At 35.1% G+C, this 115,343-nt stretch carries 106 protein-coding genes and 3 pseudogenes (2 of these 109 running past the window's edge); 81 read left to right on the forward strand and 28 right to left on the reverse strand.

Translation table 11 applies throughout. The features are described 5' to 3' along the window. The 10 genes from ACK3CR_RS01180 to ACK3CR_RS01225 form a co-directional block, all read left to right on the forward strand. Positions 1 to 234: the 3' portion of a D-2-hydroxyacid dehydrogenase gene (locus tag ACK3CR_RS01180; protein ID WP_243509727.1), read on the forward strand. The gene continues 726 nt to the left of window position 1, outside the view; only the last 234 of its 960 coding nucleotides appear in the window; its start codon lies beyond the left edge, outside the window; its stop codon occupies positions 232 to 234. An 800-nt stretch (positions 235 to 1,034) separates the two neighbouring features. After that, positions 1,035 to 1,691 carry a GntR family transcriptional regulator gene (locus ACK3CR_RS01185; protein WP_488974592.1) on the forward strand — a complete coding sequence of 219 codons (657 nt, stop codon included), beginning with the start codon at positions 1,035 to 1,037 and terminating at the stop codon, positions 1,689 to 1,691. Positions 1,692 to 2,268: 577 nt separating this feature from the next. After that, complete coding sequence (locus ACK3CR_RS01190; protein ID WP_488974593.1) at positions 2,269 to 3,567, forward strand: CitMHS family transporter; 1,299 nt, start codon at positions 2,269 to 2,271, stop codon at positions 3,565 to 3,567. Positions 3,568 to 3,916: 349 nt separating this feature from the next. Beyond that, positions 3,917 to 4,810: a hydroxymethylglutaryl-CoA lyase gene (locus ACK3CR_RS01195; RefSeq protein WP_243509723.1), complete on the forward strand. Its 894-nt coding sequence runs from the start codon at positions 3,917 to 3,919 to the stop codon at positions 4,808 to 4,810. Between the two features lie 29 nt (positions 4,811 to 4,839). Beyond that, a complete protein-coding gene (locus ACK3CR_RS01200; protein ID WP_243509721.1) occupies positions 4,840 to 6,054 on the forward strand; it encodes a CaiB/BaiF CoA transferase family protein in 1,215 nt (404 codons plus the stop codon). Between the two features lie 83 nt (positions 6,055 to 6,137). Then, positions 6,138 to 7,202, forward strand: a complete 1,065-nt coding sequence (gene pdhA / locus ACK3CR_RS01205) for a pyruvate dehydrogenase (acetyl-transferring) E1 component subunit alpha (RefSeq protein ID WP_480380671.1) — start codon at positions 6,138 to 6,140, stop codon at positions 7,200 to 7,202. A gap of 1 nt (position 7,203) precedes the next feature. After that, positions 7,204 to 8,199, forward strand: coding sequence for an alpha-ketoacid dehydrogenase subunit beta (locus ACK3CR_RS01210; protein WP_488974594.1), 996 nt, complete (start codon positions 7,204 to 7,206; stop codon positions 8,197 to 8,199). 13 nt (positions 8,200 to 8,212) lie between these two features. Beyond that, positions 8,213 to 9,463 carry a dihydrolipoamide acetyltransferase family protein gene (locus ACK3CR_RS01215; protein WP_480380669.1) on the forward strand — a complete coding sequence of 417 codons (1,251 nt, stop codon included), beginning with the start codon at positions 8,213 to 8,215 and terminating at the stop codon, positions 9,461 to 9,463. A gap of 66 nt (positions 9,464 to 9,529) precedes the next feature. Further along, entirely contained in the window at positions 9,530 to 10,054 is a 525-nt protein-coding gene (locus ACK3CR_RS01220) for a gamma carbonic anhydrase family protein (RefSeq protein ID WP_488974595.1), read from the forward strand. 111 nt (positions 10,055 to 10,165) lie between these two features. Continuing rightward, the gene (locus ACK3CR_RS01225) at positions 10,166 to 10,591 is read left to right on the forward strand and encodes a PaaI family thioesterase (protein ID WP_480380668.1); all 426 of its coding nucleotides are present in this window, start codon (positions 10,166 to 10,168) and stop codon (positions 10,589 to 10,591) included. 73 nt (positions 10,592 to 10,664) lie between these two features. Here the strand turns inward: ACK3CR_RS01225 and ACK3CR_RS01230 are convergent. Next, a pseudogene (locus ACK3CR_RS01230) lies at positions 10,665 to 10,906 on the reverse strand (IS6 family transposase); the annotation flags it as partial. A 225-nt stretch (positions 10,907 to 11,131) separates the two neighbouring features. Here ACK3CR_RS01230 and ACK3CR_RS01235 point away from each other — a divergent pair. Continuing rightward, a complete protein-coding gene (locus tag ACK3CR_RS01235) occupies positions 11,132 to 12,052 on the forward strand; it encodes a bifunctional helix-turn-helix transcriptional regulator/GNAT family N-acetyltransferase (protein ID WP_488974596.1) in 921 nt (306 codons plus the stop codon). Between the two features lie 173 nt (positions 12,053 to 12,225). On the opposite strand, the gene ACK3CR_RS01240 is transcribed toward ACK3CR_RS01235, so the two are convergent. Next, positions 12,226 to 12,771: a TetR/AcrR family transcriptional regulator gene (locus ACK3CR_RS01240; RefSeq protein ID WP_243509712.1), complete on the reverse strand. Its 546-nt coding sequence runs from the start codon at positions 12,769 to 12,771 to the stop codon at positions 12,226 to 12,228. A 173-nt stretch (positions 12,772 to 12,944) separates the two neighbouring features. Between ACK3CR_RS01240 and ACK3CR_RS01245 the strand changes: the two genes are divergently transcribed. Beyond that, complete coding sequence (locus ACK3CR_RS01245; RefSeq protein WP_488974597.1) at positions 12,945 to 14,387, forward strand: DHA2 family efflux MFS transporter permease subunit; 1,443 nt, start codon at positions 12,945 to 12,947, stop codon at positions 14,385 to 14,387. A gap of 200 nt (positions 14,388 to 14,587) precedes the next feature. Here the strand turns inward: ACK3CR_RS01245 and pdxR (ACK3CR_RS01250) are convergent, their stop codons facing one another. Beyond that, positions 14,588 to 16,009 (reverse strand): MocR-like pyridoxine biosynthesis transcription factor PdxR, encoded by a 1,422-nt coding sequence (gene pdxR / locus ACK3CR_RS01250; protein ID WP_328124514.1) that lies wholly within the window; start codon positions 16,007 to 16,009, stop codon positions 14,588 to 14,590. Positions 16,010 to 16,131: 122 nt separating this feature from the next. Between pdxR (ACK3CR_RS01250) and ACK3CR_RS01255 the strand changes: the two genes are divergently transcribed. After that, entirely contained in the window at positions 16,132 to 16,734 is a 603-nt protein-coding gene (locus ACK3CR_RS01255) for an FMN-binding negative transcriptional regulator (RefSeq protein WP_488974598.1), read from the forward strand. 179 nt (positions 16,735 to 16,913) lie between these two features. Beyond that, a complete protein-coding gene (locus ACK3CR_RS01260) occupies positions 16,914 to 17,795 on the forward strand; it encodes a dihydrodipicolinate synthase family protein (RefSeq protein WP_488974599.1) in 882 nt (293 codons plus the stop codon). Positions 17,796 to 17,862: 67 nt separating this feature from the next. Here the strand turns inward: ACK3CR_RS01260 and ACK3CR_RS01265 are convergent, their stop codons facing one another. Continuing rightward, entirely contained in the window at positions 17,863 to 18,759 is an 897-nt protein-coding gene (locus tag ACK3CR_RS01265) for a LysR family transcriptional regulator (protein ID WP_488974600.1), read from the reverse strand. A 127-nt stretch (positions 18,760 to 18,886) separates the two neighbouring features. Here ACK3CR_RS01265 and ACK3CR_RS01270 point away from each other — a divergent pair, with 127 nt between their 5' ends. The 6 genes and pseudogenes from ACK3CR_RS01270 (at position 18,887) to ACK3CR_RS01295 (ending at position 25,384) form a co-directional block, all read left to right on the forward strand. After that, entirely contained in the window at positions 18,887 to 20,089 is a 1,203-nt protein-coding gene (locus ACK3CR_RS01270; RefSeq protein ID WP_488974601.1) for a YbfB/YjiJ family MFS transporter, read from the forward strand. Between the two features lie 41 nt (positions 20,090 to 20,130). Beyond that, entirely contained in the window at positions 20,131 to 21,216 is a 1,086-nt protein-coding gene (locus ACK3CR_RS01275; protein WP_488974602.1) for an NAD(P)H-dependent flavin oxidoreductase, read from the forward strand. 404 nt (positions 21,217 to 21,620) lie between these two features. Then, a complete protein-coding gene (locus ACK3CR_RS01280) occupies positions 21,621 to 22,439 on the forward strand; it encodes a mechanosensitive ion channel family protein (RefSeq protein ID WP_480380662.1) in 819 nt (272 codons plus the stop codon). 464 nt (positions 22,440 to 22,903) lie between these two features. Then, positions 22,904 to 24,028 (forward strand): annotated as a pseudogene (locus ACK3CR_RS01285) (FAD-dependent oxidoreductase). 310 nt (positions 24,029 to 24,338) lie between these two features. Next, the gene (locus ACK3CR_RS01290) at positions 24,339 to 24,596 is read left to right on the forward strand and encodes an HPr family phosphocarrier protein (RefSeq protein ID WP_243509703.1); all 258 of its coding nucleotides are present in this window, start codon (positions 24,339 to 24,341) and stop codon (positions 24,594 to 24,596) included. Between the two features lie 287 nt (positions 24,597 to 24,883). Next, positions 24,884 to 25,384: a hypothetical protein gene (locus ACK3CR_RS01295; protein ID WP_243509702.1), complete on the forward strand. Its 501-nt coding sequence runs from the start codon at positions 24,884 to 24,886 to the stop codon at positions 25,382 to 25,384. A 260-nt stretch (positions 25,385 to 25,644) separates the two neighbouring features. Here the strand turns inward: ACK3CR_RS01295 and ACK3CR_RS01300 are convergent, their stop codons facing one another. The 3 genes from ACK3CR_RS01300 to ACK3CR_RS01310 all read right to left on the reverse strand — a co-directional run bounded on the left by ACK3CR_RS01300 (position 25,645) and on the right by ACK3CR_RS01310 (position 28,340). Beyond that, positions 25,645 to 26,352 (reverse strand): SDR family oxidoreductase, encoded by a 708-nt coding sequence (locus tag ACK3CR_RS01300; protein WP_243509701.1) that lies wholly within the window; start codon positions 26,350 to 26,352, stop codon positions 25,645 to 25,647. Between the two features lie 147 nt (positions 26,353 to 26,499). Beyond that, positions 26,500 to 27,669 carry an MFS transporter gene (locus ACK3CR_RS01305; RefSeq protein ID WP_488974603.1) on the reverse strand — a complete coding sequence of 390 codons (1,170 nt, stop codon included), beginning with the start codon at positions 27,667 to 27,669 and terminating at the stop codon, positions 26,500 to 26,502. A gap of 263 nt (positions 27,670 to 27,932) precedes the next feature. Then, on the reverse strand, positions 27,933 to 28,340 hold the full coding sequence (locus ACK3CR_RS01310; RefSeq protein ID WP_243520854.1) for a MerR family transcriptional regulator: 408 nt from the start codon (positions 28,338 to 28,340) through the stop codon (positions 27,933 to 27,935). A 332-nt stretch (positions 28,341 to 28,672) separates the two neighbouring features. Here ACK3CR_RS01310 and ACK3CR_RS01315 point away from each other — a divergent pair, with 332 nt between their 5' ends. Next, positions 28,673 to 29,617: an alpha/beta hydrolase gene (locus ACK3CR_RS01315; RefSeq protein WP_488974604.1), complete on the forward strand. Its 945-nt coding sequence runs from the start codon at positions 28,673 to 28,675 to the stop codon at positions 29,615 to 29,617. Positions 29,618 to 30,158: 541 nt separating this feature from the next. Here ACK3CR_RS01315 and ACK3CR_RS01320 read toward each other — a convergent pair. Continuing rightward, on the reverse strand, positions 30,159 to 30,395 hold the full coding sequence (locus ACK3CR_RS01320; protein WP_243509698.1) for a YczF family membrane protein: 237 nt from the start codon (positions 30,393 to 30,395) through the stop codon (positions 30,159 to 30,161). Between the two features lie 130 nt (positions 30,396 to 30,525). Here ACK3CR_RS01320 and ACK3CR_RS01325 point away from each other — a divergent pair, with 130 nt between their 5' ends. The 8 genes from ACK3CR_RS01325 to ACK3CR_RS01360 all read left to right on the forward strand — a co-directional run bounded on the left by ACK3CR_RS01325 (position 30,526) and on the right by ACK3CR_RS01360 (position 41,364). Further along, on the forward strand, positions 30,526 to 32,148 hold the full coding sequence (locus ACK3CR_RS01325; RefSeq protein WP_243509697.1) for a spore germination protein: 1,623 nt from the start codon (positions 30,526 to 30,528) through the stop codon (positions 32,146 to 32,148). Continuing rightward, a complete protein-coding gene (locus ACK3CR_RS01330) occupies positions 32,138 to 33,367 on the forward strand; it encodes a Ger(x)C family spore germination protein (protein WP_328124526.1) in 1,230 nt (409 codons plus the stop codon). The genes ACK3CR_RS01325 and ACK3CR_RS01330 overlap by 11 nt, the downstream gene beginning before the upstream one ends. A 325-nt stretch (positions 33,368 to 33,692) precedes the next feature. Next, positions 33,693 to 34,793 (forward strand): GerAB/ArcD/ProY family transporter, encoded by a 1,101-nt coding sequence (locus tag ACK3CR_RS01335; RefSeq protein WP_243509693.1) that lies wholly within the window; start codon positions 33,693 to 33,695, stop codon positions 34,791 to 34,793. Positions 34,794 to 35,858: 1,065 nt separating this feature from the next. Beyond that, a complete protein-coding gene (locus tag ACK3CR_RS01340; RefSeq protein WP_328124527.1) occupies positions 35,859 to 36,863 on the forward strand; it encodes a LacI family DNA-binding transcriptional regulator in 1,005 nt (334 codons plus the stop codon). 197 nt (positions 36,864 to 37,060) lie between these two features. Next, on the forward strand, positions 37,061 to 38,347 hold the full coding sequence (hisD, locus tag ACK3CR_RS01345; protein ID WP_243509689.1) for a histidinol dehydrogenase: 1,287 nt from the start codon (positions 37,061 to 37,063) through the stop codon (positions 38,345 to 38,347). A 368-nt stretch (positions 38,348 to 38,715) separates the two neighbouring features. Beyond that, the gene (locus tag ACK3CR_RS01350; protein ID WP_243509687.1) at positions 38,716 to 39,477 is read left to right on the forward strand and encodes an SDR family NAD(P)-dependent oxidoreductase; all 762 of its coding nucleotides are present in this window, start codon (positions 38,716 to 38,718) and stop codon (positions 39,475 to 39,477) included. Then, on the forward strand, positions 39,474 to 40,451 hold the full coding sequence (locus tag ACK3CR_RS01355) for a 3-hydroxyacyl-CoA dehydrogenase family protein (RefSeq protein ID WP_328124532.1): 978 nt from the start codon (positions 39,474 to 39,476) through the stop codon (positions 40,449 to 40,451). The genes ACK3CR_RS01350 and ACK3CR_RS01355 overlap by 4 nt, the downstream gene beginning before the upstream one ends. 535 nt (positions 40,452 to 40,986) lie before the next feature. Further along, a complete protein-coding gene (locus ACK3CR_RS01360) occupies positions 40,987 to 41,364 on the forward strand; it encodes an iron chaperone (RefSeq protein ID WP_243509683.1) in 378 nt (125 codons plus the stop codon). Between the two features lie 402 nt (positions 41,365 to 41,766). Here ACK3CR_RS01360 and ACK3CR_RS01365 read toward each other — a convergent pair whose 3' ends face one another. Beyond that, positions 41,767 to 42,465, reverse strand: a complete 699-nt coding sequence (locus ACK3CR_RS01365; protein ID WP_243509680.1) for a copper homeostasis protein CutC — start codon at positions 42,463 to 42,465, stop codon at positions 41,767 to 41,769. 328 nt (positions 42,466 to 42,793) lie between these two features. On the opposite strand from ACK3CR_RS01365, the gene ACK3CR_RS01370 reads away from it, so the two are divergent. From ACK3CR_RS01370 to ACK3CR_RS01380, 3 genes are read left to right on the forward strand one after another with little or no spacing between them, the layout of a single operon-like run. Further along, positions 42,794 to 43,246 (forward strand): MarR family winged helix-turn-helix transcriptional regulator, encoded by a 453-nt coding sequence (locus tag ACK3CR_RS01370; protein ID WP_328124537.1) that lies wholly within the window; start codon positions 42,794 to 42,796, stop codon positions 43,244 to 43,246. Positions 43,247 to 43,271: 25 nt separating this feature from the next. Further along, the gene (gene paiA / locus ACK3CR_RS01375) at positions 43,272 to 43,790 is read left to right on the forward strand and encodes a spermidine/spermine N(1)-acetyltransferase (protein WP_328124539.1); all 519 of its coding nucleotides are present in this window, start codon (positions 43,272 to 43,274) and stop codon (positions 43,788 to 43,790) included. A 29-nt stretch (positions 43,791 to 43,819) separates the two neighbouring features. Beyond that, positions 43,820 to 44,443, forward strand: coding sequence for an FMN-binding negative transcriptional regulator (locus tag ACK3CR_RS01380; protein WP_328124540.1), 624 nt, complete (start codon positions 43,820 to 43,822; stop codon positions 44,441 to 44,443). Positions 44,444 to 44,681: 238 nt separating this feature from the next. Here the strand turns inward: ACK3CR_RS01380 and ACK3CR_RS01385 are convergent, their stop codons facing one another. After that, positions 44,682 to 45,395: a DUF554 domain-containing protein gene (locus ACK3CR_RS01385; RefSeq protein WP_243509672.1), complete on the reverse strand. Its 714-nt coding sequence runs from the start codon at positions 45,393 to 45,395 to the stop codon at positions 44,682 to 44,684. 125 nt (positions 45,396 to 45,520) lie between these two features. On the opposite strand from ACK3CR_RS01385, the gene ACK3CR_RS01390 reads away from it, so the two are divergent. From ACK3CR_RS01390 to ACK3CR_RS01400, 3 genes are all read left to right on the forward strand, one after another. Beyond that, a complete protein-coding gene (locus ACK3CR_RS01390) occupies positions 45,521 to 46,393 on the forward strand; it encodes a LysR family transcriptional regulator (protein ID WP_328124543.1) in 873 nt (290 codons plus the stop codon). Between the two features lie 321 nt (positions 46,394 to 46,714). After that, positions 46,715 to 47,161, forward strand: coding sequence for a hypothetical protein (locus tag ACK3CR_RS01395; RefSeq protein ID WP_243509667.1), 447 nt, complete (start codon positions 46,715 to 46,717; stop codon positions 47,159 to 47,161). Further along, positions 47,149 to 47,436 (forward strand): YxcD family protein, encoded by a 288-nt coding sequence (locus ACK3CR_RS01400; protein ID WP_243509665.1) that lies wholly within the window; start codon positions 47,149 to 47,151, stop codon positions 47,434 to 47,436. The genes ACK3CR_RS01395 and ACK3CR_RS01400 overlap by 13 nt, the downstream gene beginning before the upstream one ends. Positions 47,437 to 47,655: 219 nt before the next feature. On the opposite strand, the gene ACK3CR_RS01405 is transcribed toward ACK3CR_RS01400, so the two are convergent. Genes ACK3CR_RS01405 through nikA form a run of 5 tightly spaced genes read right to left on the reverse strand, consistent with a single transcriptional unit; the run spans position 47,656 to position 52,513 of the window. Further along, complete coding sequence (locus ACK3CR_RS01405) at positions 47,656 to 48,417, reverse strand: ABC transporter ATP-binding protein (RefSeq protein WP_430238639.1); 762 nt, start codon at positions 48,415 to 48,417, stop codon at positions 47,656 to 47,658. Continuing rightward, complete coding sequence (locus tag ACK3CR_RS01410) at positions 48,414 to 49,214, reverse strand: ATP-binding cassette domain-containing protein (protein WP_243509661.1); 801 nt, start codon at positions 49,212 to 49,214, stop codon at positions 48,414 to 48,416. The genes ACK3CR_RS01405 and ACK3CR_RS01410 overlap by 4 nt, the downstream gene beginning before the upstream one ends. Beyond that, positions 49,211 to 50,059 (reverse strand): nickel transporter permease, encoded by an 849-nt coding sequence (nikC, locus tag ACK3CR_RS01415; protein WP_430238637.1) that lies wholly within the window; start codon positions 50,057 to 50,059, stop codon positions 49,211 to 49,213. Before nikC ends, ACK3CR_RS01410 begins: the two co-directional genes overlap by 4 nt. Next, positions 50,056 to 51,003, reverse strand: a complete 948-nt coding sequence (gene nikB, locus ACK3CR_RS01420; RefSeq protein WP_328124552.1) for a nickel ABC transporter permease — start codon at positions 51,001 to 51,003, stop codon at positions 50,056 to 50,058. The genes nikC and nikB overlap by 4 nt, the downstream gene beginning before the upstream one ends. 4 nt (positions 51,004 to 51,007) lie before the next feature. Next, positions 51,008 to 52,513, reverse strand: coding sequence for a nickel ABC transporter substrate-binding protein (gene nikA / locus ACK3CR_RS01425; RefSeq protein WP_480380783.1), 1,506 nt, complete (start codon positions 52,511 to 52,513; stop codon positions 51,008 to 51,010). A 369-nt stretch (positions 52,514 to 52,882) separates the two neighbouring features. Between nikA and ACK3CR_RS01430 the strand changes: the two genes are divergently transcribed. The 17 genes and pseudogenes from ACK3CR_RS01430 (at position 52,883) to ureC (ending at position 68,459) form a co-directional block, all read left to right on the forward strand. Further along, the gene (locus tag ACK3CR_RS01430; protein ID WP_480380782.1) at positions 52,883 to 53,161 is read left to right on the forward strand and encodes a transcriptional repressor; all 279 of its coding nucleotides are present in this window, start codon (positions 52,883 to 52,885) and stop codon (positions 53,159 to 53,161) included. A 180-nt stretch (positions 53,162 to 53,341) separates the two neighbouring features. After that, complete coding sequence (locus ACK3CR_RS01435) at positions 53,342 to 54,175, forward strand: histidine racemase CntK family protein (protein ID WP_488974605.1); 834 nt, start codon at positions 53,342 to 53,344, stop codon at positions 54,173 to 54,175. 28 nt (positions 54,176 to 54,203) lie between these two features. Further along, a complete protein-coding gene (locus tag ACK3CR_RS01440; protein WP_243509650.1) occupies positions 54,204 to 55,019 on the forward strand; it encodes a methyltransferase domain-containing protein in 816 nt (271 codons plus the stop codon). Between the two features lie 15 nt (positions 55,020 to 55,034). Next, positions 55,035 to 56,345 carry an opine metallophore biosynthesis dehydrogenase gene (locus ACK3CR_RS01445; protein ID WP_488974606.1) on the forward strand — a complete coding sequence of 437 codons (1,311 nt, stop codon included), beginning with the start codon at positions 55,035 to 55,037 and terminating at the stop codon, positions 56,343 to 56,345. A 137-nt stretch (positions 56,346 to 56,482) separates the two neighbouring features. After that, positions 56,483 to 58,111, forward strand: a complete 1,629-nt coding sequence (gene cntA / locus ACK3CR_RS01450; protein ID WP_488974607.1) for a staphylopine-dependent metal ABC transporter substrate-binding lipoprotein — start codon at positions 56,483 to 56,485, stop codon at positions 58,109 to 58,111. 104 nt (positions 58,112 to 58,215) lie between these two features. Then, positions 58,216 to 59,148: a nickel/cobalt ABC transporter permease gene (gene opp1B / locus ACK3CR_RS01455; protein WP_243509646.1), complete on the forward strand. Its 933-nt coding sequence runs from the start codon at positions 58,216 to 58,218 to the stop codon at positions 59,146 to 59,148. Then, positions 59,149 to 60,045 (forward strand): staphylopine uptake ABC transporter permease subunit CntC, encoded by an 897-nt coding sequence (gene cntC, locus ACK3CR_RS01460; RefSeq protein ID WP_480380652.1) that lies wholly within the window; start codon positions 59,149 to 59,151, stop codon positions 60,043 to 60,045. Positions 60,046 to 60,049: 4 nt separating this feature from the next. Continuing rightward, on the forward strand, positions 60,050 to 60,865 hold the full coding sequence (gene cntD, locus ACK3CR_RS01465; protein ID WP_488974608.1) for a staphylopine uptake ABC transporter ATP-binding protein CntD: 816 nt from the start codon (positions 60,050 to 60,052) through the stop codon (positions 60,863 to 60,865). Beyond that, positions 60,859 to 61,605: an ABC transporter ATP-binding protein gene (locus ACK3CR_RS01470; RefSeq protein WP_488974609.1), complete on the forward strand. Its 747-nt coding sequence runs from the start codon at positions 60,859 to 60,861 to the stop codon at positions 61,603 to 61,605. Before cntD ends, ACK3CR_RS01470 begins: the two co-directional genes overlap by 7 nt. A gap of 81 nt (positions 61,606 to 61,686) precedes the next feature. Next, positions 61,687 to 62,874 carry a staphylopine family metallophore export MFS transporter CntE gene (cntE, locus tag ACK3CR_RS01475; protein WP_488974610.1) on the forward strand — a complete coding sequence of 396 codons (1,188 nt, stop codon included), beginning with the start codon at positions 61,687 to 61,689 and terminating at the stop codon, positions 62,872 to 62,874. Between the two features lie 234 nt (positions 62,875 to 63,108). Further along, a pseudogene (locus ACK3CR_RS01480) lies at positions 63,109 to 63,246 on the forward strand (dCTP deaminase domain-containing protein); the annotation flags it as partial. Positions 63,247 to 63,320: 74 nt separating this feature from the next. After that, on the forward strand, positions 63,321 to 64,139 hold the full coding sequence (locus tag ACK3CR_RS01485; RefSeq protein ID WP_243509635.1) for a MerR family transcriptional regulator: 819 nt from the start codon (positions 63,321 to 63,323) through the stop codon (positions 64,137 to 64,139). A gap of 107 nt (positions 64,140 to 64,246) precedes the next feature. After that, a complete protein-coding gene (locus ACK3CR_RS01490) occupies positions 64,247 to 64,930 on the forward strand; it encodes a DUF554 domain-containing protein (RefSeq protein ID WP_243509633.1) in 684 nt (227 codons plus the stop codon). A gap of 373 nt (positions 64,931 to 65,303) precedes the next feature. Beyond that, positions 65,304 to 65,756: a ferritin-like domain-containing protein gene (locus ACK3CR_RS01495; RefSeq protein WP_488974611.1), complete on the forward strand. Its 453-nt coding sequence runs from the start codon at positions 65,304 to 65,306 to the stop codon at positions 65,754 to 65,756. Positions 65,757 to 66,061: 305 nt separating this feature from the next. Further along, entirely contained in the window at positions 66,062 to 66,379 is a 318-nt protein-coding gene (gene ureA, locus ACK3CR_RS01500) for an urease subunit gamma (protein WP_488974612.1), read from the forward strand. Then, positions 66,376 to 66,753, forward strand: a complete 378-nt coding sequence (gene ureB / locus ACK3CR_RS01505; protein WP_488974613.1) for an urease subunit beta — start codon at positions 66,376 to 66,378, stop codon at positions 66,751 to 66,753. The genes ureA and ureB overlap by 4 nt, the downstream gene beginning before the upstream one ends. Further along, the gene (ureC, locus tag ACK3CR_RS01510; protein ID WP_488974614.1) at positions 66,750 to 68,459 is read left to right on the forward strand and encodes an urease subunit alpha; all 1,710 of its coding nucleotides are present in this window, start codon (positions 66,750 to 66,752) and stop codon (positions 68,457 to 68,459) included. The genes ureB and ureC overlap by 4 nt, the downstream gene beginning before the upstream one ends. A 230-nt stretch (positions 68,460 to 68,689) precedes the next feature. Here ureC and gucD read toward each other — a convergent pair whose 3' ends face one another. The 3 genes from gucD to ACK3CR_RS01525 all read right to left on the reverse strand — a co-directional run bounded on the left by gucD (position 68,690) and on the right by ACK3CR_RS01525 (position 72,040). Beyond that, the gene (gene gucD / locus ACK3CR_RS01515) at positions 68,690 to 70,156 is read right to left on the reverse strand and encodes an alpha-ketoglutaric semialdehyde dehydrogenase GucD (protein ID WP_488974615.1); all 1,467 of its coding nucleotides are present in this window, start codon (positions 70,154 to 70,156) and stop codon (positions 68,690 to 68,692) included. A gap of 149 nt (positions 70,157 to 70,305) precedes the next feature. After that, positions 70,306 to 71,199 (reverse strand): fumarylacetoacetate hydrolase family protein, encoded by an 894-nt coding sequence (locus tag ACK3CR_RS01520; RefSeq protein ID WP_488974616.1) that lies wholly within the window; start codon positions 71,197 to 71,199, stop codon positions 70,306 to 70,308. A gap of 73 nt (positions 71,200 to 71,272) precedes the next feature. Beyond that, positions 71,273 to 72,040, reverse strand: a complete 768-nt coding sequence (locus tag ACK3CR_RS01525) for an IclR family transcriptional regulator (RefSeq protein ID WP_488974617.1) — start codon at positions 72,038 to 72,040, stop codon at positions 71,273 to 71,275. 657 nt (positions 72,041 to 72,697) lie between these two features. On the opposite strand from ACK3CR_RS01525, the gene ACK3CR_RS01530 reads away from it, so the two are divergent. The 4 genes from ACK3CR_RS01530 to ACK3CR_RS01545 all read left to right on the forward strand — a co-directional run bounded on the left by ACK3CR_RS01530 (position 72,698) and on the right by ACK3CR_RS01545 (position 78,579). After that, positions 72,698 to 74,686 carry a YjhG/YagF family D-xylonate dehydratase gene (locus ACK3CR_RS01530; RefSeq protein WP_488974618.1) on the forward strand — a complete coding sequence of 663 codons (1,989 nt, stop codon included), beginning with the start codon at positions 72,698 to 72,700 and terminating at the stop codon, positions 74,684 to 74,686. Positions 74,687 to 74,975: 289 nt separating this feature from the next. Further along, positions 74,976 to 76,418, forward strand: a complete 1,443-nt coding sequence (locus ACK3CR_RS01535; protein ID WP_328124575.1) for a GntP family permease — start codon at positions 74,976 to 74,978, stop codon at positions 76,416 to 76,418. A gap of 863 nt (positions 76,419 to 77,281) precedes the next feature. Beyond that, positions 77,282 to 77,896, forward strand: a complete 615-nt coding sequence (locus ACK3CR_RS01540; protein WP_328124576.1) for a class I SAM-dependent methyltransferase — start codon at positions 77,282 to 77,284, stop codon at positions 77,894 to 77,896. Positions 77,897 to 77,931: 35 nt separating this feature from the next. Further along, positions 77,932 to 78,579, forward strand: a complete 648-nt coding sequence (locus ACK3CR_RS01545) for a class I SAM-dependent methyltransferase (protein ID WP_488974619.1) — start codon at positions 77,932 to 77,934, stop codon at positions 78,577 to 78,579. 380 nt (positions 78,580 to 78,959) lie between these two features. On the opposite strand, the gene tatC is transcribed toward ACK3CR_RS01545, so the two are convergent. Both tatC and tatA read right to left on the reverse strand, forming a co-directional pair. Beyond that, positions 78,960 to 79,682 carry a twin-arginine translocase subunit TatC gene (tatC, locus tag ACK3CR_RS01550; RefSeq protein WP_243509607.1) on the reverse strand — a complete coding sequence of 241 codons (723 nt, stop codon included), beginning with the start codon at positions 79,680 to 79,682 and terminating at the stop codon, positions 78,960 to 78,962. An 88-nt stretch (positions 79,683 to 79,770) separates the two neighbouring features. Next, positions 79,771 to 79,995, reverse strand: coding sequence for a twin-arginine translocase TatA/TatE family subunit (gene tatA, locus ACK3CR_RS01555; RefSeq protein WP_019394379.1), 225 nt, complete (start codon positions 79,993 to 79,995; stop codon positions 79,771 to 79,773). A gap of 346 nt (positions 79,996 to 80,341) precedes the next feature. Between tatA and ACK3CR_RS01560 the strand changes: the two genes are divergently transcribed. From ACK3CR_RS01560 to ACK3CR_RS01575, 4 genes are all read left to right on the forward strand, one after another. Then, positions 80,342 to 80,662 carry a hypothetical protein gene (locus ACK3CR_RS01560; protein ID WP_243509605.1) on the forward strand — a complete coding sequence of 107 codons (321 nt, stop codon included), beginning with the start codon at positions 80,342 to 80,344 and terminating at the stop codon, positions 80,660 to 80,662. A 311-nt stretch (positions 80,663 to 80,973) separates the two neighbouring features. Next, complete coding sequence (locus ACK3CR_RS01565) at positions 80,974 to 81,708, forward strand: gluconate 2-dehydrogenase subunit 3 family protein (RefSeq protein WP_243509603.1); 735 nt, start codon at positions 80,974 to 80,976, stop codon at positions 81,706 to 81,708. Between the two features lie 12 nt (positions 81,709 to 81,720). Further along, a complete protein-coding gene (locus ACK3CR_RS01570; RefSeq protein ID WP_480380646.1) occupies positions 81,721 to 83,457 on the forward strand; it encodes a GMC family oxidoreductase in 1,737 nt (578 codons plus the stop codon). Positions 83,458 to 83,688: 231 nt separating this feature from the next. Then, positions 83,689 to 84,030: a c-type cytochrome gene (locus ACK3CR_RS01575; RefSeq protein ID WP_243509599.1), complete on the forward strand. Its 342-nt coding sequence runs from the start codon at positions 83,689 to 83,691 to the stop codon at positions 84,028 to 84,030. Positions 84,031 to 84,149: 119 nt separating this feature from the next. Here the strand turns inward: ACK3CR_RS01575 and ACK3CR_RS01580 are convergent, their stop codons facing one another. Beyond that, entirely contained in the window at positions 84,150 to 84,410 is a 261-nt protein-coding gene (locus ACK3CR_RS01580) for a hypothetical protein (RefSeq protein WP_061804384.1), read from the reverse strand. 1,106 nt (positions 84,411 to 85,516) lie between these two features. Here ACK3CR_RS01580 and ACK3CR_RS01585 point away from each other — a divergent pair. The 8 genes from ACK3CR_RS01585 to ACK3CR_RS01620 all read left to right on the forward strand — a co-directional run bounded on the left by ACK3CR_RS01585 (position 85,517) and on the right by ACK3CR_RS01620 (position 95,607). Beyond that, on the forward strand, positions 85,517 to 87,004 hold the full coding sequence (locus ACK3CR_RS01585; protein ID WP_488974799.1) for an aldehyde dehydrogenase family protein: 1,488 nt from the start codon (positions 85,517 to 85,519) through the stop codon (positions 87,002 to 87,004). 159 nt (positions 87,005 to 87,163) lie between these two features. Then, positions 87,164 to 88,066, forward strand: a complete 903-nt coding sequence (gene dapA / locus ACK3CR_RS01590) for a 4-hydroxy-tetrahydrodipicolinate synthase (protein WP_488974620.1) — start codon at positions 87,164 to 87,166, stop codon at positions 88,064 to 88,066. Between the two features lie 81 nt (positions 88,067 to 88,147). Continuing rightward, positions 88,148 to 89,539, forward strand: coding sequence for a protoporphyrinogen/coproporphyrinogen oxidase (locus ACK3CR_RS01595; protein WP_488974621.1), 1,392 nt, complete (start codon positions 88,148 to 88,150; stop codon positions 89,537 to 89,539). 611 nt (positions 89,540 to 90,150) lie between these two features. Further along, positions 90,151 to 91,536: an MFS transporter gene (locus ACK3CR_RS01600; protein WP_328125207.1), complete on the forward strand. Its 1,386-nt coding sequence runs from the start codon at positions 90,151 to 90,153 to the stop codon at positions 91,534 to 91,536. A 492-nt stretch (positions 91,537 to 92,028) separates the two neighbouring features. Further along, complete coding sequence (locus tag ACK3CR_RS01605) at positions 92,029 to 92,976, forward strand: DMT family transporter (protein ID WP_488974622.1); 948 nt, start codon at positions 92,029 to 92,031, stop codon at positions 92,974 to 92,976. 287 nt (positions 92,977 to 93,263) lie between these two features. Then, a complete protein-coding gene (locus ACK3CR_RS01610; RefSeq protein WP_488974623.1) occupies positions 93,264 to 93,362 on the forward strand; it encodes a hypothetical protein in 99 nt (32 codons plus the stop codon). A 155-nt stretch (positions 93,363 to 93,517) separates the two neighbouring features. Beyond that, positions 93,518 to 94,438: a DMT family transporter gene (locus ACK3CR_RS01615; protein ID WP_328123627.1), complete on the forward strand. Its 921-nt coding sequence runs from the start codon at positions 93,518 to 93,520 to the stop codon at positions 94,436 to 94,438. Positions 94,439 to 94,737: 299 nt separating this feature from the next. Then, a complete protein-coding gene (locus ACK3CR_RS01620; RefSeq protein ID WP_328123628.1) occupies positions 94,738 to 95,607 on the forward strand; it encodes a MurR/RpiR family transcriptional regulator in 870 nt (289 codons plus the stop codon). A gap of 425 nt (positions 95,608 to 96,032) precedes the next feature. On the opposite strand, the gene ACK3CR_RS01625 is transcribed toward ACK3CR_RS01620, so the two are convergent. After that, positions 96,033 to 96,281 (reverse strand): GNAT family N-acetyltransferase, encoded by a 249-nt coding sequence (locus tag ACK3CR_RS01625; RefSeq protein WP_488974800.1) that lies wholly within the window; start codon positions 96,279 to 96,281, stop codon positions 96,033 to 96,035. A 203-nt stretch (positions 96,282 to 96,484) separates the two neighbouring features. Between ACK3CR_RS01625 and ACK3CR_RS01630 the strand changes: the two genes are divergently transcribed. The 5 genes from ACK3CR_RS01630 (at position 96,485) to ACK3CR_RS01650 (ending at position 104,480) form a co-directional block, all read left to right on the forward strand. Beyond that, entirely contained in the window at positions 96,485 to 98,146 is a 1,662-nt protein-coding gene (locus ACK3CR_RS01630; protein ID WP_328123629.1) for an aryl-sulfate sulfotransferase, read from the forward strand. Positions 98,147 to 98,548: 402 nt separating this feature from the next. After that, complete coding sequence (locus ACK3CR_RS01635) at positions 98,549 to 99,745, forward strand: L-lactate MFS transporter (protein ID WP_488974801.1); 1,197 nt, start codon at positions 98,549 to 98,551, stop codon at positions 99,743 to 99,745. A gap of 445 nt (positions 99,746 to 100,190) precedes the next feature. Then, complete coding sequence (locus ACK3CR_RS01640) at positions 100,191 to 100,664, forward strand: MarR family winged helix-turn-helix transcriptional regulator (protein ID WP_243509596.1); 474 nt, start codon at positions 100,191 to 100,193, stop codon at positions 100,662 to 100,664. Further along, positions 100,648 to 103,308: an MMPL family transporter gene (locus ACK3CR_RS01645; RefSeq protein WP_488974624.1), complete on the forward strand. Its 2,661-nt coding sequence runs from the start codon at positions 100,648 to 100,650 to the stop codon at positions 103,306 to 103,308. Before ACK3CR_RS01640 ends, ACK3CR_RS01645 begins: the two co-directional genes overlap by 17 nt. Before the next feature lie 689 nt (positions 103,309 to 103,997). Beyond that, on the forward strand, positions 103,998 to 104,480 hold the full coding sequence (locus ACK3CR_RS01650; RefSeq protein ID WP_243509590.1) for a hypothetical protein: 483 nt from the start codon (positions 103,998 to 104,000) through the stop codon (positions 104,478 to 104,480). A 107-nt stretch (positions 104,481 to 104,587) separates the two neighbouring features. Here the strand turns inward: ACK3CR_RS01650 and ACK3CR_RS01655 are convergent, their stop codons facing one another. Next, entirely contained in the window at positions 104,588 to 105,430 is an 843-nt protein-coding gene (locus ACK3CR_RS01655; protein WP_328123631.1) for a manganese catalase, read from the reverse strand. Positions 105,431 to 105,631: 201 nt separating this feature from the next. Between ACK3CR_RS01655 and ACK3CR_RS01660 the strand changes: the two genes are divergently transcribed. Next, positions 105,632 to 105,829, forward strand: coding sequence for a ChaB family protein (locus ACK3CR_RS01660; protein ID WP_243509584.1), 198 nt, complete (start codon positions 105,632 to 105,634; stop codon positions 105,827 to 105,829). Between the two features lie 340 nt (positions 105,830 to 106,169). Here the strand turns inward: ACK3CR_RS01660 and ACK3CR_RS01665 are convergent, their stop codons facing one another. The 3 genes from ACK3CR_RS01665 to pdxR (ACK3CR_RS01675) all read right to left on the reverse strand — a co-directional run bounded on the left by ACK3CR_RS01665 (position 106,170) and on the right by pdxR (ACK3CR_RS01675) (position 108,379). Further along, entirely contained in the window at positions 106,170 to 106,343 is a 174-nt protein-coding gene (locus ACK3CR_RS01665) for a hypothetical protein (protein ID WP_328123632.1), read from the reverse strand. Between the two features lie 145 nt (positions 106,344 to 106,488). Beyond that, positions 106,489 to 106,686 carry a hypothetical protein gene (locus tag ACK3CR_RS01670; protein ID WP_488974625.1) on the reverse strand — a complete coding sequence of 66 codons (198 nt, stop codon included), beginning with the start codon at positions 106,684 to 106,686 and terminating at the stop codon, positions 106,489 to 106,491. Positions 106,687 to 106,945: 259 nt separating this feature from the next. Beyond that, the gene (gene pdxR, locus ACK3CR_RS01675) at positions 106,946 to 108,379 is read right to left on the reverse strand and encodes a MocR-like pyridoxine biosynthesis transcription factor PdxR (protein ID WP_328123634.1); all 1,434 of its coding nucleotides are present in this window, start codon (positions 108,377 to 108,379) and stop codon (positions 106,946 to 106,948) included. A gap of 127 nt (positions 108,380 to 108,506) precedes the next feature. Here pdxR (ACK3CR_RS01675) and ACK3CR_RS01680 point away from each other — a divergent pair, with 127 nt between their 5' ends. Further along, complete coding sequence (locus ACK3CR_RS01680) at positions 108,507 to 109,469, forward strand: carbon-nitrogen hydrolase family protein (RefSeq protein WP_328123635.1); 963 nt, start codon at positions 108,507 to 108,509, stop codon at positions 109,467 to 109,469. A 38-nt stretch (positions 109,470 to 109,507) separates the two neighbouring features. On the opposite strand, the gene ACK3CR_RS01685 is transcribed toward ACK3CR_RS01680, so the two are convergent. Continuing rightward, complete coding sequence (locus tag ACK3CR_RS01685; protein ID WP_410914727.1) at positions 109,508 to 110,890, reverse strand: YheC/YheD family protein; 1,383 nt, start codon at positions 110,888 to 110,890, stop codon at positions 109,508 to 109,510. A gap of 279 nt (positions 110,891 to 111,169) precedes the next feature. Here ACK3CR_RS01685 and ACK3CR_RS01690 point away from each other — a divergent pair, with 279 nt between their 5' ends. Beyond that, positions 111,170 to 111,685, forward strand: coding sequence for a DUF177 domain-containing protein (locus tag ACK3CR_RS01690; protein WP_243509571.1), 516 nt, complete (start codon positions 111,170 to 111,172; stop codon positions 111,683 to 111,685). A gap of 56 nt (positions 111,686 to 111,741) precedes the next feature. On the opposite strand, the gene ACK3CR_RS01695 is transcribed toward ACK3CR_RS01690, so the two are convergent. Further along, a complete protein-coding gene (locus ACK3CR_RS01695; RefSeq protein ID WP_243509568.1) occupies positions 111,742 to 112,587 on the reverse strand; it encodes a hypothetical protein in 846 nt (281 codons plus the stop codon). A gap of 296 nt (positions 112,588 to 112,883) precedes the next feature. On the opposite strand from ACK3CR_RS01695, the gene ACK3CR_RS01700 reads away from it, so the two are divergent. The 5 genes in view from ACK3CR_RS01700 to ACK3CR_RS01720 are tightly spaced (at most 35 nt apart) and all read left to right on the forward strand, a layout consistent with a single transcriptional unit that may run on beyond the window. Beyond that, positions 112,884 to 113,330 carry a hypothetical protein gene (locus ACK3CR_RS01700; RefSeq protein ID WP_243509565.1) on the forward strand — a complete coding sequence of 149 codons (447 nt, stop codon included), beginning with the start codon at positions 112,884 to 112,886 and terminating at the stop codon, positions 113,328 to 113,330. Positions 113,331 to 113,350: 20 nt separating this feature from the next. After that, positions 113,351 to 113,815: a hypothetical protein gene (locus tag ACK3CR_RS01705; protein WP_488974626.1), complete on the forward strand. Its 465-nt coding sequence runs from the start codon at positions 113,351 to 113,353 to the stop codon at positions 113,813 to 113,815. A gap of 26 nt (positions 113,816 to 113,841) precedes the next feature. Continuing rightward, positions 113,842 to 114,627 carry a hypothetical protein gene (locus ACK3CR_RS01710; RefSeq protein WP_488974627.1) on the forward strand — a complete coding sequence of 262 codons (786 nt, stop codon included), beginning with the start codon at positions 113,842 to 113,844 and terminating at the stop codon, positions 114,625 to 114,627. 21 nt (positions 114,628 to 114,648) lie between these two features. Next, positions 114,649 to 115,119: a hypothetical protein gene (locus ACK3CR_RS01715; protein ID WP_488974628.1), complete on the forward strand. Its 471-nt coding sequence runs from the start codon at positions 114,649 to 114,651 to the stop codon at positions 115,117 to 115,119. Positions 115,120 to 115,154: 35 nt separating this feature from the next. Beyond that, a protein-coding gene (locus tag ACK3CR_RS01720; RefSeq protein ID WP_243509558.1) for a hypothetical protein crosses the window boundary here: on the forward strand, positions 115,155 to 115,343 show its 5' portion. Its footprint extends 159 nt past the window's final position; only the first 189 of its 348 coding nucleotides appear in the window; it begins with the start codon at positions 115,155 to 115,157; its stop codon lies off the right edge, out of view.

Below are 115,343 nucleotides of genomic sequence, written 5' to 3' on the forward strand. Positions count from 1 at the left end.
TTAATATCTGTCTTACAATCCGGACATCTCCAGGCAGCTGTTTTGGATGTATTTGAGGTAGAACCGTTACCAAAAAATCATGAATTCTGGTCTATGCCTAATGTGTATATCACTTCACATTTATCGGGACCAAGTACTGTACAGGATGTAAGTAACTTTTTTTTGAAGAATATTAAACGGTATATAAATGGACAACCTTTGGACGGATTCGTTGATAGAAAGCGTGGTTACTAGAATAGGAAAAGACAAGGGTAATAATCAGTATAAACGTGATGTAACTGTATCGTACTATTGATTAAGAGGGGCATACGGGTAATTTTTATTTAAGTAAACATTGATTTAATCTTATATATTTTATCTAATCATTTACTTTCACCAATGTTCCTGCTTTTAGTACGCTTAAGAATTTTGAGAACTTATATTTTTAGTTAACATAACACAGATTATCTTTACAAACAAAAAAGATATCCCCATGATATTATCCCCTAGAGTTTAGGGGGATAATATCACTCATAAGAGGAGTCATCATATAGTTTGGTTCAATCATTTTCTCTGTCAATTCCTCGTCATTCCATAATAATTCATTGATGGGTACCCTAAAGAGATTACTTATTTGAATAATAATTTTGATACCAGGATAACTCTGTATATATTCCTATTTGGAAATAGATTGTCGACTTACAAAGAGTTTTTCGGCTAATTTTTCTTGAGACTACTCTTTATTTATTCTCTCTTTTTTGACCTCTGACCAAAATCATCTTAAATAATCACCTTTCCGTAAGATATAATCCATTATTGTTAATCCTCATGTTAAAAGTGAAGATAATGGTAGTTGACATCCCTTGCAATCCCTGATTGCCATCTGTAAATTTCAATTTTCTAACTATTGTATAAATGAAATTTGTTAGTCCTCTTAAATATCTATTTCCCTATACAATTTGGTTTCGTAACATCATTTCCTATAAATCTTAGTAGTGTGAATATGCTATAATCCAACATATAGAATTTAATAAAATATAGTAGGTGTGATATCGATGAATCATAATGAGTTTCAATCAGATTCCCTTCAGGCAACAGCATATGAATATTTATATAATAAAATTGTAAACGGTGTTATTCCTCCTGGAGAAAGGGTCGTGGAACAGAAAATTGTAGAAGAAACGGGGATAAGTAGAAGTCCAATTCGAGAAGCGATTCGGCAACTTGCTAGTGAGGGTTTATTAACAGTCCTTCCTCGTGGTGGGGTAAGGGTATATCGTGCAACTAGTGCAGATTTTAAATCCTTATTTGAATGTCGGTTGAGTTTAGAGCCAACAGCAGCTTATTATGCTGCACTCAGAATAACTGATTTGCAAATGTTTCAATTTGAACAATTAATGAATGAAATGAAACAAGTTGTAGAAAAGAAAGATATAGATCAATTAAAAATTTTGAGTGAAAGATTCCACAACATGATTATAGAATCCAGTGACAATCCATTTTTAGCTAAAATAATGAGACAATTATTTACTTTAATAACGTTTTACCGAAATGCAATCGTTAATATACCACAGCGAGTTGAAAGGGGATTGGAAGAACACGAGGAAATTTGGAATGCAATTAAAAATAGGGATGCAAAAGCCGCTGAAAAATTAATGAGAGATCACCTTACCTTAGATTATGAGTTTTATATTTCTCAAGATCACCAGTAGTTTGTAAATGACTAGTCAAGAGGCTAATGAAATTAAAAACTTTAAATAGTTATGATGGGAATAAAGGTTTGATTTATATTTATAATATAACTAAATACTTTAGATGTACAAAAAGTAGGTTAGCATTAATACTTTACCTACTTTTTGTACCTAAAAGATTTATAAATAAAGATACCAAAAAACCTTTTGTGATTTTCAGATAATTTTAAGTTTTATAAAGGAATTTCGTTGACAAGAACTGGATTAGGAGATAGAATATGCCCATACTGTATACAATGTATACAGTGTGGGCTTTATTTTAAAGAAAGGAGATTGCTCATGCCAAACTAATATTCAAAGAAGTAGATTTATCAGAAGTATACGGATTTACTAGATTTCAAGGAAATGAATATTATCTAAAAACGTTTGATCCTTTAGATGTTATGAACGCCAGTCTCAATGCCTTATAATGTAAGCGCTTTAAAAAAGTTGGTATTTGTGCCTAAGAAAATTTTATGGTCAAACAAATTGGAAGAAGGTATTAGAAATAAAAAATGCTAAAATACCAACAAAATATAATCTGAAAGGGGTATTTTCTATGTTGAGTATTCTTGGTTTTGTAATGGTACTAACATTCCTTTATTTGATCTTAACAAAGCGTGTTTCACCTTTTATTGGCTTAATAATAATACCACTTATATTTGGGATAATTGGTGGGTTCAGTTCACAATTAGGTACCTTAATTATGGAAGGAATTACAAACACAGCTCCAACAGCCCTTCTAATTCTATTTGCTATTTTATATTTTGCAATTATGATAGATACGGGCTTGTTTGATCCACTTAAATCAGGGATTGTAAAATTGGCTAAGGGAGACCCTTTAAAAGTAATTGTAGGGTCTGCAATATTAGCAGGAATCGTTGGTTTTGATGGAGATGGATCATCTACGATTATGATTTGCCTGAGTGCATTTCTTCCAATTTATTTGAAATTAGGGATTAATCCGCTGATTTTAGCAGCTATAACTGCTATGCAAATTGGTATTACAACATTGGTTCCTTGGGGAGGGCCTGTTGGTAGGGTTGCAAGTGTGTTAAATATAGATCCCACCGCCTTGTTTATTTCTGTGTTACCAGGAATGCTAGTTGGGGGAATTTATGTGATTTTTGTAGCCTATATTATCGGCAAAAGAGAACGTGCAAGACTAGGAATACAAGATATCAATATAGATAAGGAAGTTCAAGCAGAGTTAAGTGCTTCAGTGGAGGGGATAAATTTAAAACGTCCAAAATTAATTTGGGCAAATTTGATTTTATCAATCATTATTATGATTGCATTAATTTTAGGATGGTTACCTCCAGTGGTTTTATTTATAGTGGGTACTGCCATTGCATTATTAATGAACTACCCTTTATTACAGGTTCAGGCAAAATGTATATCCTCTCATGCCCCCAATGCTTTAAATGTTACGAGTATTATCCTAGCTGCAGGGGTCTTTGCGGGAATATTAAAAGGTACAGGGATGTCTGAAGCAATGGCTCAAAGTTTAATTTCCATAATCCCTTCTGCATTTGGACCGGTCTTAGGACTAATAGTGGCTATGTTCGGTCCTGCAGTTATTTTTCTAATCGGACCTGATGCTTACTACTTTGGAATTATTCCTATTATAGCTGAAACAGCTGCATCTTATGGAATTAGTTCAATGGAGATTGCAATCGCTTCATTGTATGGATCTCCTTTTGGATTTATTGGACCACTTGTTGGAGCTATGTATTTATTGACTGAAACCGCACATGTAAACATAGTTAAAGTGCAAAAATATAGTGCTAAGTGGTTATTAGGGGTTTTGGCTATTTTTATTGTTGTGGGTATAATCTTAGGACATATTTCTATTTAGTAATCCATAATGAGAAGAACCCTGTTACTAATTTCTTGTTGAGTAAGGATATAATCTATTAGTACCCCTCTAAATTCGGCAAGAAACTTTCCTCTCAAAAATTATAAAATATGTGGAGACAATTAGTATTGACGATTTAGAATTAAAAGTTTAGAATATTCTTAACATTATTTTTGTATACACTGTATACAATGTATACAAAATGTGTGTAACGAGAACTATTTCTAACAATATGTAAGAATTTTAAAAGCGATTACAATGTGATCGTTGTAAATAACTGAATTTTTTAAAATTTTAGAAATCAGTTAATGTTCATTCTAGATACCAACTTATTAAAGGAGGATGAAAGATGAAAATTAATATTAATGAAGTTGTAACAAGAGATGGATTCCAAATGGAAAGTAAAATACCGTCAATTCCTTATAAATTAAAATTAATTAATCAGTTGATGGACGCAGGAATCAAGCATTTTGAACTAACGTCGTTTGTGCATCCAAAATATGTTCCACAAATGGCAGATGCCGATCAGCTGTTTGCTCAAATTGATCGAAGGAGTGATGTTACGTTTAGTGCCCTCGTTTTAAATCAAAGAGGGGTTGAACGTGCACTAGATGCACGAGCAGATGAATTGAATGTAGTTTTTTCATTGAGCGAAACACATAATCTTAAAAATGCAAAAGCGACAGTATCAGAAAGCATGGACTTTGTAAAAAGGGTCATTCAGTTGGCTCCTATTCCAGTTAATGTTTGTATAAGTACTGCATTTGGATGCCCTTATGAAGGAATATATGAAAAAGAACGTCTAATGGATGTATACGAGTCACTAGTCGAATACAACCCGTCTTCCATTTCATTAGGAGATACAACTGGGATGGCAAACCCTAGACAAGTAGAGGAAACATGTTCTGCAATAAAATCTAGGTGGCCAAATCTTAATGTTGGACTACATTTACACAATACGAGAGGAATGGGTCTTGCTAATGTATTAGCAGGTATTAGAGGAGGAATTACTAATTTTGATTCTGCATTAGGTGGAATTGGAGGATGTCCATTCGCAAAAGGTGCGACTGGGAATATTTGTACAGAAGATGTTGTGCATATGTTAGAACAAATGGGTTATGAAACAGGAATTAAAGTTGATAATTTAATTCAAATTTCAAAAGGGTTAGAACAGGAATTAGAAAAATCATTACCTGGTCAAATTATGAAAGCTGGCCAAAGTACATTCACGTATACTGCTTAAATGTTGTAGATAACAAGGGGGTAGAGAACATGGGAAATATTCATTCAGGAGAAGCGTTAAAAGGAATAAGAGTTGTTGAGTTTGGTAATTTTATTGCAGGGCCATATCTTACAAGGTTTTTAGGTGATTTTGGTGCTGAGGTGATAAAAATAGAAGTTCCAGGACAAGGTGATCCTATTCGTAAGTGGGGAAGCAAACAAGAGGGTGATAAGTCAGTTTGGTGGGCAACACAATCTAGAAATAAAAAATGTATCACATTAAATTTAAAAACAAAAGAAGGACAAGAGCTTGCTAGGAAATTATGTAGTTCAGCTGATATTGTTGTTGAAAATCTTCGACCAGGTTCTCTAGAGAAAATGAATTTAGGCTATGAGTCTTTAAAAAAGTTAAATAAAAAGTTAATCATGGTTAGAATTTCTGGTTTCGGACAAACAGGTCCTTATAAAGATCGAGCAGGATTTGGAAGTGTTGGAGAAGCAATGGGAGGATTACGTTATGTTACAGGTTTCCCTGGAAAAGTACCTCCAAGAATTGGAGTAAGTATTGGTGATACATTAACTGCTCTTTTTGGTGCATTAGGAGCAATTATGGCATTATTCAATCAAGTAAAAAATAATGACAGTGAAGGACAAGAAATTGATGTTGCTCTTTACGAATCAGTTTTTGCTGTCATGGAAAATGGAATTGGAGAGTATTACAAATATGGAATTATAAAAGAGCGTACCGGCTCTAATCTTCCTGGAGTCGCACCATCCAATTTATATGAAACTAGTGATGGAAAATGGGTAATTGTTGCTGCAAATTCAGACCATTTATTTAAGCGACTAGCTGTTGCAATTGAAAAGGAAGAATGGCTAGAAGATCCTAGGTTTAACACTCATGAATCAAGAGGACAAAATCAAAATGAAATAGAAAGTTTAGTGGGTGAGTGGGTAAAAATAAATCCTTCAGAAAAGGTGTTGGCATTAATGAATGAATATGGAATACCAGCAGGGCCTGTTTATAATATGGAGGATATTTCTAATGATGAACATTTCCATGAAAGAAATATGATTCAGGAAATTGAAGATAAAGACATGGGACCAGTTCATATGCCTGGGATCGTTCCTAAGATGAGTAAAACACCAGGCAATATAAAATGGAGTGGCCCTTCTTTAGGAGAAAACAATCAAGAAGTCTATCAAAATATTCTTGGATTGTCTATTGAAGATTATGAGGATTTGCAGTCAAAAGGGGTAATTTAAAAACGATTAACAATTCTGTTCTTTACTAAGGAAGTTATAAAGATGAACAGTAAAATGAGTAGATTAAGAGGGTGAAAAAGTTGATGGATATACAAGAGTTTTCAATTAAGCAAATCATTAAGAGTGATGGGCATTTAATAGACCAATCTTATCAAAATGTGGTTACAAAAGAATTAGTAGAAACTTTCTATCAACATTTGATAAAGATGAGAACATTTGACCGGAAGGCAAAAAACCTTCAGCGACAGGGCCGGTTAGGGACCTATCCACCGTTTGAAGGGCAGGAAGCCGCACAGGTTGGCAGTGCACTTGCACTTGATGAAGATGATTGGATGTTTCCAACCTATCGTGATCATGCGGCAAGTATCACATTTGGAAAATCCTATTCGATTTTATCTTCGTGGAACGGAAGAGTTGAAGGAAATGTTCCATCAGCAGGAAAAAATATATTACCTCCATCCGTTCCGATTGCGACACAACTTCCACTTGCTACTGGGGTAGCGATGGCAGAAAAGTATAAAGGCTCAAAACAAGTTGCGATCGCTTACTTTGGGGATGGTGCAACATCAGAAGGCGACTTTCATGAAGGGTTAAATTTTGCAAGTGTGTATAACGCACCCGTTGTTTTTTTCAATCAGAATAATCAATACGCCATTTCATTACCGATTTGGAAGCAAATGAATTCAAAAACGATTGCCCAAAAATCAATTGCCTATGATATTCCAGGTATCCGAATCGATGGAAATGATATTTTCGCTGTTTACTTTGAAACAAAAAAAGCGATAGAACGCGCTCGTAATGGTGAAGGGCCAACCTTAATTGAGGCTGTTACATGGCGCTATGGGGCACATACAACGGCTGATGATCCTAGTAAATATCGTAATCAGGAGGAAAGTGAAAAAAGAAGAGAATCAGATCCAATCACACGTCTTGAAGCTTTTATGAAGCTTTATGAATATTGGGACGAAGCATGGGCTGAACAAGTACAGATCGATGCGACAACTGAAATTGATGGAGCAGTAAAGGAATTAGAGTCTATGCCACCGGCAAAGGTTGAAGATATTTATGATTATATGTTTGAAACGCCAACTTGGACCATCTTGGAACAAAAGGAGCAATATCTAAAATTCTTAAGAGGTGATCAATAAAATGAAGACGATGATAAAGTCAAAAAATATAACGCTCATTCAAGCCATCACCGATGGCATGCGAACGATGTTAAAAGAACGAGATGATGTCATCGTCTTAGGTGAAGATGTTGGTAAGAACGGTGGCGTATTTCGTGCGACAGACGGACTTCAAGAGGAATTTGGCGAAAGGCGTGTATTTGATACTCCATTGAGTGAAGCTGGAATCATAGGTACATCAATTGGAATGGCAATGAATGGATTAAAACCAATTGCAGAAATACAATTCCTAGGGTTTATTTATCCTGCTTATGAACAAATTATGACCCATGCCACTCGAATGCGTTACCGTTCATTGGGGAGATTTACCGTTCCAATGGTCATCCGTGCCCCATACGGAGCTGGTGTGCGTGCTCCAGAAATTCATTCTGATAGTGTGGAAGCTTTATTTACTCACATGCCTGGCATTAAGGTGGTTTGCCCTTCAACACCTTATGATGCAAAAGGATTATTAATATCAAGCATTGAAGACCCAGATCCAGTATTATTCCTAGAATCACTAAGATCTTATCGCTCTGTTCGTGGAGAGGTTCCTGATGGAAAGTATACGATTGAAATCGGAAAAGGAAAATTAGTGAGAGAAGGGGAGGACGTCACAGTTATTGCCTGGGGGGCAATGATGTCAGTCGCAATAAAGGCAGCAGAAGAAGCAAGTAAAGATGAGATTAGTTGTGATGTTATTGATTTACGAACCTTGTATCCAATCGATAAAGAGATCATTGCTAAATCTGTCCAAAAAACGGGTCGCTGTGTGATTATTCATGAAGCTCATGCGACGGGTGGTCTAGGGAATGATATTGTATCCATCATCAACGATACATCGTTCCTATATATGAAGTCTCCAATTGAGCGCGTGACAGGGGCAGATGTTCATGTACCATTTTGGGCTTTAGAGGAGCATTATGTACCAACTCCGGCGCGTGTACAAGAAGCCATTCACCGCGTCATTAATTTCTAGGAGGTTGTAGGCTATGGTAGAAGTGAAATTACATGATATTGGTGAAGGTATGACGGAAGGGGATATTCTTACCTATTTTGTGAAAGAAGGTGACTATGTTAAGGAAGATCAACCTTTAGTAGAAGTACAAACAGAAAAAATGGTGGCCGAATTAACTTCCCCTGTTAAAGGAAAGGTTAAAAGGATTTTAATTGAACCTGAAAAAACAATATCAGTTGGAACAACTGTAATTACAATTGAGGAAGAGGGCGCAGCTGTATCAAGAGAATCAAAGCAGAGTGTTACGCAGCAGGAAGTCGCGCAAACTCAGTATGCATTGAAAACAGATGAAGCTCCTATTTCTGTTGCAACATCTTATGCCAAAGCAGCACCTTATACTAGAAAAATAGCTAGAGAGCACAATGTGAATTTAGAGTCCGTTCAAGGTTCAGGGCGAAGGGGAAGAATTACAGTTGAGGATGTTTATCGCTATATTGAAAATGAAAAAGGACTAGAATCTAAACTATCTCAACATCAATTATCACAGCCAACAGAACCAGTTATTGAGAAAAAAGAACCTCTTGAACCTGATGACTTTGAGGTTATTCCCTTCAAAGGACGACGGAAACAAATTGCGAAGAAAATGACCACGTCCCTTTATACCATTCCACATGTAGCCCATTTTGAAGAAGTAGATATGACAAATCTTTTAAACTATCGAAAGGAATTAAAGGAGCTGGATGTCTCAATTTCTGTCGCAGCATTTTTCATAAAGGCACTCTCCATTTCTTTGAAAAAATACCGAGTTTTTAATGCTAAGCTTGACGAAGACAAGGGTATTATTAAGCTTGAACAGGCAATACACATGGGATTGGCAACAGATACCGAAGAAGGTTTGATTGTTCCCGTACTAAGGAATGTTGAGAAAAAGTCACTACGTCACATTCATGATGAGATGAAACAATTGACGAAAAAAGCACAAGAAAATAAATTAGCATTACATGAAATGACAGGCAGTACGTTTACCATTAGTAACGTTGGTCCATTGGGTAGTATTGGTGCCACACCAATCATCAATTATCCAGAAACAGGGTTAATGGCTTTTCATAAAACTAAGAAAATGCCTGTTGTAAATGAACAAGATGAAATAGTAATTCGTTCAATGATGAATATTACTATGACATTTGATCACCGTGTAGCCGATGGTGGAACAGTTGTTGCATTTACAAATCATTTTAAGGCATTAATAGAAAATCCAAAACTACTTACACTAGAGTTAGTTTAGAAATTGTATGATTAAGTTGGGTAGTATCTTCTCATTTATTATTATGAATAAAGGGACGGATTGATCATGTTATATAAATTTAAAGATTATTATCCAAAAGTACATGCAAGCACATACCTAGCTCCAGGATCACAATTAATAGGAAATATTGAACTCATGGAAGACACTTCTATATGGTTTAATTCAGTTTTAAGAGGAGACAATGAAAAAATAATGATTGGTAAAGGATCAAATATTCAGGATGGGGCAATTGTGCACGTTGATCAAGGCTATCCTGTATATGTTGGTGAATATGTGACGGTTGGGCACAATGTGACATTACACGGATGTACCGTGAAAGATGGTGCGCTAATTGGCATGGATGCCACTATTTTAAATGGAGCAGTCATTGGAGAAGGAGCTTTAATTGCGGCTGGAGCGTTGGTACCAGACGGAAAAGAGATTGAACCAGGTATGTTAGTTGCAGGTGTACCGGCTAAGGAAATCCGGAAGCTATCACCTAAAGATATTCAACGTGCAATAGAAGGATCTTTACATTATGTAAAGAATGCAAATTTATTTAAAGAGAATAAATTATTAAAGAACAATTGATTAAGGAAAAATAAGGTTAAAAAAGGACTAATCATACTTGGTACAAGATTGAAATTGACTCCAAACATTTTTCGATTGAACTATAAATAATAGGTGAAACAGGAGACCGTGATGACTAAAATATACAATAAAACTGATCTTCTTGATGTAGTAAACGAAGACAAAGTTCCTCCGAATTGTGATTTAACACTACAGATTAAAGTAACGTTTGCTAAGGACGGAGTATCAAAAGGGGTTTGGACGGTTGATGAAAAATTTCTCAATGGGAATGGGGTAGCGATGGGAGGATTTATCGCTTCAGCAGCCGATATTATGATGGCGTACGCGATTACATCAAAGCTTAAAGATAATCAAACGTTTGCGTCGATTGATTTACATACCTCATACCACCGACCAGTATCCGTAGGAACAGTAGAGGTTGAAGCTAAAGTAGGAAGACTAGGAAAGAAAGTCGCCTATCTTGTAGCAGAGTTATTTCAAAATGAAAAAAAAGTGAGTGATGTTGTTTCTTCTGTAATGATTCTGGAAGAGAGATAGGGTCTAGAACGGTTCTAATGTAAAAATTAAGTCTACTTGAAAGATATATATAGATTCCTAGTAGAATTTGTTCTTATACAGCCATTCCACATAGTTGGTGAATAAACTTTACTTATTTTTGGACAGAATTGTCCTTTTTTAATAAAATACATTGCTTCTATTCCCAGTAGAATCGATTTGGCTGTATGAAAAGATTTCACCCCTGCCATCGAACTCTTTTTAATAAAACGATGATTCTCTTTCACAATGTTATTTAGATATTTTTCCTTATTTTTGGATGCCTATGGGCATCTTTTTCTCTTTCTTCAACCCTTCTTTCACTGTAGTAATATAGGAAAAGGGCTTCACTATTTATTTACAGATAGTCTCCTTTGGCTTAAGTACATTCGTTTATTTTTTACAGAAATGCTGGTTAACATAATGTTCATTATAGGTAATCATTTATCAAAAAAATAATATAGTTGACTTTATCAACTATTAACATTTACACTTTAAATATAGTTGCTAAAGTCAATTATATTTAAAGGAGGTTATTTTAATATGATAGAATCGAATTGTGAAAATGTATCTGGGTTTAGACAATTTAATCGTTTTTATACCAAAGTTCTTGGTTTGCTCAATCAAGAGATATATGATAGTCCTTTTTCATTAACAGAAACACGAATTTTATTTGAGATTAACAGTAAAAACAATTGTACGGCTAAATTGTTGCAAGAAGAATTAGCTTTAGATCGTGGTTATGTGAGTAGAATTTTAAAACGTTTTGACGAACAAAACATGATTTATAAAGAAAAATCGGAAGAAGATGGTCGTACTTATTTTATCCATCTAACTGAAAAGGCAAAAAATATTTACTATGATTTAGAAGATAAAGCTAATGAGCAGGTTAGATTCTTCCTGGAAAATTTAGATAGTAATAAACAGCAAACTCTGATTAAATCAATGCATACCATTGAAGAAATATTGTCACAACAAATTAACCAAAAAGAATGCGATGTTTACATAAAAGGAGATTATAACCCTGAAGATAAAAAAGAGCTTATTATTGAAAAACAAAGAGCTTTCTATACAGATAACTATGGATTTGATGAGACATTTCTAGACTATCTCCATGAAACTTTTGATACAGAAATAGAAAAAGTCTGGATTGCAGAAAATCATAGAGAATTTGCAGGCTCCATAGGATTAGTAAAGGAAAATGAAAAGACGGCTATGTTAAGGTGGTTTATCGTTGAAGACTATACACGCGGAAAAGGAGTAGGCACACAATTAATTCAGTCCCTACTTAATTATTGTAAAGAGCAACAATATGAACGTGTCATTTTATGGACGATAAGTAGTTTACCGATAGCAAGACGATTATATAAAAAATTCGGGTTTGAAATTGCTGAAATGAAAGAAGAACAATTATTGTGGGGACAAAAACTTATTGAAGAACGATGGGATTTAGAATTAAGATAATCAAATTTCCTTTAAAAAGAAATAAAGCAGCCTAGACATTACTAGGCTGCTTTATTATTAATTATTTATCTATCTGAGTAAAACGTTAGATACGTTCCACAATCATCCTAGTTTTCTCTATAAACGAGCTAACATTCTAATTTTAAATAAGAGCATATTTCCCTATCTAATGTTTATGATTTATACATTAAATAAATTTGTTTGGTAATATAATTTGAACTAAAATGAAGGCCGTTTTTTATCCACCACATAATGATACCTACCAGAGAGGCTGTTTTAATATCAACTGCAACATAATCATCAGGTAGATTCTCCTCCGTATTTTTTCTTCTGGTTTCTATTAATTGTTTTAACAGTAAAAATAACTGTTCCTCAAATTGATCTATTTTAAATAGAGTAAGCAAATAAGTTCGATGGATATATAAATAATCAAGCAATTGGGTTAGCTTTTGCTTTTCAGACAAATCTTTTGCATGGATTAAATCACAGGTTTTATCAGAAAGCTCATGGAGAATTTCATCTGTAATTTGTGTCAATAAATCTTGAATATCTTGATAGTGTAAATAAAACGTTGTTCGATTTAACCCTGCTTCAGATGCAACTTTTCTAACGGTTAAGTTTGAGAGAATTGGATCTTTACCTAGGAGAGAAAAGACGGCGCTTTTAAACATTTCTCTCGTACGAGTAGTACGAGGATCTTCTTTTTTAGAGATAGACATTTTTAAACCCCTTTGTAGATTTTACCGAGACTTTATCGACATAACTTATTTTCTGCGTCGAGTAGTGAACACTTTCAGATAAACTGTTCATGGTCAAGGAATAGATATTTTGTTACTATGAATTTTATCGACACAGTGTTGATAATTCAAGTGAAAAATGAAGGAGCTTATATATGCAGGAGGAGATAACGGAAAGAAATAAGAAAATCTTATTAATTGTCCTAATTGCCGGCTGTTTCTTATCGACATTAAATCAGACGCTCTTAAACGTGGCTTTAAGTAGTTTCATGGATATATTTAATGTTACAGCTGCAACTGTACAATGGATATCCACAGGCTTTATGCTTGTAAATGGTGTTTTAGTACCGATTACAGCATTTTTAATGAAACGTTTTACAACAAGGCAGCTATTTATTAGCTCGATGTTCTTCTTGTTCATTGGATCTGTACTATGTGCTTGTGCTATGAATTTTGGGGTTCTGTTGACAGGAAGAATGATTCAAGCGATTGGAGCAGGCATCATTACACCACTAATGATGACCGTAATTTTATATTTATATCCTAGTGAAAAGCGCGGAAGTATTATGGGGACCATTGGCTTTGCAATAATCTTTGCACCAGCTATCGCTCCTACTTTATCGGGCTTTGTTGTTGAGTATGTTTCCTGGAGATGGCTATTTATTGGATTAGTTCCCTTTGTATTAATCGTTATTGTTCTAGCATTTAAATATTTAATGAACGTTTCCGAAACGGCAAAAGCAAAATTAGATGTTGTGAGTGTTTTGTTATCTACAATTGGTTTTGGCTGTATTTTATTCGGGTTTAGTAGTGCTGGAAGTAAAGGATGGGATCATCCTGTAGTTATCACGACCATTGTTGTTGGTGTAATTGTTACTATTCTTTTCTGTTTACGACAAATCAAATCTAATGATCCATTATTGAATTTATCTGTATTTAAGTATAAAGTATTTACCCTTACATCCATCCTTAACATACTTATTACAATGATTATGTATGCGGATCTTATTCTTTTACCTATTTACTTACAAGATGGAAGAGGTTTTACCGCATTTGAAGCTGGATTACTATTATTACCTGGAGCTGTTATTAATGCCTTTTTATCGCCAGTCACAGGAAAAATGTATGATAAATACGGGCCAAGACCCACTTTTATTACGGGGTTAATATTTATTATGATTTCCATGTGGGGGGTAATTGATTTAACTGAATCCACAACTTATATATACTTAATGGTCCGTACCATTATTTTACGAATTGGACTAAGCTTTATCTCCATGCCTTTAAATACAGCAGGATTAAATGCTTTACCAAGAGAGTTAGGTTCGCATGGTTCAGCAGTCAATAATACCGTCCGACAATTAGCAGGAGCTATTGGAACGGCAGTAGTTGTTACAGTGTATACAATTCAAGCCACATCACGCGCTACGGAGTTATCTACTGAGAATGCGAATATGGCAGCTATGCAACTTGCTAAGTTATCTTCTATTTATGGTTCAAGTGATGCCTACATGTTTATGTTAGTGTTATCTTTTGTTGCCTTAATTCTTGCTACTCTAATGCCTAAAAAAAGTAGCTGTCCAAAAAGAGAAAAGTAAATCTCTCAACTAAGATAGACACTATTTTTATCTATGTGTATATGAAACAAAAGCCTATTTGAGATTTCTCAGGTAGGCTTCTGTTTTTGTAAGGAGGTTTTATGTTATTAATGTCTAAATAGGCTTCATTTCCTTTAGATATATTTCTACGGACAGTTTTGCATCCTTTTATAATTCAGATTTGCAAGTAGGGGAAAAAGTCAGAACCAAGCTTTAGAAAGTAACTGCACTCCTTCATTAATCCCATTCTCATCTAAACCAGCAAACCCAAGGAGGATTTGAGGGTACTCTTGATGAGATCGCTGATCATAAAATGTAGATACAGGATACACTAAAACTCCCTGTTCTCTAGCCTTATCAATAAGTTCTCTCTCTGTCATATTATTTTTAGGTTCTAAAAGCACATGTAATCCAGCTCCCGAACCCATTACTTTTACTTTACCATCCATATGAGCTCTGATAGCAGTAAGCAAAGCATTGTGCTTTTTCTTATAAATATTTCTTACTTTGTTCAGATGTCTGGACCATTGACCAGTTTCTATAAAGAGCTTTAGCGTATGTTGATGTAATCTGGAAACGGTTTGCGCATAACCAATAAAGTGTTTGTTATATTCAATCAATAACTTACTAGGAAGTACCATATAGCTCAAGCGTAGTGATGGAATGAGAGACTTCGCAAAAGTTCCCATATAGATTACTTTTCCATTTGAATCAAGACTTTGGAGAGAGGGAATAGGCTTTCCTTCATATCGAAATTCACTATCATAATCGTCTTCAATAATATATCCTCCTGTTTCCTTTGCCCATTCTATTAACTCTAGGCGTCGAGATATGGGCATTACCATCCCTAACGGGAATTGATGAGAAGGGGTCACATAAACGACTTTCACTTTACTATCTTTTAAGTGAGTAACATTTATTCCATTTTGATCAAGAGGGATAGGCTTGACTACTTGTCCATACTCCTTAAATATAAATCTTACGCGATTATAACCTGGCTCTTCTATACCATAAACTAATTCTCTACCTACTATTTTACACAGCATGCTTAATAGATATTGTGTACCGGCCCCAATAATAATTTGGTTTTCCGAACATTCAACTCCTCTAGATTGATATAGATATCTAGCAATATATTTACGAAGTTCTAACTCCCCCTGTGGATGTCCGTATAACAATAAATGATCTTGTTCATGTGCAAGACTCTTCAAAGTTAACTGACGCCATAATTTAAATGGAAAATGAGTTAAATCTATATCTCCATATTTGAAATCATATTTCATCTTTATTGATTTACCTTCATAAGCATTCAACTCGTTGTTTGTAGTTTCTCTGATACCAGGACTATAAGGTTCCGTTAACAACATTTCATTTTTGATCTCTTCAACAAATAATCCTTTTCTTTCCTCATTTCTAACATATCCTTCCGTAACAAGCTGTTGGTACGCAGTATTAATCGTATTACGACTTAAGCTTAGATGGTTTGCCAAATTTCTTTGAGAAGGCAACTTACTATGAGGGGGAATATTTCCTTTTTGTATTTCCTTTCTCAGATACTCATAAAGTTGAAGATATAAGGGCTCTTTTTTAGTGCTATTTAAATTTGGCATTATCTCTAACATTATTGATCTCCTTACCAGACTGGCACCTAAAAATTCTTATAATCTGGTTCTTTTGATAGGTCCAGTTTCTTTATTATAATGAGTTTATATTCTAGCCATTACAAAGTCAAAGGAGTGTCTCTATGTATATCCCATCATATTTTAAAATTGAAAACGATGAATTGATTTATGACATCATTCAAGATTATGGATTTGCTACTGTTTTCTCACACCATAAGAGAGAGCCTTTTGCTACTCATATTCCCCTGATGATGGATCAAAACAGGGAATATCTATATGGGCATTTTGCACGTCCAAATCCTCAATGGAAAGATATTCATGATCAAAGTGTTCTGGCTATCTTTCACGGGCCTCATTGTTATATTTCATCTTCTTGGTATGAATCAAATCGATCTGTACCAACTTGGAACTACTTAGCGGTTCATGTATATGGGAATTTTGAATTTATAGAGAACGAGGAACTAAAGAAATCTTTAAATGATTTAGTGGAAAAATATGAAGTACCTAACAGTACTTATCAGTTAGATGAGGTTGATGAAATGTTTTTAGAAGGTATGACAAAAGGGATCGTAGGTTTTAAAATTAAGATTGAAAAAATTGAAGGAAAAGCAAAATTGAGTCAAAATCATTCATTGGAACGGAAGAAGTTAGTTATTCAAGAACTAGAAAAGTTCAAAAGGGAGGATGAACAAAAGATAGCGTCTTATATGAAAGATTATTTGTAAAAGGATTTACTTCTAAGGAAGTGAATTTTTCGGTTCAACATGTGAGATATCTATCATGCCAATGAAGAACAGTAAAAGATCATAAGGTAATCCTAAGTTATTTGTAGATGAATCCTAAGAACATTTAGAAGTATACACTTCTTTTGAGTATATGGTAGAAGCAGAAAATTGAGATAGTGATGTTAAAAGATAAAAGGAAAGAGGATGTCGTTATGTTACAAGAAACATTTCATGTTGCTGTACCAACAGGGTTCTTTAAAGATGAATCCCTAAATATTAAAGGAACAATAGAACATATCAGATATTTGTATAATCAAGGAGTAAAATCTGTTTTGGTCTGTGGTACCACTGGAGAGCAACATAGTTTAACACTTAAAGAGAAGATTGAGATACTAAATCATTTAGTAGGGGAAGAAGAACTTATTAATCATATGGAGATTATATTTGGTGTATCATCCATTAGACAGTTAGAAGCAGAAGAATTAGCAAAGAAGATTTGTAATACAAAAGTAGCAGGCATTCTGCTTGGATATCCACCTTATATTTCACCTACACAAGAAGAAGCGATCGTTTATACAAAGAGAATTATCAATCTTAGCCACAAGCCTACTATTTTATATAATAATCCTAAACGAACTGGATTTGACTTATCATTAGAAAGTATTGTCCAGTTAAGTAAGACAAATTATGTGGTAGGAATAAAAGAAGCTGGAAATAAAGAAAGAGTTGCGTCCTTAAAAAAACATATTAAAAGAAATGATTTTTATTTTTATGCTGGTGGAGAATTAGAATTAAAAGAAAAAGTATTAGAAGGGTTTAATCGACTTTCTTCCATTGCAGGGAACATCTTTCCTATAGAATGCAAGGAATGGTTTAGTAAAATACTTACTAATCAAGAGATAACCGAGCAAGAGCAAAAGAAGGTAAACACTATTATTGAACAAGTATATCAAGGAAGTCCTTTAGTACATGTAAAAGAAATGATAAATCAAAAGGGGATTTTATTAGGGATTTGTAGAAGTCCACTTGGAAATGTGGAATTAAAGAAGCCTACTTCATAGAACAGTAGGCTTCTATTCTACTGTTGTTCGGTTTTTAGTTAACATAACACACATTCCAGCTATTTTTTTAATTTCTCTTTTCTTCACAAGTTATAGATGACTTCTCTTCTTGGAATAGCTCTATGAATTTAAGAAGAGGGGTGGAGAAGGTATTATCAGCACGATGAATAAAAAATGTATCAACTAAAGTGAATTCTTCAGGGAGAGAATAATGGGTAATCTCTTCTAGATGACTATATTTTTGGATAATAGATAGAGGAAGTAAACTAACCCCTAGACCAGCTGCTACGCAACCCATAAGTGCATCTAAGGAGCCGAACTCCATAACTTTGGAGGGTCTAATTCCTTCTTTGTGTAACCAACTCTCAAGTTTTTGGCGGTAAGAGCAACCTTTATGTAACACTAACAATGTTAAGTTACCAATGTTCTCTAACTTTAAAGGATAAGAAGGTAACAAACTGCTAACTAATACTAATTCTTCTCTGAAAATTTTTTTGGCAACGAGATCAGGATGCTGTACAGGGCCGGAAACGAATGCACCATCTAATTTATAATTTAGTACTCCTTCAATATGCTGAGCAGTAGGCCCAGTCTTTAAAGTTAGATCAACTTTTGGGTAGGTAGAATGATATCTTAAGATAAACATAGGCAAATGAACAGCAGCTGTTGTTTCCATTGACCCAATATATAACGGACCTTGAGGCTCTTCTTCATCCCGCATGACTTGTCTAGTTTCTTCGAAAAGACGAAAAATTTTATCAGTGTAGGTTAATAACAAGTCTCCCTTTGTTGTTAATGTAATTCCCTTATTATGTCGATAAAACAAGACTGTCTGTAGGCTACTTTCTAATTGCTGCATTCGAGTTGTTATATTGGACTGTGCATAGTTTAACTCTTTTGCAGCCTTCGTTATACTTCCATGCTCAGCAACCACCTTAAAAATACGCAATGATTGAATATCCATGCTTCTTAACACCTGACTTCCGCTTGCCATCTGTTTGAGCGATGGCAAATATCTTTTTTTTGAATTATACCATATGGATAAAATTATATATGATAAATATGTAGCATCTTTTGTAAGGAGTGAAGAAATGGATAAAAAACAGCTCTCCTTTTTGACAGGGGGTTTACTTGCAATGGCGATAGCATTAGGCATCGGAAGATTTTCTTATACGCCTATTTTGCCCCTTATGCAGCAGAAATTTGAGTTTTCCGAAACAATTGCTGGTTATCTAGCTTCAGCTAATTATACAGGTTATCTAATTGGAGCAATTTTAACAGGACTATTTTCCATGAGAGCAAGAACGGTTCCTATTTTAAGACTAAGCCTAATTATTGGGGTAGTGACAACACTCCTTATGAGTTTGACTACCTCTTATATAGGTTGGGCAATACTTAGGTTTCTATCTGGCATATGTAGTGCCATTGTTTTTGTCTTAGCTTCAAGCATGGTTTTAGAGAAACTGAGAGGGATAGATAAGACGAATTGGTCTGGTTTTTTTTATATGGGACCTGGGTCTGGAATTTTCCTAACCGGTATTTCTATTCCACTGTTCTATAATAGTTGGGGCTGGAAAGGAGCTTGGATTGGTTTATCTGGATTAAGTTTATTTTTATTACTTGTTGTCTTTCTAACCTTTAAAGAAACTCCTGGTTTCTTACATACCAAAAAAGGCAAGGCATTTCAAAAAAGCTTAGTGCCACCAAGAAAATGGCTACCTTTCTTGATATTGGCTAATGGTTGTGAAGGCCTAGGGTATATTGTAACGGGTACATTTATTGTCTCAATTGCTCAGAATACATCCTCTTTCCATTTTGACTCTTCTATAATTTGGACGGTTGTTGGTGTAACGGCTATTCCATCTTGCCTAATATGGTCATCACTTGCTAAAAGATGGGGATTTATAAAATTATTAGTTCTAGCTATGTTATTACAAGCAGTAGGAGTTAGTATTCCTGTGTTTTTTTCCTCGTCGTTTAGTTTGTTTACAAGTGCAGCGATCTTTGGAGCCACTTTTATGGGGATTACGTCTCTTGGAGCTACATTGCTAGGAAAAATGGTACCAACAAATAATAGCCGAATAATGGGGGTGTTTACAGCTGCTTATGCAATTGGACAAATGATTGGTCCAACTCTTGCAGGAGCTCTTTCAGAAGCTACAAGTAATTATCATGCTTCCTTATTGGGAGCAGCAGGGATTATCCTTATAGGGGCGATCTCACTTATTTCAGGATTAAAATATGAAAGGAAAAAAGAATCAAAAAGCAAGTCACATCATTTATTTAAATCTTAATACAAACGTTGTAACTTACTTCATAATCTGGAGGAGAAAAGATGAATTTATATAATCGTGTTTGTGAAGTTTTAAATATTGAAGTACCAATCATACAAGCTGGTATGGCCGGGGATAGGATTACAACAGTAGAGCTTATTGTGAATGTATGTGAAGCTGGAGGCCTAGGGACATTGGGAGCTGCTTATATGAGGCCAGAGGATATTCGGCAGACAGTGCAAGAAATTAGAAAACATACAGATAAGACATTTGCAGTGAACCTGTTTGCTACTGATATGATAGATAATACAGTTGGTATGGAAGAAGTTCAACATATGTTAGATGCTATGCGAGACATTTTGCATATTAAGCGTAGTGATCAAGAAATCAAAACTCAAAATTTATTTAAAAATCAATTTAAAGTATTAATGGAAGAACAAGTCCCCGTCGTGAGTACAGCTTTTGGCATTCTTCCCTCTTATGCTATGAAAATAGCAAAAGAGCAAGGCATGAAGGTTATTACAATGGTTACAACGGTTAGAGAAGCTTTAGAAGCTCAAGAACAAGGTGCAGATATTATCGTAGCACAAGGAAGTGAAGCTGGTGGTCATCGAGGAACATTTGATATGAATGAACATCCTGATGGAGCTAATATTGGGCTCTTCTCTCTCATTCCTCAAGTAGTAGATAGAGTTAATATTCCTGTTGTGGCATCTGGTGGAATTATGGATGGAAGGGGGTTAATAGCAGCTCTAACTTTAGGTGCAAGTGGTATTCAGATGGGAACTGCATTCCTAGCTACAAAAGAGTCTGGAACACATCCGTGCTATAAACAAGCTCTATATGATAGTGATGAAGAAAGTACTGTTATTACAAAGAACTTTTCAGGTCGCCCAGCAAGAGGAATTAAAAATGCTTTTATTAAGGAATTTGATCATTCTAAGATTCAACCTTTAGCTTTTCCTACACAAAATGCTGTGACAGGAGATATTCGAAAGGCTGCAGCTAAGCAAAATAATAAAGAATATATGTCTTTATGGTGTGGTCAAGGAACACGATTACTGGAGAAAGATAAAACAGCAACAGAGATAATTAATACTACTATGCAACAAGCAAAAAGCGTTTTAACAACATTTAATTACAGCTAAAACCATGAAACAATATATTTATATACATAAATGTATTGGCTCAGAAATTGGATCAGGGTTAACATAATAGATTTTATACGAAGTAAAAAAGGCGTAAAACCATTGAGTGACAAAGGTTTTACGCTTTTTTCTTTTAGGTATACTTTTATAGTCATTTATAAAACTGTAATTTTTCTCATATAATTAATAAAACAAGCAGCCATTTCTAGCTACTTGTTTTATTTTTGTTTCACTTTTAATTTACATTATATTACGGTCAATGTAATTAATCTTCAAGAAGCGGCGATAATGCTTCTGTTTTTTATGAAACCATGCTATTATCGTTAAGGTTTGTTGAGAAAGGAAGTTTTTTGTCCTTAAGGGCATTCTTTTGGTATAGTGTAAAAAAGTAAGGAGTTGATAGGGTGTTTTTCTCTGGATTGTTCCAGCAGTTTCCTGTAAAGGTTTTAATTGTGGCGCTGCTGATTATACTTATAGTTTATTTTATCCGCAAATCCATCAAGCTTTTTTTTGATAAAACAAGCTTCTTGGATGAAAAACGGGAAGAGACGTTGATGCATTTTTTCAACCAGGTGACAAAAGTATTAGGATTGGCTTTGTTCTTTATTTATTTGCTTAGCCCTTTCTTCGAGATGACAAAGCTTATCACAGGTTCGGTCGTGTTTGCAAGTGCCTTGGCATTGATTTTCCAGCATATCATCCGCGATTACATAATGGGGCTGACCTACTTGTTTGAGCGCCAGCTCCATCACGGGGATTATGTCATCCTCAATGGAAATCGTCAGGGGAAAATAGAGGAAATCAGCATGCGCTACCTAAAGATTCGCCAGTATGACGGATACCTCTATACAGTCTCCTATAGTAACATCACGGAACTTCAGAACGGGAACCGAGGAAGGCGCAGAGTAAACGAAAGCCTTGTCCTCAACTATAAGCAAAATCCGGATGATGCCTTCAAGGTGATGGAGGAAGTGGCACGAATATGCAACGAGAAATATGGTCAATATCTGTTGAAAGATGAGGACGGAGTTCCCGAGGAGAGTTTTCAATTCAATCAAATCACTGAACTGAACGTGGATTTCAGAGGTCACCAATATTCATTATCAGCTCTTGTAAAGGAAAATGATTTTGTGGAAGCAAGTAAAAAGGTGAGATATGAACTGGCAATGGCTGCCTACAAGAACGACTTAATGATGGCTGAGAGCCCTAACACAAGCAATTAAAAAGTAAACAAAGACTACAAAACGGATATAGAAAAGGTGAAAATGGGGGAGGTTTTTTGAGCGAAAGCGTTCCGCAGGGCAAAAAATACGACCCTTCTCTTGTCTATATCCACGTTTTTATAGTTACCATAATGTTGATTATCGGTATTATAAAAAGCCTTATTTTAAAATAAGGCTTTTTCTTTTTACATAGGTATACTTTTATAGATGTTAACTATATTAATTTTAATTCTTATCTTTATTTATATACTTCATTTTTGTAGATTGTCCACATATTGCTAAAAAAATAAAGTCTTAATTTTATTTTTTCTATCATGTAAAATGCCATATATATCAATAAACTTAGTGAATATCTTTATGAAGTAGTTAATTTATATCTCGATTGGTCTATCTAATTTTGGCTTATCTATGTTACTTCCATATTGAATTCTTATAGTATCATGTAAGGAAAGGTAAGTGTTAATATGCAAGAAAAACTGAGAAATGCTGTTGTGGTAGGGGCAGGTATTGGAGGGTTATCGGCTGCTATTGCTTTAAGAAAAACGGGTCTAAATGTAACTGTATATGAAAGAAATGAAAAAGGTGCTCCGTCAGGTTCCGGCATTACCCAATCTCAAAATACATTTAAAGTACTTAAAGATTTAGGTGTATATGAAGATTGTTTAAAATCTTGAGTACAACTAGATTATCTAGAAATTATGGACAAGGAAGGGAATTTGCTTCTTGAAGTGAACCAGAAATTTATGAATGCGGATGGACCAGGAAGAAATTCAATTTGGAGATCACGTTTAAAAGATGTTCTCCTTTCTAAAGCATTATCGCTTGGAGTAATAGTAGAATGGAAGAAAAATTTTACTACCTACCAGGAGAATCAAACAGAGGTTATCCTATCTTTTAAAGATGGAACTCAAGTCTCAGCTGATCTTTTAGTGAGTTTCGATGGGATACGATCTCAAGTAAGAGATATCATGTTAGGGAGAAAGGTTACTCCTCAATATTTAGGAATGGGTGCATGGAGAGTTCCTATAACATTTGAAAAAAATGCAATCTCAAAAAGAAGTTACATGTTGCTGAACGGGAATACAAAAGTCGGAATCTTTCCTTTAACAGATAAAGAGGGATATCTATTTATTTTAAAGCCTGTTCCTTCAGACTATTGGGATGATGAAAAAAAACGTTACCATACTGTTAATAAAATTTTAAAACATTTTCATGGCAAAGCGGATTTCATCAAAACTTGTTTTAACAAAGATACACCTATCATTTTCAATCTTATTGAAGAAGTCGTATTAGAAGAAAAATGGTATCGTAACCGTGTAGTAATTGGTGGAGATGCAGCTCATGCTAGTGCCCCTAATTTAGCTCAAGGAGCTGCTATGGCTATGGAAGATGCTAGTGTATTAGGAGAAGCACTTTCTAATAAGTCCTCTTTAGAAGAAGCACTTCATTCTTATTACATAAGAAGATTTCCAAGAGCTCGTGCTATTCAATCGCTATCTGCTGAACTTCTTAAAAATGAGTTAGAAGGTAATTTTGCTCAAGAAGAGATTATAGCTAAAAGCGATTGCATTCTACAAGAAGCTTACTAATCTCCTGTAGAGGGTTCTTTGTTATGAAAAGTTATTTAGAATAAAGAAGTTAACATAAAACATATTCGAGGAAGTAAAAAAAGCACAAACTCGTTAATTAATAACGGATTTGTGCTTTTTTATTTGTGATATTTTCTAATTTACGTAAAATAAACAAATTTTTTCACTGTTAACACTTGTCTTAGAGTCCACTCTAACATTTAAAATATCGATATATGTCTTAAAGAAATCTTTAGCACAACGCTAGTTTCATGACCAACCATGCAGATTAGGGAGAAAAAATAAGCGGAAGGGAATAAGGTGAGAAAATATGTTAATGAAAAATCTTATAGTGCAACTACCACGAGGACTCCAAGCGAGACATACAGCTTTATTTGTACGCAAAGTTTCCTCGTTTAAAAGTGAAGTCATTCTTTCTAAAAGCGGAAAGGTTGCCAATGGAAAAGATATCATGAAGATTATGGATTTAGTAATTAAAGAAGGAGATGAAATCACCCTAGTGGTGCATGGATTTGATGAACAAGTGGCAATGAAAACCTTAAAAAAATATCTTTCAAACCTTACATAAATATAATGAGTAAAATATTAGAAATCATTCGGAGAGTCGGAGAATTTCAGATTTGATAAACAAGTTTTCAATTTTATATTATTGTTCTTTATAAATAATATTTGAGTAGTTTTCTTGCTTTTTGTTAGGTCTTATTATTTAAATTTGCTACTAACATCGATACTCTAATAGTGACCATATTATCTAAATGTAACAGATTACTTTGTAAGTTATAGAGAGAATAGTAAGACCCGTATCTTATAGGTCTCAGTTTTTTATGAAAGGATTCATATAGGAGGTTTCTTATATTGAAAAAGTATAAGTGGGGAATGATATTACTAGTATTAGCATTCTTTATAGAATGGTCTTATAGTCTTCTGAATTATGAAAGAGAGACTGCTAGGAACTTTGCAGACAAACTCTTCTCTTATCCACTTCCTCCTAAAACAGAGATCACAGATAAAGGTTTTGACTACGAAGTTTTATATGGAGAAGCTCTTTGGGGGAGTAAAGATAAACCCACACCCACGGTCGTTGCTTACATAAGGTTATCATCTAAACTCAGTGAAAAAGAATTAATGGACTACTATAAAGAAAACAATGATGTAGAGTCTGGCATTAGTTCTTTAAAAGGTTTTGAGATTTATTTTGAAGGAGAGATAGAAAACCAAGCAACAATCATGAGTGAGAAAGATTGGTATGAAAAATTACATTTGAATAAAAGAAATAACGAAGAAAACCCTCTAGAGCTTATTGTTCAGGTGAAAAATATATCTGATTCTAATTCAATAGAAATTACTTGTTCCTAGAACTAGGTAGAAAAGATGTCTCAATTATTGTTTGATTTTTGGAACTCTAAGCATAGTATTCATTAGTAAACTAAATTTTTTATTATAGACAATTAGGAAATTACTGTAGATTCCTCAACAAAATTATAGAAAAGCCAATCATCCTAAGTAGGATGATTGGCTTTTTTTCTTTAATAATTGGTTTTTAAACTATAACAATTGCAAAAGACAGTTTTATAAAATCACACTGGAACACCAAATCATTTACTCTTACTGTATTTCTACCAATCGATGCGTTTTCCATCTCTAAAAAATTTCCCGTTAGGTCCTTCAGGTCCAATCGTCGCTAACCAAAGAATAGATTCGGCTGCTTGTTTAGGAGTTCTTGGAGCAGATGGTCCCCCCATATCTGAACTTACCCACCCCGGATCGACCGCATTTATTTTAATATCACCATTAATTTCTGCAGCTATTAATTGTGTCAATCCATTTAAAACAAGCTTAGACAATTTATATGCTCCTACTCCTTGATAAGACATTTCGCTTAACGCCCCATATTCTGAAGAAACATTAATTATTCTTCCATAACCTTGTTTTTCCATGATGGGAATGAAGGAACGGATGACATGGTAAGCGCCGAAGAAATTCGTTCCCATCGTTTTCTCCAGAACAGAAGGGTCCATAGCCACTAATTTTTTATTTTTATCCAAATACACGCCAGCATTGTTAATCAATACGTCTAATCTTTCATACTGCTCATTTATTGTAACCATAGCTTGGCGAATGCTTTCTTGATTATCTACATCCATCACTACAAACGACACATCAAGATTTGACTCCTTAAGTTTTTGCACAGCTTCATGGCCCATTTCTGGATCCCGACTCGCTAAAATGACTTTAAAACTATTCAACGCCAATTGTTTGACCAGTTCATATCCAATACCTCGATTCCCGCCGGTGACAAGTGCAACTTTAATATCCTTTGACATTTTAAATCCTCCATTCTTAGACTATTAATCTTATAATCTTTTGCTAGAGTAGATCTACACACCCTAGAAATTTAATAAAAGAAAATAGGACAGGGAACATAAATGAATCATGCACAGGGAGCTCTTAAAGAATGTTGAATGTATTCCTTATTTAGAAAGTTGTTTTATAGGATTATACATGTAGTTTCTCAACAGAATAAATGGCAAACTTAATAGCAATGATAATACACCCACTAATAAGATGTATTGTGTACCTAATCCTGATATAAATAATCCACCTACAGCTGTACCCATTGTTGTTCCTAAGTTAGCAGACGTTACAAACAATCCATTAGCGAAATCAGGAGCTTCTGGGGCTGCAGACGTAATCCAATATTGATTTATATTATTTCCTATACCAGCTAATATTACCCAAACTAAAGTCATGATAGCCATAGGTAAAGTAAATTGTCCGATTAAGAATAATATGATGTAAACGACTCCTAATACGAATGGGAAAGAAACAATAGATTTGATGGCATCTTTAGTGAGTAACTTTCCTGCCACAATGTTTCCAATAATGTTTGCCCCACCAAATAGAACTAACATGACACTAATGGATTTTCCAGAGATATTTGTAATCGTTCTAAGATACTCAGCAAGATAACTATATACTCCAAATATGGCTGAATTGATTAAAAGGACAGTAACAATGGAAAGCCAAGTAGGTGTTTTTTTTAATACGCTTACCTGTGCTCCGTAAGAAAGCCTTTCTTTAACTGGCATAGAAGGGAAAAATACTAAGGTAGCAATGAATACTAGAGCATTCACAATAGCAAAGAATAACATCGCTACTTGAAGCGAAACGGTACTAGCAAGAAGACTTGCGATAGGTACACCAAGCACCATACCTGCAGATACGCCCATAAGTACCTTAGCAACAGCTTTTGGAGCTTCTTCCTTGTGAACTAAATTAGCAGCTACTGTAAAAGCAGCTGAAAAATAAATGGGATGAAAAATGGCTGGAATTACACGAGCAAGGACTGCAATCGTGAAATTTGTTGCAAATAGAGAGACAATGTTACTTAAAATGAAGATACCCAGTACAAGTAACATGGCCTTCTTGCGATTTACCCCCGAAAATAATAATGGCATAATTAAACCACATATTGAAACCGTAAGTGCAAACACACTCACAAGTAATCCTGCTTTTGATACACTGACATCAAAGTGATTCGCAATGGAAGGTAATATCCCTATAATCCCCATTTCAGTATTTATAATGCCGAAAGTTCCTATGGTTAGTATAACTATTAATAAATTATTTCGTTTAGCCAAAAAAACAACTCCTATACTAGATATCTTATTTAGTTGGACGAATCATCATTTCGTTTAATGCAACCGTTTAATTACAGGCCCCAGTTATAAAACAAATTTTATTACCAAACAGGTTTTTCACCTCCCGTAATTATCATTAATATCATTTACACGAGTAAGTATAAAAGTTACAGTCAACTCTAACGCAAGAGAAAATTTTAGAAAAAACAAAAACCACCTGGATTTCATTTACATAGTTTGAAATCCAGGTGGTTTTCTATTAATTAGAACTCCGCTATTTTATCGTTTTTATGAATATCTTCCGTCCCAGCATCTAATGCAGTCTTATAATACCAGCGTTTATGATCGATGACTTCCATTGTTTTTTTTAGCTCTTCCATCTGTGCTTCTACTATAGCTTTTCGCTCCGTAAACATGTCATATCTTTGCTGCAACGTGGCATCCCCATCAGAACACCAATCAATGAAATCTTTAATTTCCTTAATAGGCATCCCAGTGGCTTTCAGACATTCAATTATTTTTAAAGCGTTGATGTCAGATTCTTTAAACATTCGTGTTCCATTTGGTGTCCGTTCTACAAAAGGCATAAGTCCTTCCTTGTCGTAGTAACGCAAGGTATATGGTGTAAGATTCAACTCTTTTGCAACTTCACTGATAGAATAGGTCTTCATCATTTATCTCCTCTTCTTAAATATTTACACTTCGAGTTAACTCTAATTTTCGCAAAATTTTATCATTGTATTTATGGAATGTCAAATTCAACTTATAGAGAAAAGTGAAATGGGCTCTATTTAGCGGAGGTTACTTTAGAAAATAAATGTAGCTATAATATAGGCTATCTTGATAGATGATATGAAACCTGGATGAGAAGGAATCTTCAAAAAATATAAATTAACTACTTGACTTAGAGTTAACTATAACCATTAACATTGCTTTGTAAGAGAATAAAGTAGGCAGGGAAATGAATAAAAGGGGATTTTAACATGAAAGGATGTCATTTAATATGTCAAATTATATTTTTGAGTTAAGCAATAAATTAACAAGGAAATCAGTTTCATACAACAACAGGTTTGGAATCAAAATTGCGGCAGATCTCTACTTGCCAAAAGACTTTGATAAGTCAAAGAAACACGCAGCCGTTATTATAGGGGCGCCTTATGGTGGTGTTAAAGAGCAGGGGTCGGGTATTTATGCTCAAAATATGACAGAGCGTGGTTTTGTAGCTCTTGCGTTTGACCCATCGTACAACGGATACAGTAGTGGAGAGCCACGGCACCTTTCTTCGCCTGATCTATTCGTAGAAGATTTCAGCGCAGCTGTTGATTATATAGGTACACGCCCGTTTGTAGATAGAAATCAAATTGGGGCCATTGGTATGTGTGGTAGTGGTGGTTTTGCAATCAGTGCAGCACAGGTCGATAGACGCATCAAGGCTATAGCTACAGTCAGCATGTATGATATGTCCCGTGTACAAGCCAACGGATTTAAGGATTCATTAACCGAAGAAGAGCGCAACAGAATACTTGATGAAATTGCCGAGCAACGCTATGCGGAGTTTGAGGGGAACGAGCCAGCGCTGACCCCACGAGGAGCTCCTATTGGATTTGACGATAATACAGACCCTATCGGTCGCGAGTTTGGCGAGTTCTATTCTACACCTCGTGGGTACCACCCAAACTCTATTACTCAATTTACCGTGACAAGCAGCATGTCGTTTATGAACTTTCCACTGCTTACGTACATTAAATCGATTTCGCCAAGACCTATTTTGTTCATCATGGGCGAGCGTGCTCACTCACGATATTTTAGTGAAGATGCCTACAAATTGGCGACAGATCCAAAAGAGCTGTACATCGTTCCAAATGCAGGACACGTTGATTTGTACGACAAAACGGATGTGATACCGTTCGACAAGTTAGAAGCTTTCTTTACCGAGAATCTGAAGTAACAATTGCTTCAAAGTAAAAGTGAGAATTTGTAAATGGAAAAGATGAACGTTAAAAAATGATAACATAGCGGGTTTACTTCCTAAGAATGGGGATAATAAAACACCATTCTTAGGGAATCCTTAAGTCGAATAAAATTTGTACTCAAAACATTTTCCTTAAAGTTAGCTCTAAGGTTTAAAGTTCAATACTTCTTTGAACATCAATTAACAGAGTTCTATCAACAAGCCTTTGATGCTCGTCTAGAAAAAGTTAAGCAATGGATTGAGATGGAAATGGAGAGAGAGAAAAGAATAATGGATGATGACTAAATTTAAATAATCGTCATTAAGGTGTCCAAGATTAGTCTTTTTTTATCCTAAAAAATAGCAAACTAATTTTAGTTTTAAAATTTTTATTTTGGTGTTTACTCCCTTTCTAAAGTGTTTAGAGGTTATTCTAGAGCCTTGTTTTTAATCATTAAGCACTCTATTACGCTGTTCTTAGTTTGAAATGGATTAAATTTATTCTTTTTCATTTTGAAAGATTAGGCTTTATACGTAGTTACCTTCCTTCTTTTTCCTTTCTCTTCCTCTTCTTTATAAAAATGTAGACAGACTCAGCAAAAAATACAAGGAGAAGAAAACAGAGAACAAATAATTCCATAACTTCCATTATACGAAAAGGGTTTACAGCATTGTACAATGCTTGAAAAACATCTAATCCTTGAAAAATATCGATGCTTAGAGATAAACCCATTAAACATCCTGTCATTAAAAGGGAAACACCTATGATTTTCATACTTATCACACTCCACTTAATAGAATTTTCCCTTTCCTCTAATATGATACAAATTTCTTTTGAGAAAATTTACATAAAAACCCCTTATATGGTTAAGGTAATAAAAAATAAAGGAAGGATGCCTTGATTTATGCCTTCGTTTTTTAAAAATCGAAAATCAAAAAATGACTCCCAACAGGATGCTGAAAATCAATCTGATAACAACTCAGTGGAAAATATAAACAGTTCCTTATCAGCGAATCTCGATACTATTAAACAGAAAACAGGAAACAGTTCAGACATCATCATTCGTCAATTAAAAATGGGGGAGAATTTTGATATTAAGATAGCCATTGTCTATGTAGAAGGAATTGTAGACAATCAATCTATTCAAGAGTTCTTACTCGAATCGATAATGAAAGACGATTATAAAGAAACAGTGAATCAGCAAAACGTGTTCGATCTGATTTCTGAAGATATGATTACAATCGGGAATGTATCATCTATTAATACCTGGAATGACCTGTTTTTATCCTTATTGGCAGGTGATACCCTTCTTCTAGTTGATAAAACAGATCAAGCACTAATTGTAGGGACAAAAGGCGGAGAGAGGCGTGCTATTACCGAATCAAGTACCCAGATGGTAGTACGTGGTCCAAAAGAAGCATTTACAGAGTCTATCGGAACCAACATAGCCATGGTACGTCGAATTATTAAAAGCCCGGATTTATGGGTTGAATCTATGAAAATTGGACGTGTAACCCAAACAGATATAACAATGATGTACTTACATGGCATTGCGAATGATCAAGTCATTGAAGAAATACGCCAACGATTACATAAGATTGATATTGATAGCATTTTAGAATCAGGCTATATTCAACAACTCATTGAAGATCAAACGATAACCACATTCCCCACTATTTACGATACCGAAAGACCAGATATAGTGGCAGGGAATCTCTTAGAGGGAAGGATTGCTATTTTCGTTGATGGAACGCCTTTTGTACTGATTGCTCCAGCTGTCTTTATCCAATTTTTCCAGTCGCCTGAGGACTATTATGTTCGTTTCGATATTTCGACATCGATTCGCTTTTTACGTGTTGTTATGTTTCTTATTTCACTTATCGCGCCAGCTGCCTATGTTGCTGTTACAACTTTTCACCAGGAGATGGTCCCAACACAGCTTATCGTAGCGATTGCAGCACAAAGGGAAGCTGTCCCTTTCCCAGCATTTGTAGAAGCTCTTCTCATGGAGGTCACCTTTGAAATCTTGCGAGAAGCAGGGATTCGGTTACCCAAAGCCATTGGTTCAGCTGTGTCCATTGTTGGTGCCCTTGTTATTGGGCAAGCTGCCGTTCAAGCTAGTATTGTGTCACCAGCTATGGTTATCATTGTATCCATAACGGCGATTGCTAATTTTGCTACACCTTCCTTTGCTATGGCTATTTCGATTCGCTTAATCCGTTTTCTGTTTATGATATGTGCAGCGGTATTTGGTTTCTACGGCATTATTCTGGCACTTCTTATGATGGTCGTCCATTTATGCAGTTTACGTTCATTTGGTATTCCCTATATGGCACCATTGGCTCCTTTCATACCATCAAACAATGAAGATACGGTTGTACGATTACCGTGGTGGACACTTAGAAAAAGACCGCGATTAATAAGTGCAAATACTAGGCGTGAAGGAACCAACCAGCGACCAAATCCTCCTTCATCGCGTGGTATGGTGAAGCGGAATCTTGAAGAAGGTGACAACAATGAAACGTAAAGGGGCTTTTCTCTTATTAATGATGGCGGTGACCATCTTGCTAACAAGTTGTTGGAGTAAAAAGGAGTTAACAGACCTTGCTATTGTGGCAGCAATGGGAGTTGATAAAACAAAAGATGGAAGATACAACCTAACATATCAAATTATTAACCCTGGGAACGTGGCTGGAGGTACACAAGGCAGCGGAGGCGATATACAAAATCCCCCTGTTACCGTCTATTCAGCTTCAGGGAACAATATAGTCGAAACAAGCAGACGGGCTTCAAGCAGAATTTCTCGGAGATTGTATTATGCTCATACAAACTTAGTCATCGTTGGGGAAAGTCTTGCAAGGGAAGAAGGGATTGAGGTATTAATGGATGCTTTTGATCGGGATGCTGAATTTCGGACTACCTCAACTCTTGTCATTGCTAACCACTCCACTGCTGCGGATTTAATTAAAACACTAACTCCTGTTGATAAGATTCCAGCAAATAAAGTGCTGAAAACTTTAGAATTCACAGAAAGACAATGGGGAGAGAATGTAAAAGTTTCACTCCAAGATGTAATGAAAGGACTGCAATCTTCCAAAGAGGAAACAGTCGTATCTGGATTTCGTATGGTGGGAAACCCTAAACAAGCACGGATGCTAGAAAACCTTCAAGAAAGTGCACCTGAAGCAACGCTTCGAGCTTCCGGAATTGCTGTTTTAAAACAAGGAAAATTAGTGGATTGGCTGTATGGAAAAACAGCAAGAGGAACGGTATGGATTTTAGATAAAATACAAGGAACGGCTATTAATGTTGATTGGGAAGGAAAAAAAGCAGCAATAGCCTATAAAACCGTCCGTCAAAAAACAGATGTGTCTGCCAAAGTGAAGGATGGTCACCCTCACATTTCGATTCATGCTCGTGTTGAAGGAGATATTGGTGAAATGAAGATACCTATTGATATCACCAATACAAAGGTCATTACAAAGATTGAACAGTCTTTGAGAAAAGAAATTAAAAACGAGTTAAAAGAAGCCATTAAACATGCTCAGAAAAACAAAACAGATATCCTTGGTTTTGGTGAAGTTGTCCACCGTTCGAGACCAAATGAATGGAAAAAAATAAAATCTGAATGGAGCGATGTGTATTTTCCGAATTTAGATGTAGATATTACCGTGGAGGCCTATATCCGTCGTACTGGCTTACGAAACAAGTCGTTTCTTTCAGGTGTAAAAGAGAACCAGGAGTAAAGAAAGGTACCAATGGAATGGAGTAAGCCAAAATTAGGGCGACTCAGCTCTTTATCTTAATGATTGTGTTTGAACTGAGTGCTATGTTCATGCCCTTTTCCATGAGAGCAAAGCGCGAGGTGCCTGGCTGAAGATTTTATTTGGAATAGTAACGGTTTGGTTCTATTTTTAATCTATCATAAACTTTATTGGTAATATTCCGATTTTTCGCCTCCAGAATACATGCAAAAGTCTTAAATGAGGTGATGGGAACCTTACTTGTCTTTATTTACATTTTCGGAGGATAAAAGAGAAGCGAAAGCAGAGAAAAGGAGGTGGAAGGTGAGTGGAAAAAGCCAAAATTAGTGCCAGTCAGCTCTTTGTTTTAATGGTCCTATTTGAACTAGGTAGTTCTTTACTTGTCCCTCTTGCCATGGATGCAAAACAGGACGCTTGGCTTGCGATTCTACTTGGAATGATAGGCAGTTTGGTTTTATTTTTAATCTACCACAAGCTTTACTTCTATTATCCAAATCTCTTGCCTACGGAGTACATGCAAAAAATCTTAGGTAAAGTGATGGGAACAGTACTTGCCTTTATCTACATGCTTTACTTTATGTATGATGCATCAAGAATTCTACGTGATTTTGGGGAAATGTTACTAACCTTTGCCTATCCTGATACGCCTTTATTTATCGCAAATGCTTTATTAATGCTTGTCATTATTTATATGGTTCGAAAAGGAATTGAAGTTATCGCGCGCTCAGGCGAGGTCCTTTTTATACCGATGTATATCCTTGCTGTCACTGGATTTATTCTCATTGTGAGTTCTGGTTTAATCGATTTTACCAACTTACAACCAGTACTCGAAGAAGGGATGTTACCCGTCTTAAAAGTTGTCGTTACTCAAACCTTATATTTTCCGTTTGCAGAAGCTATTGTGTTTACGATGATTTTTCCTTATTTAAATAATCCTAAGAAGGCAAAAGTGACCATGTTATGTGCAACAGGATTAAGTGGCATCAATTTGGTGATTACGATGATCATTAATGTTAGTGTGCTTGGAGTGGATTTGACAGCACGTTCACAATTCCCTCTTCTTAGTACTGTACAAAGCATCCAGGTTGCTGATTTCTTGGAACGTCTTGATGTATTTTTTATGATCGCCTTAGTAATTGGTATTTTTTTTAAGATTAGCGTGTTATTTTATGCAGCTGTTATAGGCACGGCTAGTTTATTTAACATTGAATCACCTTCCCGACTATCATACCCTTTAGGCATAGCTATTCTTTTCTTATCCATCACGATTGCGAGTAACGTCCAGGAACACCTCCATGAGGGACTGAAGATAACCATGTTTGTTCTTCATATTCCTCTCCTAGTAATAATTCCTTTCCTTCTTCTTATTGTTGCTTTCTTAAAAAATAGGAAGAAACAGAGGGAATAATGCATCATTTTGCCGAACATGAAGTTATTAAAGGTTTATAACAAATAAATCTTTTAAGAAGTAGAGAGTCAGGGGATGATTAAAAGTATCCTTTTCTCTCCATATGAACGATGAGGTGCTTTTTATGTATACTTGGTTTTATGATCATTTCATTAACACTGTTATTTTCCCACTTAGCTGTTTAGTGCTGGTTACCATTGTTTTAAGCATGTATGCATACTTTAAATTAAAGAAAACAAATAAATAGTAGTTCACCTTTAAATGGCTTCTCCTCTATTTCATTTGGTTTATCATCTGTTGGACTATAAAAACCAGTTACTTCATTAGGAAGACTCATTGAATAGCTCCTTTCCACAACCCCATGTATATTTTATATGGCGAAAGGATTCGATTCTAGTTAACGTAAAGCACGTTCGAGGAAATTAAATATATTATTTAGGAATAGAGATGTTATGTTAAAATTTACATAAAAAGTTAGCAGGAGACCTAACGGATATATCATTATTATTTCTATTTGCAATTACAATACATAATCTTGAAGAAGCAGTTTGACTAACGAGACAGTCTCGAAAATGAAGAAAAAATTAAAATGACTAAGAAAATAAGGTAAGACCAATTTTTATTTGCTTTATTTGTAATTCCTTCGCTTGTTTGTCTTACAATCGTCTTTTGTGATTTATTTCCAAATAATTTCTTTTTAATCTACATTTATTTTGGATTTTTAGGTTCAATGATCATAAATATTATTTTCCCACACTTACTTATGATAATTATAGAAAAGGCTATTCACCTGGTCTTTTAACAGGCGTAAGTGTTATCATTCCAATTCATTTTCTGATTATAAAAATATAGAAGTAATTAATCTTAAAGCCCTCCTAGGAGGAGTTATTGTCCTTTTTAAGTAAGTATATAAGTTGTATAGCATATTCAAATAAAACGCTATTATTTTTTCGCAAAGTTAGATTAGTCAATTGTTAAAATGAAAAAAACTCTATAATATAAACATGTATAGCTATTAGTAAGTTTTTTTGAGTGAAAAAACTTATTACGTAAGGAGAGTTAAATTTGAAAAAGAAACAAAGCACTGCAATAGAAGTAGCTAAGTTAGCTAACGTCTCACAATCAACTGTCTCCAGAGTATTTACTCCAGGTGCAAAGGTATCGCCTAGGACACAAAAACGAGTGCTGGATGCAGCTAAAAAAATAGGATATCGTCCAAATGCCTTAGCAAGAGGGTTAATAACTAATAAAACTAATATAATTGGTCTTGTAATGGGAAATATCCAAAATCCTTTTTATCCAGAAATTCTAGATAAATTAACCAAAAGTTTATATGAAAGAGGATATCATGTCCTTTTTTTCCATACAAAGAATGATGAAATTGACCAAGACGAAGTATCTCAATTTCTTGAATACAATGTAGAGGGTGTAATAATGACGGACGTTTTATTATCTTCAAGTGTCGTCTCCAGACTTTCGACACATGATATACCTATTGTCCTTTTTAATAGATATACTCAAGATTCTTCCTGTCATTCTGTATGTTGTGATAATTACTCTGCCGGAAAGAAAATTGCGGAATATCTATTTAAACAAGAGCATCGAAAATTCACTTATATTTCTGGTCGTATAAATACATCAACAAGTCGTGACCGGGAGAAGGGATTTGTTGAGTTCCTTACACAAAAAGGCATAAAACCTATCGTGGAAGAAGGAGATTATACTTATGAAGCTGGGTACAATGTAGCTATGCGCTTATTAAAAGGTAGTAATCGTCCAGATGCAATTTTTTGTGCAAATGATATTATGGCATTAGGAGTAATAGATGCCGCTAAAAACTTAGGGATATCTATTCCAAATGATTTATCAATTATAGGGTTTGATGATATTGCAATGGCTTCTTGGCCTCTATATTCCTTAACAACCTGGCAGCAACCAGTGAATGAAATGATTGAAGAAACTATTAATATATTATTAAATAGAGTTGAGGAAGAAACTACAAAACCTAAATGCCTATTTCTTTCGGGTTCACTTATTGAAAGAAAATCTGTAAAGTTATTAAAAGAATAGTTGACAATGAAAGGGTTATCATTCATACTAATCAACAAACAGAATAGTGTGAATGATATGAAAAAATGCATACGTATTCATATTCTGATTTGATTCAAATCAAAGCATACTATATGTTGGTTAATTGTAAGAAACATACATTAATTGCTTTCTAAAACAAAATGAATACGTATGCAAAAAGAGGGGAGAGTTTTATTATGGTGCGAATTTTCAAACAGGGGAAAAGCCAGGAAGAGATTGCTCAAAATGATATGCAAATATCAACAACAGTAAGTCAAACAATTAAAAAAGTTGAAGATGAAGGGGACGCTGCGGTCAGAGAATTATCCAGCAAGTTCGATAATTGGTCTCCAGAAAGTTTTAGGTTAACAAATCAACAAATTATTGAAATTGTAAATAGCGTGCCAGAACAAATTATTGAAGATATTAAGTTTGCTCAAAGTAATGTAAGGAAATTTGCTGAAGAACAGAGAAAGTCTATGTTAGACATTGAAGTAGAAACATTACCAGGTGTTATTCTTGGTCACAAAAACATTCCAGTAGGGAGTGTTGGCTGTTATATTCCTGGTGGACGTTATCCTATGGTTGCTTCTGCACATATGAGTGTGTTAACAGCCAAAGTAGCTGGAGTAAAACGAGTGATTGCTTGCACTCCACCTATTGCTGGAGAAATTCCTGCAGCTACAGTTACAGCTATGCATCTAGCAGGGGCTGATGAAATTTATATTCTTGGAGGTATTCAAGCAATGGCTGCAATGGCTGTTGGTACAGAAACAATCGAACCGGTGGATATGCTGGTAGGTCCAGGTAATGCATATGTAGCAGAAGCAAAACGTCAATTATATGGTCGGGTGGGAATTGACCTCTTTGCAGGGCCTACAGAAACATTAGTAGTTGCTGATGAAACTGCAGATGCAGAAATGATTGCAACTGACCTTTTGGGACAGGGAGAGCACGGTCCAACTTCACCAGGAGCATTGATTACAACATCTGAAAAATTAGCTCAAGAAACTGTAGACGAAATTGAACGTCAGCTACAAAACCTTCCAACGGCTGATGTAGCACGAGTTTCCTGGGAAGATTACGGAAGAATCATCATTGTTGAAAATGAGCAGGAAGCTTTAACAGAAGCTGATAAACTGGCTTTTGAACACGTGGAAATTTTAACAAAAAATCCAGATTATTTCTTGAAAAATATGAATAATTATGGATGCTTATTCCTTGGACCAGAAACAAATGTAGCATATGGTGATAAAGTAATTGGTACAAATCATACCCTTCCAACAAAAGGCGCAGCACGCTATACCGGTGGACTTTGGGTAGGGAAGTTTTTGAAAACATGCACGTATCAAAAAGTTACAGAAGAGGCAAGCGTCCAAATCGGTGAATATGCAGCACGTCTTTGTCAACTAGAGAATTTTTCTGGTCATGCGGAACAAGCCCTTCTTCGTGTCCGTCGTTATGGAAAAGTAACAGCCAAATAACTAATAAAAAGGATGCATAAACTTCTTATGTATCCTTTTTAACTAAGTACTTACTATTGTAGATATAATCTTATAAATATTTATTTATCATTGAAATGTTTGAAAGCGTTTGCTTTTTAGTGAAATCATTTACAAAAAAACATTTAAGTATACTACTTTTAATCATCGTTCATTTCAATGTTACAGGGGAAACGTACAATAAGCTTACAGAAATATTTTTGCCGTAACTATTATTAAAACACTTGCATGTTTTTTTATCATCCTTGTCTACAGTTTAACTGGTTTAGTTTAATAATAGAGATTATTGGATTAATAGACTCATAATCAAAATATATAAAATTTTTCCTATGCAATAGGAGGGGACACTAATGGGGTATTTTGATGAACTTAAAGGTAAGAAGATATTAATTACTGGAGGAAGTAAAGGAATCGGCAAAGATATTGCTTTGGAGTTTGCTAAGTTAGGAGCCGATACCGTTATTACAGGTCGTAATGAAGGAGATTTAGTCTCAACTACAAACGAATTAAAACAGATTCATTCCGGCTCTTTTTACTTAAAGGCGGATATGCAAAACATACCAAATGTGTATGACATGGTAGATGAAGCAGTTTCCACATTGGGAGGAATTGATATACTCGTAAACAATGCTGGGGTTAATATTCCTAAACCAGCACTAGAAGTGACAGAAGAAGACTGGGACCAAGTTATAGACACTAATTTAAAAGGAACTTTTTTCTGTGCACAACGAGTGGGGAAATACATGATAGAACAAGGGGGAGGACGAATTATTAATATGGTTTCTCAAATGGCCTTTGTGGGTTATATTAAACGTTCTGCCTATTGTTCTAGTAAAGGGGGCGCAGTTCAATTAACAAAAGCACTTGCAATTGAATGGGCTCCATATAATGTGAAGGTAAATGCAGTTGCTCCTACTTTTATTGAAACAGATTTTACGAAAAAAATGTTTGAAAACCAGGAATTTTATCAGGATGTTATTGGGCGAATCCCTCTAGGGAAATTAGCTCAACCATCCGATGTTACAGGAGCAGTTGTCTTTTTAGCTTCTGACTTAGCTCAGTTTATAACAGGGGAAACAATTAAAGTGGATGGAGGTTGGACAGCGATATGAGCGCCTCTAAAGAAAAACTGGCAATACTAGGGTCTGGTACAATGGGACATTCTATAGCTTTATGTGCAGCTATGGCTGGCTTCAACGTAAAAGCTTGGGGAATAGATGACGAGGATATTCAACGTGGAAAGGAAGGTGTTGGGGAAAAATTAAATGTGTTAACAACATATGAAGTAGTGGATTCTAGTGAAACGAAAAGTATAAAATCTCGTATTCATTTTACGACTTCTTTAAAAGAATGTGTAAATGAAGTAAGCTTCATTATTGAGGGAATTCCAGAAAACTTGAGTTTAAAGCAAAAAATGTTCCAAGAATTAGATGTCTTATGCTCCCCAAACGTAATACTGGCTAGTAACACATCTGGTTTGAGTCCGACAGACATTGCTTCCCTTACATCGTATCCAGAAAGGACATTAGTTACTCACTTTTGGAATCCTGGTCATTTAATTCCTCTTGTAGAAATCATACGTGGAGAACATACCTCAAAAGAGACTGTTGATCGAACAATGGAATTACTTAAGCATATGAATAAAAAGCCAATTGTCGTTAAAAAAGATATTCTTGGTTCAATTGGAAATCGATTGCAATATGCTTTGTTCCGTGAAGCTCAATATATTCTTGAACAAGGAGTGGCTTCCATAGAAGATATTGATAAAGCTGTCTGTTATAGTATAGGAAGACGCCTATCAGTGACAGGGCCATTTATGACAGCTGATATGGGAGGACTCGATGTATTTGATTCCATATCATCCTATCTATTTCCTGATTTAAGTAAACATGAGGAATCGTTTAACATGATGAAAAACCTTGTGGATGAGGGGAATTATGGCCAAAAAACAGGTAAGGGATTTTATCAATGGTCTCAAGATCAATCTAAGAAAATGAACGAAGAACGTGAACAACAACTTATTTATTGGTTGAAAAGAGATTTAGTAGCACTTAAAAAAGACGGTTTTGTCGAAACAGAAAATTAACGGAAATAAAAATAAGCCAAGGGTTGCGGAGAATTTAGAATGAAGAAGAGTATCTAAATATAGATCGTTATATAGTAAAAAGAGAAGAGCTTCCCTTCTCTTTTTTAATTTAATCCTGTTTTCACGCTTTTAAAAACTTGAGGCATGCAATTTACAAGGCTACTTTCATATTTATCTATGTATAAGATATGCATTTCTAGTTAACATAAAATATGTTAAAAAACGTGGTGCCTGAGACAACTGAAATACTAAAAACGAATATAGAATCCATCACTATGAAGTAGAAGTAGTTAATATTAATAAGGTTTAGGATTTCTCGATATTTTAAAGGACCTATAAATTTCTATCTAATAACGCTCCTACCTGTCTAGCTACAACTTCAGGGGATGAAGACTCTTTGTTTTTAAACCACTATTCCACTATCCCAACAATAGCTGTTCCGAAAAATTGAAGGATTATTTATTCATTATTGGGTAGTTTTCCGTGAAATCAGTAAACAAGATAAAATATAAAAAGATTTAATGGAGGTTTGACAATGCAATATGAAGCTAAAACTCCAAAAGAATATTTTGAACTACTAGACGATGACTGGAGAAAAGAGAAGCTATTAATTGTAAGAGAATTTATTTTAGAAAATGCGCCAGAACTTGAGGAGGGCATCCAATACAAAATGCTTTGTTATGGTAGTGAAACCTCCAAATTATTTCATTTGAATGCTCAAAAATCTTATGTGAGTCTATACGTGGGCAACATTGAAAAAATAGAAGATGCCAATAAGTTTCTGAGCGGATTGGATTATGGAAAAGGGTGTATACGCATAAAAAAATCAGTTGATTTGCATGATAGTGGACTTGAAGATTTTGTGAAAAAGACTATATTTATTTGGAGAGCGGGCGATGATACTTCTTGTTAGAACTACTTTGAATTTCAAAGAGTGTTAGGGGTATTTTTTCATTCCAAATTCGTATTTATGGATAGCGTTTTTCAAGAAGATATCAAATAAAAGAAAGACGAGCACCTTTACTATAATCTCGTCTCATATAATCAAGATTTACATCCTAGTACTTTAATGATTAATAGTGGGGGCGTGGAAAATAAGTTATTGACTGCTTCCCTTAAACGTGCACTGCATAATCAGAAAAACTAACAGTCAGAAAAAATCCTGTTCTTCAAAGAACAGGATTTTTTCTGACTAAGTTTTTAGTTAACCTAAGCTAAATTATAAGGGAGTCCCTTATTTAAAAATGATCTCTTGTATCAGAATATAAATCCATTATGCTTGTTGGCATCCCTACATCACATGTTAGAAAGATTTTTATATTGATTTTCTCTCTTCATCTTTTAATATTTGAACAATTTCTTTTGCTTTGGCTAGATGAATCCCTTCGATCAGACTATGGTTTTTTCGCACAGCGGTACCAAAATGATAATACCCTGTTTTTACTGTTGAATGAACAGAAAGAATATTGCTTGTATTTAATCCACCTCCAACCAAAATTGAAATATGCTTACATACTGGTTTCATTTTCTGAATAGTTTGCAAGCGACTGGAAACTTCATCATTTCCACCAGAAGTTAAAATAGTTGTTATTTCTTTGTATTGGGCTAATGTTTGAGCCGCTTGAACAGGACTAGTTGTACAATCAATTGCTCGATGAAATGTAACTTCTATACCGTCGCATTCCATTAATAACTCTTCAAGCATGTGTTGGTTGACTTCATGTTTCTCATTCAACACTCCTAGTACAACACCATTTGCACCTAATGAACGAATTATTTTTATATCATTTTTCATGATCGAAAAGTCGTCATGAGAGTAACAAAATGATTGGCTATGTGGCCGTACCATCACATTGACTGGAATGTTTACACGGTTAACTACGGCTTCGATTAAGGAGTGACTTGGTGTTAAGCCTCCTTCTGTTAAAGCGGATACTAACTCAATCCGATCCGCCCCCGATTGTTCAATTAATAGAGCATCTTCTAACGTTGTCGCAATAAATTCTATGAACATAGTCTCAACCTTCCTTTTATGCTGATTCTTTCTCTGCTTTATCCTTTTGATAATAAAAGACTTTAATAAAAGGATACCATATTAACTTTCCTTCGATTGAGAAAGCAACATTTAAATTTCAAATGATATTGTCTTATATATCCTTAAAAATATAACGAATGATTTTCTGCCTTAAGTGAGTTGTTAGAATACTATCACATCATGCAATGATGCCTTCATGTTTTTATTGTTTATAACTTTTTTTATTGCAAATGCAATAAAAATAAGTTAAATTTAATATATGCTTTTTTATTGCATTTGCAACAAATTATGTACTAAGGAGTGAATTATGAAGGAGATTCTTCGTGAAATTGGAATGATAGCAAGGGCCTTAGATTCTATAAGTAATATAGAATTTAAAGAATATGACCTTACAAAAGGGCAGTATTTATACCTTGTGCGAATATGTGAAAACCCAGGAATCATTCAAGAAAAGTTAGTTGAGATGATAAAAGTAGATCGAACCACAGCCTCTCGTGCTATAAAAAAACTTGAAATGAATGGCTTTATTGAAAAGAAAGAAGATAAACATAACAAAAAAATTAAAAAACTCTTTCCAACAGAGAAAGGGAAAAAGGTATATCCATTTATAAAAAGAGAAAATGATTATTCCAATATCGTTGCCTTAGAGGGATTATCCGAAAGAGAAGTAGAAACCATTTTTCATCTTCTTCAAAGAGTAAGAAAAAATATAGAAAAAGACTGGGAGCTTGTAAAAAAAGGCAACAAGAGAAATTATTGATAACCTAAAGGAGCGACTGATTGTAATGGTGATAAATATAAAAAAATGTACCCTTGAAGATTTACGAAAACTTCAAGAAATTAGTTATGAAACATTTAATGAAACTTTTAAGCATCAGAATTCACCTGAAAATATGGAAGCCTATTTGGAAAAGGCTTTTAACTTAGAACAAGTAGAGAAAGAATTATCTAATACGTCTTCACATTTCTTTTTTGTTTATGTTGATAACGAAATTGCAGGCTATTTAAAGGTCAATACCGATGATGCTCAGTCTGAAGAGATGGGGGATGAATCCCTTGAAATTGAAAGGATTTATATAAAGAATAACTTTCAAAAACATGGGCTTGGTAAATATCTATTCAATAAAGCAATAGATATGGCAATGGAACATAATAAAAAGAAAATCTGGCTAGGCGTATGGGAGAAAAATGAAAATGCCCTCATCTTTTATAAGAAAATGGGATTTATTCAAACTGGAGCCCACTCTTTTTATATGGGGGATGAAGAGCAAGTAGACTTTATAATGGTGAAAACACTCGTATAACTTCTTTTTGAGAGGAGAAGTGGCTAATTATGTATATTCCAAAATATTTTAAAGTCACAAATGTCGATGAAATATGGGGATTTGTTCAAGAAAACTCCTTTGGCATGTTGGTCACAACAAAACACGGGAAACCCATTGCCACTCATTTGCCCTTGCAGTTAGTGAAAGAAGGAGATACTTACTATATAACAGGGCATGTCGCTTATGGGAACCCTCAATGGAGAACATTTGAAACCTGTGAAAATGTATTGGTGATGTTCCAAGGACCACACGCTTATATCTCTTCTTCTTGGTACAAGCAGGAAAATGTGCCAACATGGAACTATCAAGCTGTACATGTATATGGTATAGCTTGCATTTTGAACGAAGAAGAGTTAAAACAGGACCTGACAAAGTTGTTGCAAAAATACGAAAAACATCGTAAGAATCCTGTTTTATGGGATAAGCTTTCTCCTGAAGTTTTAGAAAAAGAACTAAAAGGGATTGTTGGATTTAAGATTAAAGTACAAGAAATTCAAGCTGCCAATAAACTAAGTCAAAATCGTAGTGAAGGGGACTATCAGAACATCGTTAATAGACTCTATGAAGAAAAGACTTTAAATTCTCAACAAATGGCACAATTGATGGAGAGGAAGTTAAAAAAGGACAAATAAGTATAATAAAAAGTCTGATCGTCCTAAAAAACTGATTAATTTTCTAAAGTAAGATCATTATTTATAGACTGCACGGTAAAAACCGTTCAGTCTATTTTTTCATCAATAGTGTAGGGTATATTCTATTAAAATAGTTGTTGTACTTCTGAATAAATAGGAATAAAGTGAGAAACCTTTCCTCTTCAGTAGCAAGAATTACATTACTGAAAAGGAAAGGTTTTGTGGCGTATATTCATTTTTAGAAATGTAATTTAAAACCGTAAATAATTGAAACAAGCAGTGCAGTTACTACGATTCCAGGAAGAAGATTAGCCACTTTGATGTTGGTAATCCCTACTAAATTTGAACCAATGGCAATAATCATAATTCCACCAGTAGCGGTCATTTCTGTAATAAAACTATTCATTAAAGCATGAGGAATAAAACGCTCAATTTGAGTTGCAAAAATAGCAATTGAACCTTCATATAAAATGACCGGAATTGCAGAAAATAAAACCCCAATCCCTAGGGTTGTAGTCAATATTAATGCTACAAATGTATCTATAATCGTTTTTGTATATAACACATCATGATTACCTCTAATTCCGCTATCTAAAGCACCAATGATACCCATTGCTCCAACGACGAATACTAAAGTACCTGTTATAAATCCTTGAGATATACTTCCTTCTTTGCTTGAGCCGATTTTTTTCTCTAACCAACCTCCTATGTTAGTTAGTTTATCTTCCAAGGCAAATAACTCCCCAATTACTGCCCCTATAGCAAGACTTAAAATCACGATAAGGAAATTCTCACTTTTAAATCCCATTTGTACTCCCATAACGATAATGGCTAAACCCATTACATTCATGACAGTGTGCTTCATGCTATCTGGTATACGACGAAGTAGACTCCCTACTAAAGTACCGATACTTACACCTATTCCATTTACTAAAGCCCCTATTAAAATCACTTTCTTTCACCTGTCCGTTTCTATACAGTTGTATTTTCTCAAATTATAGAGGTAAACTACATATAAATAAAATCAAAGTTTTCAATATTTAACATGAATAAAATTTATGGATAGGAATGATAAAAATGAGTCTTGCCAAATATGAAGTTTTTGACACTGTTGTTGAGCTGGGTAATCTAACCAAAGCTGCGGAAGCTTTAAATTTAACTCAGTCTGCTGTTAGTTATTCTATCGCAAATCTTGAAGCTGAACTTGGCTTTCCTTTACTTATTAGAAGTCGGTCTGGTATTACTTTAACAAGCAATGGGCAGAGGATCTTAAAATATATACGAACAATTCTACATTGGGATGAAAAAATGAAGCAAGAAGCCTCCTGTATCAATGGACTTGAAGTTGGTTCAGTTCGGATAGGAGCCTTTACAAGTGTTTGTATTCAATGGCTTCCTAGATGGATAAAGCATTTTAAACAAGAGCATCCCTTTATAGAAATTAATATTTTACAGGGAGGTTATCAAGATATTGAACAATGGATTGCTAATGGAGTTGTAGATTTTGGTTTTGTTAGCTTACCTACGTTAGAAGGTTTTGAAACGATATCTCTAAAAAAAGACAGACTGGTTTGTATCCTTCCATACAATCATCCTCTGAGTAATCAAGAGAAAATCCGTATTGAACAATTAGAGAATGAATCCTTTATCATACAAAAGTCTGGTTATGACCATGATATAAAACGTATATTTAAAGAGACCGGTGTTACTCTTAAAAACGCATTCGAGATGGCTGATGACCAAGCTATTATAGCCATGGTGGAAAATGAACTAGGTGTGAGCGTCATTCCTGAATTAGTTCTGCAAGGTCTGCCGCATAACGTTACCATTCTTAATATAGAGCCAGAACAACATCGATTTATCAGCATTGCTGCACCATCCCTAAAAGAAATTTCTCCTGCTGCCAAAAAGTTTATTGAATATATAAAACCGTTGTTAAAGTCAAACTAAATCTATCTAATTATGTATACGGTATTTTTATGAAGTTAACATAACAGCTCTTATCGCTAGTCATTTTAGGAGCGAATGCATTTTTTTGTAAAAGAAGAAAAGTTATGAAAGAATCATATTTTTACCTTATAATTTAGGAAACCACTTGAGAGAATGGTAATAGATGAACTTTCAAAATAAATTCTTAATGATTAACATTAGGTTTTAATACTCTTACGGCCTATAAAAATGTTAAAATATATATGTTAACCTGGTTAGTGTAATAGATTTGCACTTGCTAATAAAAGCATCATGCTTAAACTTACGGAGGGAATTAATAAAATGAAAAAAGTGTTAGCAGCTTTACTTACGGCAGTACTTGTATTTTTACCTGTTGGAAACTTTGCTTTCCAAGATCATTCAACAACAGTGGAAGCAAAATCTTACAGGTCAGGAAAAAAAAGTTTTAACAACGATAACAACAGTACGAATAACAATTTAAATTTCCAAAAGAAAAAAGAAGACTCTACTACAACAAATAAATCGACAAATGCTAAAAATAACAAAGGCGGTTTTATGTCGGGTGGTCTAATGAAAGGTCTCATGATAGGTGGACTTGCTGGATTATTATTTGGTAGCCTATTCGCAAATATGGGGATATTAGGATCTATCTTAGGTTTACTAATTAATGTTCTAGCAATTGTTGTTTTAATTGCTGTTATTCGCAAAGTTTTTGTGTTTTTCAGAGATAAAAAGAAAAAGAAGGATACTAATCCATGGGGAGCTTAAGCATTTCTGAGCAAGATATTATTAATGCTCTTTGTGTTTATATCTCTCAAAAAAAGCAAATAAAGCCTCAAGAAGTCGAAGTAGAGCTTATGTATGATAATAGCTACGGATTTTCTGCGGAAGCTTTCGTAGACGGACGAAAGCAAGTTTTAATTACTGCAAACTTAATTGAAGCTATTCGATTATGGCTTGACGAATATTTGAACAGAGATCCTTACGCTGACATCAAGCTAGTGCTAGATGATGAAGAAGGTATTATTGCACTAATCAATTGATAAATGGAAGATGATTAGAATAAAAGGTTTTGCTGTAGTAAGAGGCAGGGGAGTTAGGGGAACAATTTATATTTTTATCTAAATTCAGGAAAGTAAAATGAGCACAAACTTGTTCAGTGACAACAAGTCTGTGCTTTTTCTTTTCTGTTAATGCAAGTTACTATAAACGAGCTAATAATAGGGCTTGTTATTAACAATAAAATTTTACAATACAACTGGTCAAAAAATTGAAATGAGCTCTTTTGTATATGAATGGCGTTCTTCATTAAATAAGTGTTCATTATCGAATTGATCAACAAGTTTGCCATCTTTCATGACCATAATCCGTTGACTCATTTCTTTGACAGCAGCAAGATCATGTGAAATAAACAAGTATGAAAGATTTAATGCTTTACGAAGATCTGTTAATAAAGTAAGTATTGCTCCTTGAGAGATAACGTCAAGACTTGCTGTGGGCTCATCTAAGACAATAAATTCAGGTTCAATACTAATAGCACGGGCAATTGTTACACGTTGTCGCTGACCTCCACTTAGTTCGTGAGGATATCGATCTGCCAAGCTAGATGGTAACTCAACGACTTCAAGAAGCTGCTTTATAAAAGCATCCTTTGAAGTACAGGAAAAATGTATAAGATTAAGGTCATTCTTAAATTGAGCATAAGGATCAATAAGTGAATCTTTTATTTTAAGTTTTGGATTTAAAGAGGCTGAAGGGTTTTGTAGCACAATTTGAATCTTTCTTCGATAAGGATATAACTGTCGATCATTCAATTGCTCAATTGCCTTATCCTTAAAATAAATTGATCCGCTATCAATCGGTTCAATTCGGAGTAGGCAGCGGGCTAATGTGCTCTTACCACAGCCACTTTCACCGACAAGACCTAGACATTCTCCCTTGTTCAGTTCAAACGAGATGTTATCAAGAATGTTTTTCTTACCCTGATATGATTTTTTTAATTCGTGTACAGTAAGTAAATTCATTTGTTTTCAACCTCCGGTAAACCTGAAGGGAGCCCACGTCCAAGTGTAGGAGCTGCTTGAATTAATTGCTTGGTATATTCATGCCTTGGATGATCAAGTATACGATGTTTATTACCTGATTCAACAATTTCCCCTTCCTTCATCACTGCTAAGCGAGTTGCATATCTTTTAACATGTCGCCAATCATGAGTAATAAATAATATGGTACATCCTTTTTCTTTTTGCCGTTTGTCAAGTAATTCTAAAATTCGGTGTCCAGAAACACTATCAAGCGCAGTTGTTATTTCATCTGCAATTAATAAATCTGGAGATAGTAAAAGTGCCAATGCAATTGAGACACGTTGAAGTTGTCCACCACTTAATTGAAAGGGATATCGATTGTATAGTGTTTCGTCTAGCCCAACAGCTTCAAGTTCTTCCTTTGCATTTAATTCGCGGGTTTTTGGGTCATGAATCCCATGCGCTTTCTGGTATTCTTCGAAATGTTGAGAAATGGTACGGAATGGTGTAAAAGAACCTTGATAATCTTGAAAAATATAAGAAATTTTTTGACCACGTACTGTTTGAATTTGCTTTGGTGCGAATTCAAGTAAGTTCTTTCCTTTAAAAAAAATCTTTCCTTCTATCTGTAAATTAGAATGAAGAAGTTGTCCAATTGACTGGGATAATAGACTTTTTCCACTTCCACTTTGCCCGACAAGAGCATACCATTCTCCTTTGCGAATCGAAAGGGACACGTTATTAACAATTTTCTTTTCTCTACTGCTAATGGATACTCTTTCAATCGATAAAATCATTTTCGTATCTCCTTTTTTACATCAAAATGATCACGTAAATAGTCTCCTAGCATGTTAGTCAGTAATACTACGACTACAATGGCTAAACCAGGGTATATCATTAATTCAGGTTTTGACTCAAAATAGGGACGTGAGTCGTTTAGCATTGCTCCCCATTCAGGAGTTGGTGGTTGTGCTCCTAGCCCTATATATGAGAGAGAGGAAATGAGAAGAATAATTTTACCTAAATCAAGACTTGCCAAAACAAGAACGTTTCCTACAATATGGGGAAATAAATGCTTCTGCATAATTTTAATTGAAGATAGTCCGTTGATTTTCGCAACCAACACATAATCTTTTTGGGATTCTGATAAAACTGTGCTACGGACTAGACGAGCATAACTTACCCATTTAACCAACACGATAGCAAGGACAAGGTTACCTATCCCAGGTCCGAGCAAACCACTTAAGACAATAGCAACAATTGTATCAGGGAAGGCTAAAAATCCATCGGCAATTCTCATAAATATCCGATCAACTAGCCCACGTTTATATCCTGAAATAAGACCAAAGGGGATTCCAATAAGGAGAGCAACAATGAGTGCTAAAGAACTATACCCAATTGTCTGAATCCCGCCTAACAATAGCCTAGTCAACACATCTCTACCAAGATGGTCTGTACCAAGTGGGTGCTGAAAGCTCACTTCTTGGAGACGTTCATCAAGATTTGTTAATGTAGGATCATGCTTTAAAAAGTAAAAAGTATAAATAGAGACTAAAATTATAAAGACAATGGATAGCAACCCAATTATCCCTTGCCAGACAGGCTTTTTTTCATTAAACAAATGCATAGAAAGACCTTTCATCTATTACTCTCCGTTTCTTTTAATTTCATTTCTGGGTTCAAATATCGATAAGACAAATCTACACATGTATTTACAATAAAAACCACAGCAGACATGATTAAAATATATCCTTGTATGAGTGGATAATCTCGTTGGCGTATTGCATCAACTACAAGTTTTCCTATACCCGGATATGCAAATAGAACTTCAATCACCACTACACCACCAATTAAGCTTCCCAAACTTACCCCAAATACAGTAATAACCGGAGGGAGACTATGTCGAAATGCATGGACTAAAAAGATTCGTTTATCTGACAGACCACGAGCTCTTGCTGAACGAATAAATTCTTGACCAAGAGAATCAAGTAAGCTTGAACGAAGCAAGCGGACATATACACTAGAAATAGCTAAACCAAGTGTCAGCGATGGTAAGATTAATGAGGATAGTCCATCTCTTCCCATTGTTGGAAGCCAACTAAAATGTACACTAATTAAATCAATAAAAATAAGACCTAACCAAAAACTAGGTATAGCTGCTCCAATAATTGATAGTATTCTACTAATCTGATCAATCCAACTATCCCGATACAGAGCTGATAAGGAACCTAATGGAATCGATACTGCCAACATAACGATCATTGACCCAATTGTTAATTCAACTGTAGCGGGAAGACCAGTTAAAATCATCTCTATTACAGGTTGACCAGTAACATACGACTGACCGAAATCAAGTTGAATAAAATTAAGAAGCCAATACCCGTATTGAACGAGTAAAGGCTTGTTGAATCCCATTTCTTCTCTCAACATTTCCACCTGTTCTTGACTAACAGATAGTTCATCAACATTCAGAATAGTCAACACGGGATCCCCAGGTGCAAGCCTAATAAATAAAAAGCTTACAAAGGTAATAAACAACATAAAAATAAAAACTTCAAGAAACTTCCGAACAATAATTTGAATCATCTATCTACTTCACATCCAGTTTATTTGTAATCATGTAATATTCACTACGGGTAGTTACCCAATTCTTAACTTTATCTTCATTGTAGGCAACGATCGTTGAAGGATGTAAAACAAACGAATTGATTACATGCTCATTTATATAATTAGCTGCCTGCTCTGAAAGTGTAGCTCGTTCTTCTTGATTGACTGTTTGATTGAGTTTATCAATGATAGCTGTCAATTTCGGATCACTTGCACCACTAAAGTTTAGAGCACCAGTGGGGTGGTAAGTGGCATTCAAATAATAACCTGCATCTCCGCGAGGAGCTGTCAAATTACTATAAGTAGCCAAGTCCCAATCGCGGTTTGACGCCATATATTCTTCTGGAATGTCAATTTGTCTTATCTCAACATCAATCCCAATTTTTTTAGCATCTGATTGAAAAACTTGAGCAATTAATGGTAAATCGGCTCTTGCTGAATAAGTTAGTAAGGTGAATTTAAGTGGTTCTCCATTTTTTCGCATTTTTCCGTCTTTAAGTTTATAACCGGCTTTCTTTAAATGTTTTATAGCTACGTCTGCACCTTTCTCACTTTGACTATTTTCATACTTTGGAGCAAAGGGAAGGGACGGAAGAAACGGACCTTGAGCAACTTCAGCATGCCCAAGCAGAATAGTATCCACAATTTTTTGACGGTCAATTAACGCATCTACAGCTCGTCGTACATTAACATCCTGTAAACTTTTACGTTGCATATTCATTGTCATTTGATGTACACGAAAAGTTGCTGTGGACTCAACTTTAATGCCATCCATTGCTTTTAGGGTTTCAAGAGTCTCTACTTCGGGACGATAAACAACATCTACCTGACCAGACTTTAAGGCAAGCGAACGAGCATTTGCATCTTCATTAAATGAGAAGGTTACAGAGTTAAGTTTTGAAGCTCCATCCCAATAATCATTGTAACGTTTTAGTTCCAGTTTGCTTCCAGGAGTGAAACTCTCTAATGCAAAAGGCCCTGTACCTATAGGTTTATTAACGATATCTCCTTCTGTTACATCAATAATTGAAACATTAGGGTTTACAAGTTCTGAGACAAACTCTGGAAATGGTTCAGTAGTTGTAATATGTAAGGAGTATCCATCCGCTTGAATATTATTAATTTTCAGTGCATTTTTCACAGCAACACTTTCTTTAAGTGCACGTTCGAGAGAAGCTTTAACTGCGTTAGCATCCATTTTCTTACCATTTTGAAATTTAACATCTTCACGGAGTTTAATTGTCCAGTGTTGCCCATCTTCACCTTCCCAGCTTTCAGCTAGCCATGGTTTAATGGTTAAATTTTTTTCATCTAATCGAACTAGCGTTTCCGTTATTCCTGCTCTTAACGGAACATAACTTGAATCTACATGTGGATCAAGAGAATTAGTAGAGAAATTATACAGAAAATGAACGTGTTTATCTTCTTCTTTATTTTTCGTTTCTGTTGCTGAATTCTCACACGCACTCAATAAACCTGCAAAAATCATTAAAAATCCTATTTTTAGAAAATTATTCCTAATGTACCTCTGAAAAATATTATAAATCCTATAACAGTCTCTATTTCTAACCATTTTAAATATACGCCCCCTAATACGAAATAATTACGATTTATATTCTATCGTAATCATTCCTATTTATCAATATTAATAATTTTATAGTTTATATCTTTAACTTGTTGTTTTGTTTAGAAGCGAACATTTTTTCTTTAATAATTGAAATTAAATAGGGACGAGGGGAAGGAGGGGAGAACTTTGAATTTGGAAGATCATAAAATTAACCTCAGGGATAATGACTACAAGTTTACTCCTAAACGATTAGAAATTTTATCATTTTCCGTACATTAGCGATATCAGTTTATATCAGTCAAGTTAGTTATACAATCCCTTCAAAAAGCATCAGGAAATGTTAGCTTGGATACTGTATATCGTAATATCTTCCTTTTTAGAGACATTGGTTTAATAGAAACAATTTTTTGTTTGAAGAGTAAACTTACTACTCATTCTCACTTCTTTATTTGCACAAAACGTCTAAGTATAACAGAATTAGATATTTGCCCCATGAACATTGACTCTAATTATCAGATTAGTCACCACAAATTTGAAGTTTATAGTGTATGCCTTATCTGTAAAAATTGATTTTCCGCTAGGGAGGGGATCCCACAAACATCCTACAGTTATATTCAGTGTTTAACATAAAATAGAAAAAGAGGTATTGACGATAGTAAATAACATAGTATAAGCTATCCTTAAATGTAAATCGTAATTATTACTATTTACATGATTTTTAGTTCATTAATTAGTAAAGGAGAGGTGAGATTGGAACAGGAGATCCATTTTGTGAAACTAAATCCGACTCAGAACATGACAATTCTAGTTGAAACTGCTCATCCAGCCAAAGCTCACAAAGATATCGCAACAAAAATTATGTCATATGACAGTGTATATGCTGAACAAGTAGGTTTTATAGAAGAACCTATAAGTTATAAAGCTGATGCACACTTACAAATGGCGGGTGGAGAATTTTGCGGTAATGCCTGTATGGCACTAGCAGCTTTTATCATGTCTAAACAAGAGCTAAAACACAATAGGGTAAAAAAAATATTGTTAGAAGTGTCCGGAACAGATTCCCTCGTAGAATGCGAAGTCAAGAGGGGAGCAGATGAGTACTATTGTCAGGTTACGATGCCTATTCCAAAAGAAATCAAACAAAGAACTATCAATCATGAAGGGAATAAACTGGCTATTGTCTTAATAGATTACGGAGAGTTTGTACATATTGTAAGGACCGTAAAGGATTTTAATGAAAGAGTGAAAGAAGAGGCCCAATCATTGGCAAAATCACTAGCCTTAACTTTAAATGTAAGTTTGATCGGGATTCTTTTGTATAATCAAGATTCTCATGAATTGGAACCTCTTATTTATATCCCACACTTAGATAGTATGGTTTGGGAAAGGGGGTGTGGCTCAGGTACAGCCTCTTTAGGATCTTACTTAGCTTGGAAAAATAAACGAGAGACTACTATCCATGTAAAACAACCTGGTGGAACTATTACAGCAATTGCTAATTATCAGGAGAGAAAATTAATAAGTCTTAAGATTGAAGGATCTGTAGGAATAGTAGCACAAGGGAAAGCTTTTATAACTGTTTAACTATTACACTATATAGGAGCGAGAATAAATGAATGAGCTAGAAAATTTTCTAAAAGATTTAAATGAATACCTAGAAAGATTTAATGATTTAACAGTAAGCTATAATCATACAGTTAACAATTGTTCAGAGTTAGAAGCGCTAATAAATAAATATTCTCATTTCATAACAAATGTAGAGAACCAAGGAATATGGAATCAATTAGAGAACCAAGAAAATGGTGATTTAGATCAAGTTGTAAATCATCTGAGAAAGAAATCGGCTCTGTGTGTAGCTATTATGGAAAAATATCGAGCAATGAAACTTCTAAATGGGGAGACTGAAATAACGGATTATTTTAAAAATGTAGAGTCATGCATTGAAAAAGAGTTTGGCAGCTTCCAGATTACTCCTGATTCAAAAGTGTTATTAGTAGGTTCAGGGGCCTTTCCGATGACTCCTATATTAATTGCAAAACGAACAGGAGCTGAGGTTGTAGGGATAGATATTGATGATGAAGCCATAGAACTTGGATTAAAAGTGATCGAAATATTAGGAACAGAATTAAATATTAGGTTAGAAAAAACACCTGTAGAATATCTTAATTTCACAAAAGATGCTACCCATATTATTTTTAGTTCAACTGTTAAAGATAAATATAGAATTCTAGATCAACTTCATGAATTAACAAACGAAGATGTAGTTGTGGCTATGAGGTATGGGGACCAGTTAAAATCCTTATTTAATTATCCTTCAAGGAAAGTAGATAAACAAAAATGGAATAAAGCAGAAGATATATTACGTCCACATGATGTGTTTGATATTGAATTGTATAAAAAGGCGCCTAAATTCATCACTTACATATAAGAAGGGAAGAGTTCTATGAGTGATTTTAAGAGAATTCTAATATTAGGAACTGGTCCAACATCAATTCAGCTTGCTGTCAGTTTAAAGAAACAATCAAATTGCTATGTCGGGATTGCCGGAAGAGAGTCTGTTCGTTCGAAAAGTTTCTTTTGGGCTTTAAAGCAGAGTAATAAATTAATTAGGGTAAGTGTTCAAAGTGAAAAGCATCGTAATGTAGAAGGCAAATGTTTCGTTGATCAAATTTTTAAGGGTTATGAAACTGTTAGGGGTAAATGGGATACGGTTATTTTGACTGTAACAACTGATGCATATATTGAAGTAATAAAGCAGCTTAATAAGGAAGTATTACAGTACGTTAGATGTATAGTTTTAATTTCCCCAACTTTTGGTTCAAACAATTTAATAAGTAGTTATATAAACAATATAAATTCAAATGTAGAAATTATTAGTTTTTCTACATACTACGGTGATACCCGATGGATACATGATAATCCATCTAATCATGCATTAACAACAGCAATTAAGAAAACAGTCTATATAGGATCTACACATTATCCGTCTGAAAATATAGTTGTGCTTTGTGATATATATAAAGAGTTAGGCATTAATCTAGAAGTTATGCGGTCTCCAATTGAGGCGGAAACAAGAAATATTTCTTTATATGTCCATCCCCCATTATTTATGAATTCCTTTTCATTAAATGCAATATTTGAAGATAGAGATACGAAAAAATTTGTATATAAAGTCTATCCAGAGGGCCCTATTACTCAATATTTAATCTGTGATATGCTATCTCAATGGAAAGAAGTTATGAATATTTTAAGGCATATGAAAGTAGAAGAACTTAATTTGCTGAAGTTTATGATAGATGATAATTATCCAATAAGACCAGAAAGTTTATCTCGTCAAGATATTGAGAACTTTCCACATTTAGAGACTATTCATCAAGAATATTTATTGTATGTACGTTATACGTCCTTATTAATTGATCCTTATTCAGAACCAGATAAGAACGGAAGATATTTTGATTTTTCTGCTGTTCCTCTTAGAAAAGTATTTGTTAATAGAGAAGGATACTTAGACATTCCAAGGATGCCTAAAGAGGACTACTATCGCATAAAAATTATACAAGGAATTGCAAGGTTTCTAAATTTGGATTGTCCAACTATAGATAAATTTATTAATACGTATGAGAGCAAGATAGAAGGATTTGCTCAGTCTCAAAAAGAAAAACTTCTATCCAATGCCTTTAATGTTCAAAGTTTTACCGAGGATTTAAATATGATATGCAATAAAATAGGTAAGAATAAGCAGCAAAGCTATTAGATTAATGGAATAAAATGATTTTTAAATCGTAATGATTACGAAATTTGGGAGGTATTCTATTTATTATGACGTTCATATTCGCACAATAAACCTATATTGGATACAGACTAAGTGCATTTAAAGGGAGAGAAAGAATATTGCTAGTCAAGAGATTTAAGTTAGAGGCTTTAGTTTTTTTTATATTATGTATTGTAGTTGTTTGCCTTGTAGTATTAAATACTTCTGAACGTAAGAAAACAGCAGAAACTGACTCGAAAAGTAACGAGAAAGGTATAGTTTATGCAGCATCTAAAGATATCAATGATATGAATCCTCATTTATATACAGGTTCAATGCCAGCGCAGGCCATAGTATATGAATCGTTAGTTGAAAACACAGAAGATGGGATTAAACCTTTACTTGCTGAGTCATGGAATATCTCTAAAGACGGGAAAACGTATACTTTTCATTTAAGAAAAGATGTTAAATTTCATGATGGAGAACCATTTAATGCAGAAGCAGTGAAAAAGAATATTGATGCTGTACAAGCTAATGCAGAAAAACATTCTTGGATTAAACTCTCAACAAAAATAGTAGATTGTAAGGTTATAGATGAATATACCGTTGAATTAGTATTATCAGAAGCATATTATCCTACCTTAGTTGAGTTATCAATGACAAGACCTTATGTATTTATCTCACCTAAAGACTTTATTAATGGAGAAACAAAAGGGGGAGTCAGAGGTTACCATGGTACAGGTCCATATGTGCTTATCGAACATAAAGTTGATGAATATGCAACCTTTAAAGCAAATGAAAACTACTGGAATGGAGTGCCTAAGGTTAAAAAAATTACTTCTAAAGTTCTTCCAGCAGGAGAAACAACGTTTCTAGCCTTACAAAAAGGAGAAGTCAACTTTGCTTTTACAGATGACAGGGGGACAGATAGTCTGGATGTTGAGGCTATGAACCAATTAGTTGATTCAGGTGATTATCAATTAATTAGAAGTGAACCAATGAATACTAAAATGATCGTAGCTAATAGTAGTAAATCTGGTAATCCAGTACATGAAAAACCTGTACGTGAAGCTATTTGGTACGCTATTGATCGGAAAACAATTAGTAAAGAGATTCTAAGTGGAACAGAAACTGTAGCCCATACTCTATTTTCACATAACATTAATTATACAGATGTTAATTTGAAAAAGAGGGGTTACGATTTAAATAAAGCAAAGGGAATTTTACAAAAAGCAGGATGGGCAATAGAAGATAGTAATGGAATTAGAATAAGAGATGGTGAAAAATTGGCAGTGAAGCTTTATTATGACAGCAGTTCTTCTTCCCAAAAGACCCAGGCTGAATTTATCCAAAGTTCATTAAAAGAGATAGGTGTTCAGCTCCAGATTATTGGTGAGGAGTCAACTTCAATTGCAAATAGAAGATCAACTGGTGACTATGATTTATTATTCAATCAGACATGGGGATTAGCATATGATCCGCAAAGTACTATTTCTGCTTTTACTTCCCCATCTTCTTATTTACACACTACTAAAGGAATTGAAAAAGCAGATGAACTCTATAACAAAATTGACGATGTGATGGTATCTATGAATGAAGAAACACGTAAATCATTGTACGCTGATATTCTAAAAATTGTTCATGATGAAGCCGTCTTTATTCCAATATCCAATGGCAGTGTAACTGTAATTGCCCCAAAGAATTTAAAAGGAATTTTGTTTAAACAAACACAATTCGAATTACCGTTTGAGAAAATGCACTTTGAATAGAAATTACAAATAAAAAGGGAGATTATCTCCCTTTTTATTTGTAATGAACACTATCCACATAATTAATCTAGCTATTAATTCTATTTTTAAAAAGGAGATTATATATGGGAAGTTACATTATTAAAAAGTTATTAATATCTATACCATTACTTTTAGTCATCTCATTCCTAACTTTTATTTTAATTAATCTTTCTCCTCAAGATCCAGCTGAAGTGGTATTACAAGCTCAAGGTGTTCCAAAGATAACAGATGAACTAATTATGGAAACAAAACAAGAATTAGGACTAAATCAGCCATTTATCATGCAATATTTACACTGGGTAATAGCTTGTTTTCAGTTGGATTTTGGGAATTCATACGTTACAGGACAATCGGTTTGGTCATTAATAGGACCTGCATTTTTAAATACATTAAAGCTAACATCAGTATCATCTGTTTTTGTTATCGTTCTGTCAATATTCCTAGGAGTGCTATGTGCTATGAGAGAGGGAAGGCTATTTGATAAATCAGTAAGAGGGGTCTCTTTCTTTCTAACATCAGCACCAGCCTACTGGCTAGCATCCATGATAATTTGGTACTTCTCTATTAAATTAGATTTGTTACCTACAAGCGGGATGAGTTCATACAAAAGTTATATCCTCCCTGTTATCGTAATTACAATAAGTTATGCCGGTATCTATTTCAGAATTGTAAGAAGCTCTATGCTAAATAACTTAAATGAAGACTACGTATTATATGGAAGAGCATGTGGATTAAATGAGCAGACAATTACCCTACAGATTTTAAGAAATTCATTACAAGTTTCCATTTCAGTATTTTGTATGGCGATACCTATTATATTAGGAAGCACAGTAGTCATCGAAAATGTTTTTGCATGGCCAGGATTAGGAAGTCTAAGCGTTAAGTCTATCCTGAGTAGAGACTTTCCGGTTATTCAAGCTTATGTTCTTTTATTAGCAGTCTCTTTCGTAATATTTAACACTATTTCTGATATTATAAATGCTACTATAAACCCTAAATTAAGGAATGATTTATAAATGAGAATATTAAAAAACTTGAGTAAAGACAAATTAGCTACTGTGTCATTGATCATTATCATTCTAACAATGGTTATTGGGATATTCTCACCTATATTTGCCCCGCATAACCCTAAAGAAGTAAATATTGGGCTTCGATATGCAGCACCATCTTGGGAGTATTTATTAGGTAATGACCACTTAGGAAGATGTATTCTTTCTCGATTGATTTACGGAATTCGTCCTAGCGTGCTATGGGTTTCAGTTGCTTTATTCCTATCCGTTGTAATTGGATCTGTCTTGGGATTTTTAGCTGGTTATTTTCGGGGGAAAGTAGATGGAGTTATTATGAGAATTTGCGATATTATGCTGTCTTTTCCCGGCTATGTTATGACTTTAGCTATTGTTGGTATTTTAGGGGTAGGGCTTGTAAATATACTAATTGCCTTTATTTTTCTTAAATGGGCATGGTTCACTCGAGTCATTAGAACTTCTGTTATGCAATATTCAGAACTGGAATATGTAAAGTTTGCTAAGGCTTGTGGCATTAGTAATATGAGGATTATTTATAAACACATCGTGCCTGTTACCTTATCAGATGTGATAGTCCTCTCAAGTAGCTCTGTTGGTTCCATGGTTTTACAAATATCAGGTCTCTCATTCTTAGGATTAGGGATACAAGCCCCAAATGCTGAATGGGGGATGATGTTAAGTGAGGCTAAGGAAGTAATGTTTACACGTCCAGAGTTAATGTTAGCTCCTGGTCTAGCCATTATTATTGTAGTATCAGCCTTTAACTTTTTATCTGATGCCCTTCAAGTAGCGTTAGATCCTAAATTAATGAGTTCTAAAAATAGAATTAAAGGAAGGTTAGTATCCCCTAGACATAAAATCCAGAAGAAAGAGGTGGCAAAATAAATATATGAATATATTAGAAGTCGAAAATCTTAGAATACAAGATATTAAGAACGGCAAGGTAATCATTCATAATAGTTCTTTCAGTGTTAGACAGGGAAGTTGTTTAGCAATCGTTGGGGAAAGTGGAAGCGGAAAATCTGTAACTTGTAGATCAATAATGAGGTTAAATAGACCTTCACTTTCTCAATCTGGCACTATTCTGTTCAAAGGTGAAAACCTAAATACTCTTACAGAAAAAGAAATGAGAAAGAAAAGAGGAAAAAACCTTTGCATGATTCCCCAAAACGGTATGAGTGCATTTGACCCTTCTTGTGTCGTTGGAATGCATCTAAAGGAAACACTCTTTGAGCATTTTGGATGGAACAATAAAGAAATAGAAAGAAAGATGAGGAGCACTATGGAAAGCGTAATGTTGAAAAATCCTATAGAGATTATGAATAAGTATCCCCATCAGTTATCAGGAGGAATGTTACAACGTCTTATGATTGCACTAGCAATAGCTTTAGAGCCCGATATTATCATAGCAGATGAACCTACGACAGCATTAGATACAATCTCACAATTTGAAGTTGTAGAGCAATTTATAAAGCTAAGAGAAAAAATAGGATGCTCAATGATTTTTATTTCGCATGATTTGGGTGTTGTAAAAAAAGTTGGAGATGACATCTTAATTATGAAAGATGGAAGGATTGTTGAGAGAGGCAGTATTCAGACCATCTTCTCACAGGCACAACATGAATACACAAATTATTTATTATCCACTAAACAGGTACTGAGTAATCATTTTAAAAAGGTAATGGAGATGAATAATAAATGTTAATTGTAGAAAGTGTAGAGAAGGTCTATAAGACAGGCGGGTTATTCTCTAAGAAAAAACAGAAAATATTAAAAAACGTTAGTTTTGAATGTAAGAGTGGAGAATGTATAGGAATTATTGGAGAAAGTGGAAGTGGCAAATCAACATTAGGGCGTCTATTGATAGGTATTGAACAACCTGATGCCGGAAGAATTTTGTTTGAAGGGAGAAGTATGAATGATAGATTAACTAGATTGGGCAGTATTAGTGCCGTATTCCAAGACTATAAATCTTCTATTAATCCATTTTTCACTGTAGAACAAGCTATTATAGAGCCCATAAGAGTTAAGAAAAGTAACAAAATAGAAACTGAAAGTAGGATTGATTACCTCTTGAATCAAGTGGGGTTGGACTCCTCGTATAAAGAAAAATATCCTCATGAGTTATCAGGAGGACAAGTACAGAGGGTATGTATTGCTAGGGCTATCGCAACAGAACCGAAATGTATTTTGTTAGATGAAGCAATTAGCTCTTTAGATGTATCTGTCCAAGTTCAAATACTTAAATTATTAAAGGAATTAAAGGAAATCTATCGCATAGGCTATATCTTTATTACTCACGATATTCAGGCTGCAGCTTACATTTGTGACAGAATTATTATTTTTAAAAATGGAAAAATTGAAGAAACAGTGGAAACTTCAAATTTGAAAAATGTTCAATCAGAATACGCCAGAGAATTACTGCAGAAATTAATAACTTTCTGATATGGTTTATACCATTCTTATCCAAGCATGAATGATAGAATTTTAGGAAGATATTAAAATGAATTAGGAGGAGAAAAAGTTGTGAATGGAGCTATGTCTTGGCCTTTTTTACGTTTATACGGATTAACCCTTCTTTACTTTAGTGCAAACTCTATACTAAATGTTATTATTCCTTTACAAGGAGAAACATTAGGAGCTAGCAATACAACCATCGGTATTATTATGGGAGCTTATTTGTTTACCACTATGTTTTTTCGACCATGGGCAGGACATATTATACAAAAAAAAGGGCCTATAAAAGTATTACGTATAATCCTTATCATTAATGGATTTGCCTTAATACTCTACACAATCACTGGATTAGGTGGATTTTTAATTGCACGTATCTTACAAGGGGTATCAACAGCTTTTTTCTCAATGGCGTTACAAATTGGTATTATTGATGCCCTTCCAGAGGAGGATCGTTCTCAAGGTATCTCGCTTTATTCTTTATTCTCACATATACCAGGTGTTATCGGACCTATATTAGCATTAGGAATTTGGCAAGCAAACAATACAGCTTACTTTACAATAGTAATGATATCGATTGCTATTTTTACAGGTTTTTTTGGTTATAGTGCTAAAGTGGATAAGCGAGAGAATTTAACTTCAATAAATAATACGCATCAAAGAGTAAATATGTTCAAATCATTTGGTGAGTTAATAAAAAATCCATTTTTGTTCAAATGTAGCGTGTTAATGTTAGTAGCCTCTATTGTATTCGGAGCTATTACTACCTTCTTGCCTCTCTACGCTATGGAATTAAAAAATGGGAGCGCTGGAGTTTATCTAATGATTCAAGCAGGAACTGTTGTGTTTGCTCGTTTTACTTTAAGAAAAAAAATTCCTTCAGATGGTAAATGGCATGCTCCTTTTGTAATGGGTACAATGCTCCTCCTAGCATTAGCAGCGCAATGTGTAAGCTTTTCTATAACCGGGGGAGCAATGTTTTTCTATGCTGGAGCAGTCTTGATGGGAATAGCTCAAGCGCTTATATATCCTACCTTAACTACATATTTGACTTTTGTTTTACCAAAAGTAAATCGTAATATATTAATTGGCCTATTTATTGCTATGGCAGATTTAGGGGTGTCACTAGGAGGGGTTATTATGGGCCCCATAGCTGACATTTCATCATACTCATTTATGTATAGGATTTGTGCTATTTTAGGTGGAATAATGATTGTTTTTGCCTATGATAAACGTAAGGCATTTGTTGAGGGAAAATAAAATCCCTATTTCATTATCTAATTAATTAATATTTTTTACATTATATGAAGTAGGTTAGAAGCAAACAATAATATGAATTTTAGTATAAAAAGCTTGTCTCTATAGAGGCGAGCTTTCCTGGATTTTAGTAAGATTAGTAATAAATTACCCGCGCTTACATCTTTATATGATAGAAAACTTAAACAGAGATTTGAATAGAATCTTGTTTGAAGTGTTGGTTAGGTAGAACCGGGTTTTGAAAGACAAATTACACTTGAATTATATAATTCAAATCGTCTCCCCCTTAAACTAGTTAAAGGATGGAGAATTTGTCAGCTTGTGTTTGCAGAGATGGACCAATTTCTTAATCATCCTTACATAGAAAAATATTAGGGGAAGATAAACACACCAGGTAGTCGTAGTTTTCTAGATAAAGACGATGAAGGATTACGAAAGGAGAAGATCGGATGAAAGAACTTTTTACGATTGGAGAGATATCAAAACTATTCCATATGAAAATCTCCACTCTCAGATATTATGACGAAATTGGTCTTTTACGACCCCAGTTTACAGATGATAAGACCCATTACCGTTATTATTCAACCCAGCAATTCGAAAGACTAGATTCAATTAAATACTTAAGGGCACTAGGTGTACCAATAAGCGAGCTTTTAGAGTTTTTTAACTACCGGGACATTGATAACCTGATTGTGATGTTAAAAAATCAACAAGCTGAAATAGCTCAGAAAAAAATAGAGTTAGAAACAATTGAAAGGAAAATTTCTCAGCGTCTACTGCAGATTAACCATGCTATAAATACACCACTTGATACCATTGCTGAGGTGAAACTACCTGGTCGGCATGTAGCTTATCTTCAGCATGACTATAGCCCAAGTGAAGATATTGAATTTCCTATTTCAGAGTTACGTACTAATTTCAATCTTAAAACAAATATTTTTCTAGGGAAAATAGGCCTTTCCATTTCAGTATCTGACTTGTGTGCGGGGACTTTTAATAAGTATTCAAGTGTTTTTATGACAGTAGAAGAGGACGATGAAGTTGCATCTCCTACCACTGTTTTTCCTCCTAGAGAATATCTTCAAATCTGCTTTAAAGGCACCCATATGGATGCGCCTCCTTATTATAAGAAGTTGATGGAATATATAAGGGATCATCAATACAAACTGATTGATGATTCAATGGAAATAACCTTAATTGATTATGGCGTTACGAATGACTTAAATAAATATGTCACCGAAATATTATTGCCCTATAGTCGTTTGTGACATTCTATGTTCTAAAAATTAAAATCCCACTTGACCCTCCAGCTACTGGAGGGTTTAATGTTTTATTACGTTCTAAGTTATTTTATAAACAGAAAGGAGAACATACAATGTTTGGAACAATTTTCAATACACTCACAATCATAGTAGGGAGTGTTATAGGTAGTATCTTTAAAAAGGGAATAAAACATGAGTATCATAATATTTTAATGCAAGCTATGGGATTGGTAGCTACTGTGTTGGGAATTGATGCTGTCGTACATCATTTACCTTCGAGTAAGTATCCTGTACTTTTCATTGTAAGTTTAGCGATAGGAGGGTTAATTGGTCAAAAATTGAATTTAGAAGTAAGATTTAACAACTTGGTGAACAAATTTTCTAAAAGTAACCTAGCTGAAGGTTTGTCAACGGCCATTTTATTATTCTGTATAGGATCTTTGTCTATTTTAGGACCGATAGAAGCCGCTTTAAAAGAAGACTATACCTATTTACTTGCTAATGGAATATTAGATGGAATCACTTCTATTGTTCTAGCTTCAACCTTTGGTATAGGAATAGCTATTGCCGCGATTGTATTATTTATATGGCAAGGCTCTATTTATCTCATTACAATCTTGCTAGAAGGTGCTATTAATCATAGCCTGTTAAATGAATTGAGTATTGTAGGTGGAATACTCATTCTGGCATCAGGGTTAAATATCTTAGAAATTAAAAAGTTCAAAACCTTAAACCTTATTCCTGCTTTACTTGTTTCACCTGTTCTATTTTTAATTATTGAGTTATTTCCATTCTGATACTGATGAAGCTGAAAAGAAAGCGGAATAAAACCTAATTAATTTAATTTTAAAAAAGGGGGTGTAAGAACCAACTATATATACATTTAGTTTACATAGCCTTTTTATTAAGAAAGTAATACAAGCGCAAATTCGTTCAGTAACAACGAGGTTGCGCTTTTTTCTTTCTCATTAATTATACTTTTATGGGTAAATGAATTTAGTTTTGTAGAGATCTTCTAAATTAACTTTAACTTGCATTTTAAGCAACACTAATTTCTAGAACTATATCTAGTATAAGCCTCTTTAAGAATGTACTAAAAAACCCATCCAGTAAACAGTTATATATGAATAATCTGGGCTGGTAAAGATGTAAACAAAAGGAATGGTGTCAATGGATAAGAAACAGATAGTAGATACGCTTAATAAACTAGTGGAAGGTCAATACATGGGGATACATGCTTACGAAAATTTTATAAAAAATCTCGATTCCTCTTCTTCACTTCTTTCTCACTTTATTGAAATTCGTAAAGATCTAGAACATCATGCAGAATTGCTTTCAAAACGTGGTCAAGTACTAGACGGAATACCTAAAAGTAGTGAAGGAATTATAGGAAAAATAGAGCTTTTTATAAGCCAGCTATTTGATTCTTCTACTAGTGAACAAGATATTTTAAAACATGCTATTAAGGGACAAAATTTATATGGAATCAAAATGACTGAAGAATTAGTTTCAAATAAACTTGATGAGGAAAGAGTATGTCTCGTTCATGAAATATTACAAAAACAACGAGAGCATGTTGACTATTTAAAATACGAATTACATTCTAGAACTTCTTCTCAATGATTTCATTACATCATACTGTGTTTGAACTGCCAAGGAGCTTTTATTATAAGCCCCCCGTTTTTGAGGTTGATAACCTAGCATGGCTAACAACAGTGCTATTTGGAGATAAACCATACTTCTGGGAATAATACTAAGGGAATTTAAAGTTTTCCTCATTTTACTTTTGCTGTATTTTATCTATGTGTAACAAAAATATGAAATAGAATAGGTTAAATAATCTAAAAATTCTCAATAGTGTTTACTTTTTACAATCTCTTATGCTATATTTATTTACATATTTTGTATGTATTAAGGAGGTTTATGAAATGAGATTAACAGAAGTAGAGAAAGAAAAATTGTTAATTGTTGTTGCTGGTCAGCTAGCCCAAGACAGGAAAGAGCGGGGAATTTTATTGAATTACCCTGAAGCAACAGCCTATTTCACTTGCTATGTCATCGAAAGAGCTCGCGAAGGAAAAAGTGTTGAAGAGATTATGGAACTTGGTCGTCATGTGCTTAGTGTAGAAGATTTAATGGAAGGGGTTCCTGAAATGTTAGAGAGCATACAAGTTGAAGCCACATTTCCAGATGGTGTAAAGCTTGTGACAATCCATCAGCCAATACAAAAGGAGGGAAAAGCATGAAACCAGGAGCATTTCAAATAGCAGAAGGTACAATTGAAATTAATAAAGGCAAGCCTCAGTGTGAACTCATCGTGAAAAATATAGGATCACGCTCCATTCAAGTTGGTTCGCATTTTCATTTTGCAGAAGTGAATCGAGCTCTTTCATTTAATAGAGAAAAAGCGATTGGTATGCGCCTTGATATCCCATCTGGTACAGCAGTTCGAATAGAACCTAGTGAGGAGAAGAAAGTAACGTTAGTGGCATTAGGTGGTCGCAAAACTGTATACGGACTAAATGGTATAACGGAAGGATTTATCGACAAACGACGTAAAGAAAAAATGATAGAAAAACTAGAAAAGTATAGTGGTAGCACAAAGGAGGTTTTATCATGAGAATGTCTAAGAGACAATATGCAGCTCTCTTTGGTCCTACAGTAGGAGATAAGGTCCGACTAGCAGATACGGATTTATGGGTTGAAATCGAAAAAGACTGCACCGTGTACGGAGAAGAGGTCATCTTTGGTGGGGGAAAAACGATTCGTGATGGGTTGGGACAGAATGGACGATTAACAGCTAAGGAAGGAGCCCTTGATTTAGTGATCACAAACGTAATTGTGATTGATCATACAGGTATTATAAAAGCTGACGTTGGAGTGAAAAATGGGAGAATTGTAGGGGTAGGGAAAAGCGGAAACCCAGATATTATGGATAACGTTGACGCTAACTTAGTCATTGGGGCTGGTACTGAAGTCATCTCAGGAGAGGGAAAAATCTTAACAGCTGGTGGGGTTGACACTCATATTCATTTTATTTGTCCCCAACAAATGGATGTTGCCCTTTCTTCAGGTATTACAACAATGATTGGCGGTGGAACTGGACCAACTACAGGAAGTAAAGCCACAACGTGTACTTCAGGTCCTTGGTATATGGAAAGAATGCTTGAAGCTGCTGAAGAGTTCCCTGTAAATGTCGGGTTCTTAGGAAAAGGAAATGCTTCTCATAAAGCCCCTTTAATCGAACAAATTGAAGCTGGAGCAGTTGGTCTTAAGCTTCATGAAGATTGGGGATCAACACCTCGAGCAATTGAAACATGCATGGATGTTGTCGAGCAAGCGGACATTCAAGTCGCAATACATACAGATACACTAAATGAAGCTGGGTTTCTAGAAGATACACTCGAAGCCATTGGAGACCGTGTCATTCATACGTACCATATTGAAGGTGCAGGTGGAGGACATGCTCCAGACATTATGAAACTAGCTTCTTACTCCAACATTTTACCCTCTTCAACAACACCAACAATGCCCTACACAACAAATACAATGGAAGAACATCTAGACATGATGATGGTATGCCATCATTTAGATGCAAACGTGCCGGAAGATGTTGCTTTTAGTCGCTCAAGAATTCGCGCAGCTACGATTGCCGCAGAGGATGTGCTTCATGATATAGGAGCCATTAGTATGATGTCTTCGGATTCCCAAGCAATGGGGCGAGTTGGTGAGGTGATTATTCGCACATGGCAAACAGCTGATAAAATGAAAAAACAGCGCGGCGCTCTTCCAGGTGAACGGGGGAATGATAATGAACGTGCAAAACGTTACGTTGCCAAATATACGATTAATCCAGCTATTACACATGGAATCAGTCATGAAGTTGGTTCAATTGAAAATGGGAAGCTTGCAGACCTTGTTTTATGGGATCCGATGTTTTTTGGTGTGAAACCAGACCTTGTTTTAAAAGGCGGAATGATTGCAAGAGCTCAAATGGGAGACCCTAATGCTTCTATCCCAACTCCAGAGCCTGTCTTGATGCGAAGAATGTATGCGTCATACGGTAAAGCTAACTCTTCTACAGCCATTACCTTTATGTCACAGGCAAGTATTGAACGTGGTGTGCATGAAAAGTTAGGATTATCCAAAATTATTTCACCTGTACGCAACATTCGAAATTTAAGCAAGCTCGATATGAAGCTAAATGATGCTTTACCCCAAATTGAAGTAAATCCAAAAACATACCAAGTATTTGCCGATGGGAAGGAAATTTCGTGCGAACCTGTTAATCACGTTCCGTTAGCACAGCGCTATTTCTTATTCTAAACGCCTTCCAAGATAAACAAAGAAGCATAAGCGAAAAACTTATGCTTCTTTAGATTTTAAATCCCTAATCCAATTCAGAGAAGTTAATAAGGCACATGCTCTTGTCGCTCAAAGGGAATACACCTTATGTTTTTTCTTATTTGTGCCGGTTGTTATATATAAGAGTATAACTAATAGCAAGAACATATCTGTATAAAGCATGAATAGGGGATATGCCTCTGAAAGTTTATTTATGCCTTTACAAATATGGTTTTAATAGAAGTGAAAAACTCAATTGCAGCTTCTCCTTGCTCACGAGAGTGGGAGCTAGATTGTTTCATTCCGCCGAATGGGGCTTGCAGTTCAACTCCAGCAGATTCAGCATTAATACGTACGAGACCAGCATCCATCTCATTAATAAAAGAAAGAATGCGACCAATATTTTTAGTGAAAATGGAAGCACTTAGTCCAAATTTCACGTCGTTTGCAATTTGTAATGCTTCTTCTAAAGTCTCAACTTTGATAAGGGCAAGAACTGGACCGAAAATTTCCTCTTGAGCTATAGACATTTCATTACTAACATTTTCAAAGACAGTAGGTTCCACGAAGAATCCATTGACTAATCCTTCTTCCTCCATACGTTTACCTCCATAAATCAATGTTGCGCCTTCTTCTATTCCTTTCTTTACGTAAGAAAGTACTGTATTAAGCTGGTTCTCACTTGCACATGGCCCCATCCATACATCTTCTTCTAAACCATTGCCAATTTTTATTTCCTTTATCTTTTCAATAAGTTTATTTTTGAACGGCTCGTAAACTTCACTTTGGACGATTACACGGCTTGTAGCTGTACATTTCTGACCCGTAGAACGGAGGCCTCCACTAATAGTTGCTTCCACTGCCTGTTCTAAATCGGCGTCATTAGCTACAATTACTGGATTCTTTCCACCCATTTCTAACTGATATTTAGCACCACGCTCTAGAGCTCCTAGTCCAATTGACTTACCAACTGCATCAGACCCTGTGAATGTAATTCCATTAATATCTGGGTGATTAGTAATTGCTTGACCAATGATAGACCCAGTGCCTGTTACCATATTAATAGTACCCCTTGGAAGTCCAGCCTCATCAAAACATTCTATTACTTTGGCTGCGGTTACTGCAGCTTCTTGAGCGGGTTTAAGAATAACAGTATTTCCATAAATGAGTGCCGGCGCTATTTTCCAGATAGGAATTGCTACTGGGAAATTCCAAGGTGTGATAACACCTACAACTCCAAGGGGAGCACGAGTAGTGAACATAAGTGCCTCAGAATCTGATGAAGGAATCACGTCACCTATTTTTCTCATTCCTTCTCCTGCATAATAACGAAGGATAGCGACACCTCTAGCCGTTTCTCCTTTTGCTTCCAGAAATGTTTTTCCCATTTCACGAGTCATTGTTTCCGCAATTTCATCAATACGTTGCTCGAGTGCGTTTGCGACCTTATACAAATACTCTCCGCGGGCAGCACCAGATAGCTTTCCCCAGAAAACTTGTGCTTCCTTCGCAGCAAGGACAGCGTAATCTAAATCTTCTTTTTCAGACTGTTGTACATAACCGATAATTTCATGACGATTAGCTGGATTGATACTCGTCTCAACTTTTTGAATAGAAGCCATTACCCATTTACCATTAATATAGTTTAAATACGTTTTTTCGTCTGTTTTTACGCTCATCTTATATACCTCCATATTTCATGAAATAGTTTGCTTAATCCCGACATATTGAATGCCAAAGTCTTTATTACGGTTAATTTTATCGAAAATTCAGAAAAATAAAATCGGACCAGTGTTTTTCTGTATGGTTATTGTGCTATCTGATTTACTCAAACTAAAGTGTTATTTGGTAACTTTACACGATTTTTCAAGACACCAATATTAGAGATCTGAATTTCAATCTGATCGCCATCTAATAAGGTAAAGTCGTTTGATGGAATAATACATGTACCAGTTAATAATACAGTGCCGTCAAAAATTTTATTGTCGCGGATAAGGAAAGAGATTAATTCATCAAATTTTCTTTTTAACTGGTTAGTATTCGCTTTTCCCTCTACTATAAGCTCGGCATTGCGATAGATTCGACATGTGATGTTAAAATTGTAGGGGTCTTTCACGGACTCTGCAAGGAGAATTGCCGGTCCAATGGAACAAGAGTTTTTCCACATTTTTGCTTGCGGGAGGTAAAGTGGGTTCTCTCCTTCAATGTCACGACAACTCATATCATTTCCAATCGTATATCCAAGAATTTCACCATCTCGATTAATAACAAGGCCCAATTCTGGCTCAGGAATTTGCCAATTAGAATCACTACGGATGTAAACTTCCTGTCCTGGACCAACTGTACGAGCAGCGGTAGACTTAAAGAAAATTTCTGGACGTTCAGCCTCATATATCTTGTCATAGAAAGTAGTTGCATCAAGCTTTCCACCTGTTGCTTCATAGTTACGTGCATCGCGACTACGCTCATATGTAACACCGGATGCCCATACTTCTTCAGCTACAATAGGAACAAGTAACGATAAATCTTCTACAGAGTATTGAATAGGTTTTGACTTGGAGATGGTAAATTCTACAAAAGAAAGTGGAGAAACATTTTGTGCGTTTGCCTGTTGAATTAATTCAATTAATCCTTCTTGAGGAAGAGGGTATACTGTTCCCTCATTTGTAACAGCTGCTAGAATTGCTTGTGAATGCTCATTTAAATATCGGATAATACGCATAAAAATAGCCTCCTATTGTTTTATATTATAAAACTGAGTTTTTATATATGGACAAAAGAGAAGGGAACCATCTCTATGAAATTGGTATCCCATTTCCCATTTGTTCTGATAATTGGAAAGCTGTTTGTTTCAGTTGCTTACTAAAAGTCTCTAACTGAGCGTCATCCACACGAGCTATAAGTGTAGAAAGGCTAATAGCCGCAATGACTTTATTCTCATGATTTCGAATAGGTGCTGCAATACAGCGAACACCTGGCTCATTTTCCTGGTTATCAACTGCATACCCTTGAGATTGAACTTGTTGAAGCTCACGAAAAAATTCAGATTCATTTGTAATGGTAAATTCAGTTTGTTTAAAATAGTCATATTCATTTAGAATTTGTTTTATCTCTTCCTGGTCTTTAAAAGCTATTAAAGCTTTACCAACCGCGGAGCAGTGAAGGGGGATTCGTTTCCCTATTTTGGAATAAAGAATAACAGCCATAGGGCCTTCAACTTTATCAATATAAACTCCTTCTTTACCATCGAGTATAACTAAGTGGGCAGTCTGTCCGGTTTTTACTGATAAATCCATTAAGTATTTTTTTGATAACCCTCTAACATCTAAAGACTGAATGACATAGTTGCCTCTTTCAAAGAGCTTCATTCCCAATCCATACTTCCCATTTTCAGGGTTTTGACTGATATAGCCATGATTTAAAAGCGTTTTCAATAAAGAATGAACAGTACTTTTGTGAAGTCCTAACTGATTACTTATATCTGTTATTTTCAATTCTGTTGTATGCTCGTCAAACAGATCAAGAATACGAAGAGCACGATCTACTGATTGAATAACAGGCATGAATTCCACCTACTTGTTTTAAATTATAAAACTTGTTTTTATTATTACAAACTATTCTTGCAATTCAAATATAATACTATTTTTTTAAAAAAGTCAAGAAACATAATTAAATACTTGAATATCTTTCGGATAAAGAAAAACTCTAAAGAATTCATTTATAATTCTTATTCTACAAAGCAAAGTTATTAAGTCATACAATTATCTACGCAAGATTTATAAGAGTTAAAATCTTGATAGAAACTAGTATTTTTTAGAATTATACCCTCTATTTTTTTAAAACAATTAGATTCCTTTTTAGAATACTAATGTAGATATGAGTAAAATGTAGCGGTTTCTTGTAAGTAAAGTGAAATCTTACACTATAATTGTCTTCGTTAAATTAATTGACTTTTCAGAAAAAATATGATTATTATTAAATGGCAATAAAAGTTTAATATAGATAAACTTTGTTTTATATTATAAAACAAAAAGGAGGTTTATATAAAAAATATACAAAGATAGACAGTCTTAAGAATAGTTAATGTTATGGAATTAGCAGTAGGCAAGCATGATAGTAATTGCTATAAATATAGGTACAAAATTAACAGAAAGCTATGTAAAAGACATAAAGATACTTCTTTTTTGAAATGAAAAAATCTTATTAGAGGAGGAATACATATGTCATTGCAATCGATATTTGGCGAAGAGGATGTATCTCTTTATAAAGTTCAAACTCATTCAAAAGGGGCAGATGGTTCACTCCCACTTACATCAGAAATGTTGCTAGATTCACCAAGTGGTGACCTTTTTGGATTATCTCAAAATGTTGGAATGGGATGGGCACCTTCAAACCTACTAGGAAAACAAGTTTTAATCCTCGGTACTCAAGGTGGAATTAGGAATCATGATGGTACTCCAATTGCTTTAGGCTATCATACTGGCCATTGGGAAATAGGTTTATTAATGAAGGCATCAGCTGAAGAGATTAGTAGACAAGGAGGGGTTCCTTTTGCAGGATTCGTAAGTGATCCCTGTGATGGCCGTTCTCAAGGAACTACCGGAATGTTTGATTCTCTTCCATTTCGAAACGATGCAGCTATAGTTTATCGAAGATTAATTCGATCATTGCCTACACGTCGTGCAATTATTGGGGTAGCTACATGTGATAAAGGTCTTCCAGCAATGATGATAGCTTTAGCATCAATGCACGACTTGCCAACTATCATTGTCCCCGGAGGTGTTACTCTTCCCCCTACAAATGGAGAAGACGCAGGAAAGATTCAAACAATTGGGGCAAGATATGCAAACAACGAAATTACTTTACAAGAAGCTGCTGACCTCGGATGTCGTGCTTGTGCTACACCAGGAGGAGGATGTCAATTTCTTGGTACAGCTGGCACCTCCCAAGTCGTTGCAGAAGCTATTGGAATGGCTTTACCCCACTCTGCATTAGCCCCTTCAGGTCAGCCAATATGGATTGAGATGGCTAAGCAATCCGCACGTGCAGCTTTAGAATTGGAGAAGAAAAACATATCTACCAAAGATATTATTACGGACAAAGCGATAGAAAATGCTATGGTGATTCATGCGGCTTTCGGAGGTTCAACGAATTTATTACTTCATATCCCAGCAATTGCTCATGCAGCTAAGTGTAAGATACCCACTGTTGAAGATTGGACTAGAATCAATAAGAAAGTTCCTCGCTTAGTTGATGTACTACCAAATGGTCCTGTTGGTCACACAACGGTTAAGGTATTCCTAGCAGGCGGGGTTCCAGAGGTTATGCTTCATTTAAGAAAATTAGGTGTCTTGCATGAAGATGTACTAACAGTTACTGGAAAAACCCTTGGTGCAAACCTTGATTGGTGGGAAAAATCAGAAAGACGTGCAATGATGAAAAAACAATTGTTAGAAGCTGATGGAATTAATCCTGATGATATTATCATGGATCCAGTCAAAGCAAAAGAAAAAGGTCTAACTTCTACTGTTACATTCCCGAAAGGAAATATTGCTCCTGAAGGGTCAGTAATTAAATCAACTTCTATTGATCCATCTGTGGTAGGCGAAGACGGGGTGTATCGACATACAGGAAAAGCGAAGGTCTTTACTTCAGAAAAGGCAGCCATAAAAGCGATTAAAACAGGAGGGATTGAAGCAGGAGATATAATGGTTGTTATGGGCGGAGGACCTTCAGGAACCGGGATGGAGGAAACATATCAATTAACATCGGCATTAAAACATTTATCCTTTGGAAAACATGTCTCCTTAATTACAGATGCAAGGTTTTCAGGTGTTTCCACTGGTGCATGTATTGGACATGTTGGACCTGAAGCATTGGCTGGGGGAGCGATTGGGAAATTACGTGATGGAGATGTCATTGAAATCATGGTTGACCGCAATCAGTTAGTGGGTTCCGTTAATTTTGTTGGAACGGAGAACGAAAGACTTTCTTTAGAAAAAGCAACTAAAGTTTTGAAAGAACGTGACCTTCATCCAGACCTCACACCGGATCCTGGTCTTCCAGATGATACTCGTTTATGGGCTGCGCTTCAATCCGTAAGTGGAGGAACTTGGCGCGGAAATATCTATGACACAGATCGAATTATTGAAGTTCTAAAAGCTGGAGTAAAAGCATTAGGAGAAGAAAAAACGCTAGTTCAAAATTAATCTATTGTTGTACAACTTTAAAGCACATTTAAGACCTTGCTTTTTAAACTTTATAGTTTATTCTTCCGGTTTATTATGTAGTTAGGAGAATGTTTATAGGTGTACGTTAAAATTTTGTATGGTTTCAAATGAAAGCGGTTTCTACGGAACGTTTTTTCAAATAAATAAACTTTATAACTAGTAAACAAAATAGCATAAGCATCCTAGAGTTCCTAATTAAAATATAGGGTCAGCGTTTTAGTAAGTTTAACAAATAAAAATATTTTAATTATTTTTTTGGGGGTTTATTATGCCATTACTTATAGTAGTGATTGGGATTATTCTGTTGCTAATTTTGATTACTGGATTCAAATTAAATACATTTGTTTCATTAATTATTGTATCTTTTATTGTATCTTTAGCACTTGGAATGCCTCTAGGAAATGTTGTTACATCAATTGAAGGTGGATTAGGAGGTACACTTGGTCATATAGCTTTAATATTTGGACTTGGTGCAATGCTTGGTAGGTTAATTGCTGATGCAGGAGGAGCCCAGCGTATTGCAATGACCTTAATTAACAAATTTGGAGAAAAAAGAATTCAGTGGGCTGTTGTAGTGGCTTCGTTTATTGTGGGTATAGCCCTATTTTTCGAAGTAGGGTTAGTTTTATTAATTCCAATTGTATTTTCAATTGCGAAAGAATTAAGAGTTTCTATTTTACACCTAGGTATCCCTATGGCTGCAGCCTTATTAGCAACTCATAGTTTCTTACCTCCACATCCAGGACCAACAGTAATAGCTGGTGAATATGGTGCAGATATTGGATTAGTTTTACTTTATGGTATTATTGTCGCAATACCAACCGTCATTTTAGCAGGTCCTCTCTATACGAAGCTTGCTAAAAAAATTGTACCCCATGCATTTAACAAAACAGGTAATATAGCTTCTTTAGGTGAACAAAAAACATTCCAATTTGAGGAAACACCAGGTTTCGGTATAAGTGTATTGACTGCAATGTTCCCTGTTTTATTAATGGCTATATCTACAATTCTTGATATGTTTCAAAAATCAGTAAGATTTGAAGATAATACATTAATAGAAATTGTCCGTCTTATAGGAAACCCTTCGTCTGCAATGTTGATATCTTTATTTCTTGCATTCTATACAATGGGAATAGCAAGAAATACTCCAATAAAAGAAGTGATGGATTCTTGTACATCATCAATAGCCTCAATTGGTATGATGCTATTAATTATCGGAGGTGGAGGTGCTTTCAAGCAAGTACTAATTGATGGAGGAGTAGGGGACTATGTGGCAGAATTATTTAAAGGAACTTCAATGTCACCTATCATACTTGCTTGGTTAGTTGCCGCGATATTACGTATATCTTTGGGGTCAGCTACAGTTGCAGCTATATCTACTGCAGGATTAGTTATTCCAATGCTGGCTCAATACGATGCTAATTTAGCCTTAGTAACTCTCGCAACTGGAGCAGGTAGCTCAATTTGCTCGCATGTTAATGATGCAGGATTTTGGATGATTAAAGAATACTTTGGGTTAAGTATGAAAGAAACATTTTCAACATGGACCATACTTTCCACAATTACTTCTGTAGCAGGATTAGGGTTTATTTTATTATTAGATGCATCCTTAATTATCTCGGGAGCAGTAATCATCATCATTAGTATAGTAGCAATATATCTCAGTATGTTTGAGCGATCGAAGGATAAAACAAACGCTTTGGGGATATAAAGGCATAAAACTTTTTGAAAAATAAGGGGATAGTTTGAGACCAGTGAAAAAGTCTATTTAGAGAAAAAAGAGAAGTTGATAACCTACTATTAAGTAGAGAATCAACTTCTCTTTTTTATAATGTATTGACGAAAATGTCCGTTGCAACTTTTTCTATAATTAGTTACTGTAGCTGAACAAAAGATAGAAACAGAAAGAGCAAACCTACTGATCTTACTATTTTGGCTTTAATGCAAAAACTTCAGGGTAATTACAATTAATCTTTAAACCTACTGATATTGTTACTCTAAAAAAGGCAAGTGATCAATATAGAAAAGCAAATGTGAAATTCAAGCCTGTATTTGCCTGTTTAATAAAGTTCTCTAAAAGAAATCTTCTTCTCTACGAACTTTTTTATAGCAACTACTATAGATCTGTGGTAATTTCATCTACATTTTTTATAAATATCCTTGCTGCCCATTTCCGTATCTCTAATATTTATCAGGTTCTTCATAACCATCTCACTACAATAACAAGTCCCGTCTCCATATCTAAGAAAAAGAAGACATAAAATAAATGATTGTACTTTAATAAAAGCGAAAAACGTAAGGGGAAAAACGTTTAAACAAAATGAGAGGTCCCTCGTTAGATATACAGAAGATATATATTCAATTTAAGAAGGGGAAAAGAGGGCTTTTCCGGGCAATAAGGAGGGTTCTTTTTCTTTTATAAATAGCATATGAATAGCAAGGTATAAATTACGAATCCATGAATAATAAAGCTGTATAAAAACAGGTATAACAGGAGCGAAGTGCTAACAGTAAGGGGATTAACGTTTGTTGTTCATCTATAATTAAAGTCATTATTTTTGAGGGAGTGAAATTATGGGCGATAAACCTGGAGAAAAATTCAGCTATATTGACTATTGGGAAGAGAATTATTCAAGTGGAGGGAATTCAGGAAAAGGGTCTTACGGAGTTTTAGCACAATTCAAGGCGGATATAATTAATCAGTTTATAAATAAGAAACAAATTCACAAGGTAATCGAATTTGGATGTGGAGATGGAAACCAATTGAAATATATGAATTATCCTAACTACTTAGGGATGGATATTTCACCAACGTCTATAGATATATGCTCAAAGACGTTTGAAAAAGATGAGACAAAAAGTTTTCTCCTATATAATCCAAAGTATTTTATGAATAATGGATATTTCACAAGCGATTTAGTAGTGTGTTTAGACGTTTTATATCATATTACAAATGAAGATGATTTCTGGAAAACTTTAGATGATATTTTTTCTTGTAAAGCTTCTAATATTATTTTGTATACGAGGATTACTAAACCAGAAGAGTTTGTGTATGGGATTCCAACAATTCAGGATCGCGATATTTTAAGTTGCTTATCTAAATACGGAGACTACAAAGTCATGGAAATTATTGAGCAGAAATATAAAGAATTGTCAGGAGCAAGTTTTATTATCTTAGAAAAAGTTTAGCAATATGATTTATCCTCATCCAAAGGAGGAGAACGATGAGTATATTTACTTCAAGATTTATCCTTGAAACTGATCCGTATTCAAATAATTTTGTCTTTAACTTGCCGAATACCTGGGAGACTAGACCTCATGAATATGAGTGGGCAAAGAATTTTGCTGAGACTGAGGATATTGTATTAGATGCAGCCTGTGGACTTTCTCATCCATTAAAATTTTATTTAGCTGATAAATGCAAAGAAGTATACGCTTGTGATATTGATGGCAGAATTCTATCCAAATCCTCTATCCTTAAAGATATTGAGGATACTTATGGAACCGTAATTGACGACTCTTTTCTTAAACATTCTTTCAATCCTATACATTTTTCTCAGTCCTCTTTGACAAACCTCCCATATCAAAATAAGAGTTTTGATAAAATTTTCTGTATCTCTGTTTTAGAACATCTAAGTAAAGAAGATATGGAGCAAACCTTTAAAGAATTTAGGAGAACATTAAAAGATCAAGGCTTACTTATCGTTACCTTTGACTATCCTGCTATTAATTTAGGGGAGCTAAAGATACTGCTTGATAAGGTGAAATTGAAATTTCATGGTGATTACTCATTTGCTAAACCCTCTAATGTTTTAGTTTCAACAATATGGGGAGAGTTAAATTGTTTTAGAGCTGTGTTAATAAAAGATTAATATGAAGATTTTAGTATATAGATCATTTGTTAAAAAGATGGAGCGAGAGCGTAAAAATCATTTCTAATTTTGGGTTCACATAATGTATCTTGGGGGAAGTAAGAAAAGTCCAGATCCTTTGTCTAAAAGGGATCTGGACTTTTACTTTAAATATCGTCATTATCTTTATGTTTTGAGAAGCTTCAAGATTTGCACTAGAATCATCCCAGGTATTACGAAAATGTTCATGATTATGAGCGCAAACTACCGGATTTCCGCTAAACAAAAAAAGACCGGACGATTTATGCCCGGTTTCTATAAAAAACACCTTGCTTCATTTTGTTCAAGCTTGTGCACTTTGAATAAGGCAATAAGTCCAACGTCTATCATAGTTATTCGGATTATACGGAAACATCACTTTCAATCCGCTTCTTATAAACAAATTTGGAAATGGTGATACTCAATTCATACAGAAGCAGCAAAGGAACAATCACTAGAATATCTGAGATAAAATCAGGCGGAGTGATTAAAACTGACACAACAATGAGGGCAAAATAGGAGAGTTTCCTTGCTTTAGCTAATCTCATTGGATTAAGAATTCCAAGTCTCGTTAAAAACATTACGACCAAAGGCATCTCGAATAAGAAACCGAAGGGTAAACTCAAATGAAGCATGAAGCGAAAATATTCCTCCGCCGTAAACATTGTTTCGAATTGCCCAATAGACAAACTTGTTAAGAATCCTAATACGGTTGGGAACAGTACAAAATATCCAAAAGATATCCCCGTAATAAATAAAACAAATATCCCTGGGATAAAACTTAAAGTTACCATACTCTCTTCTCTTGTCAGAGCCGGCTTTACAAACCGCCATGCCTGATATGCAACTACAGGGATAGTGAAAGCTATCGCACATATAGTCGAGATAATCATATATACCCATAAAATATCACCTGGGCCCAAGATAGCTAATTTCCCATCAAGATCTCTAACTAACCAATTATACATATCCTCTACAAAAATAAATGCAGTAACAAGGGCAATGATAAAGGTAAACAAGATTTTAATAATCCTTTGACGAAGTTCATTCAAATGTTCAATAAGTTCTCCATGGTCGTTTTCCATGTCAGTTTCCTCCTTCTATCATATAAGTAGAACTTCCATAGGTGTGAGATAAAATAGAAATAGACGAGTTACCCCGTCTATATATTTATTATTTAATTACCGATTTCTCTTGCGGCTTTTCAACAGCTGTTAATTGAGGTTTTTTCTCTTCCTCTTTATCATCCTCATAAACTAATCCCTTTGTTGCACTCTTGAATTCGGTCAAAGTCCGGCCAAAAGCTCGCCCGATCTCAGGTAATTTCGAAGGTCCGAAAATTACAAGGGCAATGATAAGAATTAGAATCAAGCCTGGAATACCGATATTTTGAAACATCACTTAAACCCTCCATTCAAAAAGATTATTCTGCGCATAAGCTCTAGGGCACTTCTTTTCAAAGTTTTTTGCAACCTTAAAAAGGAGTATCATCTAGAACTTCTCTCTTGGTTGACAGTCGTAAGGACGTCGTTTATTTATGATTCTTTTCATATATTCCCAAAGCTGTTCATTTTTTATACGTAATTCAAAAAGTCCAAAAGTTCCATCCACATATTTTATGAATAAATGACAAAAGTATAGGTTTTTTCTACATACTTTAATCTAGTAATACATGTTTCTTATTACATAGGGAATCGTAAAATAAAGAATTAAAGATGACATAAATCAAGAAAGGGGAATGACCGTGAAGAAAAAGTGGTATCTTATCATGACAGGTATATTTTTATCCGCTTTGATGGTAGTGGGCTGTAATGCGAATCAGGATCCTAATCCTCCTCAAGACGATCAAAATCAGGTGGATAAAAATGCGGATGATGTTGATGAGATGAATGAACATATAGATGATACAACTGAAGATGTAGATAATATTAATGGTGATAAAGAAAACGAAATGCCATCTGGGGTTGATAGGGATCATACCACAGAAGAAGATGCAGTCCCAGATCCAGAAGATCCAGTAGGAGATCTAGAAGATTTGAATGATGAAAATAAGAGAGAGAATTAATAAAATGCTTTAATAGAAGCATAAAATAAAAAAGAAACTCTGATTCAGAGTTTCTTTTTTTATGATCTTGGCTATATTAAAGTCTCAAAAACCAGCATGGTTCTTTAACAAGGCCATAATTTTAGAAGTTGAATAAAAATAAAGGACGGGTCAAAAGAAGCAATAACTTATTCACTCTTATCCTTTACGTCTCTCCATATCAACATAAATCCCTCTACTACATTAATTTATTCGAAAAGTTGTAATATCTGTATTAATTTACCTGGAGATACCAATACTTTATTAATAAATGTAAAAATGGAGGAAATTACATGACTAATGAAAAAGATACCATAAATCACTCGCGCAGACGCTTTATAAAAAAGTCTGGTTTAGTGGTCGGAGGTACCCTATTAGGAACCTTTATAGGCACTAGTGTCCAGGGGAATAACCAACAGTCACCTCCTCCTCCAACAAGCGAAAAGAAAAATTACAACAGAGCTTTAAAATTTTTCACCCGTCGTGAGGATTTTGATACGCTAAGCGCTGCTACTGAACGCATTTTTCCTGAAGATGAAAATGGACCAGGAGCTATTCAATTAGGCGTTCCTTATTTTATTGACCATGAGTTGGCAAGTGGATATGGACATAATGATAGAGAATATATGAAAGGACCTTTTTTCTTAGGAAGTGAATTTCAAGGTTACCAATCACCCCTCAAACGACGTGACCTTTTCTTAAAAGGGCTTCGTAAAATTGAGGAGGTCAGTAAAAATGATTATAATGCTTCCTTTGTCGATCTGAAGGATGAACAGCAAGATGAATTGTTAACTAAGTTCGAAGAAGATAAGGTGGAGATGAAAGGCGTAAAGGCTTCGTTTTTCTTTAACACGTTAATATCTGCCACTTTTTCCGGTGCTTACGCCGATCCCCTGTATGGCGGAAATGCCGATATGGAAGGTTGGAATATGAAAGAATTTCCAGGCGCCCAAATGAGCTACTTGAATGAAATCGAAGAAGAAAAATTTATAAAAAAAGGACCAATCGCATTAAATGATCATATGTAAAGGAGAAAGTCTATGGTTACAAAATTGGACAAGGTTGATGTTGTAGTAGTAGGTATCGGTTGGGCAGGGGGCATTATTTCTGCAGAACTGGCAAAACAAGGCTTAAAAGTCGTTGGCCTTGAACGAGGAAAATATAAAACAACTGAAGATTACCAAATGGTGCATGATGAGTATCGATATGCTGTTCGTTATGAGTTAATGCAAGATCTGTCGAAAGAAACCATTACTTTCAGAAATAACCCAGATGAGCAGGCATTACCGATGAGACAGCTTGGAGCATTTCTTCTTGGAACTGGAGTAGGTGGAGCGAGCACCCATTGGAATGGGGATACGTGGCGTTTTCTTCCATATGATTTCGAACTGAAGTCAATGACCGAAAAAAAATATGGGAAAAACAAGATTCCTAGCGAGTATACCATTCAGGATTGGGGCATTACATACGACGAATTAGAACCTTATTATGATAAATTTGAAAAAACAGCTGGCACAAGCGGTGAAGAGAGCCCTCTTGGACCACCAAGAAAAAATCCATATCCTAATCCGCCAATGAAAACTACACCAATGCTGGAGCTTTTTACAAAGGCTGCTAAAAATCTTGGGCTCCATCCGTTCCGTCTTCCATCAGGTAATCTTTCACAAACATACACAAATCCAGATGGTCAAACCCTAAATCAGTGTCAATATTGTGGATTCTGCGAAAAATTCGGTTGTGAATACGGAGCAAAATCTACTCCGGTTGTGACGGTCATTCCGACAGCTGAAAAAACTGGTAATTTTGATTTACGCCCATATTCCAACGTAACGGGTATTATTCACGATGGAAAAAAGGCTGCTGGAGTACGCTATGTAGATGTCCAAACAGGAGAAGAATTTGAACAGCCAGCAGATGTAGTTGTTTTGACAAGTTATACAATGAACAATTCTAAGTTATTGCTGTTGTCTGAACTTGGCCGCCCATATGATCCAAAAACCGGTGATGGTGTGATCGGTAAAAACTACTGTTACCATATCACTGCAAAAGCAACAGGCTTCTTTAAGGATAAATATAATGCTTCAATGGGAGCAGGAGCTCTCGGTGTAACAGTGGATGACTATAACGGTGATTTCTTTGATCACACTGATTTAGATTTCATTCATGGTGGGTCGATTTCAATTAAACAATTAGGTAAACGGCCAATTTTAGAAAATGCTGTTCCTAAAGGAACTAAAGTCTGGGGAAAAGAATTTAAACAACAATCCATCAAGTACTATAACCGCTCTATTGCTGCTTGGGCTCAGGGAACTTCTTTGCCACATCGCAATAATTATATTAGTTTGGATCCGACCTATAAAGACGCATATGGACTCCCACTGACCCGATTGACCTATGATTTCACTGAACACGATGCTAAAATTTTTCATTTTCTTACCGACAGAATTGCGGAAATTATAGAAGAAATGGGCCCGGAATTAGTCGAGAAAGGGGAAATAAGTGAGCACTTTGATATCGTACCAGGATGGAATGACCATATCACTGGTGGAGTTATCTTAGGAGACAATCCAGAAACATCTGCACTCAATAACTATCTCCAAATGTGGGATGCAGAGAATGTTTTTGTCATTGGTGCGTCTGCTTTTCCACATAACGGAGGCTATAACCCTACAGGAACAGTAGGTGCATTGGCGTATCGGGCTGCTGAAGGTATTCAAAAATACTTAGAAAAAGGCGGGCAACTTGTGAAAGCTAACCTCAAAAATAAGCTTGCATAACATAAAGAAAAAAGAAGCGACAAAGGACAAGGAACCATTAACTTTTGGCTTAATGGTTCTTTATTTACTGTGAGTTTTTAAATAGATAATAGAGATAATAATTGCCTTGGATGTAAATAATAAAATAGGAAAGAAACAGGTGCTGACGTTATTAAATTAGAAAATAGTTTTCACTTTCATTGACCATCATAATTAAGTTGTCATAGAAAATTTCGATTCGGAGGTTATAATATGAAAAAAATATTGATTACTTCTGGAATCAATATTGTTCTCATAGGATGTCTATTATTTTTACTGTTTTTTTATAAAGGATCTCAAGATCTACAAAATGAGGACGGGGAAGCAACAACTGTCAGTAATCCAGAAGAAATTGTAAGTCAAAACTGTATAGCTTGCCATGGAGACAACTTACAAGGCGGGTCTGGACCTCCTTTAAATAGAGTAGGTTTAAAATATCAACAAAATGAAATAGAAGATATTATTAATAATGGTAAAGGCGCTATGCCAGCGGGGGTTATTTCTGCGGAAGAGGCTAAAGTTGTGGCTGAATGGTTATCACACAAAGAGGAATAAGCATACATGGAACGATGGGTCAATGAATAAAAACATTTTTACGATTTAAATGAAATACAAAGCGGCCTGTGCCTAATAAATGTGACGCAAGCTGCTTTATATTTTACAAATGAATATAGTTAGAAAAAAGAAGACCAATTAAAAAAGACAGACCAAACAATGGTGTTAACTAATAAGCCACTAACTAAAAAAATCCATTGGTTTTCTTTCTCTTCCCAGCAAGTAACAATAAGGGCAATTCCAATTAGAACTCCGATAAAGGAAAGCCATGGGAATGGATCAAAGGTTTTTAAACAATAAATACCTAAGCAAAGTGTTAACAGTAAAGACAATAAAAGCTCACTGAATAATGATAATTCAGTTTTAATATGATTGTTCATTTTTATCCTCCTAAAAAGTATTTTATTTTCAATATCCTTATGACTTAGAATGCCGTTAATCTTTCTTAACAGCTATCCAAATTTAATTAAAAGCAAAGTGTAAATGTAACTTAAAGAGGAAGGCATCTTTAATTTACTCGGATATAAAGACGTTTATACGATGGGGAAATATCACAATGATTTCAAGAACAGGGCATATAGGAGGCAATTTTTAAACCCTTTAAAGTAAACATATTTGTGGCAGAATCTAATGTATATGAATTTATAAAACTGCTCAAACTAATAACGCTCTCCATTCATATAAATTTGAAAATCTTTTGCTAGTGATAAGCAAAAGGTTTTTTCAGTCTTTTATTTCGGATCTTTATTATTAAACTTATAGCAATTACTAATAAACCTTCTAAAGATGGCGAACCATTATACAAAAGTATGGACTTTAATTTAAAAGTAGTGAGATGGAGTTATCCCTCTAAAAAAGCACAAATCCGTTGATTGACAAGGAATCTGTGCCTTTTCTCTTCCTGCAACTATACTTTTACAAACTAATCATTTGTTGATTTAAGATGTTTCCTCTCTAATTCAACCCTATATTGATATAGCTGTAGTATGAGCAATAGATAATCACCTCGCTTCTCCCTCATTTTGACCAAATCCCGAAAAATTAGGTTATATTGTAGATACTACCTTCCTGTTAATCAAATCATTTCAGACTGATAATGTTTCCATTCGAATAAATGTTGATTCTTCATACTAAACATCATCCTTTTTTAAAATTGATAGTATTAGTATGTTTGTCATTGTTACAGATTGTTTTATAGCCCGGTTTCTTTAAATAAGCATCTTTCTTCGGATTAGGTGCTTTTTGCTTTGATGAAGAGAGAAGAATTAAATGACTTTTTGTTTGTACGCAATAGGCGTTCAGAAAGGTTTTTTGAATGAAAAATGAACTTTTATATTCCCTTTTTAAAAAAATGATTTACAAAACGTCAAATTGTTGGTATATTCTATTTAATAAATAATTCAAAAAATTTGGTTATTCAAAAAATTTAATTATTTATTATTTCGAAACAAAGAATATAAACACTAAGACAGGAGAGGTAGACATGATGAGAGCAACTGATTACAAATTAAAACCAAAAGTAAAAGAATTCTTAGAAGAACCTATAGGTCTTTATATTGATGGAAAATACGTACCAGCAGTTAATGGGGAAACATTCGATGTCGTTAATCCTGCTAATGAAGAGGTAATTGCACAAGTTAGCGAAGCACAAACTAAAGATATCGACATTGCCGTTCAAGCTGCCAAAAGAGCATTCGATGAAGGCGCGTGGGCAGAAATGGAAGCGGCTACACGCTCACATCTTATTTATAAGTTTGCAGATCTTTTGGAAGAAAACCGTGAAGAGCTTGCCCAACTCGAGGCTCTTGATAATGGTAAGCCATATAAAGTTGCCTTAACAGATGATGTTGATGGATCCATCCAACACTTCAGGTATTATGCGGGTTTTGCCACGAAAATCCAAGGAAAAACGACACAAGTATCTCCGGAATATGTCAATTACACTACACATGAACCTGTCGGAGTTGTAGGCCAAATTATTCCATGGAATTTCCCTCTCTTGATGGCTGCTTGGAAGCTCGGCTCTGCTTTAGCTGTTGGATGCACAGTTGTAATCAAACCTGCAAGTGAAACACCACTTTCTCTACTTTATATAGCAAAACTGTTCAAAGAAGCCGGTTTTCCAGACGGTGTAGTGAACATCACTCCTGGCTCTGGGCGTGTTGCTGGGGATGCCATTGTTACTCATAATTTGGTGAAAAAAGTGTCCTTTACTGGATCAACGGCTGTGGGAAAAGAAGTCATGAAAAAAGCTGCAGATCAAATCAAAGGAATCACGCTTGAACTAGGGGGTAAATCACCTAGCATTATCCTAGAAGACGCTAACCTAGAAGAAGCGATTGAAGGGGCATTTAACGGAACCATGTACAATCATGGACAAAACTGCAGTGCTTGCACACGAGTATATGTTCATCGCAAACACTATGATTATGTAGTAAAAGCATTGGCAGAACGCATGAATACGTTGAAACTAGGACCAGGAATGGATCCGGAAACAGATATGGGGCCACTTGTCTCAGCAAAACAAAAACAAACCGTTCTTGGCTACATCGAGCAAGGAAAAAGAGAAGGTGCACGTCTTGTTGCGGGAGGCGAAAAAACCTATGATACAGGCTATTTTGTTGAACCAGCCATTTTTGCAGATGTAACAGACGACATGACAATTGCACGTGAAGAAATCTTTGGACCCGTCATGTCAGTTTTCGTTTTTGATACGGTTGAAGAAGTTATTAAAAGAGCAAATGATAGCGATTACGGTTTGGCGGCTAGTGTTTGGACAGAAAATATCAAAAAAGGTCATTATATTTCTCGTAAACTAGAAGCAGGAACCGTTTGGATTAATGACGTTGGTCTTGAATGGGAGACAATGCCATTCGGTGGATATAAACAATCCGGTATTGGACGTGAAATGGGCGGAGAGTATGGCTTAGAGAACTACACAGAAGTGAAAAGTGTATATGTAAATATTAAATAAACACCGATTAGAAAACTTTAAAATCATGTAAATCTAGGGAAACTACACTTATCAGAAAATCAAATTCAATTTTTAAATAACATCTATATAATTATAAATTTCTAAATATTCAGTTTCTAATTATTTTATATTTAACTAACTTTTATTGGAGGGCTTACTATGTATAAACCTTTTGGAATGATCCCGGCTTTACCTACACCTATGAAAGAAGATAACAGTATTGACTATAAGGGGCTTGGACAAATTATCGAACATTTGATAGATGGAGGAATGAACTGCCTCTTAGTGGGGGGAAGTACAGGAGAATATTCCCTAATGAGCATGGAAGAACGAAAAGAAGTGATTAAATTTGTGTGTGAAACATCAAACGGTAGATTACCTGTGATGGCAGGTACGGGTTGTCATCGAACAGAAGATACCATTGAACTGACTAAATACGCAGCTGAAGTTGGGGCAGATTGTGCCTTAGTCATTAATCCTTATTATATGACAACGAGTAGACAAGGTATTATTGAGCATTACAAGGCAGTAGCAGAAAACACTAGCATCGGAATTGTCATCTATCATTATCCAGATGCTACAGGTGTTGAACTGGAGCCAGAATTAATTCATGAAATCAGTCAAATCGATGGAATTGTTGGGATTAAAAATACGGCGGATGGACAGCATACTTCTAAACTTATTGCATTGACAAAAGACGATCCAAACTTCGCAGTACTGACTGGATTTGAACATTTAATTTTACCTACATTAGCATTAGGGGGACATGGTGCTGTTGGGTTAGTCCACAACTTGGCTCCGAAAAAATTAGCAAAATTATATGATTTAATCGTAAATGAAAACAATGTAAAAGAAGCAACTAAATTAAATCAGGAACTGCTAGATTTATATAATGTTATTGAAGAAGAAACGATTCCAGGAACATTGAAAGCAGGCTTGGAAGCACTAGGATTATCAGGAGGCCCAAGTAGATTACCACTAGTACCTGCTTCTGAAGAGTTTAAGACAAAGATTGAAACCATATTAAATGAATTAGGGGAACTAAAGGTAAAGCAACACTAAACGAATTAGGGGAACTAGGGTTAAAACCAAATTAAACAAAGTAGGGGAATTATAAATACACAGGGAATAGGAGGAAACCCAATGAGAGATGTAATTGTAATAGGCGGTGGACTGGCAGGTTTGTCTGCTGCCTGGCGCCTTAAACACCATGATATTTTACTTTTAGAATCCGATGATCGTATTGGGGGGCGTGTACGATCTGAACGACGAGGAAATTATTGGTTAAATTGGGGCGGACATTTATATGCTGGAGCTGGTTCAGCTACAGATGAATTATTTAACTCTGTAGGAGTAACGGCAGCACCTGTACCTGGAATTTTAGCTGCCATGTCTTTGAATGGGAAGCTGCTTAAAGATGGTCCGGTTGAACTGTATCCATTTAGGGCCCCTATGTCATGGAAAGCTAGATTTGCTATGATACGTGCAGGTGCTAAAGTGCGTGCAGCTGTGATCAAATATGGCAAAATGGCAAAAAAACGTCCAGGAGAGGACTATAGAGTTCGACAACAACGAATTTTAGAATTTATGGCTGACCGAACGTTTGCCGAATTTACGGGTCAATTACCACCAGATGCAGATGCCATTTTTAGACCTACCGTTAGCCGTTCGACCGGCAGTCCGGAGACCATGACGGCAGGATCAGGTGTAGGATATTTCCACACGGTATGGAACAAAGATGATGGGTTAGGGAATAACATTGTTGGAGGACCCTCAACGCTTACGAACACGATTGCTTCAACATTAGGTGAACGCGTTCAATTAAATGCAAACGTTTTAGAAGTTCTTCAGAAAGAAGACCGTGTTGTCGTACACTATATGCAAAATGGCGTGAAGCATGTGGTGGAAGCACGTTATGCAGTACTCGCGACTCCTGCCACCATTACAAAAAAAATAGCGAGAAACATTGACCCAGAAATCGCAGACGCTCTTGGTAAGATTAAATATGGTCCACATGTTAGTGCAGCCTTTTTAACAAATGAAACAGGACCACAAGTTTGGGATGATGTCTATTCTTTTGCGACGCCTAAAAGGTCATTTGACATTATTCTTCATCAATCGAATCTAGTTCGTTCTTGGGAAAATGAGAGGAAACCAGGAAGTAGTTTTATGACATTTTCACCTGGAGAAAGCGGGCGTCGGCTCATTGATAAATCGGATGAGGAAATTATTCAATTGAAATTGAAAGATTTAAATGAAATATTTCCTGGTTTTAGTGATCATGTAGTGGAGGCTCACGTAATGAAATTTCCATTCGGATCAGCGTATATTTTTCCAGGTCGTGCAGAACTGCAGCCAATTTTAACAAAATCTGCGGGTCGATTTTTCTTAGCAGGTGATTATTTAGGTTCTTATTATACGGAAACGGCAATTCAAACAGGATTCACTGCAGCCCAAAATATTAATAGCTTACTGGAATTCGGGCTCCATGAATCTCAAAAAGAGAAGGAATTCAAAACGGCAGCTTCTAATTAATTACCATGATTTTGTTGGAGAATCCGTTAAACTCATTTTGAAATTATACTAAGACTTATATCAATTAAATAGCCCTCATTAAACCCAGTCATTTACAAAAAATGAACTCAATTTATGAGGGAATTATCAAAAAAATGTAATGGATAGAAAACGAAAAATACCCCATCTATTTTGAATATAATTTTACTGTATTTACTTCATAATCTTTTCGCCACCTTTGAAGATATAATAGCTGGCGAAAGTGACAAATGGGCATTCACTCGCAAAAATGCAAACGCTTACTTCACCAAAGAGATGATTCATTTATTCAATCTTTCCATTTGGTGAAGTAGGCAATCATTTTAGAAATAATTCTACAAAAAATAACTCTGGAATTCCTAGATCAAAATCTAGATTCATTCAGTTCTATTTTAAAGCGCTGTAGTGTACCATTCGACCCATTCAATATCGTTACTTCAGAAATATATTAGCAAAACTTTTGAAAGTAAATAAGTCATACTATTAGGTTTTGAAAGGATCGATAGTTTATTGAGAAGCATCGTTTTCTATATTTCACTATTAAGAACGGATGACATGAAATAAAAATTTATTTCAATCACGGGAGGGAAAATATGAATAAGGTCCGCACTATGGAAGAAATGCCTTTAAGTAGATTTCATTTCAAAATGTTTGCCTATAGCGGTGGGAGTGCATTCCTTGATGGATATATTATTGGAATTATTGCGGTAGCACTTTCTGTCATGCAGCGCCAAATTGATATGTCTTTAACTGTTACTGGTTTGATTGGAATGGCAACTCTTGCGGGGATGTTTGTTGGTGGAATGCTAGGAGGCTATCTGACAGACCTTATGGGTCGGAAGAAGATATTTATCATCAATATGCTTATCATAGCTATTGTGTCAACCCTTCAGTTTTTTATCAATGATCCTATGCAGTTGGTCATCTTACGGTTTATTTTAGGTATCATGATAGGCGCAGATTTTCCTATTGCAGGAGCTTTAATGACGGAATTTTCACCACAAAAAAATCGTGGCTCCTTACTTGGAGGACTTAATGGACTCTGGTATGTCGGCTACGCCAGTTCCTATTTGGTCGGTTACTTTATGTTATCTCTCGGTGATATAAGCTGGAGATGGATGCTTGTAAGCAGTGCGATTCCAGCAGTAATTATGTTTATTGCACGTTTAAAAATGCCGGAATCCCCTCGCTGGTTAGCTAACAAAGGAAGAGAAAAAGAGGCTAGAGCGATTGTTTACAAAATATACGGGAAGAATGTGGTGATGTCGAAGGAACCAGAGATCAAGGTGAAAACAACCTTTCTTGATATCTTTCGAAATGGAAATGGGAAATGGACTATGTTCGTAGCGGTCTTTTGGTCGCTTCAAGTCGTACCGACTTTTGCCATAGGAACCTATATCCCTGAGATCCTTGGCCAGTTTGGTTTTGCCAATGGAACAAAAGAATACTTAGGATCGGCAATCATTAATATCGTCTATCTTGTTGGCTTGTTTCCTTTTCTTTATTTGGTTGAACGATATGGAAGAAGACCGACGCTTATTTGGCCATTTTTAGTATGCTCGCTCTCTTTAATCGCACTGGGATTGGGGTCAGCCTCTGGAGCAAATATGTCATTCATTTTGATCGTCGTTCTCTTTATCATTTATGGAACGCTTAATACAGGAATGGGAATACATCAATGGATTTATCCAAACGAACTTTTCCCAACGCATATTCGAGGGACGGCGATGGGCTTTTCTACAGGGATAACTCGTATTACTTCTGCCATAGGTACACTTTTCTTTCCTGCATTTTTAGCAAACTATGGTGTGTCAGCTACATTTTATGCTTGTGGAGCAATGTATTTCATAGGATTTTTAGTCGCTCTATTCATGGCTCCAGAAACAAAGAATATGAGCTTATCGCAAGCTAGTTCAATGAACAAAGGGAGCGTTAACCCCCATAATAAGAGCTTCACACAGAAGAAAACGATTAATTAGAAAGTAAAAATCTTCATGAAACAGCAAAACAAGACTTAGAAAAAAGAATCTGTTTGTAAGGAAAAAGATTAATAGAAGGAGAAATGGTAGGGACCAATGAGATGTTGAATTTCTAGAGGGGGTTTGACCCGAATAGTAGCAAAGTTACTAATCGGTGTCATTCCTTTTATAGATAAGTCATTATATTTAAAATCTTAGCCTTTCTAAATAAAAGAAGGAAAGGCGAAAAAGATCATAAGAATCTTTACCAGAATCATAGAAATATAAAGGGAAACAGGGCTTGTGGAACTACTCATATATAGGTAGCTCTATCTATACAGGAGTCCTAAGTTTGAAATCGAAAAGCTTGTTAAATATTGTACAAAGGTGTCAGTTCCCACTACGAAAATGTAATTGATAAGATTCTTTAAGAGACTTTCACTGCACAAATAGCCAATAGTTTCTAACTCTTTCCTCAAGGATACAAAGTCATTAGTAAGGAGGAGTCTGTGAATGGGAACAAAAAGCAAACAAAAAGCTGGGATATATTTTTTAATGTTACTTGTTCCTTTATTTTGGGGTGGTGCATTTGGCGCTGCTAAACATGTAATTACCGAAATATCACCTATTACAGCAGCAACCTTACAATTTGGGCCCGCGGGTTTGATTTTATTATTAGTAGTAACTATGAGATCACAATGGAAGATAGATGTTTTAAAAAAACAATGGTTTGGCTTATTAATGATGGCTCTTACTGGTATTTTGGGATATAACGCTTTTTTCTTTGTCGCTCTAGGCTACACTTCTGCTATAAACGGATCATTGATTATGGCAACTACACCCGTTTTTGTAACATTTGGAGCCATATTATTTTTAAATGAAACTTGGAATGGGCGTCTAGGGATCGGACTATTATTATCTCTTATTGGTGTTTTTCTCGTCATAATTAAAGGATCATTAGAGACATTGGTTTCACTAACGTTTAACGCAGGAGATCTTTTGTTTGTAGCAGGCTTGATATGTTGGGTTATTCACGGTCTAATTGGAAAAGTTGTCATGAAAGAATCCCCTCCTCTTTTTACTACAACGATGACAATGTTGTTAGGTTCACTTTTTTTTGCAATTTGGTCTCTTTTTGAAGGGGGATGGGAAAAGGTTCTTAACATGTCCGGGCAATCCTGGATTGAGGTGCTATTCTTGATTGTGTGTTCATCCGTCGTTGCCTTCCTCCTTTGGAACAAAGGTATTTATCAAATTGGAGCTAGTAAGTCAAGTCTGTATATGAACCTAGTGCCTATCAATGCAACATGGATTGCCCTGCTCTTTTATGGGGCAACGATTACTTGGCAACAAATAGTCGGCATGTCAATGGTTATCATCGGCGTTTATGTTGCAACCACAACCCATAAGGTGAGTTTCATTCATTTAAAAAAGAAAAAAGCGAATAACACCATTATTTAGTAGAATATTCTCCAAATAGGAAAGGCTCTCGTATAATTGTCTTTCTGATTGTATTCTTTAGATAACGTAATACAATTTATGGAGGATTTTAGATATGAATTTCCTTAATCATGAAAATAAATTAATGTTACTATTTATCGGCGTAGAGGCATCTTTATAGGGGATTATTAATATTTTTGTATCATACTTTTACAAAATAGGTTTTTCACCAACACAGGTTGTTACAATGCGTGTTTTGTCCGCATCTTATTTTTAGTATTGTCCATTTTAATTGGTGTTTGTTTAGTATGATTGAAGAAACCGCTATTTCCATTGCATCAATTCTTCTTTACACAACACCCGCATTTGTAACTATTTTTCAAGAGTACTTTTTAAAGAATCTCTAATGAAATGCTGAGTTCTACATGCATAATTATCTTATTAGCTTGGATACATGCAGCCCTTGTAACAACATATACCTCTTAAGTAGCTTTATTATTCAATGCAATATCAATATATTAATGTCTGGAGTTAGTGTACAACCGAATCTGAGGTGAATGATATGGAAAAACTGTCGAGTTTAAGAGTTTACATCATTACAATAGCTGGTGCAGCATGTTGGGGACTTATTGGTTTATTTATTGCTCCATTATATACTCGTGGCTTTACGCCTTGGGACGTAGTTGCCATTCGAGGTATTTTTACGTTTGTTATCTTAATTCTGCTTATGGCCATATTTTATCGAGATCAGTTGCGTACAAGATTAATAGATCATGTTTTTTTTGCTGGTGCGGGAATTTTTAGTATCGCCTTATTTAATTTTTTTTACTTTGAAGTTTTTTCTCAATCGAGTTTATCCCTTGCAGTAACCCTTTTGTATACAGGTCCTTTATTTGTAACAATCTTATCTCGGCTCTTTTTTAAAGAGCCCTTGACCATTCGTAAAGGCTGGGCACTTGTTCTTGCTGTCACAGGTTGTGCATTTGTGGTAGGCCTACTGCCATTTGGCAAAGGAGCCATACCTATGAATACCTTATTGATGGGGATTCTATCTGGATTTTGTTATGCGTTGTATAGTATTTTCAGTAAACCTATAACAAAACGGTATTCTGCACTGACCATTACCACGTATACATTTCTTTATACAAGTATTTTTATGTTACTGACAAGTGACATAATAAGAAAGACTGATCAATTTCAATCTGTAGATGTTTGGGTGTCAGCGCTGTTGTTAGCATTAGTAGCAACGGTTGCAGGCTTTGCATTTTACACTTCAGGACTAAAGCATTTAGAAGCTAGTAAGGCTTCCATTTTAGCAACGATAGAGCCTATCATTGCCGTATTAACTGGAGTACTTTTTCTTGGGGAAAGTTTGCGGGGGTGGCAGGTGCTAGGGATCGCATTGGTTTTGTATTCGGCAATTCTTGTTACACAAGGGCAGTCTAAGGCTAAGAAAGCTATTGATATAAGCCATTCTAAATAAAAAGATTACACAAATTACGCTGAATGAATAGCGACTTTAGCTAATACCTGTTTAATTCTATTGATGAGTTCCCAAAATTGTTGAATTATCTTTACCCTTATTAGAGATTCAGATTGTTTCTGTATTTCTTACCCTGGCTACTTTAACCTAAAATACATTGATCCAATACAAAAAAAGGGCGCCATTCAGAAGGCTCCCTTTTTGTATTGGGCCATTCTCTTAAATATGAGATATAATAGACTAAAGGTGGATCAATTTTGACGGATAATCTACAAATCGAAGGTGAAAAGGGGATTTAAATGAGTTTAGATAATCCAGGAACAATAATTAATAAGATCGTTGAGATTAAAGATTCTTTACCAAAAAAACAAAGACAATTATGCGATTATATTCTAAAAAATACTCAGTCAATAGGGCTCATAACAGTTAAAGAGCTTGCCACTAATGCCAATGTTGGAATTTCAACTGTGATGCGTACAATAAATTCCTTAGGGTATGAGAATTTTAATGACTTGCGAAAAGATATCTACGATGAATCATTTCCTTCCAACTCAAGATGGGCATTGAAGAAATCAATTACAGAAGTTCAAAAGGAAGAGGGAAGAGATCCAACTTTAATCCAAGTTTGGAAAGAATCCGTTAATTTATTAAATAAATCATTAGACGCTGATTTAATGGAAAATTTCGAAATCACAATTGATGTCATTGAAAAATCGAGTCATATCAACATTTTAGGTTCTCGACCTTACAAAGCAACTGCCTTATATCTTGAACAGTTGCTTGGAGAATTCTATTCTAAAATAAGACAGCTAAGCCACGATACGGAAGTGATTTATGATAGGATTTTACAATTTGAAAAGGATGAAATTTTAGTGGTTTTTGCATTCGAACCATACACTAATCGAATTATTGAAGCCGTTAAGCTAGCTCATGAACTAGGAAATAGAATTATATTGATAACAGACTATATCTCATGTCCCGTTATTCCATATGCGTCCGTAATACTAAAAGTAGAAATTAATAAAGAACAATTTTCATTAGTACCTATTATCGCATTGATAGAGGCATTAGTCATTGAAATTGGCAAACGTTCATCAAAGGAATCAATTGAGAGGTTGAAGAAACTTGAGAAAACACTTATAGAAAAGAATGTAATCTTTTCATATTAAATTCAAAAAGAGTTACCAAAGGGTGATTTCTTTTGAATTTGAAACAAAACCAGATGATATTTATGACTTTAATGTCGATTGAAGTGGAGATCCATATATTGCACCATTATAGGAAGATATACTAGGGAACGGCTGATCATTGACTTTGACGAGTAACAAAATGTAGATAGGTAACCAAGTCACGACGAATTTCAAAAAATATTAAATGTAGTAAGAAACCTTTCATTTTTAATGGGAAGAGCTGAAAATGAAAGGTTTTTCTCATGAATTTACTTGTCTAGATGTGTGCATGGCATATAGCCTTTTAGTTCATATAACACATATTCTAGAAATAGAAGAAGCCTTAAATTATGAATTAAAGGCTTCTTATTACTATTTAAGGAATAACATCATATGCTCTTCATCTATATATGTATTGTTTAATCTTAAAGCGTTTTTTCTAGAAAAAACGCTGAAACCCGAATGATAAAATAAAGGTTTTTAGCAGCAATATTAGCAGTAACCCCACTTAAGTAAACCTGTTCAATTTCTTCTAAGGATTTTGCTTTTTTAACACAAGTTGCTATGAGTTTCCTTAAAATACCCGCCTTTCTATGGAATGGATAGACATACATGGCTACAATATTAGTACGATGTCTTAATTGAAGGCGAAGTTCTCTTTTTAAAGTTATAATTCATTCGTTTGGATGAGCAAATGCTCCAAATGTAAATGTATCTAGAGAAGAGAGTTTATCTTTAAAATTATCCATAGAGGAGTCTTTTTCTCCTTCATAACTAGGTTTAAATGATTATTCATAATTTTTAAATATTTAGGCCTGATACATTCCCGACATATTCAAAATATATAGTTGTTATAGAAAGTGTCGGAGGTATGAAAATGAACAAATATTTTTCTAAAGCTATTATGGCTTTCTTTACTATAGTAATTACTACTATAATAATCGCTTTCATTGTAGGTTCTTCTTTTAGAGGAAATACAACTGAAACAACAGAATCTACAAGTAAAACAGAAGGCGTTGTTACAAAATTATTAACAGACGAAATCGAAGATCAAGAAGAAGTAGAGCAAACGTATAGAGAGGAACTAGAAAGTGGGGAGTACAATGAGGATAACATGTTAGTCATACAAGACCCTTATGGTAATTCCCCATTAACAGCACTTGTATTATTCAAAACAGAAGAACCTTCAAAGGTAACCGTTGAAGTGCCTGGCCGTACGAAAAAGACAACCATTACCCATACGTATGAAGAGTATAAAACAACACATGAAATTCCTGTATTAGGATTACTAGCTAATACAACAAATAAGGTCATTGTAACTGTTGAAAATGAGAAGGGAAATGTAACGAAAAAAACGCTGAGTATGAAAACAGAAAAATTGCCTGACTATATTGGAAATATAAATGTTGAAAAAGCTAATACAGAAAAAATGGAACTGGAGAATAGTTCACTTACCTTCTTCGTTCCAAGTACAAAGTATCCATATGCATATGATACAAATGGAGATGTACGTTGGTATAATATAAGATACAACAGTCATGTATTCCAAGAACTTGAAAATGGTCATATTTTATACTTAACGAAAGCAGACAATAGTGATGACACTTATAACGAATTAGTAGAAATGGATTATCTAGGTAAGTACTATAAAATTTACGAATTGAATTCCGATAATGCGATTAATGAAGGTAAATCAGAAGAAATGACAATGGTTCATCACGATGCTATTGAACTACCGAGTGGTAATTTATTGCTAACAGTAAACGGAGATACAAATTACATTGAAGATATTATGATTGAATTGGACCGTGAGACTGGAGAAATCGTCAAAACAATCGATTTGAAGGACCTATTGCCAAGTGAGTTTTATGAAGAATATGATGAAACTACACGTGAAGATGGCAAAGTTGATTGGTTTCACCAAAATGCGGTTGTTTTTGATGAATCGGACAACAGTATTATTATCTCTAGCCGCAACCAAGATTTAATAATGAAAATTAATTATGAAACAAGTAAAATTATATGGATTATGGCAGATGAAGAAGGCTGGCCAGATGATTATAAACAATACTTAGTAGCTGGAACAGGTGATAGCTTCAAGTATACTGCAGGTCAACACGCCCCGGTAATTTTACCAGATCAAGATCATAATGAAGATACAATTGATCTTCTTGTATATGATAATAATGTTGTGGTAACACGCGGTAATGAATCGCTTTCAAAGGACTACAGCCGTGGTGTCCAATATCGTATTAACGAAAAGAAACTTACAGCAAAAGAAATTTGGAGTTTTGGTGAAGAACTAGGTGCTGATCACTTTACCAATATTGTTGGGAGTACGCGTTTCTTGCCTCAAACAGGTAACCGTTTAGTAAACTTTGGTTATTTAGATGAAGATACTCATAGTGCTATATTTGAAGTAAGTGAAAATGGTGAAGTTGTCTTTGAAGCAAATATTACAGATTTTCCAGCAGGTGCCCGTGCGTATCGTGGTGAACGATATTCCTTATATAATAATAACTGGGAATATTCATTGTAAATGAAGAGGATTCTTTAGGCTCTGCTTTAAACGTTTTTAAGAATCAAATACAAAAATGTCCGCCATCATATAAGGAATGGCGGACATATCATGTTGGTTATCAGAAGAAAAAGCGTAAATCCATTGGGTAACAATGGGTTTACGCTTTTTCTTTTCCTTTAGATATACTTTTACGATCGGTTTAATCTATATGTAGTTCAGCAACTAAGAGTAGAATGAATCTGCAATAGTATATACAGTTGGTTTTATCCATCAAGGTAAATCCTACGAAGATCGCGTATCTTCCCCTTTATCTTGGATACAATAACCTTTGACTTATAGGCGGGCATTTTATTAATACTAAAAGTCCTATAAAACTTCTATAACTAAGAACATTCAATATCAAGATGGGGGAGGGTTATGATGAAAAGCAAGGATATACACCCTGCGTTTCTTATTCTAGGAACAATTATTGTCCAAATGGGACTCGGAACAATTTATACATGGAGTTTATTCAACCAACCATTAGTTAATAAATTCGATTGGGAGCTTAGTTCCGTAGCTATAACGTTCTCTATCACAAGTTTTGCTTTAGCTTTTGCTACTTTATTTGCGGGAAGGCTACAGGAAAAATGGGGAATTCGTAAATTAATTGCCTTATCTGGTTTTATTCTCGGATTAGGGTTAATTCTTACCTCACAAGTTTCTTCGCTCCTTATGCTTTATTTGCTGGCAGGCATTGTTGTAGGTTTTGCTGATGGAACAGCCTATATTACCTCTTTATCTAACTTAATTAAATGGTTTCCGAATCGTAAAGGGCTCATTTCTGGAGTTTCCGTATCTGCATATGGATTAGGAAGCTTAATTTTTAAATACATTAATACAGAGCTCATTAATCATGTAGGTATCTCCCAAACTTTCTTCTATTGGGGTATCATCGTTATGGTCATGGTAGTTGGAGGATCTTTACTTCTAAGAGAAGCTATTATAGAGGAAACACCTATGAATACAGAGAGTACGCAGAATAAACGGGATTATACGGTTAAAGAAATGTTAGTAACGAAAGAGGTTTACCTGCTTTTCATTATGTTCTTTACAGCATGTATGAGTGGTTTATATTTGATTAGCATTGTTAAAGATATAGGTGTTCAATTAGCTGATTTAAATGTTGCTGTGGCAGCTAATGCAGTGGCTATGATTGCTATTTTTAATACAGTCGGTCGCCTTATTCTTGGTTCACTATCTGATAAGGTTAGTCGTTTAAAAGTCATTGCCTCCACGTTTTTAATTACAGCTATAGCTGTGCTTATGCTGAGTTTTGTTCAGTTGAATTATGGAATTTTCTTCGCTTGTGTCGCAACCATCGCTTTTTGTTTTGGTGGAAATATTACTATATTTCCTGCTATTGTAGGAGATTTTTTCGGTTTGAAAAATCATAGTAAAAACTATGGAATTGTCTATCAAGGTTTTGGTTTGGGAGCGCTTGCTGGCTCCTTTATTGGAGCATTTTTAGGAGGATTTAAACCAACATTTATTACTATAGGGATTCTTTGCATTCTATCTTTTATTATAGCTATTCTCATTAAACCACCTAGCTACTCAAATGGAAAAATGAATTAGTGATATCACAAAAGCTAAATAGGTGTAACAACAATGGGGAGTAGAGCTAATCTATTTTTATAAGCCTATTCTATATTTGCACGCTGTATAAATAGCGAATAAATAGACATGTGAAACAAAAATAGACACATTGCAAACATTCATATAAAAACAACTCTCGCTAGCAAAAAGAGCATCTAATATCATTATTAGATGCTCTTTTTGCTTTCCTAATCCAGTTAGTACTAAAACCGACCACACTTTCGCTATTTAACACACCTGATCACGAAAAGGTTAAGATCTTTTTATGAAAAATTCTCAAATATTAATGATTAGAAAGGGGGATAAATACAACAAGGGATTGTAATTAAATATTTAGGATTGACAACAGATTGTTTAACCCTATAAACTATAATTTGTGGTATTGTTTAACCCTATAAACTATATAGAGAAAGGGGAGAGGAAATTGACTAAAAGAAACTTATACCAAGCGGTTAAACTTTTTGAAGACGTTTTGCTTACAGGCTCTGAAGTGATTAGTAAAAAAGTGGACCAAAATTTGTTTGATCACGTTTCTAAACAGCAGTTTGAGCTGTTAAACACGCTCAAAATTAAAGGTCCTTCTTCACCAGGGAACTTGGCTCTTGTGCAATGCGTACATAAAAGTGCGATTTCAAACCGATTGAAAAAATTGCTAAATAAAGGCTTAGTTCAATGGGAAAACCCTGATGCAAATGACGATAAGCGCTCAAAATTAGTAAGCATTACCCCTCAAGGTGAAAAGCTTATTAGTGAAATGGATCAAGCAATTTTTGCTGTCATTGAGGACATATTAAGCAACATAGAAGATGAAAAAATTGATACATTTATCGACATTTTCACAACCGTAAAAGAAACGTTAATTGCAAAAGGAGATAGTACAGATGAGACTAATCATTAAGTTTAAATGGGTAATCGCTGCTTTATTGATTGTCCTAACAGCTGCGTTGATGCTAACGGCTCCTAACTTAACAAAGCTTGCGAACGAAAAGGGGCAAACACAGCTTCCAGATGATGCGGTTTCTCAGCGAGCCGCTGAAATCTTAAAAGATGCAGGAGAAGACAATAACACGATAAGCGTTGTTGTTACGCTAGATAAAGCGTTGGATGAACAGCAAGAAAAAGATATTCAAAGCTTAATAGACAAAATGGAAGATATTAAAGGGGTGAAGTCGATTACAACTCCTTTAACAGAAGACAAAGAAGTACGAGAACAGCTGATGTCAAAAGATGAAACAACCGTACTTATTCCGGCAACTGTTGAAGGATCTGATGAAGAAGTTGAAAAAATTGCAGATGATATTTATAAAGAAACACCAAAAAGTTTAACAACATCAACATATGTAACAGGGGCATCTCTCATTAACCAAGACTTTGCACACAGTTCTGAAGATGGACTGAAGAAAACAGAAGTGATTACAGTTTTCTTAATTTTAGGGTTGCTTCTTGTTGTATTCCGTTCAATTGTGACGCCATTCGTTCCTATTTTGATTGTCGGTGTTACGTATTTAATTAGTCAGTCATTGTTGGCCATTTTAGTGCACAGTTTTGACTTCCCAATTTCTACGTTTACACAAACGTTTTTAGTAGCAATCTTGTTTGGAATTGGCACAGACTACTGTATTTTAATTCTCACTCGCTTCCGTGAAGAGCTTGCGAACGGACATGATAAAGTAGAAGCAACATTAATTGCTTACCGCACAGCAGGAAGAACATTATTTATTAGCGGAATTGCTGTTTTAATTGGTTTTGCAGCCATTGGATTTGCAAAATTTGCGATCTTCCAATCTGCTGTCGGTGTAGCCGTTGGAGTTGCTATTTTACTTCTTGTGCTATTTACACTTTTACCATTGTTCCTCGTTACGATTGGTCCGAAACTTTTCTGGCCATCGAAAAAAGTGATTTCACATAGTGAAAATAAACTGTGGGGATTTTTAGGGAAGCATTCTGTAAGAAGACCATTTTTATTCTTAGTCATCACAGCGATCGTCACAGTACCGTTTATTCTCACATATGACGAGGAAATTTCATTTGACTCAACGGCGGAAATTAGCAGCGACTATAAATCCATTAAAGGATTAAACGCTATGAGTGAAGCGATTGGAGAAGGAAAGGCATTTCCTGTTACAGTCGTTATCAACGGGGATAAAGACTTAACAACAGCCAAAAGTATTCCATACTTAGGAAACCTCAGCAAAGAGATCGAAAAAGTAGATAACGTTGACTCAGTTATGACAATTACACAGCCAACAGGTGAGCGGATTAAAGATTTATACGTTGATTCACAGCTAGGGATTGTTTCAAATGGCCTTGGCGATACAATCAATGGTCTTAACGATGTAAAAAAAGGGTTAACAACGGTCCAAAATGGACTAAATCAAATTTCAAATGAAACAAGTGCTTCCTCAGGAAACAGCGGAAGTTCTCTTTCACAAGCTTCAGACGGCTTAACACAAGCAAATGAACAGCTTGGACTTGTAAGTCAAAAACTTGCTTTAACAGGAAACGTTGACGAAGCTCTTCCGCAAATCACAGCGATTAATAGACAACTTGGCACAATTGCAGAAGGTCTACAAGGAGCAAACACGCAAATTGAAGGAGCACAGCAACAAACAAAAGCGCTAAGTGAAAACTTAAGCAAACTTTCTCAAGGTGTGAAAGATGCCAATGATGGATTAACACAAATTTCGGATGGTCTTACAAAAGCAAAAGACATGTTAGGGAATATGAGCAACAGTCAAACTGTTCGTGAAACAGGCATTTATATTCCAGAAGAAACCATGCAAAATGAAGATTTTAAACAATCGATTGACACCTATTCATTTGATGATGGAAAAGGTTTAAAACTAAGCGTTGTGTTAGATTCAAATCCGTATTCTGAAAAAGCAATCACAACGGTGAAAGATATTGAAGAAGCGATAGATCGTGCTGTTGTTGATACACCTTTTGAAGATGCTGAAATTGTGTATGGCGGCATTTCAAGTTCAAATGCAGACTTAAACGATATTTCCACAACAGATCTTTCAAGAACCATGATTATTATGATGGTTGGACTTTTCGTGGTGCTTACCGTTTTATTCCGTTCGATGATTATGCCTGTATATATGATTGCTTCACTGCTTGTCACCTACTACACAGCGATTTCGATTTCGGAGTTTCTATTTGTAAATGTGATGGGTGAGAGTGGTATAAGCTGGGCTGTTCCATTCTTTAGCTTTGTTATTTTAATTGCATTAGGAATTGACTATTCTATTTTCTTACTTGATCGTTTCCAAGAAGAAGTTAAGGAAAGCATACCAGATGCAATGGTAATATCAATGCGTAAAATGGGATCTGTCATTATTACAGCATCCATTATTTTAGCAGGAACGTTCGCAGCTATGATTCCATCAGGCGTTCTTACGCTTGTTCAAGTTGCAACAGTCATTATCATTGGGTTGCTCCTATACGGAATTGTCATTTTACCACTGCTTATCCCAGCAGTAACTGTTACGTTTTCTGAAGGAAACTGGTGGCCATTTCGCCGTAAGAAAAGAGAAGAATAAGTAAAAGAGGAGCTTCCTACATGGAGGCTCCTTTTCTATTTATTATATTCAGGGTGGTGATGGCTCGGACATCCAAATAAGTAACAATCAGTTTAAAAAGAAGGAGGGAATTCTCGGGATGAGAAAGGGAAGCAACATTTTTATTATATTTTCAAATTCTTTAAGATGCTTCAATTCGTCTTTTATATATTCTTTACGATCATCTTCTGACCAGCTTTCCTCCCTATCTTCCTTAGCATCTTTAATGTTTTGCTTTTTCTCTGTAATGAGGCTTTGTAATAATTCCTGAGCACGAGGCATATCGTTCATTTGAAAGAGAGCGTACTTAAATCCGCTAACCCAATGAGGATCTTTAAAATAGTCATTTCAACCTTTCTCATACCAAGTGATAGCTTCCTTTAATTGTAGTGCTCTTTCATTTGTATTCAAAAGATAGCTCCTTTTTTAGAAAATATAAAGGTATTTGAAGGAATCAGAAGAAAAGGTCAGAAGTTATGACTAAGACCTTTTTTAATTTATCATGTTTTAAAAGTGTGAAGGAGGGATGAAAAAGAATTTACTTGCAAGATAGGAGGAACAGAAACTGCCCTCGTGCTATATCATAAAAAGGTTGAGGGAAATATGTTAAAATAAGAACATTCCCAATTCTTATAAAAAGTATGGATGGTGTTCAAAAAACGAGAGGAGGGATGAGAGAAGTATATTTTCATACAAACTCTTCTCTACATTGTTATATGAAAAATATTTCGTTAATTTTTGTTTTTGGGCTTTTTGCTCTTTCATTTGTTTTATTTCTTCTCACAGGTCTTCAGTACATTGTGAGCCTTTTTCTCGACGTGCACTATACACATCAATATAGTTCACTTTTTTTATCTTTGCACGTTTGTCTTGGGTTCCTAATTCTTGTACCTGTGGATGTGATTTTAGAAGATGTTATGAGACACTTTCAAGGAAACAACAAAAAGAGGATTATTTTATCTCACGTTTTTCAGTTTCTTTTATTTTTTCTTTATATGAAAACAATGGTCGCTTTTATGAACATTGCGACATTCGACTCTATTGTTTCAGAAGTCTTGCTCTATACCACTATGTACGCTATATTCTTTGCGCTTGAACTTATAGGTGATAGGGTGAAAAAGGAAGATGAACAGAGATTTCACCTTCACAAATAACGGGAGAGAACAGCGTTTACTCGGGTACATAGAGAAAATAATAAAAGAAATTGAACTGTTTCCTATACAAAAATAGCTCGCGAGCATATGGTCGCGAGCTATTTTGCTTATTTAGATGGCACTTTTTCTTCTGTTAAATCATGATGAAGCGCAGGATCTGGAACATTTGGATTTGGAGCTTGTCCTTGTGGCTGAGGATTTTCGACATGAACGTACTTTCCAGTTCCGTCTGGTGCTGTTCCTTGTGACCATGGACCTTCTTTTGAAGCTGTTCCTTCTGAGAGATCCCAGAATTTATATGCTTCTTCTTGAGCTTCTTTTTCAGCTTCAGGTGGGAATGAAGAAGGAACAACAACGCCATTCTTTTCTTCTAATTCATTGATAGCTTCCATCCACTGATATTGATGATAACGGTCACGAGCAAGCATTTTACGGAACACTTTGCGTACCCCTTCATCTTCTGTCATATGATATAAACGTGCTACTTGAAGTCTTCCTTGACTTTCCGCATGTAAATTTGAACGCATATCTGCTAAAAGGTTACCGCTTGCTACAATATAGTTTCCGTTCCACGGTACTCCTTGAGAATTTGATGGTAAACCGCCTAATCCACTTACAAGTAGATGTTGAGGGTTAATTCCACCCATAATAGCTGCTGTTGCTGGATCTTTAGCTGCTTCTGCTTGATCTTCTGGGGAAGCTCCATCTAAAAGCTGGCTAATAAGAGAACAAAGCATTTCAACATGACCAATCTCTTCTGTACCAATGTCCATTAACATATCTTTATACTTTTCATTTCCCCGACAGTTAAACCCTTGAAAGAGATATTGCATCATAACCGTCATTTCTCCAAATTGTCCGCCTAAAACTTCTTGTACTTGTTTTGCTAGCATTGGGTCTGGCTTATCCACTTTTACTTCGAACTGTAACTCTTTTTGATGACGAAACATAACACAAATTCCTCCTCTTGTTTAATAGAATGTCCCTTCTCATCTACCCTGTTTTTCTTTCCTTTAATCACTTTATTATCCAATCCTGAACATTGAATATGTTATTTTTTATATAAACCGTCGTAAGATTTCGTATTGTTTAACTTTTATAATTAGGGGAAACAACAACTATAAAACAAAACAAGTAAAGGAGAGATAACAATGCCTTATCAATCGCTAGAAGAGCTTCCAAAAGGAGTCAGAAACAACGTTCCAAAACACGGACAAGAAATTTTTAAAGAAGCCTTTAATTCAGCTGAAAAAGAATATAAGAAGGAAGAAACAGCGTTCAAAGTAGCTTGGAGTGCAGTTGAAGAGAAGTATAAAAAATCAGACGATGGAAAATGGATAGAAAAATAAACTGGGCATAGGAAAGGCGATGAGCTCCCTGTTCAAATAGCATTATAAAGGTAAAAAAGAGAAGACAACATCTGTCTTCTCTTTTTCGTTTAATTCGTGAGAAAGGGGATAACTAAAATACTTATAAAAATAAGGAAATAAAAACGCAGAAAAAACCGGCTATTTATAATTGGGGGGAATCACGCTAGTGGTAACAGAAGGCGTAACAATCGGAGAAAACCCCTTTAGAATAAAGACAAGAGTTGGGGAACTTTTAGAGTGTTTTGTTAGTTCAAGAGTAAGATGGTAAAACCTCGCATAAAAGCATAGAAAGGAAAAATACGCTCTTATGCGAGATTGTTTAAATAAACAAGAGAAAAAGCACAGCAATTAGGATACTTTGAATAAGATGAACAATCCGCACCTTTAGTTTATTTTCTTTTTTGCGTAAGAGGAAAAGGTTTAATGAAAACCCTGTTATACTAACAACTAAAAAAGCAATAATGAACGTTAGCATAAAATCATACGTCATCATGTCAACTCCTTGTTAGGCTCTGTTGATTTTAAGCGTTCTTCATATCCTATTATCGGAGCTTGTCGAACATGATAAACAAATGGAGAAATAGAAATTGAACTAAAGAATCCCCCATCTTCATATAAAGAAGAGGGGGGAGTGATAGTCACTTTGCTTTTTTGAAAAGTTTATAAATTCTCACAGTGCTTGCTACAGCAATCAAAATACTTAAAATAATAAAAGCTAATCCATTATCTGCATTTTGGTAGTTCACGATATTTACAACTGTCAGCAGCACAGCAAATACAAAGATAATGATATTAAAAATGATAATAAACTTGTTATAATTTTGTGGAGAAGCCATATTATAGTTCCTTTCTAATTAACCTTATCCCTATGTTACCGTAAGAACGAGAACTTTTAAACTAAATTGCTAATTTATTTAGTTTACATAATTTGATTCTAGTAAACAAAAATTATATTTTTCGTTTACTGAATAAGAATTGTCCGATTGTAAAAAAAATCAAGTGTTATTTGATTGTAGTTTAGTATCATGAAATTTCTCATTTGCTTATTAATAAATTTTAAAATGAAGGGGAAAGATCTTCATTTTAAAGTTTCTATTATAACGAATGCAACGATTGAGAAAATCGTTCAATAGCATCTCTTATTTTTTCCTTTTGTAGTCGTGCAAATGTGAATCTAACGTAGCCGTCATCCATTCCATATATGCTTCCTGGCATATATAAAAGCTTGTTTTTTATCGTTTGTTCTACAAGCTGTTTATCACTTACTTTTTTATTTAACTGCCCCCAAATATGAAGACCTCCCATTGGGATAGAAAAAGCTATTTCATCTCCCAATATGTCTTTCAAAGCCTGTATCATCTCATCTCGTCGCTCTTTTAATTGCCCGGTAAGATGTTGTTGATGAATAAGGAAAGAAGAGGATTGTAAAAGTTCATTTGCGATAGTTTGCGGAAACACGCTTAGTCCGAAATCCATTTGCTGTTTTGCTTCTCCAAGCCGTTGAATAACAGCTTCAGGTCCTGTTATCCAACCAATTCGTAAACTTGAAGCGGCTACTTTAGAGAGGGAACCGATATACAAAACATTTCCGTTTGTATCATATGATTTGATTGGTTTATGATGATGTTCTCCGAATGAAAGAGAACTAAATGGGTCATCTTCCACAACCGGAATGCCAAGAGACTCAGCTATTTCTAAAATGTGTTTCCTCCGTTTTTTATGTAAGACGGTTCCAGTTGGGTTTTGATAGGTTGGATTTAGAAAAATCATACGGATGTTTTTCTCTCTGTAGAGCTTTTGGGCATCTTCTGGAATGATGCCATTTTCATCAACAGGAAGTCCGAAAATCCTTAAACCTGCTGATTGGAATAAAGGAAGCGAGTAAAGATAGGAAGGAGATTCAATCGCTATGGCATCGCCAGGACTTAGCAAACATTGTGCAATAAGATAGAGAGCCTGCTGGGCGCCTGATGTAATTAAAATCGACGAAGGTGATGCTTTAATGCTATAGGCTTCCTTCAGATGAGAAGAGAGCGTTTTTCTTAGTGGCAAGAATCCTTGTTGATGAACATAGCTTAAGTCTTCTGGGAAAGGGCCAGTTTTTAGACAATGTTGCAAAAGCTCTGTCGGAAACAAATCTTTTGAAAGTTCGCCACTTGCTAAATCAAAGTCAATATCTCCTTCGCTTGCCATCACGCGGATCTTTTGCACAAGAGGGTAGGAAGCCCGAAAAGACCCACCTTCAACGTAGCGACGCCAGTTTGTTTCATTTTTCGAAAAGACGCCCCAGTTTGTTGAATTAACAATCGTTCCGCTTCCACGTTTTCGTTCCAGAAATCCTCGAGCAAAAAGCTCATCGTAGGCGTGTACAACAGTCATTCGGTTCACTTCAAGTTTTTCGGCTAACTTTCGTTCTGGGAGAAGGCGTGTTCCTGGCGGATATTCACCATAGGATATTTTTCGTTCAAGCTCATCTACAATTTGTTGATATAAAGGGGTACTGTTTGTTTTATCTAGTTTCCATTCCATATGAATGCTCCTTATTTTTTCTTGATTATAGTTTTAGGAATTGGATTAGTCAATGATAATCCAATTGGATGCATACAAAATGATCGCTCTCTTTTAAAATAACCGTAAAAGAAAGGAAGCGATATATATGGAAAAAGTGAGAGTAGCAGTTGTCCAAGCAGCTTCTGTTATTATGGATAGAAAAGAAAGTATTAAAAAAGCCGTATCTTTAACAAAAGAAGCAGGAAAAAAGTCAGCAAAAATTGTTGTATTTCCAGAAGCATTTATCCCTGCTTATCCAAGGGGCTTAACGTTCGGAGCAACGGTTGGCAGTCGTTCTGAAGAGGGAAGAAAAGATTTTTTACGCTACTTGGAAAACGCGATTGTTGTTCCAAGTGAAGAAACGCATATTCTCGGTGAAGCAGCTAAAAAAGCGGGAGTCTACTTAATTATTGGCGTTATTGAACGAGAAGGAGATGGAAGCAGAAGCACGCTTTATTGCTCTGTTTTATTTTTCGGACCTGATGGTAAGCTTCTTGGCAAGCATCGTAAGCTAAAGCCAACAGGTTCAGAACGTCTAATATGGGGAGAAGGAGATGGAAGTACGCTCCCGGTTTTCCATACTCCTTATGGAAGAATTGGCACGCTTATCTGCTGGGAAAATTACATGCCGCTTGCTCGTGCTGCAATGTATGCAAAAGGAGTCGATCTTTATATTGCTCCAACGGCAGATGCCAGAGAGGTATGGCAATCGACAATTCGCCATATTGCAGTTGAAGGGCGATGCTTTGTACTTTCATGTAATCAATATGTAAATAAAGAGATGTATCCAAAAGATTTAGCATGCTTTTCTGATTTGGCATCTTCTCCTAATGAAATGTGCCAGGGGGGAAGTGCGATTGTAGGTCCTCTTGGAGACTATATAAAAGAGCCTGTATGGGGAAGAGAAGAAATAATGATAGCTGATCTAAATTTAAAGGAAATTTCGGCAAGTCGCTTTGATTTTGATGTTGTAGGCCACTATGCAAGACCAGATGTGTTTCATCTTACAGTAAATGAAACAAAGAGAGAGCAAGTAACGTGGGAAAATAAAAAGGAAGTAAATAGATAGAAAAGCAGCGTAAAGCTGCTTTTTTGGCCATGAAGGAGTTATAGCTTTTTGTAGCGCCGAATGGTTTTATACATATCTAGGTTGTTAAGTTTTCGAAATCCTTTTGTACCTGGACGGGAATTTACTTCAATAATGAAAATGCGCCCTTTTTGATCAATACCAACGTCAAGTCCCCAAATCCGTTGATGAAGAGAAATATCTCCGAGTTTTACTGCTGTTTTAAGGGCAATAGAGTCTAAATCTTGAAGAAGTTTAGTGATGTTGAGATGACCAAGCCCTGACTTTTCAATAGCTTCTTCGATTGACAATACATCGGCATCTGTTGCAAGGTTTGTTGTAAAATAGCCAAGACTTGCAACTTTCGCATACTTTCCAGTCACAACCCACTCCGAGTGCTCGTTTCGTTGGACAATGATACGCAAATCAAGTGGGCGTCCCTCAATCGTAGCAAGATCAATGTATTCTTGAACAAGATAAGTTTGATTATCTATCATAGACTGTAAAAATGTAAAAGCTTCTTTCTTTGTGAGGAATTGCTTATTTTCGTTTCGGTATTGAATAAGATAAGAAAGTGGTTGAACCGAAACTTTAATAACCCCTGATCCTAATCGTCCAAAAACAGGCTTTAAAATAATTGTTTTATGCTCATCAAGCATATTCCATAAAACTTCTTCACTGTTCATGACATGTGTTTGTGGTAAAACAGGTTGAAGAGACTCATCACTTTTTAAGACAGTATAAACATTTTGTTTTTGCTCTTTGATATAAAGGGGCTTTGAATTTGCTTTTGTGACCCAAAGCTTCTTTTGTTCATCAATTCCGATGCTTATTTCCCACATGGAATATCTCGGAGCTTTCCTTTCAAGTTTTTTTACTACTTTTAGAATGTTCTCATCAAGGGAGGTAAGGGTTTCAAGCGGAAGGTTTAAAAGGGAAAACGTTTCTTTTACGGTTAAAATATCTGTTTCTTGCTGTGATATACTTTTTACTTTTACATATTTTTCTGTTATATCCCAATTGCCTTCTGGTTGTTTTTTAACTTTTACTTTTAAAGAAAAAGGACGTTTTTTTAATTGAAGGAAGGGGATATGCTGTTGCATGACATAAGAAGTCTTGATTTTAGAAGTTAAAAAAGTGAATAAGCTTTCTTTGTCAATAAAAAGGAAAGACCCTTCAGGAGTAAGAACTTTGTAAGAATCCTTCTTATCTTTTAGAACTTGAAAGGTAGGCGAACTATGATTAGAAGTAGGTTTCATTAAAATATTTTCATAGTTACTTAAAAATCGAAAAAACGCTTCCTTTTTGTTAAACTTAATACTTTCCGGAAATGAGATTCCTAAGGAAAGAGCAAAATGATTACGTTTTCCATTAAAATGAACAACTTTCTTTTTTCTATTAGTTTTGAATGATTTACTAGACATCGTACTCCTCTTTTCTCAATAAGCTAGTATTACTATATGAGAAAAAATGATATTCGTATGGGTTATGATGGAGAAATTGAAGTTTCTTAACGAAAACAGAAAGGTTTTTTATAAGGAGGGAGCCTTCTTTTTTTGGACGAACATCTTCTTATTCTTTAGAATGGAAAGATCGAGAAGTTCATGATAAAGGATTTTTTAAATGTTCATGAGATAGCCTGACTTCATTGAACACCTCCTTTTGTAATGTCATATATTACAAAAGAAAAGAGGAGGTTGAGTATGAAGCAGAAAGTCAAAAGAAAACAGCACCCTTATGTAAAAAAACAACCATTTAAAGTAGGCGAAGATGTTAAAACATTCAGATGTGAGCCAGAAGAAGTAGAAGATTGTTCAACAGACATAGTGGGAGTTATTGAGAATGTAGGAATAGATTTTGTTGAATTAATAAAACGAGATCATACCGTAATCAGTATTCCAATGAATCGAATTGAAAAAGTGGAATGGTTAGAAAAAAAGGTATTTTCTCATTCCGAGGGCTGTGATGGAGCAGATACGTGCCCACATTGTGATCAAAAAGAGTGTAAGTGCGTAGAGAAAAGAGTGCTTAATCCTCGTCCATGTAATTGCAAGCATAAATCCCACTGTAATTGTCAGAGAAAGTTTATAAGATTTCAAGACTGTGTGATTCCTTTTTGCGACAAAAGGGTAGAATTACGACTAGGTGGCTTAACAGATAACCTGAAGTTTGAATTATTCCGTCATAAAGGAAGCAAAGTGAAACTGCACGTTCTGTAACTTAAAAAGGAATCCATTATTGGATTCCTTTTTAAGTTGTTATTCTATTGAAGGAGTTAACCTTTTAATAAAGCTATTTCTGGTTGTTTCATCTTAATGAAGCATACTTTTTCAAAGTCTATCCCTTGTTTTTTTCTTGGAGTTTCAATCAATAAAGAGCGTTCTGTCACTTTTACTAAAGTCCCTCGGGTTTCTTTATTATCAAATGTTTTTACACAAAGAGCGCAATCTATAAAACTTTTTAATAAAAAAGAAAGTTGCAAAGGAAAGAACAGTTTTAAAAGAAAAGGACTTTTGGGAACAATTTGACCGAAGTTAAACGTAATTTCTCTTCTGAGGCATGGATCAATATTTAACAATGGTTGATCTCTATTAAGTATTTCTTCTTGTTCTTTTTGAATCATCCATCTAATTTTTGTAAAAGGAATCCATACTGTTTCATCATCCATTGTGTGTAAAATAATAAAATCTACCCCGTTATAGATGAATTTTCCATGAACCTTTTCGTAGTGGTTTTCACATGTTAGCGTTCCTTCAGGCTCTATGTCTTCTTCTGTACAACTTATTGTAACTTCAATCATCTGTCCTTTTAACTTATGCAAGTTTTGTAGAAGAACATCATCTTCTTCCTCTTCCTCCTGCTGAAGTCCAAGCGTTAGCAGTAGTTCATTTGCTTTTTCTATACATGCATCGATTTCTGCTAATTGCTCAGGCGGAAAAGAACTTGTTGCCGAAGGGAATTGTGGCTGTATAATCCGTTCAGGACATGTATCAGGAAGACAAAAATCATCTTCTGTTCCTCCCGGTTCACAATCAAAGCATTCTTCTTCTCTCTCTATTTTAGGAACTACATCATGTTTTCTTCTGAGATTTATAGGTTTGGAATATCGAATAATAAACACCCTCTCCTTAGTTCATACACCTAATATATGGTGAATAGGTGAATCTGGTTGGGCGAATATCCCATAGTGACCCGGATTATCATAAAAATGTCTATAAGGAAGAGAAGGAACTTGCAGGGAGTTTCTTTTTGTTTTGGGTGAGTACTGTTATAATCTTTAATCCAAAATGGAAAATATTGAAGAATAAGGCAAGCCTCCTATTCATAATTGTTTATAGAGTTTACTTCAGCACTTTCACTTTTCCTCAGTGGGGAATAAAGGGGAGACAGAGGGAACTCAACATAAAGAGGGAAAGAATGATGCACATTGTTGGGGTGATATACTTGCTGATTCAAAACCTTGGTTTTTTGCTTTGTGTCAATCTTCTTTTAACAGGTTCTGCTTATCTTTTCCTTTTTAAAGTTCGAAAACTTATTGGGTTTCAGTTAGGAATGAATATTTCAAATTTAGCTGGAGGCTTCTTTGCTATTGTGACAGGCATCATTTTGATTTATCAATTCCCCTTACATTTTGTTTCGATAACAATGATCACAACAGTTATCGGAATGGTTGTCGGAGCACTTTTTGGAGGGTTATTTGATTATCAAACGTTATTAACAGGAATGATTAACGGATTGATGATGGGAGTTATGGCTCCGATGGTTGGTGCAGCCTCTCAAAACAATCTTCTATTTTTGGTTTTTATTGAACTCATTTTTATATGTAGTCTTTTTTTGCTCCTCTTTTCTGCCAAACGTACATAGCTTAAAGGAGGGAGTAAAATATGGTTTTCTTTCTTTACGGAGTACTTATTTTCAATTGTTTAATTGGTGTTTTCCTTTATGTCATGATGCACAAGAAGAGAAAAGTATTTAGCGACCGATATGGAATGATTATGGCGATGTGTGCAAGTGGAGTGTTGAGCTTTGCGTTAGGAATGGTAATTGAATTTTTGAATAGAAATGATTCCATCGTTGTTTCTATTCTTGTGCTTGTAATAAGCGGGGCGCTGGGAATTACATTCGGAGCTCTTGTAAAATTTCAATCTTTGCTTTCAGGTTTTTTTCAGGGGACTGTAGGAGGAATAATGGGAACGATGTTTGGAGCTGTTGTGAAAAACCCTTCCTTATGTAATTTACCTTCTGAATCTCTATATACTGTTGAACAAAGTATGGTGATGTTCAGTTTATTTAGCGCCGTTCTCGTCATCGTTACAGCATGTCTACTTCTTTACTCATTTAGAGTGTGATACTAACCGTCAGGAGAGGAGCCTAAATGGAAGATAAAAAGATTCGGTTAAATGAATATAGAAAGAAATTGTTAGAAAAACGAGAAACTGAAGAGCTAAAAAACGATATTATCAACGAGTTCAACAGTCAAAATGGAAAAGGATTAACATCGCCAACAACACCTACAACAACGGAAGAAACACGGTTGTTAATGGAGTATATTGACAGAGCTAATTTATTTAATATTTCTAAGCAAGATGAAAAACGAGGAAAAACGTTAAAATACCGCAAGTTTTTTAAATCGAAAAGAAATCAACAAGTTGAAATCTACTTTAAATGTGGAACACAATCTCTTTACACAGAAGGTAAAGTGAGTACAGTTGGGCGAGATTTTGTAATGCTTACAAATTTAAAGGAAAGAAAATGGATTCCTTATCCTGTGATTGAATCTGCTAACATTCCGTTCGGCATTCCAAACTACTCTAATACTCATCAACATTATATTTTTGATAATAATTTACGAAAAAAATTGCTATATGAATTTGGGGAAACGATTTCAAAACGGGATATTCTAAGACAACAATTTTTTGAAGAAACGCTTCAAACGAATTTAGATTCTTGGCAGGAAACATGGGTAACAGTACATCTTAGTGAGGATGTACGAAAAATAGGGAAAATTTCAAGTGCTACAAACCAGCAGCTCATGCTTACTTTTTTAAAAGAAAAAGAATGTATTGATTTAAAAAAAGTCAAGTACATTAACACAATAAGACTTACTAGTTTATTTTCACACGTATTCAAACGTTTCTCACATAAAGAAGGCAAACAGTAGGGAAGTAAAGGGGGACTTTTCATGTCATCAAATAAAAAGGAAACAGGAAAGAAAAAGAGCGAGTATAAAGAACCGGAAAAGTATCGTTTTGGCGAAAAGAAAGTAGAGAAAAAAGTAGAGAAAAAAGTAGAGAAGGTAGAAAAAGAAGACAAGGTAGAAAGAAAAGAACAACGAGTTTTGCAAGCACCTGTACGTGTAGATATAGAAGGTGTGGAAGATCCATTATTCAATGAATTACAGGGATTAATTGGAGAATCTATTCTAATTATCACAGAATCAGATCAGCTGAATTTATTTGGGCAGGCATTTCGACCGATCTTTTGCGGAACCATCTTTAGCGTTGAACAAGGAAATATCACATTATTTCCTGTCACAATTAAAATGGTAACTGCTCCATTTTTCCAGTTTCCAACACCGTTAAGTATTCCGTTAGAGAAGATTGCCCAATTCACGCCTAATTTTGATTGTGATGCAAGAATACCGCTTACATAAGCGCAGGGAGGAAATAACAAGGGGGGAGTTATCATATGAAGCAACATGAAAAAAAGGAAAAAGTGGTGGATGAGAGGGTGATGGATGAGAGAGTAACAGAAATCCAGTTACCTTCAAATAATGAAATTCATGATGAAGCGCTTATTCAAGAGTTTGAGAGAGGAATTGGAAGCCAAGTATTTATATTAACGCCTTCTTTTCCATTTGTCTTCATTGGAGAAATT

The organism is Priestia sp. TRM10, from assembly GCF_057808375.1.

Coding starts and splice junctions, on each gene's coding strand:
- ACK3CR_RS01380 (WP_328124540.1), top strand. CDS start 43,820: ATGTATATTCCAAAATATTTTAAAGTCACAAATGTCGATGAAATATGG.
- ACK3CR_RS01570 (WP_480380646.1), top strand. CDS start 81,721: ATGGTTACAAAATTGGACAAGGTTGATGTTGTAGTAGTAGGTATCGGT.
- ACK3CR_RS01715 (WP_488974628.1), top strand. CDS start 114,649: ATGTCATCAAATAAAAAGGAAACAGGAAAGAAAAAGAGCGAGTATAAA.
- ACK3CR_RS01680 (WP_328123635.1), top strand. CDS start 108,507: ATGGAAAAAGTGAGAGTAGCAGTTGTCCAAGCAGCTTCTGTTATTATG.
- ACK3CR_RS01440 (WP_243509650.1), top strand. CDS start 54,204: ATGAATGAGCTAGAAAATTTTCTAAAAGATTTAAATGAATACCTAGAA.
- ACK3CR_RS01235 (WP_488974596.1), top strand. CDS start 11,132: ATGATAGAATCGAATTGTGAAAATGTATCTGGGTTTAGACAATTTAAT.
- ACK3CR_RS01705 (WP_488974626.1), top strand. CDS start 113,351: ATGGTTTTCTTTCTTTACGGAGTACTTATTTTCAATTGTTTAATTGGT.
- nikA (WP_480380783.1), bottom strand. CDS start 52,513: ATGATTTTTGCAGGTTTATTGAGTGCGTGTGAGAATTCAGCAACAGAA.
- ACK3CR_RS01405 (WP_430238639.1), bottom strand. CDS start 48,417: ATGAATTTACTTACTGTACACGAATTAAAAAAATCATATCAGGGTAAG.
- pdxR (WP_328124514.1), bottom strand. CDS start 16,009: ATGTTAGAGATAATGCCAAATTTAAATAGCACTAAAAAAGAGCCCTTA.
- ACK3CR_RS01365 (WP_243509680.1), bottom strand. CDS start 42,465: ATGTTCATAGAATTTATTGCGACAACGTTAGAAGATGCTCTATTAATT.
- ACK3CR_RS01265 (WP_488974600.1), bottom strand. CDS start 18,759: ATGGATATTCAATCATTGCGTATTTTTAAGGTGGTTGCTGAGCATGGA.
- ACK3CR_RS01310 (WP_243520854.1), bottom strand. CDS start 28,340: ATGAAGACCTATTCTATCAGTGAAGTTGCAAAAGAGTTGAATCTTACA.
- ACK3CR_RS01240 (WP_243509712.1), bottom strand. CDS start 12,771: ATGTCTATCTCTAAAAAAGAAGATCCTCGTACTACTCGTACGAGAGAA.
- ACK3CR_RS01390 (WP_328124543.1), top strand. CDS start 45,521: ATGAGTCTTGCCAAATATGAAGTTTTTGACACTGTTGTTGAGCTGGGT.
- ACK3CR_RS01690 (WP_243509571.1), top strand. CDS start 111,170: ATGAAGCAGAAAGTCAAAAGAAAACAGCACCCTTATGTAAAAAAACAA.
- ACK3CR_RS01275 (WP_488974602.1), top strand. CDS start 20,131: ATGAATTTATATAATCGTGTTTGTGAAGTTTTAAATATTGAAGTACCA.
- ACK3CR_RS01600 (WP_328125207.1), top strand. CDS start 90,151: ATGAATAAGGTCCGCACTATGGAAGAAATGCCTTTAAGTAGATTTCAT.
- ACK3CR_RS01580 (WP_061804384.1), bottom strand. CDS start 84,410: ATGAACAATCATATTAAAACTGAATTATCATTATTCAGTGAGCTTTTA.
- ACK3CR_RS01655 (WP_328123631.1), bottom strand. CDS start 105,430: ATGTTTCGTCATCAAAAAGAGTTACAGTTCGAAGTAAAAGTGGATAAG.
- cntC (WP_480380652.1), top strand. CDS start 59,149: ATGAGAATATTAAAAAACTTGAGTAAAGACAAATTAGCTACTGTGTCA.
- ACK3CR_RS01490 (WP_243509633.1), top strand. CDS start 64,247: ATGTTTGGAACAATTTTCAATACACTCACAATCATAGTAGGGAGTGTT.
- ACK3CR_RS01670 (WP_488974625.1), bottom strand. CDS start 106,686: ATGGCTTCTCCACAAAATTATAACAAGTTTATTATCATTTTTAATATC.
- ACK3CR_RS01185 (WP_488974592.1), top strand. CDS start 1,035: ATGAATCATAATGAGTTTCAATCAGATTCCCTTCAGGCAACAGCATAT.
- ACK3CR_RS01200 (WP_243509721.1), top strand. CDS start 4,840: ATGGGAAATATTCATTCAGGAGAAGCGTTAAAAGGAATAAGAGTTGTT.
- ACK3CR_RS01350 (WP_243509687.1), top strand. CDS start 38,716: ATGGGGTATTTTGATGAACTTAAAGGTAAGAAGATATTAATTACTGGA.
- tatC (WP_243509607.1), bottom strand. CDS start 79,682: ATGGAAAACGACCATGGAGAACTTATTGAACATTTGAATGAACTTCGT.
- ACK3CR_RS01485 (WP_243509635.1), top strand. CDS start 63,321: ATGAAAGAACTTTTTACGATTGGAGAGATATCAAAACTATTCCATATG.
- ACK3CR_RS01575 (WP_243509599.1), top strand. CDS start 83,689: ATGAAAAAAATATTGATTACTTCTGGAATCAATATTGTTCTCATAGGA.
- ACK3CR_RS01525 (WP_488974617.1), bottom strand. CDS start 72,040: ATGCCTGTTATTCAATCAGTAGATCGTGCTCTTCGTATTCTTGATCTG.
- ACK3CR_RS01315 (WP_488974604.1), top strand. CDS start 28,673: ATGTCAAATTATATTTTTGAGTTAAGCAATAAATTAACAAGGAAATCA.
- ACK3CR_RS01445 (WP_488974606.1), top strand. CDS start 55,035: ATGAGTGATTTTAAGAGAATTCTAATATTAGGAACTGGTCCAACATCA.
- ACK3CR_RS01660 (WP_243509584.1), top strand. CDS start 105,632: ATGCCTTATCAATCGCTAGAAGAGCTTCCAAAAGGAGTCAGAAACAAC.
- ACK3CR_RS01225 (WP_480380668.1), top strand. CDS start 10,166: ATGACTAAAATATACAATAAAACTGATCTTCTTGATGTAGTAAACGAA.
- ACK3CR_RS01495 (WP_488974611.1), top strand. CDS start 65,304: ATGGATAAGAAACAGATAGTAGATACGCTTAATAAACTAGTGGAAGGT.
- pdxR (WP_328123634.1), bottom strand. CDS start 108,379: ATGGAATGGAAACTAGATAAAACAAACAGTACCCCTTTATATCAACAA.
- ACK3CR_RS01605 (WP_488974622.1), top strand. CDS start 92,029: ATGGGAACAAAAAGCAAACAAAAAGCTGGGATATATTTTTTAATGTTA.
- ACK3CR_RS01585 (WP_488974799.1), top strand. CDS start 85,517: ATGAGAGCAACTGATTACAAATTAAAACCAAAAGTAAAAGAATTCTTA.
- ACK3CR_RS01540 (WP_328124576.1), top strand. CDS start 77,282: ATGGGCGATAAACCTGGAGAAAAATTCAGCTATATTGACTATTGGGAA.
- ACK3CR_RS01355 (WP_328124532.1), top strand. CDS start 39,474: ATGAGCGCCTCTAAAGAAAAACTGGCAATACTAGGGTCTGGTACAATG.
- opp1B (WP_243509646.1), top strand. CDS start 58,216: ATGGGAAGTTACATTATTAAAAAGTTATTAATATCTATACCATTACTT.
- nikC (WP_430238637.1), bottom strand. CDS start 50,059: ATGAAAGGTCTTTCTATGCATTTGTTTAATGAAAAAAAGCCTGTCTGG.
- ACK3CR_RS01215 (WP_480380669.1), top strand. CDS start 8,213: ATGGTAGAAGTGAAATTACATGATATTGGTGAAGGTATGACGGAAGGG.
- ACK3CR_RS01300 (WP_243509701.1), bottom strand. CDS start 26,352: ATGTCAAAGGATATTAAAGTTGCACTTGTCACCGGCGGGAATCGAGGT.
- paiA (WP_328124539.1), top strand. CDS start 43,272: ATGGTGATAAATATAAAAAAATGTACCCTTGAAGATTTACGAAAACTT.
- ACK3CR_RS01245 (WP_488974597.1), top strand. CDS start 12,945: ATGCAGGAGGAGATAACGGAAAGAAATAAGAAAATCTTATTAATTGTC.
- pdhA (WP_480380671.1), top strand. CDS start 6,138: ATGGATATACAAGAGTTTTCAATTAAGCAAATCATTAAGAGTGATGGG.
- hisD (WP_243509689.1), top strand. CDS start 37,061: ATGGTGCGAATTTTCAAACAGGGGAAAAGCCAGGAAGAGATTGCTCAA.
- ACK3CR_RS01535 (WP_328124575.1), top strand. CDS start 74,976: ATGCCATTACTTATAGTAGTGATTGGGATTATTCTGTTGCTAATTTTG.
- ACK3CR_RS01635 (WP_488974801.1), top strand. CDS start 98,549: ATGAAAAGCAAGGATATACACCCTGCGTTTCTTATTCTAGGAACAATT.
- ACK3CR_RS01270 (WP_488974601.1), top strand. CDS start 18,887: ATGGATAAAAAACAGCTCTCCTTTTTGACAGGGGGTTTACTTGCAATG.
- ACK3CR_RS01595 (WP_488974621.1), top strand. CDS start 88,148: ATGAGAGATGTAATTGTAATAGGCGGTGGACTGGCAGGTTTGTCTGCT.
- ACK3CR_RS01665 (WP_328123632.1), bottom strand. CDS start 106,343: ATGATGACGTATGATTTTATGCTAACGTTCATTATTGCTTTTTTAGTT.
- nikB (WP_328124552.1), bottom strand. CDS start 51,003: ATGATTCAAATTATTGTTCGGAAGTTTCTTGAAGTTTTTATTTTTATG.
- ACK3CR_RS01360 (WP_243509683.1), top strand. CDS start 40,987: ATGCAATATGAAGCTAAAACTCCAAAAGAATATTTTGAACTACTAGAC.
- ACK3CR_RS01530 (WP_488974618.1), top strand. CDS start 72,698: ATGTCATTGCAATCGATATTTGGCGAAGAGGATGTATCTCTTTATAAA.
- ACK3CR_RS01410 (WP_243509661.1), bottom strand. CDS start 49,214: ATGATTTTATCGATTGAAAGAGTATCCATTAGCAGTAGAGAAAAGAAA.
- ACK3CR_RS01290 (WP_243509703.1), top strand. CDS start 24,339: ATGTTAATGAAAAATCTTATAGTGCAACTACCACGAGGACTCCAAGCG.
- ACK3CR_RS01610 (WP_488974623.1), top strand. CDS start 93,264: ATGATTGAAGAAACCGCTATTTCCATTGCATCAATTCTTCTTTACACA.
- ACK3CR_RS01520 (WP_488974616.1), bottom strand. CDS start 71,199: ATGCGTATTATCCGATATTTAAATGAGCATTCACAAGCAATTCTAGCA.
- ACK3CR_RS01630 (WP_328123629.1), top strand. CDS start 96,485: ATGAACAAATATTTTTCTAAAGCTATTATGGCTTTCTTTACTATAGTA.
- ACK3CR_RS01615 (WP_328123627.1), top strand. CDS start 93,518: ATGGAAAAACTGTCGAGTTTAAGAGTTTACATCATTACAATAGCTGGT.
- ACK3CR_RS01255 (WP_488974598.1), top strand. CDS start 16,132: ATGTATATCCCATCATATTTTAAAATTGAAAACGATGAATTGATTTAT.
- ACK3CR_RS01650 (WP_243509590.1), top strand. CDS start 103,998: ATGAGAGAAGTATATTTTCATACAAACTCTTCTCTACATTGTTATATG.
- ACK3CR_RS01685 (WP_410914727.1), bottom strand. CDS start 110,890: ATGTCTAGTAAATCATTCAAAACTAATAGAAAAAAGAAAGTTGTTCAT.
- ACK3CR_RS01545 (WP_488974619.1), top strand. CDS start 77,932: ATGAGTATATTTACTTCAAGATTTATCCTTGAAACTGATCCGTATTCA.
- ACK3CR_RS01395 (WP_243509667.1), top strand. CDS start 46,715: ATGAAAAAAGTGTTAGCAGCTTTACTTACGGCAGTACTTGTATTTTTA.
- ACK3CR_RS01210 (WP_488974594.1), top strand. CDS start 7,204: ATGAAGACGATGATAAAGTCAAAAAATATAACGCTCATTCAAGCCATC.
- ACK3CR_RS01330 (WP_328124526.1), top strand. CDS start 32,138: ATGAAACGTAAAGGGGCTTTTCTCTTATTAATGATGGCGGTGACCATC.
- ACK3CR_RS01220 (WP_488974595.1), top strand. CDS start 9,530: ATGTTATATAAATTTAAAGATTATTATCCAAAAGTACATGCAAGCACA.
- ureB (WP_488974613.1), top strand. CDS start 66,376: ATGAAACCAGGAGCATTTCAAATAGCAGAAGGTACAATTGAAATTAAT.
- ACK3CR_RS01400 (WP_243509665.1), top strand. CDS start 47,149: ATGGGGAGCTTAAGCATTTCTGAGCAAGATATTATTAATGCTCTTTGT.
- ACK3CR_RS01325 (WP_243509697.1), top strand. CDS start 30,526: ATGCCTTCGTTTTTTAAAAATCGAAAATCAAAAAATGACTCCCAACAG.
- ACK3CR_RS01710 (WP_488974627.1), top strand. CDS start 113,842: ATGGAAGATAAAAAGATTCGGTTAAATGAATATAGAAAGAAATTGTTA.
- ACK3CR_RS01190 (WP_488974593.1), top strand. CDS start 2,269: ATGTTGAGTATTCTTGGTTTTGTAATGGTACTAACATTCCTTTATTTG.
- ACK3CR_RS01700 (WP_243509565.1), top strand. CDS start 112,884: ATGATGCACATTGTTGGGGTGATATACTTGCTGATTCAAAACCTTGGT.
- ureA (WP_488974612.1), top strand. CDS start 66,062: ATGAGATTAACAGAAGTAGAGAAAGAAAAATTGTTAATTGTTGTTGCT.
- ACK3CR_RS01620 (WP_328123628.1), top strand. CDS start 94,738: ATGAGTTTAGATAATCCAGGAACAATAATTAATAAGATCGTTGAGATT.
- dapA (WP_488974620.1), top strand. CDS start 87,164: ATGTATAAACCTTTTGGAATGATCCCGGCTTTACCTACACCTATGAAA.
- ACK3CR_RS01370 (WP_328124537.1), top strand. CDS start 42,794: ATGAAGGAGATTCTTCGTGAAATTGGAATGATAGCAAGGGCCTTAGAT.
- ACK3CR_RS01565 (WP_243509603.1), top strand. CDS start 80,974: ATGACTAATGAAAAAGATACCATAAATCACTCGCGCAGACGCTTTATA.
- cntD (WP_488974608.1), top strand. CDS start 60,050: ATGAATATATTAGAAGTCGAAAATCTTAGAATACAAGATATTAAGAAC.
- ureC (WP_488974614.1), top strand. CDS start 66,750: ATGAGAATGTCTAAGAGACAATATGCAGCTCTCTTTGGTCCTACAGTA.
- gucD (WP_488974615.1), bottom strand. CDS start 70,156: ATGAGCGTAAAAACAGACGAAAAAACGTATTTAAACTATATTAATGGT.
- ACK3CR_RS01320 (WP_243509698.1), bottom strand. CDS start 30,395: ATGAAAATCATAGGTGTTTCCCTTTTAATGACAGGATGTTTAATGGGT.
- ACK3CR_RS01470 (WP_488974609.1), top strand. CDS start 60,859: ATGTTAATTGTAGAAAGTGTAGAGAAGGTCTATAAGACAGGCGGGTTA.
- ACK3CR_RS01645 (WP_488974624.1), top strand. CDS start 100,648: ATGAGACTAATCATTAAGTTTAAATGGGTAATCGCTGCTTTATTGATT.
- tatA (WP_019394379.1), bottom strand. CDS start 79,995: ATGTTTCAAAATATCGGTATTCCAGGCTTGATTCTAATTCTTATCATT.
- ACK3CR_RS01260 (WP_488974599.1), top strand. CDS start 16,914: ATGTTAAAAGATAAAAGGAAAGAGGATGTCGTTATGTTACAAGAAACA.
- ACK3CR_RS01195 (WP_243509723.1), top strand. CDS start 3,917: ATGAAAATTAATATTAATGAAGTTGTAACAAGAGATGGATTCCAAATG.